The 108,895-nt window shown below is 59.7% G+C and carries 126 protein-coding genes and 1 tRNA gene (2 of these 127 running past the window's edge); 55 read left to right on the top strand and 72 right to left on the bottom strand.

Translation table 11 applies throughout. The features are described from left to right. The 3 genes from Q1A52_RS17370 to Q1A52_RS17360 all read left to right on the top strand — a co-directional run. Positions 1 to 378, top strand: partial view of a tetratricopeptide repeat protein gene (locus tag Q1A52_RS17370; RefSeq protein WP_300018222.1) — the final stretch only. Its footprint begins 1,095 nt before the window's first position; only the last 378 of its 1,473 coding nucleotides appear in the window; its start codon lies off the left edge, out of view; the stop codon is at positions 376 to 378. A 209-nt stretch (positions 379 to 587) separates the two neighbouring features. Then, on the top strand, positions 588 to 926 hold the full coding sequence (locus Q1A52_RS17365; protein ID WP_299861193.1) for a helix-turn-helix transcriptional regulator: 339 nt from the start codon (positions 588 to 590) through the stop codon (positions 924 to 926). Further along, positions 919 to 1,404: an SRPBCC domain-containing protein gene (locus tag Q1A52_RS17360; protein ID WP_300018220.1), complete on the top strand. Its 486-nt coding sequence runs from the start codon at positions 919 to 921 to the stop codon at positions 1,402 to 1,404. Before Q1A52_RS17365 ends, Q1A52_RS17360 begins: the two co-directional genes overlap by 8 nt. An 8-nt stretch (positions 1,405 to 1,412) precedes the next feature. Here the strand turns inward: Q1A52_RS17360 and Q1A52_RS17355 are convergent, their stop codons facing one another. Further along, positions 1,413 to 1,556, bottom strand: a complete 144-nt coding sequence (locus tag Q1A52_RS17355) for a hypothetical protein (protein ID WP_300018217.1) — start codon at positions 1,554 to 1,556, stop codon at positions 1,413 to 1,415. Positions 1,557 to 1,569: 13 nt separating this feature from the next. Between Q1A52_RS17355 and Q1A52_RS17350 the strand changes: the two genes are divergently transcribed. Then, complete coding sequence (locus tag Q1A52_RS17350) at positions 1,570 to 2,148, top strand: dihydrofolate reductase family protein (protein ID WP_300018215.1); 579 nt, start codon at positions 1,570 to 1,572, stop codon at positions 2,146 to 2,148. A 16-nt stretch (positions 2,149 to 2,164) separates the two neighbouring features. Here Q1A52_RS17350 and Q1A52_RS17345 read toward each other — a convergent pair whose 3' ends face one another. The 9 genes from Q1A52_RS17345 to Q1A52_RS17305 all read right to left on the bottom strand — a co-directional run bounded on the left by Q1A52_RS17345 (position 2,165) and on the right by Q1A52_RS17305 (position 9,353). Beyond that, positions 2,165 to 2,674, bottom strand: a complete 510-nt coding sequence (locus Q1A52_RS17345; RefSeq protein ID WP_300018212.1) for a DUF3299 domain-containing protein — start codon at positions 2,672 to 2,674, stop codon at positions 2,165 to 2,167. Continuing rightward, positions 2,668 to 3,168, bottom strand: coding sequence for a DUF3299 domain-containing protein (locus tag Q1A52_RS17340; protein ID WP_300018209.1), 501 nt, complete (start codon positions 3,166 to 3,168; stop codon positions 2,668 to 2,670). The genes Q1A52_RS17345 and Q1A52_RS17340 overlap by 7 nt, the downstream gene beginning before the upstream one ends. A 19-nt stretch (positions 3,169 to 3,187) precedes the next feature. Continuing rightward, positions 3,188 to 4,438, bottom strand: a complete 1,251-nt coding sequence (locus tag Q1A52_RS17335; protein ID WP_300018206.1) for an ABC transporter permease — start codon at positions 4,436 to 4,438, stop codon at positions 3,188 to 3,190. Beyond that, on the bottom strand, positions 4,435 to 5,166 hold the full coding sequence (locus Q1A52_RS17330) for an ABC transporter ATP-binding protein (protein WP_300018203.1): 732 nt from the start codon (positions 5,164 to 5,166) through the stop codon (positions 4,435 to 4,437). The genes Q1A52_RS17335 and Q1A52_RS17330 overlap by 4 nt, the downstream gene beginning before the upstream one ends. Then, positions 5,132 to 5,755, bottom strand: a complete 624-nt coding sequence (locus Q1A52_RS17325) for a DUF2796 domain-containing protein (protein WP_300018200.1) — start codon at positions 5,753 to 5,755, stop codon at positions 5,132 to 5,134. Before Q1A52_RS17325 ends, Q1A52_RS17330 begins: the two co-directional genes overlap by 35 nt. A gap of 33 nt (positions 5,756 to 5,788) precedes the next feature. Continuing rightward, entirely contained in the window at positions 5,789 to 6,175 is a 387-nt protein-coding gene (locus tag Q1A52_RS17320; protein ID WP_195821634.1) for a Fur family transcriptional regulator, read from the bottom strand. 152 nt (positions 6,176 to 6,327) lie between these two features. Further along, positions 6,328 to 7,221 (bottom strand): glycosyltransferase family 2 protein, encoded by an 894-nt coding sequence (locus Q1A52_RS17315; RefSeq protein ID WP_300018197.1) that lies wholly within the window; start codon positions 7,219 to 7,221, stop codon positions 6,328 to 6,330. A 40-nt stretch (positions 7,222 to 7,261) separates the two neighbouring features. Continuing rightward, the gene (locus tag Q1A52_RS17310) at positions 7,262 to 8,581 is read right to left on the bottom strand and encodes a sulfatase-like hydrolase/transferase (RefSeq protein WP_300018194.1); all 1,320 of its coding nucleotides are present in this window, start codon (positions 8,579 to 8,581) and stop codon (positions 7,262 to 7,264) included. 73 nt (positions 8,582 to 8,654) lie between these two features. Continuing rightward, positions 8,655 to 9,353, bottom strand: coding sequence for a hypothetical protein (locus Q1A52_RS17305; protein WP_300018191.1), 699 nt, complete (start codon positions 9,351 to 9,353; stop codon positions 8,655 to 8,657). A 337-nt stretch (positions 9,354 to 9,690) separates the two neighbouring features. On the opposite strand from Q1A52_RS17305, the gene Q1A52_RS17300 reads away from it, so the two are divergent. From Q1A52_RS17300 to Q1A52_RS17280, 5 genes are all read left to right on the top strand, one after another. Then, positions 9,691 to 10,590, top strand: a complete 900-nt coding sequence (locus Q1A52_RS17300; RefSeq protein ID WP_300018188.1) for a hypothetical protein — start codon at positions 9,691 to 9,693, stop codon at positions 10,588 to 10,590. Positions 10,591 to 10,719: 129 nt separating this feature from the next. Next, positions 10,720 to 11,694, top strand: a complete 975-nt coding sequence (locus Q1A52_RS17295; RefSeq protein ID WP_300018184.1) for a formylglycine-generating enzyme family protein — start codon at positions 10,720 to 10,722, stop codon at positions 11,692 to 11,694. Between the two features lie 209 nt (positions 11,695 to 11,903). After that, a complete protein-coding gene (locus Q1A52_RS17290; RefSeq protein WP_300018181.1) occupies positions 11,904 to 12,854 on the top strand; it encodes a TAXI family TRAP transporter solute-binding subunit in 951 nt (316 codons plus the stop codon). A gap of 96 nt (positions 12,855 to 12,950) precedes the next feature. Further along, the gene (locus Q1A52_RS17285) at positions 12,951 to 14,708 is read left to right on the top strand and encodes a TRAP transporter fused permease subunit (RefSeq protein WP_300018178.1); all 1,758 of its coding nucleotides are present in this window, start codon (positions 12,951 to 12,953) and stop codon (positions 14,706 to 14,708) included. A 298-nt stretch (positions 14,709 to 15,006) separates the two neighbouring features. Continuing rightward, positions 15,007 to 15,312, top strand: coding sequence for a cupin domain-containing protein (locus tag Q1A52_RS17280; protein WP_300018175.1), 306 nt, complete (start codon positions 15,007 to 15,009; stop codon positions 15,310 to 15,312). Between the two features lie 242 nt (positions 15,313 to 15,554). Here the strand turns inward: Q1A52_RS17280 and Q1A52_RS17275 are convergent, their stop codons facing one another. Then, entirely contained in the window at positions 15,555 to 15,974 is a 420-nt protein-coding gene (locus Q1A52_RS17275; protein WP_300018172.1) for an Rrf2 family transcriptional regulator, read from the bottom strand. 227 nt (positions 15,975 to 16,201) lie between these two features. On the opposite strand from Q1A52_RS17275, the gene Q1A52_RS17270 reads away from it, so the two are divergent. The 3 genes from Q1A52_RS17270 to Q1A52_RS17260 all read left to right on the top strand — a co-directional run bounded on the left by Q1A52_RS17270 (position 16,202) and on the right by Q1A52_RS17260 (position 18,045). Further along, positions 16,202 to 16,510 (top strand): DUF3817 domain-containing protein, encoded by a 309-nt coding sequence (locus Q1A52_RS17270; RefSeq protein ID WP_300018170.1) that lies wholly within the window; start codon positions 16,202 to 16,204, stop codon positions 16,508 to 16,510. Continuing rightward, positions 16,503 to 16,913, top strand: a complete 411-nt coding sequence (locus tag Q1A52_RS17265; RefSeq protein ID WP_300018167.1) for a CopD family protein — start codon at positions 16,503 to 16,505, stop codon at positions 16,911 to 16,913. Before Q1A52_RS17270 ends, Q1A52_RS17265 begins: the two co-directional genes overlap by 8 nt. Before the next feature lie 160 nt (positions 16,914 to 17,073). Further along, positions 17,074 to 18,045, top strand: a complete 972-nt coding sequence (locus Q1A52_RS17260; RefSeq protein ID WP_300018164.1) for a GlxA family transcriptional regulator — start codon at positions 17,074 to 17,076, stop codon at positions 18,043 to 18,045. A 45-nt stretch (positions 18,046 to 18,090) separates the two neighbouring features. Here the strand turns inward: Q1A52_RS17260 and Q1A52_RS17255 are convergent, their stop codons facing one another. Next, positions 18,091 to 18,561 (bottom strand): group III truncated hemoglobin, encoded by a 471-nt coding sequence (locus Q1A52_RS17255; protein ID WP_300018162.1) that lies wholly within the window; start codon positions 18,559 to 18,561, stop codon positions 18,091 to 18,093. Between the two features lie 67 nt (positions 18,562 to 18,628). Here Q1A52_RS17255 and Q1A52_RS17250 point away from each other — a divergent pair, with 67 nt between their 5' ends. Together Q1A52_RS17250 and Q1A52_RS17245 are read left to right on the top strand one after the other, a co-directional pair. After that, the gene (locus Q1A52_RS17250; RefSeq protein ID WP_300018157.1) at positions 18,629 to 19,381 is read left to right on the top strand and encodes a DUF2189 domain-containing protein; all 753 of its coding nucleotides are present in this window, start codon (positions 18,629 to 18,631) and stop codon (positions 19,379 to 19,381) included. A gap of 66 nt (positions 19,382 to 19,447) precedes the next feature. Further along, a complete protein-coding gene (locus Q1A52_RS17245; RefSeq protein WP_300018154.1) occupies positions 19,448 to 19,756 on the top strand; it encodes a DUF6522 family protein in 309 nt (102 codons plus the stop codon). A 15-nt stretch (positions 19,757 to 19,771) separates the two neighbouring features. Here Q1A52_RS17245 and ccoS read toward each other — a convergent pair whose 3' ends face one another. From ccoS to Q1A52_RS17195, 10 genes are all read right to left on the bottom strand, one after another. Next, positions 19,772 to 19,918, bottom strand: coding sequence for a cbb3-type cytochrome oxidase assembly protein CcoS (gene ccoS / locus Q1A52_RS17240; RefSeq protein WP_300018151.1), 147 nt, complete (start codon positions 19,916 to 19,918; stop codon positions 19,772 to 19,774). After that, a complete protein-coding gene (locus Q1A52_RS17235) occupies positions 19,915 to 21,966 on the bottom strand; it encodes a cation-translocating P-type ATPase (RefSeq protein ID WP_300018147.1) in 2,052 nt (683 codons plus the stop codon). The genes ccoS and Q1A52_RS17235 overlap by 4 nt, the downstream gene beginning before the upstream one ends. Positions 21,967 to 21,992: 26 nt before the next feature. Then, positions 21,993 to 22,163, bottom strand: coding sequence for a hypothetical protein (locus Q1A52_RS17230; RefSeq protein WP_300018143.1), 171 nt, complete (start codon positions 22,161 to 22,163; stop codon positions 21,993 to 21,995). Further along, entirely contained in the window at positions 22,147 to 22,956 is an 810-nt protein-coding gene (gene ccoP / locus Q1A52_RS17225) for a cytochrome-c oxidase, cbb3-type subunit III (protein ID WP_300018140.1), read from the bottom strand. The genes Q1A52_RS17230 and ccoP overlap by 17 nt, the downstream gene beginning before the upstream one ends. Next, a complete protein-coding gene (locus Q1A52_RS17220; RefSeq protein WP_300018136.1) occupies positions 22,949 to 23,113 on the bottom strand; it encodes a cbb3-type cytochrome c oxidase subunit 3 in 165 nt (54 codons plus the stop codon). Before Q1A52_RS17220 ends, ccoP begins: the two co-directional genes overlap by 8 nt. Next, a complete protein-coding gene (gene ccoO, locus Q1A52_RS17215; RefSeq protein WP_300018133.1) occupies positions 23,110 to 23,841 on the bottom strand; it encodes a cytochrome-c oxidase, cbb3-type subunit II in 732 nt (243 codons plus the stop codon). Before ccoO ends, Q1A52_RS17220 begins: the two co-directional genes overlap by 4 nt. Positions 23,842 to 23,844: 3 nt before the next feature. After that, on the bottom strand, positions 23,845 to 25,443 hold the full coding sequence (gene ccoN / locus Q1A52_RS17210; protein WP_300018130.1) for a cytochrome-c oxidase, cbb3-type subunit I: 1,599 nt from the start codon (positions 25,441 to 25,443) through the stop codon (positions 23,845 to 23,847). After that, positions 25,427 to 25,729, bottom strand: a complete 303-nt coding sequence (locus Q1A52_RS17205) for a DUF1971 domain-containing protein (RefSeq protein ID WP_300018127.1) — start codon at positions 25,727 to 25,729, stop codon at positions 25,427 to 25,429. Before Q1A52_RS17205 ends, ccoN begins: the two co-directional genes overlap by 17 nt. After that, positions 25,722 to 26,273 (bottom strand): hypothetical protein, encoded by a 552-nt coding sequence (locus tag Q1A52_RS17200; protein ID WP_300018124.1) that lies wholly within the window; start codon positions 26,271 to 26,273, stop codon positions 25,722 to 25,724. Before Q1A52_RS17200 ends, Q1A52_RS17205 begins: the two co-directional genes overlap by 8 nt. A 62-nt stretch (positions 26,274 to 26,335) precedes the next feature. Continuing rightward, positions 26,336 to 27,580 (bottom strand): FAD-binding oxidoreductase, encoded by a 1,245-nt coding sequence (locus Q1A52_RS17195; protein ID WP_300018121.1) that lies wholly within the window; start codon positions 27,578 to 27,580, stop codon positions 26,336 to 26,338. Positions 27,581 to 27,778: 198 nt separating this feature from the next. Here Q1A52_RS17195 and Q1A52_RS17190 point away from each other — a divergent pair, with 198 nt between their 5' ends. Next, a complete protein-coding gene (locus Q1A52_RS17190) occupies positions 27,779 to 28,516 on the top strand; it encodes an aspartate/glutamate racemase family protein (RefSeq protein WP_300018584.1) in 738 nt (245 codons plus the stop codon). Here Q1A52_RS17190 and Q1A52_RS17185 read toward each other — a convergent pair. Together Q1A52_RS17185 and Q1A52_RS17180 are read right to left on the bottom strand one after the other, a co-directional pair. Beyond that, complete coding sequence (locus Q1A52_RS17185; protein ID WP_300018118.1) at positions 28,513 to 29,589, bottom strand: saccharopine dehydrogenase C-terminal domain-containing protein; 1,077 nt, start codon at positions 29,587 to 29,589, stop codon at positions 28,513 to 28,515. The genes Q1A52_RS17190 and Q1A52_RS17185 overlap by 4 nt on opposite strands. 142 nt (positions 29,590 to 29,731) lie before the next feature. Then, a complete protein-coding gene (locus tag Q1A52_RS17180; protein WP_299828213.1) occupies positions 29,732 to 30,445 on the bottom strand; it encodes a FadR/GntR family transcriptional regulator in 714 nt (237 codons plus the stop codon). A gap of 306 nt (positions 30,446 to 30,751) precedes the next feature. On the opposite strand from Q1A52_RS17180, the gene Q1A52_RS17175 reads away from it, so the two are divergent. Beyond that, positions 30,752 to 32,752 (top strand): peroxidase family protein, encoded by a 2,001-nt coding sequence (locus tag Q1A52_RS17175; RefSeq protein WP_300018115.1) that lies wholly within the window; start codon positions 30,752 to 30,754, stop codon positions 32,750 to 32,752. Between the two features lie 12 nt (positions 32,753 to 32,764). On the opposite strand, the gene Q1A52_RS17170 is transcribed toward Q1A52_RS17175, so the two are convergent. From Q1A52_RS17170 to Q1A52_RS17160, 3 genes are all read right to left on the bottom strand, one after another. Continuing rightward, positions 32,765 to 33,514 (bottom strand): hypothetical protein, encoded by a 750-nt coding sequence (locus tag Q1A52_RS17170; protein WP_300018112.1) that lies wholly within the window; start codon positions 33,512 to 33,514, stop codon positions 32,765 to 32,767. Continuing rightward, positions 33,495 to 33,878 (bottom strand): hypothetical protein, encoded by a 384-nt coding sequence (locus tag Q1A52_RS17165; RefSeq protein ID WP_300018109.1) that lies wholly within the window; start codon positions 33,876 to 33,878, stop codon positions 33,495 to 33,497. The genes Q1A52_RS17170 and Q1A52_RS17165 overlap by 20 nt, the downstream gene beginning before the upstream one ends. A gap of 89 nt (positions 33,879 to 33,967) precedes the next feature. Beyond that, positions 33,968 to 34,870, bottom strand: a complete 903-nt coding sequence (locus Q1A52_RS17160) for a LysR family transcriptional regulator (protein WP_300018106.1) — start codon at positions 34,868 to 34,870, stop codon at positions 33,968 to 33,970. Between the two features lie 94 nt (positions 34,871 to 34,964). Between Q1A52_RS17160 and Q1A52_RS17155 the strand changes: the two genes are divergently transcribed. From Q1A52_RS17155 to Q1A52_RS17130, 6 genes are all read left to right on the top strand, one after another. Continuing rightward, entirely contained in the window at positions 34,965 to 35,618 is a 654-nt protein-coding gene (locus Q1A52_RS17155; RefSeq protein ID WP_300018103.1) for a bifunctional 2-polyprenyl-6-hydroxyphenol methylase/3-demethylubiquinol 3-O-methyltransferase UbiG, read from the top strand. A gap of 108 nt (positions 35,619 to 35,726) precedes the next feature. Continuing rightward, the gene (locus tag Q1A52_RS17150) at positions 35,727 to 38,129 is read left to right on the top strand and encodes an FAD-dependent oxidoreductase (protein WP_300018100.1); all 2,403 of its coding nucleotides are present in this window, start codon (positions 35,727 to 35,729) and stop codon (positions 38,127 to 38,129) included. Further along, the gene (locus Q1A52_RS17145; RefSeq protein ID WP_300018097.1) at positions 38,126 to 39,667 is read left to right on the top strand and encodes a trimethylamine methyltransferase family protein; all 1,542 of its coding nucleotides are present in this window, start codon (positions 38,126 to 38,128) and stop codon (positions 39,665 to 39,667) included. Before Q1A52_RS17150 ends, Q1A52_RS17145 begins: the two co-directional genes overlap by 4 nt. A gap of 3 nt (positions 39,668 to 39,670) precedes the next feature. Continuing rightward, positions 39,671 to 40,357 carry a TetR/AcrR family transcriptional regulator gene (locus Q1A52_RS17140; protein ID WP_300018094.1) on the top strand — a complete coding sequence of 229 codons (687 nt, stop codon included), beginning with the start codon at positions 39,671 to 39,673 and terminating at the stop codon, positions 40,355 to 40,357. 119 nt (positions 40,358 to 40,476) lie between these two features. Then, positions 40,477 to 41,601 (top strand): efflux RND transporter periplasmic adaptor subunit, encoded by a 1,125-nt coding sequence (locus Q1A52_RS17135; RefSeq protein WP_300018091.1) that lies wholly within the window; start codon positions 40,477 to 40,479, stop codon positions 41,599 to 41,601. A gap of 1 nt (position 41,602) precedes the next feature. Then, positions 41,603 to 44,767: an efflux RND transporter permease subunit gene (locus Q1A52_RS17130; RefSeq protein ID WP_300018088.1), complete on the top strand. Its 3,165-nt coding sequence runs from the start codon at positions 41,603 to 41,605 to the stop codon at positions 44,765 to 44,767. Positions 44,768 to 44,769: 2 nt separating this feature from the next. Here Q1A52_RS17130 and Q1A52_RS17125 read toward each other — a convergent pair whose 3' ends face one another. The 5 genes from Q1A52_RS17125 to def (Q1A52_RS17105) all read right to left on the bottom strand — a co-directional run bounded on the left by Q1A52_RS17125 (position 44,770) and on the right by def (Q1A52_RS17105) (position 47,531). Beyond that, complete coding sequence (locus tag Q1A52_RS17125; RefSeq protein ID WP_195821803.1) at positions 44,770 to 45,006, bottom strand: hypothetical protein; 237 nt, start codon at positions 45,004 to 45,006, stop codon at positions 44,770 to 44,772. Positions 45,007 to 45,019: 13 nt separating this feature from the next. Then, positions 45,020 to 45,925 (bottom strand): methionyl-tRNA formyltransferase, encoded by a 906-nt coding sequence (gene fmt, locus Q1A52_RS17120; protein ID WP_300018085.1) that lies wholly within the window; start codon positions 45,923 to 45,925, stop codon positions 45,020 to 45,022. A 93-nt stretch (positions 45,926 to 46,018) separates the two neighbouring features. Further along, complete coding sequence (gene def / locus Q1A52_RS17115; RefSeq protein ID WP_300018082.1) at positions 46,019 to 46,516, bottom strand: peptide deformylase; 498 nt, start codon at positions 46,514 to 46,516, stop codon at positions 46,019 to 46,021. Beyond that, positions 46,513 to 47,016: a peptide deformylase gene (def, locus tag Q1A52_RS17110; protein ID WP_300018079.1), complete on the bottom strand. Its 504-nt coding sequence runs from the start codon at positions 47,014 to 47,016 to the stop codon at positions 46,513 to 46,515. The genes def (Q1A52_RS17115) and def (Q1A52_RS17110) overlap by 4 nt, the downstream gene beginning before the upstream one ends. Continuing rightward, on the bottom strand, positions 47,013 to 47,531 hold the full coding sequence (gene def, locus Q1A52_RS17105; protein ID WP_300018076.1) for a peptide deformylase: 519 nt from the start codon (positions 47,529 to 47,531) through the stop codon (positions 47,013 to 47,015). The genes def (Q1A52_RS17110) and def (Q1A52_RS17105) overlap by 4 nt, the downstream gene beginning before the upstream one ends. A gap of 98 nt (positions 47,532 to 47,629) precedes the next feature. Between def (Q1A52_RS17105) and Q1A52_RS17100 the strand changes: the two genes are divergently transcribed. Further along, positions 47,630 to 48,823, top strand: a complete 1,194-nt coding sequence (locus Q1A52_RS17100) for a MalY/PatB family protein (RefSeq protein WP_300018073.1) — start codon at positions 47,630 to 47,632, stop codon at positions 48,821 to 48,823. A 6-nt stretch (positions 48,824 to 48,829) separates the two neighbouring features. Here the strand turns inward: Q1A52_RS17100 and Q1A52_RS17095 are convergent, their stop codons facing one another. Next, positions 48,830 to 49,180, bottom strand: a complete 351-nt coding sequence (locus Q1A52_RS17095) for a hypothetical protein (protein WP_300018070.1) — start codon at positions 49,178 to 49,180, stop codon at positions 48,830 to 48,832. A 182-nt stretch (positions 49,181 to 49,362) separates the two neighbouring features. Between Q1A52_RS17095 and Q1A52_RS17090 the strand changes: the two genes are divergently transcribed. Next, positions 49,363 to 50,337, top strand: a complete 975-nt coding sequence (locus Q1A52_RS17090) for a glutathione S-transferase family protein (RefSeq protein WP_300018067.1) — start codon at positions 49,363 to 49,365, stop codon at positions 50,335 to 50,337. 32 nt (positions 50,338 to 50,369) lie between these two features. Here Q1A52_RS17090 and Q1A52_RS17085 read toward each other — a convergent pair whose 3' ends face one another. Beyond that, positions 50,370 to 50,750: a response regulator gene (locus Q1A52_RS17085; protein WP_300018064.1), complete on the bottom strand. Its 381-nt coding sequence runs from the start codon at positions 50,748 to 50,750 to the stop codon at positions 50,370 to 50,372. A gap of 198 nt (positions 50,751 to 50,948) precedes the next feature. On the opposite strand from Q1A52_RS17085, the gene Q1A52_RS17080 reads away from it, so the two are divergent. The 3 genes from Q1A52_RS17080 to Q1A52_RS17070 are packed head-to-tail and all read left to right on the top strand — an operon-like array spanning position 50,949 to position 53,988. Continuing rightward, positions 50,949 to 51,902, top strand: a complete 954-nt coding sequence (locus Q1A52_RS17080) for a threonine-phosphate decarboxylase (RefSeq protein WP_300018061.1) — start codon at positions 50,949 to 50,951, stop codon at positions 51,900 to 51,902. Beyond that, a complete protein-coding gene (gene cbiB / locus Q1A52_RS17075; protein ID WP_300018059.1) occupies positions 51,899 to 52,804 on the top strand; it encodes an adenosylcobinamide-phosphate synthase CbiB in 906 nt (301 codons plus the stop codon). The genes Q1A52_RS17080 and cbiB overlap by 4 nt, the downstream gene beginning before the upstream one ends. A gap of 17 nt (positions 52,805 to 52,821) precedes the next feature. After that, entirely contained in the window at positions 52,822 to 53,988 is a 1,167-nt protein-coding gene (locus Q1A52_RS17070; protein WP_300018056.1) for a lytic murein transglycosylase, read from the top strand. 114 nt (positions 53,989 to 54,102) lie between these two features. Here Q1A52_RS17070 and Q1A52_RS17065 read toward each other — a convergent pair whose 3' ends face one another. Both Q1A52_RS17065 and smc read right to left on the bottom strand, forming a co-directional pair. Then, the gene (locus tag Q1A52_RS17065; RefSeq protein WP_300018053.1) at positions 54,103 to 54,471 is read right to left on the bottom strand and encodes a hypothetical protein; all 369 of its coding nucleotides are present in this window, start codon (positions 54,469 to 54,471) and stop codon (positions 54,103 to 54,105) included. Positions 54,472 to 54,555: 84 nt separating this feature from the next. After that, positions 54,556 to 58,011 (bottom strand): chromosome segregation protein SMC, encoded by a 3,456-nt coding sequence (gene smc, locus Q1A52_RS17060; RefSeq protein WP_300018050.1) that lies wholly within the window; start codon positions 58,009 to 58,011, stop codon positions 54,556 to 54,558. Between the two features lie 284 nt (positions 58,012 to 58,295). On the opposite strand from smc, the gene Q1A52_RS17055 reads away from it, so the two are divergent. Next, positions 58,296 to 59,066 (top strand): FadR/GntR family transcriptional regulator, encoded by a 771-nt coding sequence (locus tag Q1A52_RS17055; protein ID WP_300018047.1) that lies wholly within the window; start codon positions 58,296 to 58,298, stop codon positions 59,064 to 59,066. A 285-nt stretch (positions 59,067 to 59,351) separates the two neighbouring features. On the opposite strand, the gene Q1A52_RS17050 is transcribed toward Q1A52_RS17055, so the two are convergent. From Q1A52_RS17050 to Q1A52_RS17025, 6 genes are all read right to left on the bottom strand, one after another. Then, positions 59,352 to 59,915 (bottom strand): F0F1 ATP synthase subunit B, encoded by a 564-nt coding sequence (locus tag Q1A52_RS17050; protein ID WP_300018044.1) that lies wholly within the window; start codon positions 59,913 to 59,915, stop codon positions 59,352 to 59,354. Positions 59,916 to 59,920: 5 nt separating this feature from the next. Next, positions 59,921 to 60,448 (bottom strand): F0F1 ATP synthase subunit B', encoded by a 528-nt coding sequence (locus tag Q1A52_RS17045; RefSeq protein WP_300018041.1) that lies wholly within the window; start codon positions 60,446 to 60,448, stop codon positions 59,921 to 59,923. 86 nt (positions 60,449 to 60,534) lie between these two features. Further along, complete coding sequence (locus Q1A52_RS17040) at positions 60,535 to 60,759, bottom strand: F0F1 ATP synthase subunit C (protein ID WP_011567586.1); 225 nt, start codon at positions 60,757 to 60,759, stop codon at positions 60,535 to 60,537. Between the two features lie 58 nt (positions 60,760 to 60,817). Continuing rightward, positions 60,818 to 61,561 (bottom strand): F0F1 ATP synthase subunit A, encoded by a 744-nt coding sequence (locus Q1A52_RS17035; RefSeq protein WP_300018038.1) that lies wholly within the window; start codon positions 61,559 to 61,561, stop codon positions 60,818 to 60,820. 1 nt (position 61,562) lies between these two features. Continuing rightward, positions 61,563 to 61,892 carry an AtpZ/AtpI family protein gene (locus Q1A52_RS17030; protein WP_299779204.1) on the bottom strand — a complete coding sequence of 110 codons (330 nt, stop codon included), beginning with the start codon at positions 61,890 to 61,892 and terminating at the stop codon, positions 61,563 to 61,565. Between the two features lie 206 nt (positions 61,893 to 62,098). Beyond that, positions 62,099 to 62,989, bottom strand: coding sequence for a LysR family transcriptional regulator (locus Q1A52_RS17025; RefSeq protein ID WP_300018035.1), 891 nt, complete (start codon positions 62,987 to 62,989; stop codon positions 62,099 to 62,101). Between the two features lie 367 nt (positions 62,990 to 63,356). On the opposite strand from Q1A52_RS17025, the gene Q1A52_RS17020 reads away from it, so the two are divergent. Further along, positions 63,357 to 63,689, top strand: a complete 333-nt coding sequence (locus Q1A52_RS17020; RefSeq protein WP_300018032.1) for a helix-turn-helix transcriptional regulator — start codon at positions 63,357 to 63,359, stop codon at positions 63,687 to 63,689. 126 nt (positions 63,690 to 63,815) lie between these two features. Here Q1A52_RS17020 and Q1A52_RS17015 read toward each other — a convergent pair whose 3' ends face one another. Continuing rightward, positions 63,816 to 64,733 carry a DMT family transporter gene (locus Q1A52_RS17015; RefSeq protein ID WP_300018029.1) on the bottom strand — a complete coding sequence of 306 codons (918 nt, stop codon included), beginning with the start codon at positions 64,731 to 64,733 and terminating at the stop codon, positions 63,816 to 63,818. Further along, positions 64,730 to 65,608: a LysR family transcriptional regulator gene (locus Q1A52_RS17010; protein ID WP_300018026.1), complete on the bottom strand. Its 879-nt coding sequence runs from the start codon at positions 65,606 to 65,608 to the stop codon at positions 64,730 to 64,732. Before Q1A52_RS17010 ends, Q1A52_RS17015 begins: the two co-directional genes overlap by 4 nt. A gap of 133 nt (positions 65,609 to 65,741) precedes the next feature. Between Q1A52_RS17010 and Q1A52_RS17005 the strand changes: the two genes are divergently transcribed. Continuing rightward, positions 65,742 to 66,320, top strand: a complete 579-nt coding sequence (locus Q1A52_RS17005; RefSeq protein ID WP_300018023.1) for an NAD(P)H-dependent oxidoreductase — start codon at positions 65,742 to 65,744, stop codon at positions 66,318 to 66,320. Positions 66,321 to 66,370: 50 nt separating this feature from the next. Here the strand turns inward: Q1A52_RS17005 and Q1A52_RS17000 are convergent, their stop codons facing one another. After that, positions 66,371 to 66,550 (bottom strand): hypothetical protein, encoded by a 180-nt coding sequence (locus Q1A52_RS17000; protein WP_300018020.1) that lies wholly within the window; start codon positions 66,548 to 66,550, stop codon positions 66,371 to 66,373. A gap of 308 nt (positions 66,551 to 66,858) precedes the next feature. Between Q1A52_RS17000 and Q1A52_RS16995 the strand changes: the two genes are divergently transcribed. Continuing rightward, positions 66,859 to 67,407 (top strand): hypothetical protein, encoded by a 549-nt coding sequence (locus Q1A52_RS16995; protein WP_300018017.1) that lies wholly within the window; start codon positions 66,859 to 66,861, stop codon positions 67,405 to 67,407. Here the strand turns inward: Q1A52_RS16995 and Q1A52_RS16990 are convergent. Next, the gene (locus Q1A52_RS16990) at positions 67,387 to 67,533 is read right to left on the bottom strand and encodes a hypothetical protein (protein WP_300018014.1); all 147 of its coding nucleotides are present in this window, start codon (positions 67,531 to 67,533) and stop codon (positions 67,387 to 67,389) included. The genes Q1A52_RS16995 and Q1A52_RS16990 overlap by 21 nt on opposite strands. Before the next feature lie 57 nt (positions 67,534 to 67,590). Between Q1A52_RS16990 and ffh the strand changes: the two genes are divergently transcribed. The 13 genes from ffh to Q1A52_RS16925 all read left to right on the top strand — a co-directional run bounded on the left by ffh (position 67,591) and on the right by Q1A52_RS16925 (position 75,798). Then, entirely contained in the window at positions 67,591 to 69,096 is a 1,506-nt protein-coding gene (gene ffh, locus Q1A52_RS16985) for a signal recognition particle protein (protein ID WP_195821594.1), read from the top strand. Beyond that, positions 69,093 to 69,635: a GNAT family N-acetyltransferase gene (locus tag Q1A52_RS16980; protein ID WP_300018011.1), complete on the top strand. Its 543-nt coding sequence runs from the start codon at positions 69,093 to 69,095 to the stop codon at positions 69,633 to 69,635. The genes ffh and Q1A52_RS16980 overlap by 4 nt, the downstream gene beginning before the upstream one ends. Next, on the top strand, positions 69,632 to 69,967 hold the full coding sequence (locus Q1A52_RS16975) for an NIPSNAP family protein (protein WP_300018008.1): 336 nt from the start codon (positions 69,632 to 69,634) through the stop codon (positions 69,965 to 69,967). The genes Q1A52_RS16980 and Q1A52_RS16975 overlap by 4 nt, the downstream gene beginning before the upstream one ends. After that, complete coding sequence (locus Q1A52_RS16970; protein WP_300018005.1) at positions 69,967 to 70,467, top strand: GNAT family N-acetyltransferase; 501 nt, start codon at positions 69,967 to 69,969, stop codon at positions 70,465 to 70,467. Before Q1A52_RS16975 ends, Q1A52_RS16970 begins: the two co-directional genes overlap by 1 nt. Then, positions 70,464 to 70,964 carry a GNAT family N-acetyltransferase gene (locus Q1A52_RS16965; protein WP_300018002.1) on the top strand — a complete coding sequence of 167 codons (501 nt, stop codon included), beginning with the start codon at positions 70,464 to 70,466 and terminating at the stop codon, positions 70,962 to 70,964. The genes Q1A52_RS16970 and Q1A52_RS16965 overlap by 4 nt, the downstream gene beginning before the upstream one ends. After that, positions 70,961 to 71,518: a GNAT family N-acetyltransferase gene (locus Q1A52_RS16960; RefSeq protein ID WP_300017999.1), complete on the top strand. Its 558-nt coding sequence runs from the start codon at positions 70,961 to 70,963 to the stop codon at positions 71,516 to 71,518. Before Q1A52_RS16965 ends, Q1A52_RS16960 begins: the two co-directional genes overlap by 4 nt. Next, positions 71,515 to 72,120 carry a GNAT family N-acetyltransferase gene (locus Q1A52_RS16955; RefSeq protein ID WP_300017996.1) on the top strand — a complete coding sequence of 202 codons (606 nt, stop codon included), beginning with the start codon at positions 71,515 to 71,517 and terminating at the stop codon, positions 72,118 to 72,120. Before Q1A52_RS16960 ends, Q1A52_RS16955 begins: the two co-directional genes overlap by 4 nt. Before the next feature lie 92 nt (positions 72,121 to 72,212). Further along, positions 72,213 to 72,509: a chorismate mutase gene (locus Q1A52_RS16950; RefSeq protein ID WP_195821587.1), complete on the top strand. Its 297-nt coding sequence runs from the start codon at positions 72,213 to 72,215 to the stop codon at positions 72,507 to 72,509. Positions 72,510 to 72,559: 50 nt separating this feature from the next. Next, entirely contained in the window at positions 72,560 to 72,946 is a 387-nt protein-coding gene (gene rpsP / locus Q1A52_RS16945) for a 30S ribosomal protein S16 (RefSeq protein ID WP_195821586.1), read from the top strand. A gap of 248 nt (positions 72,947 to 73,194) precedes the next feature. Further along, positions 73,195 to 73,701, top strand: coding sequence for a ribosome maturation factor RimM (rimM, locus tag Q1A52_RS16940; RefSeq protein ID WP_300017993.1), 507 nt, complete (start codon positions 73,195 to 73,197; stop codon positions 73,699 to 73,701). 3 nt (positions 73,702 to 73,704) lie between these two features. Next, positions 73,705 to 74,487, top strand: coding sequence for a hypothetical protein (locus Q1A52_RS16935; protein ID WP_300017990.1), 783 nt, complete (start codon positions 73,705 to 73,707; stop codon positions 74,485 to 74,487). Between the two features lie 84 nt (positions 74,488 to 74,571). Continuing rightward, positions 74,572 to 75,363: a tRNA (guanosine(37)-N1)-methyltransferase TrmD gene (gene trmD, locus Q1A52_RS16930; RefSeq protein WP_300017987.1), complete on the top strand. Its 792-nt coding sequence runs from the start codon at positions 74,572 to 74,574 to the stop codon at positions 75,361 to 75,363. 132 nt (positions 75,364 to 75,495) lie between these two features. Next, the gene (locus Q1A52_RS16925; RefSeq protein ID WP_299778832.1) at positions 75,496 to 75,798 is read left to right on the top strand and encodes a hypothetical protein; all 303 of its coding nucleotides are present in this window, start codon (positions 75,496 to 75,498) and stop codon (positions 75,796 to 75,798) included. 45 nt (positions 75,799 to 75,843) lie between these two features. Here Q1A52_RS16925 and Q1A52_RS16920 read toward each other — a convergent pair whose 3' ends face one another. Further along, positions 75,844 to 76,419 (bottom strand): hypothetical protein, encoded by a 576-nt coding sequence (locus tag Q1A52_RS16920; protein ID WP_300017985.1) that lies wholly within the window; start codon positions 76,417 to 76,419, stop codon positions 75,844 to 75,846. 395 nt (positions 76,420 to 76,814) lie between these two features. On the opposite strand from Q1A52_RS16920, the gene rplS reads away from it, so the two are divergent. After that, a complete protein-coding gene (rplS, locus tag Q1A52_RS16915) occupies positions 76,815 to 77,198 on the top strand; it encodes a 50S ribosomal protein L19 (protein ID WP_299778836.1) in 384 nt (127 codons plus the stop codon). A gap of 11 nt (positions 77,199 to 77,209) precedes the next feature. Further along, positions 77,210 to 77,431 carry a 50S ribosomal protein L31 gene (rpmE, locus tag Q1A52_RS16910; protein WP_299778838.1) on the top strand — a complete coding sequence of 74 codons (222 nt, stop codon included), beginning with the start codon at positions 77,210 to 77,212 and terminating at the stop codon, positions 77,429 to 77,431. 122 nt (positions 77,432 to 77,553) lie between these two features. On the opposite strand, the gene Q1A52_RS16905 is transcribed toward rpmE, so the two are convergent. Both Q1A52_RS16905 and Q1A52_RS16900 read right to left on the bottom strand, forming a co-directional pair. Then, complete coding sequence (locus Q1A52_RS16905; RefSeq protein ID WP_300017982.1) at positions 77,554 to 79,407, bottom strand: methyl-accepting chemotaxis protein; 1,854 nt, start codon at positions 79,405 to 79,407, stop codon at positions 77,554 to 77,556. Then, positions 79,404 to 79,703 (bottom strand): hypothetical protein, encoded by a 300-nt coding sequence (locus Q1A52_RS16900; protein ID WP_299828175.1) that lies wholly within the window; start codon positions 79,701 to 79,703, stop codon positions 79,404 to 79,406. Before Q1A52_RS16900 ends, Q1A52_RS16905 begins: the two co-directional genes overlap by 4 nt. Before the next feature lie 224 nt (positions 79,704 to 79,927). Here Q1A52_RS16900 and Q1A52_RS16895 point away from each other — a divergent pair, with 224 nt between their 5' ends. Next, a complete protein-coding gene (locus Q1A52_RS16895; RefSeq protein ID WP_299778843.1) occupies positions 79,928 to 80,737 on the top strand; it encodes a division plane positioning ATPase MipZ in 810 nt (269 codons plus the stop codon). Here the strand turns inward: Q1A52_RS16895 and Q1A52_RS16890 are convergent. The 3 genes from Q1A52_RS16890 to Q1A52_RS16880 are packed head-to-tail and all read right to left on the bottom strand — an operon-like array spanning position 80,734 to position 82,246. Next, positions 80,734 to 81,447, bottom strand: a complete 714-nt coding sequence (locus Q1A52_RS16890) for a hypothetical protein (RefSeq protein WP_300017979.1) — start codon at positions 81,445 to 81,447, stop codon at positions 80,734 to 80,736. The genes Q1A52_RS16895 and Q1A52_RS16890 overlap by 4 nt on opposite strands. Positions 81,448 to 81,456: 9 nt before the next feature. Next, positions 81,457 to 81,747: a hypothetical protein gene (locus Q1A52_RS16885; protein ID WP_299828171.1), complete on the bottom strand. Its 291-nt coding sequence runs from the start codon at positions 81,745 to 81,747 to the stop codon at positions 81,457 to 81,459. 52 nt (positions 81,748 to 81,799) lie between these two features. After that, positions 81,800 to 82,246, bottom strand: a complete 447-nt coding sequence (locus tag Q1A52_RS16880; protein WP_299778846.1) for a MarR family transcriptional regulator — start codon at positions 82,244 to 82,246, stop codon at positions 81,800 to 81,802. A gap of 74 nt (positions 82,247 to 82,320) precedes the next feature. Here Q1A52_RS16880 and hmgA point away from each other — a divergent pair, with 74 nt between their 5' ends. The 4 genes from hmgA to Q1A52_RS16860 all read left to right on the top strand — a co-directional run bounded on the left by hmgA (position 82,321) and on the right by Q1A52_RS16860 (position 85,829). Then, complete coding sequence (hmgA, locus tag Q1A52_RS16875; RefSeq protein ID WP_300017976.1) at positions 82,321 to 83,682, top strand: homogentisate 1,2-dioxygenase; 1,362 nt, start codon at positions 82,321 to 82,323, stop codon at positions 83,680 to 83,682. A gap of 126 nt (positions 83,683 to 83,808) precedes the next feature. Continuing rightward, entirely contained in the window at positions 83,809 to 85,062 is a 1,254-nt protein-coding gene (fahA, locus tag Q1A52_RS16870; RefSeq protein WP_300017973.1) for a fumarylacetoacetase, read from the top strand. A 39-nt stretch (positions 85,063 to 85,101) separates the two neighbouring features. Further along, positions 85,102 to 85,617, top strand: coding sequence for a DinB family protein (locus Q1A52_RS16865; protein ID WP_300017970.1), 516 nt, complete (start codon positions 85,102 to 85,104; stop codon positions 85,615 to 85,617). After that, complete coding sequence (locus Q1A52_RS16860; protein WP_300017967.1) at positions 85,614 to 85,829, top strand: hypothetical protein; 216 nt, start codon at positions 85,614 to 85,616, stop codon at positions 85,827 to 85,829. Before Q1A52_RS16865 ends, Q1A52_RS16860 begins: the two co-directional genes overlap by 4 nt. Here Q1A52_RS16860 and Q1A52_RS16855 read toward each other — a convergent pair. Beyond that, positions 85,826 to 86,218 (bottom strand): RidA family protein, encoded by a 393-nt coding sequence (locus tag Q1A52_RS16855; RefSeq protein WP_300017964.1) that lies wholly within the window; start codon positions 86,216 to 86,218, stop codon positions 85,826 to 85,828. The genes Q1A52_RS16860 and Q1A52_RS16855 overlap by 4 nt on opposite strands. A 639-nt stretch (positions 86,219 to 86,857) precedes the next feature. Between Q1A52_RS16855 and Q1A52_RS16850 the strand changes: the two genes are divergently transcribed. Together Q1A52_RS16850 and Q1A52_RS16845 are read left to right on the top strand one after the other, a co-directional pair. After that, a complete protein-coding gene (locus Q1A52_RS16850; protein WP_300017961.1) occupies positions 86,858 to 88,522 on the top strand; it encodes an ABC transporter substrate-binding protein in 1,665 nt (554 codons plus the stop codon). Positions 88,523 to 88,598: 76 nt separating this feature from the next. Continuing rightward, positions 88,599 to 89,087: a DUF2165 domain-containing protein gene (locus Q1A52_RS16845; RefSeq protein ID WP_300017958.1), complete on the top strand. Its 489-nt coding sequence runs from the start codon at positions 88,599 to 88,601 to the stop codon at positions 89,085 to 89,087. Between the two features lie 7 nt (positions 89,088 to 89,094). Here the strand turns inward: Q1A52_RS16845 and Q1A52_RS16840 are convergent, their stop codons facing one another. From Q1A52_RS16840 to hemE, 15 genes are all read right to left on the bottom strand, one after another. Further along, the gene (locus tag Q1A52_RS16840) at positions 89,095 to 89,730 is read right to left on the bottom strand and encodes a 3-hydroxyacyl-CoA dehydrogenase family protein (RefSeq protein WP_300017955.1); all 636 of its coding nucleotides are present in this window, start codon (positions 89,728 to 89,730) and stop codon (positions 89,095 to 89,097) included. Further along, entirely contained in the window at positions 89,727 to 90,617 is an 891-nt protein-coding gene (locus tag Q1A52_RS16835; protein ID WP_300017952.1) for a helix-turn-helix transcriptional regulator, read from the bottom strand. Before Q1A52_RS16835 ends, Q1A52_RS16840 begins: the two co-directional genes overlap by 4 nt. 105 nt (positions 90,618 to 90,722) lie before the next feature. Continuing rightward, complete coding sequence (gene boxA, locus Q1A52_RS16830; protein ID WP_300017949.1) at positions 90,723 to 91,919, bottom strand: benzoyl-CoA 2,3-epoxidase subunit BoxA; 1,197 nt, start codon at positions 91,917 to 91,919, stop codon at positions 90,723 to 90,725. Beyond that, positions 91,916 to 92,059: a hypothetical protein gene (locus tag Q1A52_RS16825; RefSeq protein WP_300017946.1), complete on the bottom strand. Its 144-nt coding sequence runs from the start codon at positions 92,057 to 92,059 to the stop codon at positions 91,916 to 91,918. The genes boxA and Q1A52_RS16825 overlap by 4 nt, the downstream gene beginning before the upstream one ends. Before the next feature lie 88 nt (positions 92,060 to 92,147). After that, on the bottom strand, positions 92,148 to 93,599 hold the full coding sequence (boxB, locus tag Q1A52_RS16820) for a benzoyl-CoA 2,3-epoxidase subunit BoxB (protein WP_300017943.1): 1,452 nt from the start codon (positions 93,597 to 93,599) through the stop codon (positions 92,148 to 92,150). 97 nt (positions 93,600 to 93,696) lie between these two features. After that, the gene (boxC, locus tag Q1A52_RS16815) at positions 93,697 to 95,355 is read right to left on the bottom strand and encodes a 2,3-epoxybenzoyl-CoA dihydrolase (RefSeq protein ID WP_300017940.1); all 1,659 of its coding nucleotides are present in this window, start codon (positions 95,353 to 95,355) and stop codon (positions 93,697 to 93,699) included. A 111-nt stretch (positions 95,356 to 95,466) separates the two neighbouring features. Beyond that, on the bottom strand, positions 95,467 to 95,931 hold the full coding sequence (locus Q1A52_RS16810; protein WP_300017937.1) for a DUF309 domain-containing protein: 465 nt from the start codon (positions 95,929 to 95,931) through the stop codon (positions 95,467 to 95,469). Then, positions 95,915 to 96,736, bottom strand: a complete 822-nt coding sequence (locus tag Q1A52_RS16805) for an alpha/beta hydrolase (protein WP_300017934.1) — start codon at positions 96,734 to 96,736, stop codon at positions 95,915 to 95,917. Before Q1A52_RS16805 ends, Q1A52_RS16810 begins: the two co-directional genes overlap by 17 nt. Continuing rightward, the gene (locus Q1A52_RS16800; protein WP_300017931.1) at positions 96,733 to 98,277 is read right to left on the bottom strand and encodes a benzoate-CoA ligase family protein; all 1,545 of its coding nucleotides are present in this window, start codon (positions 98,275 to 98,277) and stop codon (positions 96,733 to 96,735) included. Before Q1A52_RS16800 ends, Q1A52_RS16805 begins: the two co-directional genes overlap by 4 nt. A gap of 114 nt (positions 98,278 to 98,391) precedes the next feature. Then, positions 98,392 to 99,711, bottom strand: a complete 1,320-nt coding sequence (locus Q1A52_RS16795; RefSeq protein ID WP_300017928.1) for a TRAP transporter large permease — start codon at positions 99,709 to 99,711, stop codon at positions 98,392 to 98,394. Between the two features lie 12 nt (positions 99,712 to 99,723). Then, positions 99,724 to 100,224, bottom strand: a complete 501-nt coding sequence (locus Q1A52_RS16790; protein WP_195821559.1) for a TRAP transporter small permease — start codon at positions 100,222 to 100,224, stop codon at positions 99,724 to 99,726. Between the two features lie 71 nt (positions 100,225 to 100,295). After that, complete coding sequence (locus Q1A52_RS16785) at positions 100,296 to 101,336, bottom strand: TRAP transporter substrate-binding protein (RefSeq protein ID WP_300017925.1); 1,041 nt, start codon at positions 101,334 to 101,336, stop codon at positions 100,296 to 100,298. Positions 101,337 to 101,473: 137 nt separating this feature from the next. Continuing rightward, on the bottom strand, positions 101,474 to 102,685 hold the full coding sequence (locus Q1A52_RS16780; protein WP_300017922.1) for a 3-hydroxybenzoate 6-monooxygenase: 1,212 nt from the start codon (positions 102,683 to 102,685) through the stop codon (positions 101,474 to 101,476). A 74-nt stretch (positions 102,686 to 102,759) separates the two neighbouring features. Next, a tRNA-Met gene (locus Q1A52_RS16775) sits at positions 102,760 to 102,836 on the bottom strand. 53 nt (positions 102,837 to 102,889) lie between these two features. Beyond that, complete coding sequence (gene hemE / locus Q1A52_RS16770) at positions 102,890 to 103,924, bottom strand: uroporphyrinogen decarboxylase (RefSeq protein ID WP_300017919.1); 1,035 nt, start codon at positions 103,922 to 103,924, stop codon at positions 102,890 to 102,892. Positions 103,925 to 104,027: 103 nt separating this feature from the next. Here hemE and hemC point away from each other — a divergent pair, with 103 nt between their 5' ends. Further along, a complete protein-coding gene (hemC, locus tag Q1A52_RS16765) occupies positions 104,028 to 104,978 on the top strand; it encodes a hydroxymethylbilane synthase (RefSeq protein WP_300017916.1) in 951 nt (316 codons plus the stop codon). Between the two features lie 15 nt (positions 104,979 to 104,993). Here hemC and hemF read toward each other — a convergent pair whose 3' ends face one another. The 4 genes from hemF to clpS all read right to left on the bottom strand — a co-directional run bounded on the left by hemF (position 104,994) and on the right by clpS (position 108,138). Continuing rightward, positions 104,994 to 105,887 (bottom strand): oxygen-dependent coproporphyrinogen oxidase, encoded by an 894-nt coding sequence (gene hemF / locus Q1A52_RS16760; RefSeq protein ID WP_300017913.1) that lies wholly within the window; start codon positions 105,885 to 105,887, stop codon positions 104,994 to 104,996. A 73-nt stretch (positions 105,888 to 105,960) separates the two neighbouring features. Beyond that, complete coding sequence (locus Q1A52_RS16755) at positions 105,961 to 106,761, bottom strand: SDR family oxidoreductase (protein WP_300017910.1); 801 nt, start codon at positions 106,759 to 106,761, stop codon at positions 105,961 to 105,963. Positions 106,762 to 106,799: 38 nt separating this feature from the next. Next, positions 106,800 to 107,792: a class I SAM-dependent methyltransferase gene (locus Q1A52_RS16750; RefSeq protein ID WP_300017907.1), complete on the bottom strand. Its 993-nt coding sequence runs from the start codon at positions 107,790 to 107,792 to the stop codon at positions 106,800 to 106,802. A 4-nt stretch (positions 107,793 to 107,796) separates the two neighbouring features. Next, a complete protein-coding gene (clpS, locus tag Q1A52_RS16745) occupies positions 107,797 to 108,138 on the bottom strand; it encodes an ATP-dependent Clp protease adapter ClpS (RefSeq protein WP_195821551.1) in 342 nt (113 codons plus the stop codon). 88 nt (positions 108,139 to 108,226) lie between these two features. Here clpS and Q1A52_RS16740 point away from each other — a divergent pair, with 88 nt between their 5' ends. Further along, positions 108,227 to 108,895, top strand: partial view of an HAD family hydrolase gene (locus Q1A52_RS16740; RefSeq protein ID WP_300017904.1) — the 5' portion only. It continues 39 nt past the right edge of the window; only the first 669 of its 708 coding nucleotides appear in the window; it begins with the start codon at positions 108,227 to 108,229; the stop codon falls past the right edge of the window.

Raw genomic sequence — 108,895 nt, 5'->3', positions numbered from 1 at the left:
CCCTACGCATGGAGCGAATTGGGCCGTGCATTGCTGGCGGCCGACGCACCGGATGAGGCGGCGGAGAATTTCAGAATCGCCAAGAGCCTTGCACCTGATGATCCTTTTCTGGTGCGCTACCACGCCACGGATCAGGACATCGACGACGCCTTGGCGGACGCCAGGCTGTGGGCTAAGGATGCACCGCAGGACCCCCAAGCCTGGGGCTTCTGGTTGGATGTCCTGGATGAGAAGCTCTATTTGGGTGATGAGACTTCATGCGATCGCCCGTATGGATCTGTGGCCAAATTGCAGACAACAGCCAATGCGATTGCGCCATTTGAAATGCGCGAAGACGCAGATGCATTCGCGCAAAACGTTTGTGGTTGGACGGATTAATCGCTGCGCCCTCGTGGCATCCCCCCTCAGCTTCACCGAAAGAACCGAACCGTTTTGCTCTTGGCTCACCCCTCGCGGGAAAAGGCAGGGGGAACGTAGTCGACCTATCGCTACAACGGGAATGACCAAGATTTTTTACTTCCGGGTGGGGTGTTCAAAGTATGTATTTAACCACTTGACTAATTAACTTAATGGTTAAATAAAAACCCATGACCGACAGCGACCAACTCGACGCGGCATTTGCTGCATTGGCCCACCCGACGCGGCGCGCGATCCTTGCCCGGCTGGTGCAGGGTAAGGCGACGGTCAACGACCTTGCTGAACCCTTCGACATGTCTCTGCCAGCGATCTCCAAGCACATCAAAGTGCTGGAAGAAGCGGGCCTGATCAAACGCGGCAGGGATGCCCAGTTCCGCCCCTGTACGCTCGACACAAAGCCCCTCGAAGCAGTTGCCAGCTGGACCGATCAATACAGACACATCTGGGAAACGCGCTTTGACATGATGGGCAAGCTACTGAATGACTTGAAGGATACACCAAATGACTGATCAGCAGGAATGGGTGCGCATTGAACGGGACTTTGACGCCTCGATCGATATGGTCTGGCGGATGTGGACGGATCCGAATCTGTTCAAGCAATGGTATGGCCCCAAAGGCATGTCCGTTCCGACCGCCGAGATGAATGTGGCCCCCGGCGGCACGCGGAAAATCTGCATGGCCATGCAGAGCCCCGAGCGGTCAATGACGATGTGGTTCACCGGCGTCTACAAGGAAATCGATCCGCCACACCGGCTCGTCTATACGGAAAGCATGTGCGACGCGGATGGCACGATCATACCGCCGCAAAGCATGGGCATGCCTGACAACTTTCCCGATATCACCGAAGTGATCGTGGAGTTGACGGAAGTCGGTGGCAAAACCCGAATGGTCATGGTGCATGTCGGTGTCGAAGAAGGCACGGCAGGCGCTGGTGGATGGCACCAGGCTTTCGACAAGCTTGAGGAATTGATCGACACAGCGGGCTGATCAGGGCGCTACGCCTTGCGGTTCTTATGCGGGTATTCGTGTCGCTTGAGAAAATCCAAGGCCACGGCGTTCGAACGATCAGCGATCTGGATGCTGCGGCGTTTCAATCCGTGCGCGTCTGATCTGGCGTGGCGTTCCCAGACAAGAATCAATCAGGAGACTATCATGCGTGATCTTGCAATCTTGACTTTCGTAACGCTTGACGGGGTCATGCAGTCCCCCAGCATGGCTGAGGAAGACCCTAGCAATGGCTTTGCGCAGGGGGGCTGGGCGGCGCCCTTTTGGGAAGAGACCATGCCGCATGTCGCGGCGACAGCCATGGCAATGCCCTATGACATCCTCTTCGGACGCAACACCTATGACATCTTCGCCGGGCATTGGCCAAGCGCGCCTAAATCGGACCAGTCGGACCAGCTTAACCTGGCGCAAAAGCATGTTGTGACGTCACATCCGGACCCTCTGACCTGGCAGAATTCCCATCCAATCACGGGCAATGTCGTGGAGGCCATTCGGGAACTGAAGCGCCAAGACGGCCCGCTTTTGCAGGTGCATGGCAGCGCACGGTTGATCCAGACACTACTGGCCAATGACCTGATCGATGAGTTTCGACTATGGACGTTTCCGGTCGTGGTCGGCACGGGCAAAAGACTGTTCGAAACAGGGACCAAACCGGTCGTACTTGCGCACGTGAGGTCAGAGACCCTTGGCAACGGGGTAGTTGGGCAAACGCTAAGGTGTGCTTAGCGTTTCGCGCGTGTGGTTAGGCCCGGAACGGCTCGATCTTATCCGCCGACAGCGCGTAGCCGATTTCAGCCAGTTGCGTTGAAACGGCCGACACGCCGAACATGCCAGTCACATTGATAGCCTCGAAGAGGCCTGCGCTTTCATACGGCTGCTGCGTGGTAACGAACACCAACTGATTGGCAGGCGGTGGTGGCACGTGCACGCAGGCCCCGACATAAGGCACCAGAATGAAGGCCACGACACCGGTTCCGCGGTGTTCGATGGGCACCATGAACCCAGGAATACGGACGATGTGACCATTCCAATCCGTTCTGACACCGCTGGAGGCGGGTTGCTGACTGGCAAGGGGTGCCGCGTCATGATCCACGATGCCGCGCAGGAAGGTCGGAATGGCCGTTTCATTCTCGGGCAACAGATCGACCCAGTCCAGATCAACAAAATCCTCAGCCACCGCAGCCTGCGGCAGGCAGACACCGGCTGCGAGACCCGCGAGAACCGTGCGCCTTTGCAGCAGCCCCCTCACCATTCATAGGCCTCCATCTCATCGGCCACGATGGCATAGCCGGTCTGCCCCAACTCGGTGGATTGCAGCTGCGTGTGCATTGTGCCCGTTACCCAGACCGCGTCCCAAAGCTGGTTACCCGGCCAGTAGCTGTCGGCATTGACCATCACCAGTTGATTGGCGGGGGGCGGCGGCGTGTGGATACAAGCCCCGACATAGGGCACCAAGATGAAATCCTTCACGCCCTTGGCACTGAAATCAAGCGGGATGATGTAGCCGGGCATCCGCACATAGGCGCCATTCAGCGTCTCGTTCAACTTTGTCGCATTGGCGTCGTAGATCGGGTTCCACGTGTCATTGATCACGTCGATCTCCCCCTCCCCGATGATCTCGGAGTAGGGGATGCCGGGCGGGATCAGATCATCCCACATCACCTCTTTCGGCGCAGCGGCCAAGGTCGACGTCGGCAGAAGGGCGGAAGCCGAGAAAAGGGTAAGCGCGGATCTGCGGTTCAGCATTTCAACCTCACGTCATGTGTCACGTTTTGACCATCATACCATCGGCGAGCGACATGCGGTAGGCGCGCACAGCAGGAACCATGCTCACAATCGCGCCAGCACCGACAACCGCCAGTATCACCCATAGCTCCTGCAGCGACGGCGCGGTGACAGGCAGCCACAGACCAAAGGCGCTGTCGATCATCGGTTGCGCGACGCTCAGACCCGCGTAGAGCAGCGCAAGACCAAGAAGCGCGCCAAGGGCCGCCATCAGCATCGCCTCCAGCACTAGCAACCCCAGGATCGTTGTGGGCCGCGCGCCCATCGCCCGGAAAATCGCCATCTCGCGGCGGCGTTCGTTCAGGCTAGAAAAGATCGTCGCCATCATGCCGATCAACGCGGTGACCACCACCATCGCAGAGACCGCGAGCAAGGCGGTCTCGGCAACGCCCACAATCCCCCATAGCTCCTGCAGGGCCACGCCGGGCAGCACAGCCAGCAACGGTTCCTGCCGGTATTCGTTAATCGCGCGTTGCAGGGCAAAAGTCTGCAACGGGCTCTCAACGCCCACCAGCGCCGCCGTAATGGCCTTGGGCGTCAGTTCCATCTGCCGGATGACATCGACCGGGGTGATCTGCCCCGGGATCTGCGCGCCGCTGCGCCAATCCACATGAATGGCCTCGATCGCTTCCATGCTGACGATCACCGTGCGGTCTACCGGCGTGCCGGTTTTGGCGAGGATACCAGAGATGCGAAACGGCTGGTTCTTGTGCTCGGAGAAGGAGGCAAGACCATGCGCAACCACGATGGGATCACCGACGCTGTAGCCCAGGGTTGCCGCCACATCGGCGCCGATGACCGTATCAAAGAGGTCCTCCATGATGACGCCGTCCGCTGTCTCCAGCGATCTGCCCTGACGGTACTTATAGTGGTCAAAAAAAGCCCGCGTCGTGCCCATTACCCGGAACTGCCGGTGACTGTCGCCCAGCGAGATCGGCACGATCCACTCTACATCCGGACGCGTCGCGATGTCCTGATAGCTTTCCCAGCTCACGTTGTTCGTCGCGTTGCCGATGCGGAACACCGAGTAGAGCAGCAGTTGTACGGACCCTGACCGCGCCCCGACGATCAGATCGGTGCCGGAGATCGTATCGGCAAAGCTTTCCTTGGCGCCGGTCCGCACCTTTTCCACAGCCAGAAAGAGGGCCACGGACAGGGCGATCGCAAGGATCGTCATGCCCACGGTCAGAGCCCGCGCGAAGAGCGAGGCGATGGCCAGTCGCAGGATCATGCAGCGACCCGATGAACGCTGGCGATATCTTCCATCCGCACCACCCGGTCAAACCGATCTGCAAGACGCGGATCATGGCTGACCATCAGCAGCGAGGCCTTGTTTGCAGCGGTTTGTTGAAACAGCAGATCCAAAAACACCGCCTGGCTGTCGGCATCCAGCGCCGATGTGGGTTCATCCGCGATGATCAGCGGGGGCTGACCGATCAGTGCCCGTGCCACCGCAACGCGCTGCTGCTGCCCGACACTCAGCGTGTTGGCGCGGTGGCCGAGAATCTCTCCGGGCAAGCCAAGTGCGGTGCAGAGTGTGGCCGCAGTGGCCTTCGCATCCCCCGCCCGCTTGCGTCGCTCGGGCGCGAAACGGAGTGGCAACAGGATGTTGTCGATCACCGTACCAAACGGCAGCAGATTGAACTGCTGAAAAATAACACCAATCTGCTCCGCCCGGAATCTGTCGCGCGCGCCGTTCGACAGCGTGGTCAAATCCGCACCCGCAATATGTACCTGCCCGGCATCCGGCAGCATTGTGCCGCAAATGAGCGACAGGAGCGTGGATTTACCCGACCCGCTTTCGCCCAGCAGCAGCACCGTTTCACCCGCATTCATGGCGAAATCCGGCACCGACACGGAAAACCCCGACCGCCCGCGCCAGCGAAAGTCGACAGTCACAAGATGCAGAATGGCATCCGTCACATCAAAACAGGCTCCGCAGGCCCAGTGTCGGAGCATCGCGTTCGACCTCAAATGCTTGCGCGCCGGAACCTGCGATGACCTGCACCTCAAGTTCGCGGGCATTCTCGAACGTGTCGAAATAGGCAAAACTGATCTCGGTCAGCGCCGTCGGATCAGCGCAGGTCAGCGTGTATTCCGCATGGAACTCCGAGTGGCCAGCCTCTTCTGCGTGTTCTGTATGATCAGAGTGTTCCGCGTGGTCTTCATGGCCGGAATGCTCCGCATGGTCGTCGTGATCCTTATGCGCGTCATGGTCATGGTCGTCGTGGGCCTGCTCGCTTTCGAGCTCCGCACTGGCCTGTGTCACCGAACAGGCCGCCGCTGCGGGCAGAACGAACAGGTCGAGCGGGCGGGCAAGCGTTGCGACCGCCGCATCGACGGCAGCGCGATCTGCCTCGCTTTCCGCAGCATACTCGAACCCGACAATATCCGCGCCGGGCGCATGGAACTCCATCGCGACGGTCGTGCCGTCAATGGCGATGTTCAAAGCGCCGACCCCGTGTTCATGGGCATCAAGCTGGCGCGTGTCTTCCGCCAGAGCCGGGGCGGCATTGACCGCAAGAAGCAAAAGGACTGTCCGTTTCATGTCATTCTCCGCTGTTACTGGTTTGAGATTTGATCAGGCGGCGCAGATCCCGCACCGCCCGTGGATTTCAACGATGTGCCGATCCGCATGGAAAGCGCTGGATGCGGTGAGCGTCGTCAGTTTTGGCAAGAGCGCGCTGCCGTCATGCTCTTCGACCGATCCGCAGTCCTCGCAGATGGCAAGCACCGGGACGCTTTCGACGTGGTCACAGCGACAAGGCACGAAAGCCTTGATGGATTCGAGCCGGTGCGCACGTCCCTGATCCGTCAGGGCCGACAATGTCCGGTACACCGTCGGCGGCGCGATATCCGGCTCATCCGCCTGCAGCATCTCAAGGATCTGGTAGGCGGTCATGGGCTTTTCACAACCGCGCAAGACGGTGAGAACGTCATCCTGCCGCGCCGTTGCCCGCTTTCTCATCAGAACCTCTCCGGTATTTCCAATTTTGTTATTTTATAAAGTAACAAGACGCAACGGGCAAATTCTGCGATCGGCTGATCACCGCAGACACGCCCGAAACGCCCCTTGATGAACCGCCCTCCTGATGGGCCAAGGCATGCAGATATTCGACGTTAAACCAACCCGGCGAACCGGCTGGGCATCTTGTAGAGCTTCGTTGTTCGGGCCTTACCCCAGATGTAACTGTCGGTATATTTTTCGCGTTGCCGCAACATGTTCGCGCGGAACTCAGGCAGTCGGATATCTTCGTCGGCAAGGGCAAATTCGTCGCGCAGGGACTGGTAGGAGGCAAGCGTTTTGTTCCGGCGGATGGTGTCGATGTTATCAGGGTCCTGCGGGGCCGCGTCATCCATCAGGCCATTCTGCTGCTGCGTTCTGGCGATGATGTCGGTCATGTCGCAAAACTTGAGATGCACCAGATAGAGATCATCGGACAGCGTACGCAGTCCAAGGTTGTTGCGATGCCCGCCCGGACCAAAGAAAACGGGTGCGCGCACCAGAATCGGTTTGCTGTACACTCTGCTGGGATAGAAATAGCGCCGCCGTGACAAAATCGTTTCATCGTCCAGAATGGGTAGTTTTTCTTCCTCGGGCACGTGCACGATGTTCAGCCCGAGCGGGCTGATACTGGTCGGAGCCGCGGAGATATCCGGGAACTTCTGATCGAGATAGCGGACGAGGGAGGGCGCAACATCAGGGTCCACGACCACCATCTCGTCAATGTCAGTGACCAGCATCCAGTTGTAGTAGTTCAGGTAGCCGCTGGCGAAATGGCTCATCATTCTCCACCGGCGCGCATCGAACTTCACAATTTCCGCGTCACGCGGAACCCCGATGACATTTGCGCCCTTGGCTATTTCATGATGCTGGGGATCGTTCCCGTGGCTAAAAAGGAAAAGGTTTTCGACACCAACCTGCGCTCCGTAGTAGTCGTACCACCGTTTCAGCATGGCATAGTCTCCAAAGACCATCCCAACGACACCCAGTGGACGTTTCGAGTTGTCCATACCGATCCCTCAGGCTTTGCCGCACTGTCCGATCAGCGGCCTATTCCAGTTCATATTCCATCCCATACTCCGTCGTACATGAAATCCACGCGTCCTGCATTTCTGGAAACGCCGGATGCTCCGGCCCGAGATTCTTCAGGTTCCAGATATCATCCGTCAGATCGAAGAGTTGTGTGCTGCCGTCCATGTACCGCGCGAACCTGTAGTTATTCTTCCGGATCGACACATTGTCATACCGAAACGTGGGAATTGCGCGGTCTGGACCGGTCGCCCCCAGCACCTGTTCGCGCAACGATCGTCCAACCGTGTTTGTCAGCGGCGCGACACCGGCGTAATCCAGAACGGTTGGCCCCACATCGAGCAATGCGACCGGATCGTCGACAACCCTTGGCCCGTCGCTATCCGGGTCGTAAATGATCAGTGGAATACCGGCGGATTGCTCCCAAATGGTGCTTTTGTAGAATCGGTTGCGCGCGCCGAGAAGAAAGCCGTGATCTGTCAGGATCACGACGACCGTGTTTTCCGCAAACCTTGAGGCCTGAAGTGCATCCCATACCCGACCAAGATGGTAGTCTCCGTGACTGAGGCCGGAAAAGTAATTGCGCACGTTGTATCGCCACCAGTCTTCGTCTCCCGACACCAGGGCGGGCGTCTGCGGCCAGTTTTCATCCGTATAGGCGTGATCATCAAACCCATCGCGCCAGGCCTCCGGCTGGTTAAAATTGTTCACATCGTACATGTCCTTGAAACGGGCGGGCGTGAAACGAGGGCCGTGCGGGCTAAAGAAACCGACTTCCCGGTAAAAGGGTTCGTCACCTTCAAAGGAGTGCAGAAACTCAATTGCGGCATTGGCGGATTTGGCATCGTAGTAGATGTCGTCGTCTTTTGGGTCGGTTGTTGACCATCCGCCACGGATTCCTTGGTAGCGTCGCTTGGCGACGTCAGGTGGCAAGGAAAAATCACTGCCAAAACGTTTGCGCTCATCGGAGTACAGCACGTCATGGATAGGTTTCGGCAGCGGGCCATACCCGTGGTGCACTTTCCCGCCAGACGAGCAGAAATATCCGTTTTCCTTCAGTTTGTAGGACCAGATGTCCTTTGGGCCCACCTTTTGAAACACATCGATGTTGTTGTTGAAAAGGCCCAGTTGATGGGGCGTACGTGCGCTCATCAGGCTGGCACGGGAAGGACCACATATCGGCGCCTGACAATATGCGGATCTAAACTGCGTCGCCGCCCCGGCGATCCGGTCCAGGTTCGGAACCTGAAGTGGCTCACCAAAGACCGAACGATAGTGATGATAGGCAAAGCAGTCGTCAAAGCTGATCAGCAGGATGTTTTTCCGCGTCGTTTGCGTCATCGTAAGACAATCCAGTACCAGTGCCCAAGGTCGTATGCGAACTGCGCCGCCACAAGACTACTCCATCATCCGTCTAAACATAGTGACTTTGGACCACCGGCAGTGGGTCTCCCGCGCGCGCCTGCTTTTGAACCACGTAGAAGATGAACTGAGGGTTCTGATAGCGATGCTCCCCGCCCCTCGACCGGCTGGTGGGGTCTTCGATCACCCTCGGCGGCTCCCTGCCCGCACGATCAAATGTCCAGCACCCCAGCATCTTGTACCCCATGCTCGCCACCCAGTATCGCCACGGAATATCTGGACCAATCTGGTAGAAGCCATGGCCAAACCACCCATCAGAGCCGACGCAAGAAACAAAGATACCGTTTTCCGCCAGCAGTTGATCCACGTTGCGAAAGGACTGAGCGATATCGAAGACATGCTCCGTTGTGCCACCGTCATAGACCAGATCGAACCGACATTTCAGATCATCCCCGAGGGGCAGGCTCAGATCGTGAATGTATTCCGCGCCTTCTGCATCCGTGAAATCGAGGCTTTCCAATTTTGGCCAGCCAATCGTTTCTAGATAGGTTTCGCAAAAACCATCCGGCTGAAAGATGTTTTCGGGGGTTGCATTGATCCCTAGCCGATCAAGGTTTCCGATCAGCCGCGGCGTCCAGCCACGTGGGTTAAAGTGCATCTTTTGTCGCCCGAGCATGACACCATTCCGGCACTCGGACAGCAGGGGCGCAATCCGGGCGAGTTGCGTAGCGATATTTATGCTGATGCCCATGGCACATTCTATTCCGGTTGTTGGCGCAAAATGGCTTCGGTCGCGCACAGCAAGGCTCATCTTCGCCCTAGCGCACAAATTCTTTTCATACGGCCTGCGCCGCGCGACAAGGGCGCCCTCAAGAAAATCGCTCAACGCGGTAAAATGGCCATAGAGATCGAAAGAGCTTTGCGACGAAGAACAAGTTGCGATCAGCTTGTTGCTGATGCTAGCGTGGCGGCAGAGAACCAGCCCTGCAGGAATTCAAAATGCACAGAAGTTCAAGGCCCGCATCACGTTGATCCGGTTTGCTTTTCCTGCTCTCCCTGACAGATTTTAGGCGATAGAGAGTTCTCCGATGTCACTCACCTTGTTTTTCATCGTCGAGCCACCCGCTTACCAGTATCTGGCATGCTATCTGGCGGCTTCGATCCGGGAAAACATGCCACAGGATGTGAAACTGGTTGGGTACTGTCCCGCCCACCGCATGACGGAGGTCGACCCGAATGCCGTCGAGACCTTGCGGCGGATGCGCTGTGAGGTCCGCCCCATTGATGCTGACGACCGGTTTGATCCCGCCTATCCGCATGGCAACAAGCTTCTGGCTTGTCTTGAACCTCGCGACACGGAATACTCCGGCTTTATGGATTCCGACGTTCTGATGATCCGGGAAAACAGCATCGAAAACCTCGTGAAGCCCGACCATGTATCAGCTTCGGTCGCCGCCTCGATGCACTGGGCTCCACAATCCGTCTGGACGACCATTTACGGTGAGCTGGGCATGGAGCTTCCTGAGGAGCGTGTCACCATGATGCGCGACAGACGCGCGCCTGTGATGCCCTACTACAGCTCGGGTTTTGTTTTATTTCCTGAGGCTTATCGTACTGCCAAGGGTTTGAGTTTTCCGCAGGTCTGGATGGATACGGCTCAGCGGATTGACGCAATAGACGGGTTGCACTGCAAGCGGCCTTATCTAGACCAAATGAGCCTGCCATTGGCCATTCAACGCTCTGGTCTGGCGTGGAATGAGCTGCCGGAAGAGCAGCACTACATTCTGGGCGGACGATTGCGCGGCAAACCCTTTCCCAAGGAGCGCGAGATATTCACGGTCCACTATCGCAAGTGGGAAGTGCTCAAGGAAAACGAACTGTCGGAGCGTGGCTACAAGGGCTTGCGACGGCAGGTGGGCGCCCGCCGGGTCAGCAATATTCGAGACAAGGCCCTACCAGATGGAATTCCGCCGAACCCGGACTACTGATCCTGAAACGATGTCAGAGCGCTTGGATGGGACAGGATGCAAGCACCATGAATAACACCTGTCGGACAGTGCAACGATCAATCGGCTCATCGCTGCGTGTATTGCCGCCACTGATCTTGGAAGTTTGAATTGACCAGCGATGCATCTTCAGCCGCCGAGAAATCCTGCTGCGCGCCAGGTAGGCAAACTGTCTCGGCACAAAGCGTCGCGCAAGCCGTCACCGCCGGAGGCGCGTCTGAAAACTTAGCGACGACACTCATTCGCAACATGGTGCCCCTCAAAGGTGGGTTTTTCATGATGGGTGCGCGAAAATCGCAATACGTGGCTGACTTGGACAGCCCTCAGCGAAAGGTGAAAATTTCCGGGTTTCAACTCTCCCGCACAACGATCACAAACGCCGTATTTCAAGCTTTTGCTCAAGAAACGAGCTACGAGACCACAGCGGAGCGTGAAGGATGGTCCTATGTGTTCGAAGGTTTTCTGAATCCCCGGGAAGACTATTCCGATCATGCGGCTGGCACGCCTTGGTGGCGTCGGGTGGACGGGGCCTGTTGGTCTCACCCTGAAGGTCCGGAAAGTAATATCGCCAATCGTATGGATCATCCCGCCACCCATATCAGTTGGGATGATGCCATGGCCTTTTGCCAATACTCAGGCACCCGCCTGCCAACCGAAGCGGAATGGGAGTATGCCGCGCGCGGCGGTTTGCGCGGCGCGCGGCATCCTTGGGGAAACACCTTAGTCCCCTCTTCCGGTCATGCCCAAAACGTTTGGCAAGGAGATTTCCCTGCAACGGATCTCGCGCTTGATGGCTATCGCGGGACAGCCCCGGTAGAAACATACCAACCCAATGAATTTGGGCTTTTCAATATGACAGGTAACGTCTGGGAGTGGTGTGCTGATTGGTTTGGCGAGTTGCCCAACGGTCCTAAAACGCACCCTCCGCATAACCCGAAGGGTCTATCAACAGGGCCGGGCCGCGTGATCCGAGGAGGATCGTATCTTTGCCACGCCTCCTATTGCGAACGGTATTTTGTGCATTCGCGGACCTGGAATACGCCGGACAGTACCACGGGCCATACCGGGTTCCGTGTCGCGCTTTGATCCGCAGATCCGCGTGTGTCTCTGCGTTCAATCCATGCTCAAAGTGAGAGCTTTGACAAAGCATCATTCTGATCAAGCAGGCAAAAGCAGGTTGTTTTCGCTCTCCAGAACATGCGACCAGATGTACGACCAAAACCTGCGTCACCTATCTCAAAGGGCCGGAGACCGACGGTACCGGGACAAAAATCGAAATTCCAAGGGAGGGAAAAATGAAATTTGCAACCATTCTATTAAGCGCCGTCGTGGCTGTGACGGCGAGCTTTGCCACCGCGCAAGAGCGCGTGACCTACAAGTCGGCCAAATCAACGTCATCCTACTACCAGATGGGCGTGCAGATTGCCGAGGCGATGAAAGAAGGCACGGACGGTGGCGTGATCGTGACCGTCGAGGAAAGCCAAGGTTCCGTCCAGAATGTCATGGAAGTGCGCGCAAGGGGCGCGGATTATGTCTTCACCACACCCCCGGCGCTGATCGGTCTTGCGCAGCAGGGAAAGGCGATGTTCGATGGCAAGAGCGATCCGGCCTTTGACACCATTCGCGCCCTGTTTCCGATCCCCTCGCTGACCATGCATTTCGTGGTATCCGACGCGAGTGGCGTCACCGACTTCAGTGGGTTGGAAGGCAAGACTATCCTGCTTGGCAAGGGATCCTTTGGCGCGCGTGAGGGTGAAAAATATCTTGGACTGTTCGGGCTTGAGGGGAAGGTCGATCTTGCCGAAGTGGAACTTTCCAACGCGGTCGCCGCACTCAAGAACGGTCAGATCGACGGCTTTGTGACTGCCGGATCCTACCCCGCCCCGAATGTCATCGAAGCGGCGGCAACCACCGGTGTGACGGTCCTGTCGCTGGATGACGACCAGATCGGCCAGACAAAGCGCACCAAGCTGGTGATCCCCGCAGGCACCTACGCCGGTCAGGATGACGACATCACCACGACCTCCCTGCCCGTGGCGGCCTTTACCACAATCTCGATGAGCGATGATGTCGCCTATCAGCTGACTAAAACCTTCTGGGAACAGCGCGAAAAGATGGGGGAAGCCGCGCCCTGGTGGAACGGCGTGAACGAAGGTCTCATGAGCAGCATCACCAGCAAGCTGCACCCCGGCGCCATCCGCTATTACAAAGAGATCGGATACGCGCTCACCGACGCGCAAATGTGATCCACCAGCGATGAAACATCACGAAAGCCCGGGCATACCTGCGGCTTTCCTCTCTAGTGCTGCGGCTCCAATCGCCTGGACCACAAGGGTTTTGCCATGCGCCTCGTCATCTTTGCCGCCGCCTTCGGTCTGGTTGCCTTTCATCTGGCCTTGATCTTTTCCGGTCTGGTGCCGAACCTGGTCAGCCGCCCTTTGCACCTGGCGCTGGCCTTGCCGTGGATCCTGTTGGCCGCAACGCAATCCCGCATGACGCGCCTCAGCGGCGCAGCTCTCGCCGTCGCAGGTGTCGGCGCGTGTCTTTGGGTGGCCTGGTCGCATGACGCGCTGTCCGATCAATACGGGTTTCTGGACAACCCCTTTCAGATGGCTATCGCTGTGACCCTTTTGGTCGTGGTGCTTGAGGCCGCGCGGCGCGCGATTGGCTGGCCGCTGCCGATGGTTGCGCTGACCGCCCTGCTTTACGGGCTGTTCGGGCAGTACATCCCCGGTGAATTTGGCCATTCCGGCACGCCGCTCCGCAGTTTTCTGGGCACGCTGACCATTGCCGAAGGCGGCATCTGGGGCAGTCTGACGGGCGTCTCCGTAAACGTTGTTGCGATTTTCGTGATCTTCGGCGCCGTGCTGAACGCCGGGGAGGCCGGGCAAGGCTTCATGAATGTCGCCTCTGCCGCCGCTGGTCGGCTCAAGGGCGGAGCGGCAAAAGTCTCCGTGCTCTCATCCGCTTTTTTCGGATCGATCTCCGGGTCCGCCTCCGCCAATGTCGCCTCCACCGGGGCGATCACCCTGCCTGCGATGACACGCCTGGGATATCCCAAGCGACTGGCCGCCGCAGTCGAGGCCGTGGCGTCCTCCGGCGGGCAGATCATGCCCCCGCTGATGGGCGCGGGTGCCTTTGTCATGGTCGAACTGACAGGCGTATCCTACACCTCCATCATGGCGGCGGCGCTGCTCCCGGCGGTGCTCTACTTTCTGGCCGTCTGGGTGGGTGTGGATGCCTATGCCGCGCGGGAAAACCTATCCGGCATCGACGCAAAGGATCAGCCCTCGACCCGGGATGTGATCATCACATCCGCGTTCTTTGCCGTGCCCTTTACCGTTCTGCTGGTGGGCATGTTCTGGATCAAGGTGACGCCACAATACGCCGCCAGCCTTGCCATCCTCACAAGCGTTCTGCTGCTGTTCTTCAACACGAAAGGTTTGGGATCGTGGCCGGAGACACGCGACCGGATCGAAACTGCGGCGCTGAATGCAGCACGGCAGGTGTCGATGATCGCCGCCATCATCATCTGCGCCTCTATCATCATCGGCGTTCTGTCAATCACCGGGTTGGGGGTCAAGATCACATCCCTGATCCTCTCGGGGTCAGGCGGCAGGTTGTGGCCTGCACTGTTACTGACGGCGCTCGCCTGCCTGATCCTCGGCATGGAAGTGCCCACCACCGCGGCCTATGTGATCTGCGTATCCGTGGCCGGACCGGCGCTGATCCAACTGGGGCTGGAACCGTTGCAGGCACATCTCTTTGTCTTCTGGTTCGCGCTTCTCTCGACCATCACACCCCCGGTCTGCGGTGCGGTATTCATCGCGGCGGGCATGATCGGGGAAAACTGGCTGAAAGTGGCGCTCACGGCCATGACTCTCGGCTTTGGCCTCTACATCATCCCGCTGGCGATGATTGCAAACCCGGCGCTGATCAAACTGCAATCCGTGCCGACACAAGCACTGTTGACGGCGGTCCAGATCGGATTTGGCCTGACGCTGATATCCTTCGCACTCATTGGCGCGCGATCCGGCATCTTGCGCGCCTGTTCTTTACTTGGCGGAGGGCTGATCATCTTCTTTCCGTTGTTGCTCTGACTGCCGGTGTCATTTCTGAACAATTGGTTTCCGCAGGCCCCTTTTCTTGCCTGAAATCTCACTGGCAGGATCAGCGCATTCTTTGGCACAGCCAAGGAATTGCCACATCCGCCCGAGGCTCATACCTCCATCTCAGAAAATAGGTGGAGACAGAGAAATGCACTCGATTCCAACCCCGGCGAACGGACCCTCACCCATTTTACCGGGAGCTCAGGCGGCTCAGGCTGTTCAAACGGCGCTCAGCAAAGGTACAGCACCCTTTGGATTGCCCGCCGCCATCATGCGCCAGCATGGCACAATGACCATGTTTTTCTACACCCCGGAGATCGAAGACCACCAGCCTGTGCATGAGCAGGACGAGGTCTATGTCGTAGTGCGCGGTCAGGGACATTTCGTCATCGGTGATCATGAAAATCTTCTGCACAGATTCCCATTCAAATCAGGCGATGCAATTTTCGTTCCTGCTGGCGCAATACACCGTTTCGAGGAATTTTCGACTGACTTTGCCACATGGGTCGTCATGTTCGGTCCGAAGGGGGGCGAAGCGCAAAAAGACAGTATGGCTGCCTTTGAGCAACAAGCGGATGCGCCGGAGGAAAGATAAGATCATTCTTATCAATAAAATCAATATCTTAATTTGTCATTGAGCCCCATATCTGGCTGCCATGTTGAACCGCCATAGCACTCTGGCTGCCAGATTTAAGAGCGCCTGCACCTGGCGCTCCCAATTTGACACGGACGATTGCTTTCCGCTGCTCAAAGCGGACAGAGAAGTTATGAGAGAGCCTGATCTATCGGCGCTCGATTATCCCTTCACAACCCGCAATCATGCATGCAACGTACAGATCATTTGCCAAGAAAATCCACGGCCTTCAGCTCGACATCCGCGAGCGTCTGCGCATCGAGAACCGCAAAAAATGCGTCCATCGCGCGGGTCAATACAGCTGGAAGCCGACAATCGCCCGTCAGCACGCATTGGTTGCCCGTGCGCATGCATTCGACGACGCCGAAGTCATTTTCAGTGTGACGCAAAAGCTTGCCCAGGTTGATCTTGCGCGGTGCAAGCGCCAGCCTGAGCCCCCCTGCACGCCCGCGCACCGGCTCAAGAAATCCATTTGTTGTCAGATTGTGCACGACTTTCATCAACTGTCCACGTGACGTGCCAAAGACAGAAACCATCTCGTCGATCGTGACAAGGCGATCGGTATGCGCTGCCGCGAACAAAAGCACGCGCAGCGAAATGTCCGAGAAGTTGGTTAATCGCATGATGATCTTCCCTGCATAGATGTAGTTGTCTTACATCTTTTTTCTGTCCGGTCATTGAAACTATGCATCTCTTCTCCTCATGGAGTGTTGGAAAATGGCTTTCCCGCCAACAGCTCTTGGCGGGATTGCATCATTTTTGGCACCGATGAACAAGCCAAATGACTGGGGCGTCCCCCTGTCGATGCCTAAACTGCGCCGGACGTGGAAAACGCTCGCGGGGAGACTTCGTGATCACATCACCTCTAGGCAGGCTCAGAATCGCGGGATGGGTTGAGGGCACAACCCTTATACTATTGCTGTTTTTGGCGGTGCCACTCAAATACTTTTCGGGCTCGGAAACACCGGTGTCTCTCCTCGGTCCGATACACGGTGGATGCTTTTCTCTCTACCTGATGCTGGCCTGCGCCACGATTTTTGATGGCACTTGGGAACGGCGTCATATCGCACGGGTTCTCGGGGCGGCAGTTCTACCTTTTGGCACCTTCGCAAATGATCCGTTTTTGGCGGCAAGGATGCGGGAGGCGACCGTTGGTTGAGATCATCAAGGCCCTGCACGTCACGGGTGTCATCCTGTGGATGTCCGCCATGCTGGCTGCACCCGCGCTTTTGCTGCTGACAGCCGGAAGCCCCGCCGCAAAGGGCACGCGATTGTATTTTCGCGTGGTGTCTGGCACCGGAATTTTTCTGACCTGGGGTTTCGGTCTCTGGTTGGTAACCACGACGGGACAGATCAAGGAGCCTTGGATGATCGCCAAACTTGTGATCGTCCTATTCCTGTCCGGGGCACAAGGTGCATTTGCCGCCCGGTTTCGCACGTCGGAAGACGCGACGAAAAGACACCAAATCGCCATTTCCGTACATAAAGCCATCGCTTTGATCGCCGGGCAAGCGACCCTGATTGCGTTTATTGCCATGCTGGTCTTGGTCAAACCAATTTAATGGCCGGTAGCGGGTCAATTGAAAGCTTGGCAAGGGCACAGACGAATGGAGCTGTCGTCCGACGCGCACCCGATTGCTTTGCCCAACCATCAGGCATTCTATTCGATTTTCGTCATATAGACCATTTGGCAGGGTGCATACAAACTGGTAGAATCCTGCCATGCGCAAAACGACTCGTATCTTCTTCGCGGTATTCGATGGATTTGAGCCTTTGGATCTTTCCGGGCCCGCCTGTGTCTTTCAGGCCGCCAATCTGCAAGCGGAGATGCCACTCTATGATGTGATCCCCATCACGCCGCGCGGGGGGCTGGTACGTGGCAGCGCGGGCTTTGCAATTGACAGCAAACCATCGTCAAATTTCTCATTCGGACAGGATGATTTTCTGATCGTGGTCGGCGCGGAACGCGATCCTCTATTTTCCGCTGCCGAAAACTCAACTTACGTGAGTTGGTTCGCCGACCTGGGGCGGCGTTGCGGGCGGGTCGGATCCGTATGCAGTGGGGCCTATGTTCTGGCCTGCTCCGGCCTCGCGGATGGCCACACGATTTCGTCTCACTGGGGTATCTGCGCCTTTCTGGCAGACCGGTTCCCAGCTGTCAGAGTAAACGGTGACAGCATCTACACCAAGGATAGCAATCTTTGGACGTCTGCAGGCGTCACCACCGGCATCGACATGGCCCTCGCAATTCTCGAGGAAGATCACGGCCCTCAGCTCAGCGCAGCGGTCGCCAAGCGAATGGTAGTTTTTTCACGCCGACAAGGTAATCAAAGCCAGTTCAGCTCGTTCTTGGAAGCACAATCCCGCGCCGCATCCCGCGAAGTGCGCGGTGCGGTTGAGTGGATGCTGGACAACCCCGCAAAAGACGTGAGCGTTGGCATGCTGGCAAGGATCGTTGGCATGACAGAACGCACATTTTACCGCAAATTCGAGGCGGCGATGGGTATTTCGCCAGCGAAATACCTGGAGCGCATGCGCCTTGATCTGGCCAAAACCCTCCTGGAAGAGGGGGTTGTGACCAAGGAGGTGGCAGGCCGGGTGGGGTTTCGTTCATATTCGGGATTCAGGGTGGCATTTCTGCGTACGTTCGGTCTGTCTCCAAGCGCGCACCAGCGGCTGCATGCACGGAGCTAAGATAGCACCTCCCTCAGACCACTTACGGCAACAAACACTCCGGCGTCACCCGGCGAGGTTGGGCGGTGTACTCCCGTTTCGCGCAGCCTCCAGTCCATAAGACAGTCCCCGCCCGATCCGGTCCGCAAGCGCCGAAATGTTCGCAGCACGATCTGCCGGCAACACATCAGAAGCCACCCGGCGAAAAAGGTCTAGCCAGATCGGGAAGTGCTCGATCTTTATCTCACTATTGGCGAGGTGCTTCATCATTGGATTACCACGATACCCTCGATCCATCAGCACGGCATTGCGCCAGAATGATGCGATCTTGGCCTCATGAAATTGCCAGGATAGCCGATCCTTTCCAATGGCGTTGATGAAAACCGGGCCAAGCACGGGGTGCACACGGATTTCCGCATAGAATGCTTTCATCAACTGGTCTATCTCGGCAGCAGTAATTGGAAAACGCTGCATCATATGTGATTGCGACGGTTTGGGGAGATCACTTGTCGGGTCTTGCATCGGTCCATCTTTCATATTGCCTATTAGATATATATTATTTATATATTAAATCATGAAATGACCAGAAGCAGACTTTCAGAAAATGAACACATGCGAAAGAATCCGACCGGATCGATCAACATCCGACCTTGCGACGGTTACGGCATGGCTTGCCAAGGGGTTTGACGACCTCAAGGACAGTCCCTCCGTGTGCATCACCCATGGTCTGCCTGTGGTTCTACTCTCATGGGCAACTCTTCTGGCGCTTTCAGGTTTCGGCATGTCCTGGATGATCCCCCCGACCGTTGCGGGCGCGCTTCTGATCGGTCCAATGACATCACTGGGTCTCTTCCGAATATCACGCCGCCGCCAAGGGCGCGGCGGTCAGGGTGTGGCCTCTCCGGGACAATTCGTCATCGTGGGCGCTGTGCTGGCTCTGCTGTTTCTGGGTTGGCTGCGGGCGGCAACGATCCTCTTTGCGCTTTACTACGGCCTGACGCCCTTTCCGGGCGCCGCTGAGGCGATGCTCCAAATGGCCACGACACCGCACGGTATTGCAGTCCTTGCGGGGGCATTGCTGGCAGGCGCAGTCTTTGCCGCCTTTGCCTTTGCCGTCTCGGCCTATTCGCTGCAGATGATGCTGGATCAGGAAATCGATGCCTTTTCCGCCATGGGCAGAAGCCTCTCGCATTGCGGAACGCATATCGCGCAATCGATGGTCTGGGGAACTATTATCGGCGTCGCCGCACTGACCATCCTTGTCACAGGCTTTCTGGCCGCCATCGTGCTATTCCCGCTGATGGGCTTTGCCAGCTGGCATGCATACAGCGAGCAGTTGGGCACCAAAGCGCTATAGCACTGCAGGGGCGGGTCGTGAGATAGTAACGTCAGACCAAGGCTGACATCAGGAATATGGAACACAATGAAACTTGAGCCCGGCGAAAACGGCTTCGTTATCGATGTGAACGATCTCGCGCCATTGCTGGAAATCGCGCCCGACGAAGTGCAGGATCTGATGCGCGCCAAGAAAATCTTCACCCAGTCCGAAACCGGTATCGATGAACATGCGGGCACGCAGCGCCTGACCTTTCGCTACAATGGCATCTCGGTACGGCTAACCGTGGACGACAACGGCCGCGTGTTAAAGCGCAGCAAAACGAAGGTACCGCGTGGCACCGGGCTCTATTCCTTCCTTGACGCGCCAGCTGCGCCCAAAGACGAGCGGGAATGATTCCGCCCGCGCTCGCTACTCAAGTTCATCTGGTTCAAAAATCCGGTACTTATTGCCTTCCGGGTCGGACAGTTGGCCGTCCCGAGTCAACCAGACAAAGATCAGCACACCGCAAATGCCCGACAAGATCGAGACCGGCACGAGGATCAACAAGGCATTCACGACCGAATCCTCTGCGCATTCAGCATTACTGCGATCGAGGATGACGCCATAAGAATTGCCGCGGCAAATGGTGTGATGAATCCGCAAAGCGCGAGCGGCAGCGACAGCAGATTGTAGATGGTGGAGAACGCAAGGTTCTGCCCAATGATCCGACGGCAGCTCCGCGACACTTCGAAAATCGGTATCAGCTTTGCAAGGCTTTCTCCGATGATAATGAAATCGGCAGCGTCCTGCGATATCGCGCTCCCATCTGAAAAGGAGACGGACACATCTGCCGCTGTGAGCGCCGGCGCGTCATTAATACCGTCGCCGACCATCGCGACAATGGTATCCGGCGACCCGCGCAAGCCATCGATGAAATCCGCCTTTGCAACTGGCTTGACATTGCCCTGCGCAGAAGTGATGCCGATCTCATCCGCGATGGTTTGAACCACATCATCACGATCTCCCGACTGGATGTGCAGATGCACACCAGCCCGCTGGAAATGGCAAACGGTGTCCGTTGTATCGTTGCTCAAAACTTCCATGAAAGGCACTTCGTATAGATCTCCAGATTTGGATTTGAAGAAGCTGGCAGTGATTGGCCCAGTGACCTGCAGGCCGAACATCTCTGCCGAGCCCAAAGCTGAGCCGTCCGCCCCGCGCAGCCCTTCCCCTGGCTTTTCCATAGCAGGGGTGATGCGATCGATCCGCGTCTCCCCAACCAGCGCGCGGGACAAAGGGTGCGCGCTGTTCGCTGCAAGCCCCGTCATCGCGCGCGCTACATCCGTCGGCAGACCGCGGCGGACAGTTTGAACCGGGCGCGTCAGGGTGCCGGTCTTATCAAACACGATATGGGACGCACGGGAAAACGCCTCCAAGGCGCGGCCGGAGCGCACCAGAACTCCTCGGTTCAGCAGTTGATTGGTTGCTCGCGCCACCGTCGCCGGGGTGGCCAGCCCAGCCGCACAGGGGCAGGTCACCACCAGCACCGCCACCGCGATCATCGTGGCCTCGGCGAGGGATGCGTCCAGCACGAAAAACCAAAGGGCAAAGCCGAAGATCGCACCGCCGATTACCATTGGCGCATAGGTTGCGGCAAACCGGTCGGCGAGGATCTGCGCCCGGCCCTTCCGGTCCTCGAAAACCCGCATCATCTGTGCCATCTGGCCCACCGATGCCGCCTCCCCAACCGCCGTGACGTTGATCTCCAGCGCCTGCTGCAAGACCTTGCTGCCCGCAAGGATCAGATCGTCCACCGCAACAGCCACCGCGTCGCTTTCACCGGTGATCAGACTGCGATCGATACGCCCGCCCGTCGACCGCAGCCGCCCGTCGACCGGCACGGTCTGACCCGGGCGCACCAGAATCCGGTCGCCGCACAGCAAATCGGCGGCAGAGACATCGACCAACCTGCCATCCGGTGCCAGCCTTGCAAAACGCCCAACCACGAGGGCCTGCAGGTTCCCTGCCGCGCCAAGGGTCTGACGCCGCACCTTCTGGTCCAGAACCCGGCCGATCAGCAACAGGAAAATCAGCGAGACCACCGCGTCGAAATACCCCTCTTCGGCCAGCCCGAGAGGGGCGAGAAAGCTGGCCGCGAGCGTGGCGAGAATTGCAAGGCTGATCGGCAGGTCCATGGACATCCGACCCTGTCGCAAATCCTTAAGTGCGGGGGTAAAGAACACCCGGCCCGCAAAACCGGTCACCCCGAGGGCCACAAGCGCCGAGGCCAGATGCATCGCCTGTCGCGTGGCGGGCCCCATGTCAAACCCGGCCCAGACCGAGACGGAAAAGGACATCACATTGGCCATGCCGAACCCGGCCACGGCCAGCGGGATCAACAGGGTCGGCTCTTGCCCGTCGCGCGCCGCCTCCGCCGATTGCACCGGAAACCCGGCATGCCCTGCTGCGTCGATCAGCACCGTTTCAGCAATGGCATCGGGGGCATAGTCCACCCGCAGCCGGTGCGTCGTGGCATTCACCACCACCTTCTGCACACCGTCCAGACCGGCCAGCTGCCGTTCCAGCCGCAGTGCACAGGCACCACATTTCAGGTTCTTTACCACGCCGTGAAAACATGCGCCCTGCCCGCTCATTTCGCACTGAGCCCCAGATGCGGCGCCTCGATCACCTGCCCTTCGAATGCCTCCAACGCCACGATGATGTGCCCGGCCTTCAGTACGCCGTAACACAGCAGCAGCACCAACACGCCGCCCAAGGCGATACGCTGTGCCCGCCGTTCGCGCTTAGCTGCCCTGCGCATCTGCCGCTCCGATCAGATAATCCGCCAGTTCCTCGATCTGGCGATCGTTCAGCCTGCTTTCCCAGGCGGGCATAACCCCCTGCCGACCCGCGTGCAGGGTCTCCAGGATCGCGTCCGTACCGCCCCCGTAGATCCAATGCGCGTCGTCCAGCACCGGCACGCCAGAGCCCGCGATGCCGCTGCCGCGCGCGCCGTGGCAGGCGCTGCAGTTCTCGTCGAAAGCCACGGCAGCCGCACTTTCATGATCCGGTGCCGGGCCGGAGAGACTTGCGACATAGTCAGAAATCGCCTCCAGCTCGGCTCGTGGCAGCATCCCGTCGCGCCCAAAGGCCGGCATCTCGCTGTAGCGCGTGTCGGGATGGTCCGTGTTGATGCCGTAGCGGATGGTCGCAATGATCTCCTCACGCGTGCCGGACCAGAGCCACGCCGCATCGATCAGGTTGGGAAATCCGGTCTGACCGGCCAGGTCATAGCCGTGGCAGGCGGCGCAGTTATCCGCGAACAGGATGCTGCCAAGCGGGCGCGCACCCGCCTGCGCCGAGGCCTGCTGGCGCAGTGCTTTGGCCTCTTCGACACCTTCCAGAACCGTTGTACGTGACGAATACCCCAGCACCCCGGGCCAGATGTCCCGCACTCCCGGCCAGCTGGGCAGCAGCACCCACATCAGGACCGAGATCAGGATGGTCAGGATGTAGGACAGCTTGAAAATCCGCGGCACCGGATTGCGGAACTCGGTAATGCCATCCCATTCGTGATCGGTGGTTTCGGGAGTTTTTTCCTTGGGCTCAGTCATCGCGGCACGCCTCGTCCTGCAGCGGCCACTGCGCCGCCTCCGCATAGGTCTTCCTGCGCCGCGGCCAATAGACCCAAACGGTTGCGATCAGGAAAAACACCAGCAGGTAGATCGCGCCATATGTCTTTGAAAAGACAAGCACAGTATCATGTGTCATCGGGCAATCTCCTGCGGATCGAGCGCGTCGAAATCCACCAGCGTGCCGAGCATCTGGAGGTAGGCGACCAGCGCATCCATCTCCGTCAAGCGCTCCGGTTGGCCATCGAAATCACGCACCTGAACGTTCTCGCCGTAAAGGGTGCGCAACTCGTCCTCGTACTGCGCATCCCGGTCCGCCTGCCACGCGGCATGGCGCGGGGCCTCCCGCACCTGCCCCGGGCTGTAGGGATCGCCCGCGAGGCGCAGCGACCGCAACGCGCTTTCCAGATAGGCCGGGCTCAACCGCGTCTCGCTGAGAAAGGCGTAGGGCGGCATCACCGACCCCGGCACAAGGGCCGTAGGATCCTGCAGATGCGCCACGTGCCACGCGTCGGAGTATTTCAATCCAACCCGCGCCAGATCAGGCCCGGTGCGTTTCGAGCCCCATTGGAACGGGCGGTCATACATGCTCTCAGCCGCAAGGCTGAAATGTCCGTAGCGTTCCACGTCCGAGCGCAGGGTGCGGATCATCTGGCTGTGGCAGGCATAGCAACCTTCGCGCACATAGATATCGCGCCCGGCCAGTTCCAGCGGCGTGTAGGGCCGCATGCCCTCGACCTCCTCGACGGTGTTTTCAATGGTGAAAAGCGGCGCGATTTCCACCAGCCCGCCAAGCGAAGCCACGAAGAGGATCGCAAGAGCAAAGCCGATGGAATGCCGTTCCAGTTTTGCATGGGCGTTCTGCATGGTTCACTCCGCGGCCACTACCTCAGGGGTGACCTTTGCAGGGCCCCGGATGGTCAGGTAGATGTTCCACGCACCAATCCCGGCGCCGATCAGGTAGAGCAACCCACCGATGGCCCGGATCACGTAGTAGGGGTGCATTGCGATCACGGTGTCCATGAAGGAATAGACGAAATACCCCTGCGCATCGTAGGTCTGCCACATCAGCGATTGGGTGATGCCGCTGTTCCACATCGACACGACGTAGAGAAACGTGCCCGCCAGCGCCAACCAGAAGTGCCAGGCCTCGAGCCGCTGCGAATAGGTGCCGTCGCGCTGCCAGACCCAGGGCACCATCTTGTAAAAGGCGCCGAAACTGACAAAGGCGACCCAGCCCAGCGCGCCCGCGTGCACATGCCCCACGGTCCAGTCGGTGTAATGGCTCAGCGTGTTCACCGGCTTGATGGCCAGAAACGAGCCCTCGAAGGTGGCCAGCCCGTAGAACAGCACCGCCACCATCATGAAGCGCACCGCCGGATCGGTGCGCACCTTGTCCCAGGCACCGTTCAGCGTGAAAATCCCGTTGAAGACAGAGGCCCAGCTCGGCACCAGCAGGATGATCGACATGGTCATGCCCAGCACCTGCACCCAATCCGGCAGGGCGGTGTAATGCAGGTGGTGCGACCCCGCCCAGAGGTAGAGGAAGGTGATCCCCCAGAACCCCACGATCGACATGCGGTAGGAATAGATCGGCCGCCCCGCCGCCTTGGGCAGGAAATAGTAAAGCATACCCAGAAAGCCCGCGGTCAGCAGGAAACCAACGGCGTTGTGCCCGTACCACCACTGGGTCATCGCATCCTGCACCCCGGTGAACAGCGCATAGCTCTTGGGGTAAGCAAAGGACAGCGGCACCGCGAGGTTGTTGACCACATGCAGCATCGCGATCACCACGATGAAAGCCATGTAGTACCAGTTGGCGACGTAGATATGCGCCTCCACCCGCCGGGCCAGCGTGCCGAGGTAGACACCGAAATACCCCAGCCAGGTGATCAGCAGCACCAGATCGGCATACCACTCGGGCTCGGCATACTCGCGCGACTGGGTGATCCCCGCGGGATAGCCGGTCACCGCCATCAGCACGAAGAGATTGAAAAACCCCACCACCAGCTCCGGCCCGATCTCGCCGAAAAGCCGCGCGCGCGACGTCCGCTGCACCACGTAGAATGAGGTGGCGATCAGAGCGTTGCCGCCAAAGCCGAAGACCACCGCCGTGGTGTGCACCGGGCGGATGCGGCCAAAATTCAGCGCGCCCGCCTCGCCGTTCAGTTGCGGAAAGGCCAGCTGCCAAGCCAGCAGGTCACCCACACTGAAGCCCAACAATGCCCAGAATCCGGCGGCGATGACGGCCCATTTGATCGGACGATCATTGTATCCCTTCTGCATTGCGGGCGTCCCATCTTCGAACCGATCCAGCAAGGCTTTGGCGCCGATCACAACGGCGACCACGATCATCCAACCATGTAAGGCGAACATTTCGTCCCGTGCGAAGCCTAGAATCGCGATTCCCAGGAAACCTGCCAAAGACAGAGCAACAAGCGCGAAGCTGCGTTCAATCGTTAGGGTCATCGTTCGCTTCCGGTGCTTTTCGTAAGAATTCAATGTGGAAAACAGCGTCCTCGGAGAGGGCAACGCGATGCCGAAGCATTGGAGCCACCAGGTATTCCTCCCCGGACGAGAGTTCATGCATCCGTTCGACGTCATCATCCACGACATGCAGGGAAATCCTGCCGTCCGTGACGTGAACACGTGCCCAGACACCTTCTTTTGTCGCGTGATCCCTTAGCAGGCCTGACGGGACATCAGACGCCGTGAACGGCGGTGTTTCGCGGTACTTCTGCAATCCTTCAGGCACGGGACTTCGCTTTTCCGGCTGTAGCGCGTTGGCGCGATCGGGTTGCTTTTGTAGCCGCCATACCGACCCAAGTCAGAAGGGCGATTTTTGCAATATCCATTGCAACGTAAATCAGATGCAGGTGATCCTCGGCCCTCTGACCGGTTTCGAAAAAACGGTCTGTTCCCAGATGCAGTGCCGGCGCGACAAACAGGTGCTGGCACGCGAAGACTATAGCTGGTGCCAACAACATCGGATTGCGCGCGCGCCCTTGTAACAAGGCACTGAACAGCAGCGTCAAACAGAACGCCAATTCGACGATTCCCAGCCATTCAAACTGTGCCCGACCGATGCGCACAGCATCCTGAAAATCAACGTCGGCAACGCTAAATTTGGCTGGTGCAACCACGATGGAGCCGCCAAGTACTAGCCCTGCCCACAGCAGACAGGTCATGCGAGAGAGATTGCTTGTCATTTTCAGATACGCCTTGGATTGCATGACAACGATTTGACTTAAGTGATGACATCTCTTTAAAATATATTTTATATATTTCTTATGTGACATCCCGTCTCAGGGCACGGACAGGGAACCGGCGTTTGATCAAGCTCTGAGTGAGATGGTCGGCTTTACCGCGCGGCAAAGCGATTTGGAGAGTACACGCCTAAATCGATGTTTGGAGAACGCCCGGTGAGCACTTCCGCAATCAGGCGGCCGGTTTTGGGGCCACCAGTAAGCCCAATGTGGTGATGTCCAAAGGCAGTCATCACACCGCTTTGTCCGATTTCACCGATCAGCGGCAGACTGTCTGCGGGTGCGGGCCGATGACCCATCCATTCCTCTTCCCGGGTGTGATTCAGAGCCGGGTAAGCTTCTTTCACTTTGCGGCGCAGCAGGGCAAAAGGTGCGCTGGACGGACCCGCCGCCAGCCCGCCAAACTCCACGACCCCGGCGCAGCGCAGACCCGCCGCCATCGGGGTTGCCACGAACTTGCCACTGGCCACCATGGTCGGTGCACGCGGGCCATTCTCTGCCCCTTCAAAGACAATGTGATACCCCCGTTCGCTTTCCAGCGGCACGGCGATACCGAGTTTGCGCATGAGCGGTTTGGACCACACCCCGGTTGCCAAAACAGCAGTGTCGCATGGCATACGTCCGTCCTTTGTGAGCACCGCCGTGATCCGCCCGCCCGCGAGGTCGAAATCCAACACCTCCGTAGTGACGACCTTGCCGCCCAGCCTGCGGAATTCCTCGGCCAGCGCAGCCACATACGCCCCCGGATCGCGGATAAATCCGTGATCCTTCATTGTGGCCAGACATCCAATAGCGGACGAGAGGTTCGGCTCCCTGTCCTGGACCCCGGCTCCTTCCGACAGGATCGGCTGAAAGCCCGCAGCCTTGCGCAACGCCCAGGTGTAGCCATCCGCGTCGAAGGCCGCGCGGCTCGCATAGGCGAAATGGTAATCGCTGTCCGCAACCCAATGCGCCGCACCGGTCTGATCGGTCAGCGCCTTATGCTGTTCGACCGCGTCAGCAACGATGGGCGTCAGGTCCCGCGCAATCCTGCGGGTATCCGCACTATTCGCATTGCCAAGATACTTCATCAGCCAAGGCACCAGCTTTGGCAAATACGCCCACCGCAGGAACAGCGGAAAATCCCGGTTCAGAAGCATCCCCGGCGCCTTGCTGATCAGGCCCGGTCCCGTGACCGGCACCATTGAGCAGGCCGCCAGCACACCTGCGTTGCCGTATGACGTGCCCTGACCCGGCGCTGCGCGATCGACGAGCGTGACGTCCGCCCCGAACCGTCGCAACCAGATGCCGGTGGACACCCCAACGATACCCGCCCCAATGACGATGACCTGTTGCGACATTGCTCCTCCCACCAAATGCGGATCACCTTGCCCGCCGGGTGTCCGGGGTCAATTGGTTTCTGCATCAAATAGACGGAATAGTGGTCGCTGACTGACGCTCAATCGCATTGGTTGTGGTCAGAAAGTCCACTAGGGATGCGGGACCTTGCATGCTATGCCAAGAGTGTCTGAGGCCTAGTGTGGAGATGTTACATGAGTATTCAGTCAGGCGGTAAAACCATCTACGGCGCGACGGTAGGCATCTTGATGCTGGAAACCCGCTTTCCCCGCATTCCCGGCGATATTGGCAATGCGTTCACATGGCCTTTCCCCGTTCACTACCGTGTCGTGGACGGTGCAACACCTGACCGGATCGTGCTGCAGGACGCGCGCGCCATGCGCGACGCTTTCATTAATGAAGGGCGGGCGCTGGTGCGCATGGGCTGCGATGGGATTGTGACAAACTGTGGTTTTCTGTCGGTGTTGCAGAATGATCTTAAGGCCGAACTGGAGGTGCCCGTCGCCAGTTCGGCGCTCATGCAGGTACCGATGATTGCCCAGACCCTGCCGCCAGGCCAGCGGGTGGGTGTTTTGACCATCGCAAAGGACAGCCTGACCCCCGATCACCTCTATTGCGCAGGCGTGCCGCCCGACACGCCAATCATGGGAACGGACGGCGGGCGCTGTTTTTCGCAAGCAATTCTGACGGATCAGCCGGAAATCGATTTCGAGTTGTGCCGTCTGGATATGCTGGAGGCGGCGCAGGCACTTGTCCGCGAATATGAGGGGATAGGCGCCATTGTATTGGAATGTACCAACATGGTCCCTTATGCGCGCGATATCAGGCGCATGACCGGGTTGCCGGTCTATTCCATCTACACGCTGGTCACCTGGTTTCAGGCCGCTCTCCTGCCCCGCACCTTCCCGGCAGAACTGGATGACCCGCGCCACGTCTAAGCTGAAAAAGCGCCTTCTGCAGCATAAGCCGATCCAGTGCGGGTTGCCAGAAAGGCAGCGAGAGGGACATCTTCCTGTTTCAGAAAACCGGCACGGGGCAAGCTGCCATCGCGCACCATTTCAATCACCCCCACCACCGATGATGCCGTTGTCCAGGCGATGGCTGTACGCCGCCGCCCCGCCAGATCAATGGGTTTGTACCCACGCACGAACTCACGCCGGGCCAGTTTGCCTTCGATCATGCCTTCGGCAGAGACGTGTACATAGACAATGTCATCCTCCACTGGTGGTTTCGCGTGCACGAGGATTTCACCCGCCACTACGCGCCGGTCCCGCATCAGCAGTTCGTGAAAAAAGAAATTCATCAAATCCACATGTCCGGGGTAGCGCATGGTCTTATAATCAATGTTGGGTACGCGCCCGAGATAGGTTTCGCACATCGTGCCAAGTCCGCCGGAGGTGGTGAAGGCTTCCAGTTCCGTCCCGTCGATGTAGAGCTTTTCGATCCATTCCATCGGTGAGACGGATTTGATCTGCCCGTCTTCCAGCACTTCGCAATCGTTGAGGTATTCATTGACCACGCCTTCGGGGGACCAGTTGAAGGAATACCCCATCAGGCCGGTCGGGTGCTGCGGCAAGGCCCCCACGCGCATCTTGCAGGCGCGGCAATCGTCAAACTGGCCGATCAGATCAGCGCCGACAATCCCCACGAACCCCGGTGCCAGTCCACATTGCGGGGCCATCAAACCTTTGGAAGTCTTGGATAACTCCAGAATGGCCTTGGTGGTCGGGACATCCTCCGTCAGGTCGAAATAGTGTAGGTCGGCTGCATGCGCGGCCTCTGCAATGCCGGTATTCAAATGATAGGGCAGACAGGAGAGCACGGCCTCCGCCCCTTGCAGAGCCGCGGAGAACTGCACCGGATCGGAGAGGTCACACACCTGGGTTTCGAATGGCAAGTGATCGGATTTCCCAAGCGCGTCTATGCCGGTGACGGCAAAACCCGCCTCATGCAAAAGCTCGCCCGCCAAGGTGCCGACCTTGCCCATCCCCAAGACTACGATGCGTTCCATACCATCCCCTTTTGAAACTCGCGCGGCGACTCGTCTGCGCCGGTCAGCCCATGCAAATCGCCTTCGACGCGAAGGTGCAATCGAGATCTTCGCCACCAACGAAATATCGCCGCGCAAGGGTCAGAAAGCTCGTTGGATGATGTCACCTTGTTACAAAACGACGCCGCAGCTCTGCGTTCTGGGACAGCATTATCGCCTCTTCAGCCAGTATATGCTCCAGCATCACCTTGCGTGCATCTCCGGGGGATCCCTCACGCAATGCGATCAACAGGCGTTTGCGGCATGACCCTCCCTTGCGCCAGAGCGCTGCTGCGGCATGCTCCGCACCGCCTCGACAAACTGTAAGCTCCGACAGAACGGTCGTCAGAAAACCAATCACGAAGCCCAACAACTCATTTTGCGCGAAAGAGGCCAGCCGCACATGAAACTCAAGCGATCCGATGTGGTATGCACGCTCATCTTCCGTAGTGTGCGGCGGGTTGGGGAATCGCTCGGAAAGCTGTTCCAACTCGGTCAATTGATCCTCGTTTAAACACCCCGAGAGAGAGGCCACCAATTCAGGTTCCAGCAAGCGGCGTAACTGGTATACCTCTACAAGCTTTACATCCTTAAAATAGAAGTAGTTGCCCAGCAATGAGCGCGCCCGCTCCGCTGAAGGCTCCGCAACAAAACTACCGCCCCCCGGACCTGTGCGGGTCTCAACCAATCCCTGCGCCTCCAGGATGCGCATTGCCTCTCGAATGGTGCTCTTGGCCATCCCGAAGCTGTTGATCATTTCGGACTCTGCTGGCAGGCGATCACCGCGCTTGAGATCCCGCGCCATGACCAGATCTTTGATCGTATCGGCAACACGCATTGGACGGCTGCGCCGCGAAGCGGGTTGCGGAGAGCGAGGTGGAGACGGGAGCATTGTGGAAGCTTTCTGAAATCGGTCAGCACTGCATTTCTACAACGCAAAATGAGGAGATTGAACATAATCCAAAAAAATATTCGGCCTTGAAACGAAAATATTCAACCGGCGTCACAACACAGCAGTGCTTAGGACACAAAAGCTGACCAACGAGATTCAGGCCGACCGCAATCTAAACTAGAAAAATGTGCCGTTTTAGTGTGAAGTGGTCGGTATTTTACAAAGTCATTTAAATAGTGCCGGAGGATTATCATGGCAACCGACAGTGCGCAGCAACGCAAAACCTTATTGACAGCAACCTGTTTCATCATTGGCGCGATCATCGTCTATCACGCGATGACGCATGCAACACAGTTCCCTGGTGAGGGCGCACGCCTTTTGTTGGTGCCCGTTTTTCTGGGATGCCTGTATGGCATTTATCACATCTGGCGCGACGAGCAGGAAGGCTGGTGGATTTTCACCGGGCTTAGTGTCGTTGCGGGTCTCTGGTCCGTCTATGCCCTCGATCTCCCCTGGTCGCGTCAGCTGTGGTTCATTCTTGTCTTTCCCGCGATCTTCCGGGTTTTTTACGGCGGCATGAAGAAAAGCCGCCGTGTAGAGCTGGCAAAGCGGCGCATTCTTGGATGGATCGGGAACAAGGCGATGGGATTGCTGAACGTGCAGTGGATCGTCGATCTGATCGCGAAAATCCCACCGCTTGACGCATTGATCAACCGCATTGTCATCAACCGCATCGTCAATCAGGTACGCAACCGGCCGCATCCCTTCTCCACCAGGAGCGATTACACGTCCTGGTCCAGTCTGACAGATACGGAATGGAGCGCCCGTCATCTTGGCCCGTCCCCCATCGACCCTGAAAGCCTGCCGCCATGGGATGACATCCAACATCTGTTTGCGCGGACGGGGGACACGCAACGCCTCTGTCCGAAATCGACCTGCCTTTTCCCCTCCTTCGCGCAGTATCTGACGGACGGGTTTATCCGCACCACAACGGATGAAAAGGACCCCGACCGCCTGAAACGAAACACCTCGAACCACAATATCGACCTTTGCCCTCTCTACGGACGGACGGCGGCACAGACGGCGGCCTTACGGGTCACCTCCCCGGCGCCGGAGGATCGCGGCAAGTTGAAAAGCCAGGTGCTGGACGGCGAGGAGTTTGCGCCCTTCCTCTTCGACGGCGATGACATCAAGCAGGAGTTCGACATCCTCGACAAACCCCTCGGCCTGGACAACCTGAACGCGGCAATAAAATCAGGCACGCCGGAAGTGGCCGCACGGGTACGCGAGAAACGCGGCAGGCTTTTCGCCTTTGGCGGCGACCGGGCAAATTCGGTGCCGCAAACGGCGATGATCAACACGGTGCTTTTGCGCGAACATAACCGGCTTGCATGTGAGCTTGGGAAGCGCAACCCAGCCTGGGACGATGACCGGGTGTTCGAGACGGCACGCAACATCGTCGTCGTGCAATTCATCAAGATCGTGGTTGAAGATTACATCAACCACATTGCGCCCACCGCCTTCCGGATCAAGGCGGACCCAAAGGCGGCCTGGGGCGCGAAATGGAACCGGCCCAATTGGATCACAACGGAATTCAGCCTGCTCTACCGCTGGCACGCGCTGATCCCTGATCAGATCACTTGGGGCGAGACAGCGCATAAGGTCAGCCCATCCTACTTCATGGAAAACAAGCCACTGATCGACATCGGGCTGGGGCGCGCCTTTGAGGACATGAGCGCACAATCTGCGGGCGAAGTTGGCCCCCGCAACACCACCAAATCACTGATGCATGTGGAGGAAGCCTCTGTCGCACAGGGTCGCTTCTGCCGCCTGCGCCCCTTCACGGACTATCTGGAGTACCTGCAGCGCCTGCCGATCACCGAGATGTCGCAGATCAGTTCGAACCGGGGCGTTGCGAAACTGCTCCAAGACACATACGGCGACGTGAACCGGGTCGATTTCTTTGTAGGCCTGTTTTGCGAAGACCGGGTCAAGAACGCCCCGCTGCCGCAGACAATCCTGTCCTTCGTGGCCCTTGACGCCTTTTCGCAGGCCCTGACAAATCCACTTCTGTCGGAGCACGTCTTCACGCCCCCCGAAGACCCGACACAGGAGCACCCCACCTTTTCCAAATATGGCTGGGAGCAGATTGCCGCCTGCGGGTCGATGCGTGACCTGGTGCTGCGCAACATCCCCGCGCCGGAAAACCTCGGGTTTGTGGGCATGACCCAGACCGGGTGGGTCCGGGAGTAACGCACGGGTTGATCAGGGATCCGGCATCGCCGCAAAACGCTCCACAAGCCGGGCAACCGGATCCCCATACCCTTGATAATTTGCGCTCTGGCGCAGCTCTGCATAGCCTTTGAAGTACGTCCAGAAGGATGAAACTTCGAGATCGAAATAGGCGCGCAGCACCTCCGCGTTGCAAAGCTCCGACGCAATGCAGATTTCCATCTGCGCAAAGAACAGCATCAACCGGTCGATATCGCGCTCAATCTGCCTGTCTTGTGGCGCGCTGCTGTCCCGTAAAGCAGCCGTCCACGCACGACCCAGGTTGGCTTGCGCATCGGGTAACGCCTCTGGCGATAAAACCTGTAACTGTGCCTTTAACGTGGGCTCTGTGACTTTGCTCTCAACAAATTCCTGAACAGACGTATATCGCTGGACATTCGTTTCTGCTTGCCAATCCCGCACGATCTCAAGCGAGCGCTCGCGCCGGTTGTCTTCATTGGCGTTGGAATACTCGATCACCCCGAGGATGGCAGCGGCCGCTACGCCCAGACTGGCCGCGATACGCATCAACTGCTCTGCACGCGTCAGGAGGGTCGAACGCTCTGGGTTATCTTTGCCCGGTTCGATCGGACGGCGGGTCGGCGGTGCATGCCCCTCTTCATCGACGTCGCGGTCATTGGCGCCCTCAACATCGACATCAAGGTCGGGCGCAGGCTCCGCCAACACCTCGTTCATCATCTCGTGCGAGAGGGTCTTGCGGGACTTACCGCGCTTCGCAGTCACGCCGGACCTCAAAGGTTTTGATCGGATCAGGCGACCAGGTTGCGGTCTGCAGCTCAGACGCAAGGCAGCGCAAACCGGCGGCATCCATCAGAAAACTCAGATCGGGTTTCTTCTCACCGGGACTGACCCCCGGCAGGGTCGATGTTCCACGGGTAGCCGTTTCCACACCATCGCAGGAAGCCAGGTTGATTAACTGGGCGGGCAGGTTCGCTTCCAGCATCTGGTTGATCTCCACATCGACGCGCTGCAGGTAGCATTCCGCCAGCTCCGATGTCAGTGTGACCTCCGCCGAACAGTAGTCACAGGCCAGCACGGGTGCCCCTAACCCGACCGCAAGTGGCAAAACATATCGCATTTTGAGCATCTGAACCCCCATCAGATTCCTGCGATCATCTTTTCAGGTGTCAGTGCGCATTTCAAGAAATCCCGTCAGCGCCTGTTGAGTTTCTTCCTTCAAGGCGATTCTGGCAGCGCATTGAACTCTCTGACCAACCAGTCAAAAACCAACCGCACCCGTCTGCTGGAATTCACTTCGCGGTGCGCCACCAGCCAAACATCAAACGCAAATGCGTCAAACCATGGCATAGCTCGGCGCACCAACCGGTCGGCATCACCCACGCGCGACAGCATCGCCCCGATACCCAGACCTTGCCGAACCATCTGCCACTGCGCCAAATGCGATGCGGTGCGCACCGGGAATTGGTGTTCCGACAGTCGCAACCCCCGCGCGTTCAGGGCCTCGATAAACTGGTTGTTCTCATCAAAGCCCAAAAAGATCGCCGTCGACATCGCCTCCGGCCCATCAAAGGGTCCATTTTGGTCAAGATAGTCACCGCTCGCATAGAGATGCGCAGTTTCAGAGGGTAGTTTGCGCGCAATAAGCTGTGGGTCTGTCGGACGTACCGTTCGGATCGCGATATCCGCCTCGCGACGCCGCAAATCCCGCAGATGGTTCGTGGCGACAACTTCAACCTCGATACCCGGATGTTGCTGCCGCAAACGCACTATCATCGCGGGCAGGACATAGGCCGACGCCACCTCTGTCGCGGTAATCCGCACGGTGCCCTCTACCGAGGTCGACTGCCCCGATGCGGTCATCGAAACATGGCTGGCCGCGTCCCCCATCGCCCGCACGTGATCCACCAGCTCCAACCCGTTCGCGGTGAGCTTCAGGCTGCGACCAACCCGGTCGAACAACAACACACCCAACTCTTCCTCCAGCGCCGAGACCTGCCGACCCAGCGTCGGTTGCGTCATTCCCAACGCCCGTGCAGCCGCCGAAAGCGACCCCTCCTCCGCGGTGATCAAAAAAGCCCGCGCGTGGTTCCAGTCAAACTTCATAGAGCGCCAATCCATGCAAAAATGCATATCAGGAAAGCGCATTTGGTCAATTTATTTACGATCCATGCAGATGTAAGACAGTGCCATCTCTACTCAAAGGTGAACATCTATGACCTATGCCCCTCCGCCCCCTCTATCCAACGCAGGCGAATCGCGTTTTTGGGACCGCGTTGCGCAGGGCTATGCCAAACGCCCGGTTGCAGATCAGGCGACCTATGAACGCAAGCTGGCCATCACCCGGTCTTTCCTGACCCGCGACATGGACCTGCTCGAATTCGGGTGCGGCACCGGCACAACCGCGCTGATCCACGCGCCTTATGTCAACCACGTTCTGGCTTTTGATTTCTCTGCCGAAATGATCTCTATTGCCGAGCGGAAAGCGCAGGATCAGAGCATCGAAAACGTCTCCTTCGTGCAGAACCGGATCGAGGATTTCGAACCGCCGGACAATCGCTATGACGCGGTGCTGGCGATGAGTATTCTGCACCTTCTCAAAGACCCGCGCGCAGCCATTGCCAAGAGTTTCGACATGTTGAAACCGGGCGGGATGATGTTTTCGAGTACCGTTTGCCTCGGTGACGGGATGAGATGGTTCAAACCGATTGCCGTTGTTGGCAGGGCGCTAAAGCTGCTGCCGCATGTCCTCTTTGTGACCAGCTCGGAGTTGGAAGAGATGGTCAGGGACGCCGGGTTCGAAATCGAGCAATCCTGGCGCCCCGGCCCGCGCAAGGGCATCTTCATCGTCGCGCGCAAACCCGGCTGACACGCCCGCGATCAGCAATTTCTTGACGGGTGGGTCCGTTTGATCTTAGCGTTTGAGCAGGACTGTACATCACTGTCCAGAACGCAACGATCATCGGGAGGATCTGCCATGAAGTCGCACTATCGCGTTGTCGTGATCGGAGGCGGCGTTGTCGGCGCCTCCGTGCTCTATCATCTGGCCAAGATGGGTTGGTCCGACGTCTGCCTGATCGAGCGCTCCGTGCTGACCGCGGGTTCCAGCTGGCACGCGGCGGGTGGCATTCACGCCCTGAACGCGGACCCGAATATCGCCCAGCTTCAGGCCTATACCATCGACCTTCTCAGCGAGATCGAAGCCGAAAGCGGTCAGAACATCGGCCTGCACATGACCGGCGGCTTGACCATGGCGGGCACACCCGACCGCTGGGAGTGGCTGCAATCGGCCTACCGCACCTTCCAGTCCATCGGCATCGAGGATTGCCGCCTCGTCACCGTCGAAGAGGCCATGGAGCTCAACCCGATCATGTCCGGTGACGGGCTCTTGGGCGGCATGTGGGCGGACCGCGAGGGCTACATCGACACCACGGGCACCGTGCACGCCTATGCCGGTGCGGCCAGGAAACGCGGCGCAGAGGTGATCGAACACAACCGCGTGCTGGAGCTGAACCAGACGCTGCAAGGCTGGGAGGTCGTCACCGAAAAGGGCACCGTGACCTGCGAACATGTGGTCAATGCCGCCGGCCTCTGGGCCAAGCAGGTCGGACGCATGGCGGGGATCGAACTGCCGGTCTCGCCATTGAACCACCACTACCTGATCTCCGACACGATCCCGCAGCTGGAAGACATCGACTTTGAGGTGCCGATGACTGTGGATCTGGAAGGCTTCACCTATCTGCGGCAGGACCAGAAAGGCGTGCTGCTGGGCATCTACGAGATCAACCACCAACACTGGATGATGGACGGCGCGCCTTGGGAGTATGGCTTCGAGCTGCAGCAGGAAGACCCGGACCGCATCGAGCATGAGCTGACCCTGGGCTTCGAACGTTACCCCTGCCTGCAGGAGGTCGGTGTGAAGACCTGGGTCAACGGCGCCTTCACCTTCTCGCCCGATGGCAACCCGCTGGTCGGCCCCGTGCCCGGCAAACGCGGCTATTGGTCCGCCTGCGCGGTCATGGCGGGTTTCCTGCAAGGGGGCGGCGTCGGCAAGAGCCTTGCCGAATGGATGATCCACGACGCGCCCGAGGCCGATGTCTACGGCATGGACGTCGCCCGCTACGGCGTCTGGGCCGAGAACAAGCAGTACATCAAGGAGACCACGGGCCAGTTCTACACCCGCCGCTTCGTGATGACCTATCCCAACGAGCAACTGCCCGCGGGCCGCCCGCTGAAAACCGCAGGCGCTTATGCGGATATGACCGCCGCGGGCTGCCAGTGGGGCCAAAGCTGGGATCTGGAGGTGCCGCTCTACTTCGCCGAGCCAGGATTCGAGGAGACCCCTTCCCTGAAACGCTCGAACGCACACCTGATCGTGGCCAATGAATGTCACGCAGTGCGCAATGGTGTCGGGTTGCTCGACATCACCGGCTTTTCCCGCTTCGAGGTCACGGGGCCGAATGCCGAAAAATGGCTCGATCGGGTCATGGCGTCGAAATTGCCCAAACCAGGCCGCGCAAAGCTCGCTCCGATGCTGGCCGAAGACGGGCGCCTGAAAGGCGATCTGACCGTCTTCAACTGGGGTGACGGAACCTGGTGGATCATGGGCAGCTACTATTTGCGCGCCTGGCACATGCGGTGGTTCAATGACCATATGGAAGATGGGGTGACTGTCCGAGATCTCGGTGACGAGATGGGCGGCTTTTCCCTCTCCGGCCCGGCCTCGACCAAGGTGATCGAGAAATTGACCGATGGTGCGGTCGGCGATCTGCCCTTCATGGGCTGCAGTTCGTTCGACATCGGTCTTCTGCGCTGCAAGGTCGGGCGGCTGTCGGTCACGGGTGAACTGGGGTACGAAATTCACTGCCGGGCAGGCGATCATGCCGCCCTGCGCCGCATCCTCCTCGAGGCTGGCGAAGCCGAAGGTATCCGCGAGGTCGGCTTCAATGCGCTGCTGAGCCTGCGGATCGAGAAGAGCTTCGGCATCTGGAACGCGGAATTCACTCAAGGTTACACGCCGGGCATGACCCGCATGGACCGTTGGATAGACTGGAGCAAGGACTTTGTCGGCAAATCCGCCGCCTTAGCCGAGCGGGACGGAAACGGTCCCGCACAAATCCAGGTCACGCTGGAGATTGACGCTGAGGATGCGGATGCCAGTGGCTATGAGCCGATCTGGGCAGGCGAGGAGAAGATCGGCTTCGTCACCTCCGGCGCCTATGGCCACACCACCGGCAAATCGCTTGCGATGGCGCTGGTGAACACCGAACATGCCAAACCGGACACCGCGCTCAGCGTGCATGTGGTGGGGGTGGAACGTGCAGCAAAGGTGATCCCGCCCTCGCCCTATGACCCCCAGGGCAAGGTCATGCGGGCATGACCCTCGCCGAGAACAGCGGGCGACGGCGGACGCGCCGGGGCGGCGGCGCGCCGCCCGCAAAGCGCACCGTCGACTACCGCAATTTGCGCAACCCCTTCCCGCCTATGTCGGTCTTCTCGGATGACCGGATCGAGGCGATCCACGACAGCGCGCTCGACGTGCTCGAACGCCTGGGTGTCAAAGTCCTGCTGCCCGCCGCGCGCAAAGCATACAAGGCGGGCGGCGCGACGGTGCATGACGAAACAGAAATGGTGCACATCGGGCGCGAGATGGTCGAAGCGGCGCTCACAACCGCCCCACGGTCGATCCCCGTGCGCGGGGCCGTGCATGATCGTGACATCACGCTGGAGCTTGGAAACCTTGTGTTCCAACCCGGCGCGGGCGCGCCCCATGCCACCGATCTGGAACGTGGGCGCCGGCCCGGCAAGGAACGCGACTTCCGTGAACTCGTGCAACTGACACAACACTTCGACGTGCTGCACATGGTGCCGCCCCTGATCGAACCGCAGGATGTGCCGATGCACCTGCGCCACTACGCAACGCTCGACGCGCAGCTATCCCTATCGGACAAGGTGCCCTTCATCTTCTCGCGCGGCACACCGCAGGTGACGCAAAGCTTTGAGATGCTCCGCGACTTCCGCGGTCTGTCAGACGACGCGTTCACCGCGGAAAGCCACTGTTACACCATCATCAACACCAATTCGCCCCGCACCCTCGATATCCCCATGGCGCAGGGCCTTATGGATTTCGCCAAGGCCGGCCAAGTCAGCATCGTGACCCCCTTCACCCTTATGGGTGCAATGGCGCCCATCACGGTGGCCGGTGCGATGACGCTCAGCCATGCCGAAGCCCTTGCTGCGATCACCCTGACGCAGCTTGTCCGCCCCGGCGCGCCGGTCTGCTATGGCACCTTCACCTCGAACGTCGACATGAAATCCGGCGCACCTGCCTTTGGTACGCCCGAGCACTTCAAGGCCAGCCTTGCCGCCGGGCAGCTGGCGCGCAAAATTGGCCTGCCCTGGCGCTGCGCCTCTGGCTCGGCGGCGAACCTCGGCGACGTGCAGGCGGCCAATGAAACGCAATTTGGCACATGGGGCTGTCTGCTCGCCGGTACGACGGTTGTGATCCACGCCGCCGGTTGGCTTGAAGGGGGTTTGACCGTATCCTACGAAAAGCTGATTACCGATCTGGAAGTCCTTCAAATGGTTGCAGAGCTTTGCACGGAAACACCAGCGGACGTCGCCGATATCGGTCTGGAAGCGCTGGAAGAAGTGCAACCGGGCGGGCATTTCTTTGGTGCAGCCCATACGATGGAGCGATACCAGACCGCCTTCTACGAACCCCTGATCGGGGACCTTTCGAATTTTGGCACATGGCAGGAGCGCGGAGGCAAGGATGCGACAACCCGCGCAACCGATATGTGGAAACAGATTGTGGCAGAGGCTGCCAGACCGCGCGTGGATGAAACCGCCCTCGGCCACCTGCGCGACAACATCCGCCGGAAATCCGCTGCGGGCGGTGCGCCACCGGAAAGCTAAAACATGAACGCCCCGCGAAAACCCGGCCCGCCCCCGGACGTCTCCGAGACTGAAGCCCCCCTCGTAGGCAATATCAAGGTGACCCGGCAGGACTGGCTGGACGCGGCGTTGGAAGCGTTGCTGGCTCATGGCGTGGAGGGTGTGAAAGTTCAGCTCATCGGGGAGAAACTGCAGGTCTCCCGCTCCAGCTTCTACTGGTACTTCAAATCGCGGCAGGATTTGCTGGATGCCCTGCTTGACCACTGGCAGAAAACCAACACCGCCGCCCTTGTGGCCAAGGCGCAGGCCCCAGCAACCACCATCACCGAAGCCGTCGGCAATGTCTTTCGCTGCGTGATCAACCCCGCGCTGTTCAGCACGCGGCTCGATTTTGCCATACGGGACTGGGCACGCCGCGCACCGCGCGTGCGCGAGGTCTTGCATGCCTCCGAAGCCGAGCGGCTGGAGGCGTTGCGCGCGATGTTCGCCCGGTTCGGATATCCCGATCTGGAAGCCGTCGCGCGGGCGCGCATCCTCTACTACATGCAGATCGGGTACGACGACGCGCAATTGAATGAACCGATGGAAGCGCGCAGCCGCCTGGTGTCCAGCTATCTGCTTGGATTCACCGGGCAAGAGCCGCTTGCCGAAGAAGTGGACGCTCTCATCACTTATGCGCGTGACCTTGAATCGGGCAGAGCGCCGGAATAATCTTCGCGATCACTGGAATTTGCAGGTGCGTTTGCGCGCTGAAGTGGTATTTGACTGCTGCAGGACTTACCTAAGTCCCGGTCCTATCGCCTGCGTCAGGCACAGAAAGCATATCCATGATGACAAACCCGTTTCCGAATCTGCTGCGTTCTTTGCTTGTGACCGGTGCCATCGTGGCGACCGGCAGCACGGTGGCCGCGCAAGGCGGGCCTGCCACCGTTGGCGTCGAGACGGTAGAAATGCAATCCATCGCGGAAACGGTGCCCCTCTTTGCCGAGGTGGTCACCTCCCGCGAAGGGACCGTAGCCAGCCGTATCGCAGGGACCGTTGAAAAAGTTCATGTGCTCGCAGGAGTTACCGTAACCGAAGGGGATATCCTCGCCGAACTGGATACCGAGCTTCTGGAAATTCTCGCACGTCAGGCAGATGCAGGATTGTCCGAAACGCGGGCTGGCATCGTAACGGCCAAATCCCGTGTTGACCGCACGACAAAAGCGCTGGCGCGGATTGAAGGTCTGCGCGGCACCACCTCCTTCTCATCCAGCCGTTTCGACGAGGCCCAAAGTGATTTCTTCGAGGCTCAGGGACAGTTGGCCGAGGCCGAGGCACGGGTCCAGACCGCCGAGGCCAATGCGGCCGAGACCCGCTATCAGCTGGACCGCGCCCGCATCACCGCGCCGTTTTCCGGAATCGTGCTAGAGGTCAACACCAACCCCGGCGAATTCATCAGTTCCGGCGCGCCGGTCGTGTCGCTGCTGGACACACAATCTTTTGAAATCGAAGCCAGCGTACCTTCAAAATACATCCGCGTGCTGGAGCCCGGACTTGAGGTCAGCGGCATCACCGAGGCCGGTGAGGAGCTTGCCCTGACGGTACGGGTGCTGCTGCCGGTCGAAGACACCGCAACCCGGACACGACCGGTACGCTTTTCCTCACCGCTTCTGATTGACATGAAAACCGTCGCGATCGGGCAATCGATCACCGTGTCCATCCCGATCAGTGAACCGCGCGAGGTCCTGTCCGTGCCCAAGGATGCGCTTGTCCAGGCGCGCGGTGGCTGGACCGTCTTCGTTGCTGCGGACGGACAGGCGCAACCGCGCACGGTGGAAATCGGCGTCGCACTGGGGGACCGGTTCGAAGTGCTGGGCGGTCTGCAGGAGGGCGAGGTTGTCGTCACCCGCGGCAATGAGCGTCTGCGCCCCGGGCAAGCCATCGCGCCCATGGGCGCCAGTAACGGAGGCTGATATGGATTTCATCCGGTTCGCCATCGATCGCCCCGTCGCCGTCATGGCCGCAGTCGTGATGGCCGTGCTGTTCGGTGTCATCGCGGTCACCCGTATTCCGATCCAACTGGCGCCTGACGTCCGCAAACCCATCGTCGTGATCAGCACGAACTGGCCCGGCGCCGCCCCCTCAGAGATCGAACGGGAAATCATCAACCGGCAGGAAGAGGCCTTGCGCGGGCTGGAGGGGCTTGACGTCATGACCTCGCGCGCGCAAACTGGCGAGGCATCGGTGACGCTGGAATTCGGCATTGGCACGGATATGAGCCAATCGCTTCTGCTTGTCTCGAACCGTCTGGATCGGGTGGGGGATTATCCCGATGAGGCGGGCGAGCCGTCGCTGGACACCTCTGGATCAGATGACAGCCCGATTGCCTGGGTCCTGCTGACCGCGCAGGAGGGCAACACCCAATCCATGCCGACCTATGGCGATTTTGTCGAAGACATCATCAAGGACCGGGTCGAGCGGATCGAAGGTGTTTCTGCGGTGAATGTCTTTGGCGGGGTGACCCGCGAATTGCAGGTCGTGGTCGATCCGAGGCAATTGGCCCGGTTTGACCTGACGGTGCCGGACGTGGTGAACATCCTGCGCAACGAAAACATTTCCCTCTCCGCCGGGGATGTCGAAGAGGGCAAACGCCGCTACGTGGTCCGCGCCGAGGGCAACCTCAACACGGTCGCCGCCATCGAAGAAGTTGTACTGCGCTCCGAGCTTGGCAATGGCGGGTCGGGTCGCGTGCGGGTCGGTGATGTGGCAAAGGTCGGTTTTGCCTATCAGGAACCCGGGGCCCGGTTGCGTTTCCGCGGGGAGCCCGGTCTGGCCTTTAACATCGTGCGCGAACCCGGCGCCAATGTTATCGAGACCATGGAATCCGTGCGCGCGGTGCTGGCCGAACTGGACGAAGGCCCCGTCTCGGATGCCGGGCTGCAGATGCGTCAGGTCTATGATGAAACCGTGTACATCAACGGGGCCATCGATCTGGTGACACAGAACATCTGGATCGGTGGCGCGCTGGCCGCTGCGGTCCTGCTCGCCTTTCTGCGCAGTCCTCGCGCCACGCTTGTGGTGTCACTGGCCATCCCGGTCAGTATCGTAGCCACCTTCGTCGCTATGGCCGCCACCGGGCGCACGCTGAACGTGATCTCGCTGGCCGGGATTGCCTTTGCCGTGGGCATGATCGTCGATGCGGCCATCGTTGTGCTGGAAAACATCTACCGCTTGCGTGAACAGGGGCTGACGCGCCGCGAGGCGGCTTACAAGGGCGCCAAACAGGTCTGGGGCGCGATCCTCGTCTCCGCCCTGACCACCGTGCTGGTCTTCATCCCGATCCTGATCATGCAGCTCGAAGCCGGTCAGCTCTTTCGTGATATCGCCGTTGCGATTTCGGTCTCCGTGCTCCTGTCGCTCGTCGTTGCAGTCACGGTCATTCCCGCCCTTGCCAGCCGCCTGCTGAAACAGGGCGAACAGGTCACCATGAAAATCTGGGGGCTCGATCATCTGGCCCATGGGTTCCACAGGCTGGTGATGCGTTACGTGCGCATGACGGTGCGGTTCCGGGCCATTGGTCTGATGATGGTGGCCGCCATTGCGGGTGGTGCGGCCATTGCCAGCGTCATCTTTTTGCCGCGCTTGGAATACCTGCCGGAAGGCAATCGAAACCTGGTATTTGGCCTGATCATTCCGCCGCCCGGGTATAACCTCGACACGACACAGACAATCGCGCAGCGGATCGAAGACGTGGCCCGCCCGCTCTGGGAAGCAGCCCCCGCGCCCCAGATGGAAGACGGCACGCCGACGATCGAGAATTTCTTCTTCGTGGCAACGCCGGGCAACAGCTTTGTCGGGGCCGCCGCCGTTGACGGCACCCGCGCGGGCGAGCTTATCCCGGTCCTGTCGACGCCGATATTCGCGGAGCCCGGCACCTTTGGATTCATGACGCAACCCTCGCTTTTTGGGCGCGGTGTTGGCGGCGGGCGCACCATTGAGCTGAACATCTCCGGGCAGGATCTGGAAGAAATTCTGGCCGTCGCCGGTCAAGCGGCAGGCACAATCGCAGGCCTGCTCCCGCGCTCCGAAGGCCATCAGTTCCGTCCGATCCCGGGGTTGGAGCTTGGCGCCCCCGAGGTTCGGCTGGTGCCCAACCGGCTGCGGCTGGCCGATGCCGGGCTCAGCGCGTCTGACCTTGCCCTGACGGTTGATGCCTTCAACGACGGGCTGCGCGTGGCTGAGATCACGGTCGGAGCGGAGCGCTTGAACCTGATGCTGAAAGGCGATCCGGGCCTGCAGGTTGCCCAGCGTACACAGGACATCGGCAACTACCCGGTCGTGACACCCTCGGGGCAGATCGTACCGGTCACCGCACTGGCCGATGTTGTCGTCACCGCCGGTCCGACAGAGATCAGGCACCGCGACCGGTTGCGCACCGTGACGCTGGAAGTGCGCCCCTCGGACGCCATGCCGCTGGAGGCGGCGGTGGAGCTGCTGGAAACCGAGGTCGTCTCGGTTCTGGAAGAGCAGGGGTTACCCAACGGCATCCGCGTCAGCGTTTCCGGCACCGCCGATCAGCTCAGCCAGACCTGGGATGCCATCCAGATCAACCTCGCCGTGGCGCTGATCATCGTCTTTCTGGTTATGGCGATCCTCTTTGAGAGTTTCGTTCTGCCGCTGGTGATCCTGATCTCCGTGCCGGTCGCTGCAGCCGGCGGGGTTGGTGGGCTCGCCCTGCTGAACACCTTCCAGAACCAGCCCCTGGATATGCTGACACTGCTGGGTTTCATCATTCTGGTCGGGATCGTGGTGAATAACGCGATCCTGATCGTGCACCAGACGCTCTACCACCTCCGCGATGAAGGCATGGCCCCCATTGCCGCCATCGAAGAAGCCACAAGCAACCGCATCCGGCCGATCTTCATGTCGACGCTGACCTCGGTCTTCGGGATGTTGCCGCTGGTGCTTATCCCGGGCGAAGGGTCAGAGCTTTACCGTGGCCTTGGTGCCGTGGTTGTCGGGGGACTGTCGATGTCCGCCTTCCTGACACTGCTCACGGTGCCGCCGCTCCTGCGTCTTTGCGTGCGGGCACCGCGCCCGGATGAAGAGGCTGCTCTGACCGGACGGCCCGCCGAATAGTACTATTTTCGCCAGTGAAAGGGCACGATGATCAAGGCGCCGATGGAAGAGGCAATCGCGTTTAGACCGGGGCTAGAAAAGCCAAAGCCGAACATCAGCCGAATGAAGTAAAACAGAAACGCACCGCCCACGCAGATGATGATGCTCTGCAGATAGCCGTTGTGGGTAAATCCGGTTTTTTCGCAGAGATAGCCGACAATCCCGGCAATCACGACGGTGCCGATCAGCGTTGGAAACATCGCGCCTTCTCCCTCAAAGCTGCTTTCCCGCAGCCATTGGCCAACCATGCAGGAAGTCCTGCGCATCCTGCACAGCTTTGCCCGCGCGCTGCAAGCGGGTGAGTTCGACGGCCCCGTCCTGACAGACAATCCGCAGTGGGTCCAGAAGAACGGTACCGGGCGAGCCCTGCCCGTCGGCAAGACGCGCGCCGAGCAGTTTGATGCGCGTATCGCCATCCATGATCCAGGCACCCGGAAACGGGGACAGCCCCCGGATCAGGCGATCCACATGCTCTGCGGGCTGGTGCCAGTCCACACGGGCTTCGGATTTGTCGATCTTGTCGGCATATGTCACTCCGGTTTCGGGCTGAGGCTGAGGGACCAACTGGCCGATCTGCGCCAGCGCGTCCACAACCAGCGCAGCCCCCACCGCACTGAGCCGGTCATGCAACGTAGCCGTGGTCTCCTCCTCACCGATTTCTGTAGTGTCCCGCAACAGCACAGGCCCCGTGTCCAATCCAGCTTCCATTTGCATGATACAAACACCTGTCTCCGCGTCGCCGGACATAATCGCACGGTGGACCGGCGCAGCACCGCGCCATCTTGGCAAAAGACTGGCGTGAATGTTTAGGCACCCCAGTTTCGGCATATCGAGAATAGCCTGTGGCAAGATCAATCCATAGGCGACGACAACCGCCACATCCGCATGGAATGCCCGAAATACGTCCTGCGCGTCTGCATCTTTCAGAGAGACCGGCGTCAGCACGGGCAATCCCAACTCCAGCGCACGTTTGTGCACAGGGCCGGGACGCTCTTTCTTGCCACGCCCGGATGGCCGAGGTGGCTGCGCATAGACGCAGGCGATCTCGTGTCCCGCCGCCACCAGGGCATCAAGGACGGGCACCGAAAATTCAGGTGTCCCCATAAAGATCACGCGCATGTTCCATCTCCTGCAAAAGGTGGCCTGAAAGCCCACCCTACCTGCCACCACATGCCTTTGCTCCCAACAGGTAAGGTGGGCTTTCAGGCCACCTTAGTTCCTTAGCTTGCGGGCTCTACGCAGCAGCATGTCACGTTTGACCTTGCTTAGATGGTCAAAGTACATGCGTCCCTGCAAATGATCGATCTGATGCTGCACGCTTGTCGCTTCCAGTCCAACGAAATCACGCCGGACGTAAAGCCCGGTCTCATCCATAAACCGCACCGCAACCCCTCTGGGCCGCGAGATCGTGGCAGAGACCCCCGGCAGATTTGGGCTGGCTTCCTCATGCAGGTTCATGATGGCCGAGGCGTCCAGTATTTCCGGATTGGCCATCCGAATGCGCCGATCTCTGGCATCCGAGGCATCCACCACGGCGACCTGAAGCATGACCCCGATCTGCGGGGCCGCAAGCCCGATCCCCGGCATTGCATCCATCGTCTCGATCATGTCGTCCCACAAGGTCCGAATGTCGTCTTTAACTTCGTCAATAGCGGCGGCTTTGGTCCGCAATCGGGCATCGGGCCATTTCACGAACGCCCGCAGGGTCATGACAGAGTGTCCGCATAATCGGCTTCTACGGACGCGCGTGCCGCCTCCGTCAGATGGTCCAACGTCACGATGCCATTCAGATGATCCAGTTCGTGTTGTACACAGGCAGCCGCAAACCCGGAAAACATGCGCCGCTGCGCCTTTCCAGCCAGATCAGTCCAGCGCAGCGTGACCTCAGCAGGTCGGGACACTTCCACCGCGACACCAGGGATGGACAGGCAACCTTCGCCTTGAACGGCTTGCGTTTTGCTACAGGTCTCGATCTCTGGGTTGATGAAGACCATCGGCGCAGGTGAGCCTTCTTTCCATTCCGTATCCATAACGAATATTCTTTGCATGGCGCCAACCTGCGGGCCTGCCAACCCGCGCCCCGGCGCGTCATACATCGTCTCCAGCATATCGGTGGCCAAGGTTTCAATTTCCGGTGTGATTGCCGCGATCCGGGCACAGAGCTCTGTCAAGCGCGTGTCCGGCCAAAGCACAATGTCGCGCATCGTCATGCGCGGGCCAGTTCCCGCTTCATCTTGACCATTTTACGCGTGATCATCTGCCGCTTTAGCGGCTTGAGGTAGTCGATGAAAAGCTTGCCATCCAAATGATCAATCTCGTGCTGCGCGCAGGTGGCCCAAAGGCCATCAAACGTCTCTTGCATCTCCTTGCCGTTCTGGTCGATCCAGCGTACCTCGACCTCCGCCGGGCGCGTGACATCAGCAAACTGTTCCGGGATTGACAGGCAACCCTCTTCGTAGACGTTCATCTCGTCCGAGGAGGAAACGATTTCCGGGTTGAACATGATCAGCGGTCGCGGGCGCTCATTCTCGCCTTTTACGCAATCCAGCACCACAAGCCGCTGCAGAATACCCACCTGCGGCGCCGCGAGCCCAACACCGGGCGCATCGTACATCGTTTCCAGCATGTCATCGGCCAATGCACGCAAATCATCGCTCAGATCAGCGACGGGGGCTGCCTGTTTTTTCAGCCGTGGGTCAGGATGTAACAGAATATTTCTCTTCATGGGTTTCATGTAAGCCAGCATCACAGCGGCTGCAACACACGCGGGCTTGCGGCGCGCGAAATTCCCGCTAGCTTGCGGCAGGTAACAAGGAGATCCTGATGAGCCTCGACACCCCCCATGACGCCCGGTTCGATACCCTGATTGATCGGCGCGGCACCGATTGCTGCAAGTGGGACAGCATGCAGCAAACATACGGGGTTTCGGCCGATCAGGGTCTTGCCATGTGGGTCGCCGATATGGATTTCCGGCCCCCGGACTGCGTCCAGCACGCACTGCAGGGCATGATTGATCACGGCGTGTACGGATATTACGGCAGCGAAGACAGCTATCGCGAAACCATCCAGTGGTGGATGCAGGAACGCCATGGGTGGCAGATTGAGAAGAACTGGATTTTCAACACCCACGGGCTGGTGAATGGCACGGGACTGTGCATTGACGCCTTTACCGAACCGGGTGATGGCGTGATCCTTTTTACCCCCGTCTACCACGCCTTTGCCCGCGTCATCGATGCCGCTGAACGTAAGATCGTGGAATGCCCGCTGGTTCAAGTGGATGGCCAGTACCAGATGGATTTTGACGCCTATGACGCCCAGATGACTGGCGCAGAAAAGATGATCATCCTGTGTTCTCCGCATAATCCGGGCGGACGGGTCTGGACGCGGGAAGAGCTGCAACAGCTGGCGGATTTCGCCCTTCGCCACGACCTGATCCTCGTCTCCGACGAAATCCACCATGATCTCGTGATGCCCGGACATTCCCACATACCTGCAGCCCTTATCGATGGGATCACCGACCGTCTGATCATGATGACAGCGACGAGCAAGACCTTTAACCTCGCAGGTCACCACACGGGCAATGTGATCATTGAAGACCCAGACCTGCGCGCCACCTTTTCCCGTCGTCTATCGGCTCTCGGTCTCTCGGCAAACTCCTTCGGGTTGATGATGGCGAAAGCCGCCTATTCTCCGGAGGGTGCGGCATGGGTCGAAGACCTGAACCAATACCTTGACGGCAACCGCCGGCTTTTCGACGCAGCAGTAAACGCGATCCCCGGTCTGTCCTCCATGTCCCTCGAAAGCACTTATCTTGCGTGGGTGGATTTCAAAGACACCGGGATGGAAACCACTGAGATCATTCGGCGTGTGCAGGAAGATGCGCAAATCGCGGCCAACCACGGGTCCAGCTTTGGCACAGGCGGCGAAAGCTTCATGCGCTTCAATCTCGGCACGCCCCGGTCGCGCGTCAAAGAAGCCTGCGAACGCCTCGCAACCGCCTTCGGCGACCTTCAATAGGCAGGTTCAGCGGGCGTCTTCGATCAGACCGACGGGGGCGTCCTCACTAATCTCGAAATCCACGGCGGGTTTTTCCGACACGGCCGTGGCGCGTTTGAACTCGTAGCGCCGCTCACCCTCTTCATCATAGCTGGCGATGATCAGGCACTGAAAAAGGTGCAGACTGCCATCATAGAGATCTACAAATCCGCGCAGGCCCGGTGTCTCCGCTTCCAGCGCAAAACCGGTCTTCCACATGCGCAGCACCGGCAGGATGTCACCGTCCACATTTACCCGCAGCCGCGATGACCGTTTCAATGCGTCCACCCGCGCCTGATCCAGACCAGCTTGAATTTCCTTGGAAAAAGTCGATTCCATATCGTTACGTCCTACATCGCCCCCAGCCACCACATGATGGACTCATCAGCTAAAAATCAAGTTAAGTTTTTATGTCAGCCCCTCTGTCCTGTGCGCGGATGCAGGGGGGCTGCGCGCGGTGTGCTCTGTGATGTGCGAAGGGCCTGCCTTAGGATTCACCCCGGAGCAATAGGAGTTTGAAGATGGGGCTTTTGGTCGACGGAGTATGGCACGATCGCTGGTACGATACGAAGTCTTCGGGGGGCCGCTTTAAACGGGCCGACGCGCAGTTTCGCAACTGGATCACGGCGGACGGTGCCCCGGGGCCCAGCGGCACGGGAGGTTTCACTCCCGATTCCGGGCGCTATCACCTATATGTCAGCTACGCTTGCCCCTGGGCGCACCGGACCCTCGTTTTCCGCAAACTCAAAGCCTTGGAAGAGCATATCTCTGTCTCCGTGGTGCATCCTGACATGCTGAGCGATGGCTGGACCTTCGAGGCGGACAATTCGGGCGCCACGGGTGACACGCTCTACAACCTCCCTTTTGCACGTGACCTTTACACCAAGGCTGACCCGGTCTTTTCCGGTCGGGTCACGGTGCCGATCCTCTGGGACAAGTCACGCGAAACCATCGTGTCCAATGAGAGCTCTGAGATCATCCGCATGTTCAACGGAGCGTTCAACGGCCTGACGGGCAACACCGATGACTTCTGGCCAGAGGCGCTGCGCGATGCCATCGCCCCGGTCAACGATCGTATCTACGACACGGTCAACAACGGCGTCTACAAAGCCGGATTTGCCACAACACAAGCGGCCTATGACGCTGCGGTGACACCGCTTTTCGACACGCTGGACTGGCTGGAAACGCGCCTGTCGGACACGCGCTACCTGATGGGAGACCGGCAGACGGAGGCCGACTGGCGGCTCTTCACAACGCTGGTGCGCTTTGACCCGGTGTACCACCTGCATTTCAAGTGCAATCGAAAGCGGCTGATCGACTACCCAAACCTCTGGGCCTATACCCGTGATCTCTATCAGACACCCGGCGTGTCAAAGACCGTGAATTTCCAGCATATCATCCGGCACTACCACTACAGCCACGAAAGCATCAATCCGCACCGGATCGTGCCCATCGGCCCCGATCTGGATTTCATGGCACCGCATGGCCGCGGTTAGCCCTATGTGATTTTGGCATCGTCTCCGTGCGGTCAGGCCGCGCCGGAATGCTGGGTTGGCGCACCGTAGTGTTCGACCATCGCCGCGAGGTCTTCGGGAGGTGTCGCACTTTGCACGAAAGCGCAGGCATTTGTCGCGTGCGAGAAGATCGAGCCGTCCGAGAAGAACGAGGTGTTGGTGACGAAGATCACCTTTGCCTCGGGCAGCCGGTAGCTCGCATAATCCGCAACCGCCAGGGCGGATCCCTCATTCAGGACAAGGTCCATGATGATGATATCCGTTTCGTGTGTGCTCAGGTGGCCAATCGCCTCGGATTGCCCGGACGCGCTCGCGACATACATACCCATGCGCTCGAGATGTCTTTGCCAAATTTTAGCCAGATCGTTTTGGCTCTCAACAATCAGAACCTTCATCTGTCCTCCATTCCGGTAAGCTCCGGAATTGTTTCACACCGTAACATCTGTCGTGTGCCTCAAAGGTTAACAAACCATTAAACAATCAACGACATCTTTATCAATTCTGATCACACTTGAATAACCGGCCGGTTTCCGCTTTTAGCAACGGGCAAAGCTGCGGTTTTGCGCCACGTTTCTCGATTTTGGAGCATATTGTTGACGAAACGCGAACGCGATCATGGGGGCGGGCTGGATGCTGCAATTGCACGGTTTGGGGGCGAACGAATCGGCTGGATCGACCTGTCGACGGGGATCAATGCGCATCCCTACCCGCTCAAGACACTGCCTGCAGACTGCTGGACAGCCCTGCCGGACAAAAACGCCCTTGCCGATCTGATTGCTGCCGCCCGCGCCTTTTGGCAGGTACCGGAAGGTGTCGGGCTGATGGCGGCATCCGGGGCATCCGCGCTGATCGCGCAGATCCCGCAACTGGTCCCTGCCAGCAGCGTCTGCATCCCTGGACCGACGTATAATGAACACGCCGCGGCCTTTAGCACTTCGGGCTGGCAGGTCACGGACACCCCGCCCGCACGTTCGCAGGTCGTCGTGCACCCCAACAACCCCGATGGCAAGACATGGACGGCGGAGACATTACCCTGCCCTGATGCGGCGCTTACCATCATCGATGAAAGCTTTTGCGACGTGGCACCGATGCAATCGCTGATCGCCCTTACCGCGCGACCCGGTACGCTGGTCCTCAAGAGCTTTGGTAAATTCTGGGGGCTGGCGGGTCTGCGCCTCGGCTTCATTGCAGGTGATCCCGCTCTCATTGCACGTCTGAATGATGCCGTGGGACCTTGGGCCGTGTCAGGGCCCGCCCTGCATGTGGGCGCGGCTGCGCTGGCCGATGTGGAGTGGGCGCGAGACACCAGGGCGCGCCTGGCCGAAGACGCCGCACGACTGGACGCGCAGATGCAGATTGCAGGGGCGCGGATGCTGGGTGGCACCACCCTCTTCCGGCTTTACGAGGTAGACGACGCCGCCGCATGGCAAACCCGGCTTGCCTACCACAGGATCTGGAGCCGCGTCTTTCCATACAATCCACGTTGGCTGCGCCTCGGTCTGCCACATGCGTTGCACTGGCCGCGGTTTGCGGCGGCGCTTGCATGAGCACTGCAGCCGTCCTGATCTGTGCGTTGTGCCTCGACGCCGTCCTGGGCGAACCCCGCTGGCTCTGGGACCGCGTCCCGCATCCGGCTGTTCTGATGGGGCGGTTCGTTGGTTTTCTGGACCAACGATTTAACACCGGGCGCAACAAACGCCGCAACGGTATCCTGTGCACGATGGCCCTCGTGATTGTGGGGGGCGTGTTGGGGTACCTGCTCAGCACGGCGGGCGCGCTGGTCGAGATCATCATTGCCGCCATGCTCCTTGCGCAAAAATCCCTCGTGCAACATGTGGCCGCCGTCGCGGACGGGTTGCGGATGTCGCTCCGCGAGGGGCAACGCATGGTCGCCCGCATCGTCAGCCGCGATACCAGCGTGATGGACGAAACCTTGGTCGCCCGCGCGGCGCTCGAAAGTGCGGCGGAAAACCTCTCTGACGGGGTCATCGCGCCCGCCTTTTGGTTCCTGATCGCCGGATTGCCGGGGCTGGTGGTCTATAAACTGATCAACACCGCAGACAGCATGATCGGCTACCGGACCCCGCGCCACGAAGCGTTCGGCTGGGCCGCGGCGCGGCTTGACGATGTGCTGAACCTGATCCCTGCCCGGCTTACCGCAGCGCTGCTGGCCCTGCCCGCCCGCTGCTTTGACCTCGCAGGCATCCGCGCAGACGCGGGTCGCCATCGCTCTCCCAACGCTGGATGGCCAGAAGCGGCGCTTTCCCGCGCGCTTGGCGTCGCACTGGCCGGACCCCGCGCCTACGACGGCCAGATGCAGGATTTTCCTTATGTTAACCCTGACGGCCGCAGTATCCTCACACCGGTAGACATAGACGCCGGTATCGCAATGCTGTGGAAAGCATGGGCCGGGTTCCTCGCGCTCTGTGTTCTGCTCGTTTTGATGTGACCTGATCGCGGAGATTTATGATGCGCCTTCCCCTTCTTGCCCTTTGTCTGTCTGCCCTGCCCTTTGCCGCCCAGGCCTGTGGCGGATCGTTTGGCGCATTTGTTAACGACCTCAAGGCCGAGGCGCTTGCGAAGGGGCACGGTAAATCCGCCGTTGAGCAGTTCTTTTCGGGTGTGCGGCAGGATTCGAGGGTCATCAAGGCAGACCGCGCCCAGGGCGTTTTCCAGCGCCCGTTTCTCGATTTCTCCAAGCGCTTGATTTCCGCGGATCGCCTGAAACGCGGCCAGAGCAATGCCCGGAAGTATGATGCGATCTTTGATCAGGTCGAACGAAGATATGGCGTAGACCGCGGTGTTTTGCTGGCCTTCTGGGCGTTTGAGACGGATTATGGTGGCTTTCAGGGGGATTTCAACACCGCCAACGCCCTGGTCACGCTCTCGCACGACTGTCGCAGGCCCGAACTCTTCCGACCGCAGGTCTTTGCCGCATTGGAGCTTTTTGAACAGGGCGCCTTCGATCCCCGTACCACCACAGGGGCCTGGGCCGGGGAAATCGGCATGGTACAGATGCTGCCAAGGGATATCCTTGAAAATGGCGTCGATGGCGATGGAGACGGTAAGGTTTCATTAAAAACCTCACCCGCCGACGCCCTGATGTCTGGTGGCAAGATGCTGCAAAGCCTCGGCTGGCGTGCGGGTGAGCCGTGGCTGCAGGAAGTGCAGGTCCCGGCCCAGTTCGACTGGTCCCAAAGCGGGCTGAATGTGGTCAAATCCGCTGCCGATTGGGAAGCAATTGGGGTCCGGGCCCGGCAAGGCGGCTTGCAACGGGGGCTCAAGGCGTCTTTGATCCTGCCGCAGGGCCATAAGGGCCCTGCCTTTATCGCATACCCCAATTTCCGCGTTTATTTCGAATGGAATCAAAGCTTTACCTATGTTCTGACCGCCGCCTACTTTGGCACGCGGTTGCAGGGCGCGCCGGTCTATGACGCCGGATCGCCAGAGCAGGGGCTAGACGGCGCGCAAACCAAGGAGCTACAGCGCAAGCTGCAGGCGCGGGGCCACAATGTGGGGAAGGTCGATGGCATTCTGGGCGCGCGCACCCGCGCAGCGGTTCAAGCGGAGCAGAAAAGGCTAGGCCTGCCGGCTGATGCCTGGCCCACGCCGACCCTGCTTGCGCGGCTTTGACGTGCTCGCCGTTTACCTCTTTTTAGCGGCAAATCTCTAATTTCTCAGGCGAAACATACATTCAGGTTTGTTTTTACCTTTGACCCTGCGTGCCCCTGTGCCGCAGGGTCGTCTCTATTCCGCGGCGCGCGGGCGTAGAGGAAAACGTTCGCCCTTCTCGGTCAGCATCACGATACGGGTGCCGCTCTCCACGTAGCGGTCACACCGCGCGAAACCATTGCGATAGTCGATACACACCGTGCCATCAGGTTCCACGCGGTACCGGCCAAAGGCGGATTCGCCACTGGCGTAGGTATAGGAATAGGCGCCGCCGGATGAAAACTTCGATTGGCCTTCATCGAAGAACACAAGCGTCTGCCCTTCCGTCAACGCCATAACCTCTGCATGATCGAGCGCCCGGTCGCCATCGCGAAACTGCCAATCCTGCGCAAGGACGGCCATGGGACAGATGAGCAATACGGTCAAAAAGAGAAATCTTTTCATCCTGTCACTCTATCTTTGAATGCAAAAGACCCAAGACACGATCGGGTGATCCTCGTGCCTGCGCCACCCACAGAGGAAAGATTGCTAGGCGACCAGCGTTTCCGCCTTCTTGAGATCAACGGACACCAGTTGGCTCACCCCCTGCTCAGCCATGGTCACCCCGAATAGCCGGTCCATGCGCGCCATCGTCACCGCATGGTGCGTGATGATCAGGAACCGCGTTTCGGTCTGGCGGCACATCTCGTCCAGCAGGTCACAGAACCGGGTCACATTCGCATCGTCCAACGGTGCATCCACCTCGTCGAGCACGCAGATCGGCGCCGGATTTGCCAGAAAGACCGCAAAGATCAGGGCCATTGCCGTCAGCGTCTGTTCCCCCCCGCTGAGCAGGCTCAGAGTGCTGAGTTTCTTGCCGGGTGGCTGGCACATGATTTCCAAACCCGCCTCTAGCGGATCATCGCTTTCCACCATCACCAGATTGGCTTCGCCGCCGCCAAAGAGATGGGTGAACAGCATCGAGAAATTCGAGTTCACCTGTTCAAAGGCCGTCAGCAGCCGTTCGCGCCCTTCGCGGTTCAGGCTCGCAATCCCGCCGCGCAGCGTCTTGATCGCCTCTTCCAGATCGGCCTTTTCGCCCGTCAGCGTGTCGTACTCTGTTTGCACCTCGGAGGCGTCTTCCTCAGCGCGCAGGTTCACCGCGCCCAAGGCGTCGCGCTGCCGTTTCAATCGGTTGACGTCCGCTTCAAGCGTATCCGCGCCGGGCATCGCATCCGGTGTGACTTCCAATTGGCCCAAAAGCTGATTGGGCGTGACCTGCGCCTCATCCGCGATACGTTCGGCCGCCAGCGCCACTGTCTCGCGTGCTGCATCGCTGCGCGCCTCTGCGCGGGCCCGCGCCTCGCGTGCTTCTGACGCCACCCGTTCCGTGTCGCGCTCGGACTGGGTGGCCGTGCGCAAAGTGCCCTCTGCGACCGAGAGCGCGTCCGAGCTTTGCGCCTTGCGCGCCTCGGCAATGGTGATCGACGTACTCATTTCGGCACGTTTCTCGGCAATCTCTTCGGGCGCCACGCTGGCAAGCGCCAGTTCCTCTTCGGTAGCTGTCTTGCGCGCCACCAATTCCGCACTGCGTTTCTCCGCCGTCTCCAGACGGTGCCGCCAGCCACTGATCTCCTTGGTTACTTCCTGCGCGCGTTTGGTGCGCGCCTCCCCCTCGCGGCGCAGCTCGTCATGGGCAGACCGGCGCGACATCATGGTGATCCGCGCCGCTTCCACCGCCATGCGCACGGTCTCGACCAACGCGCGGGCTTCATCGAGATCGCCAAGCTCTTCCAGCGCGCGCTCCGCTTCCTTGAAACGGGTGCGCGCCGCCATCGCTTCTTCCTCGTGGCGCGCCACCGCCAGCCCAAGCGATTCAAGCTTGCCCTCTGCCAGATTGCGGTCCGCTTCCGCCCGGCTGAGACGGCGCCCGGCATCGGCCATCAGCTTGTCCGCGGCCCGCCGTGCCTCGCGCGCCAAGGCATCCGCCTTGGTCAGCTCTGCCAATCGCGCGCCCAGCATTTCATGCGCCGCCTGCGCCCCTTCGGCGCGCTGCGTGGCCACTTCCAGATTTTGCTTGAGCTCTTCCAGCCGGTTGAGTTGTTGCAAGCGCAAAGCCGCAGCCGAGGGCGCGTCTTCGGCCCAGGCGCGGAACCCGTCCCACCGCCACAAGTCTCCCTCGGATGACACAAGCCGCTGACCCGGGCTCAAGGCAGCCTGCAACCGCGGCCCTTCGTCCGCCTCAACCAGACCAATCTGACTGATCCGCCGCGACAGAACCTCAGGGACGTCAACGAACAGCGACAACGGCTTTACCCCCTCAGGCAGCGCCTGATGACGGTCATACGCGGGCAGTGCCGCCCAGCCCGATGGGCCATCTGCTGCCACTTCCGGCGCGCGCAGATCATCCGCCAGCGCGGCCCCCAGCGCCTTTTCGTACCCCGATTTCACGTGCAGTTGGTCAAGCACCTGACCGCCCTCGGCAGTATCCCTATCCACCAGTTTGGCCAACGCGCCGGCCTCCGCACGCAACGCGTTCATCTCGCCTTCGGCTTCCGAGCGTTGTGCGCGGGCCTCGGCTTCACGCGCCTGGGTTTCCGCCCGCGCCTCTTCGGCCTCGATCAGCGCGGCGTCGGCCTTTTCCGCCGTTGCAACCGCCTCTTTTTCGGCCGCTTCAGCGGCGGAAAAATCCACGCCCGCCTGTGCCAGCGCCGCCTGGCTCGCCGCGACTGCTTCACGCGCCTTGACGGCTTCCGCTTCGGATTTGTCCTGCGTTTTCCGACTGTCTTCCAGCAATCGCTGGGCCGAGCCGTGCCGTGCAGACAAACGTGCCATGTCTTCGGTCTGTTGCGACATGTCGTCTTCGCGGGTCTGCAACACTGCCGCCGCCTCGCGTGCCGCCTCTGCCGCTTCGGCCAGCTTTTCCTCATGGCCTTCCGCGGCCTTGGCCAGCTCGCCCGCTTCCCACTCCAGCCGTTCGATGGTCTCGCCCGCGTCCCGGTTCAACCCGCCTTCGCGTTCGATGTCATGACCCAGCTGCGCAATCCGACCGGTGAGTGTTTCGATCAGCGCCAGAGCCCGCGATTCCTGATCGTTCAGGGTGTCACGTTCCACCGTCAGGCGTTGCAAGACGGCAGCCGCAATCGCCTCCTCCTCGCGCAGCGAAGGCAAGGCGTTTTCAGCTTCTTCCCGCACCTTGGCCGCCTGCCGCACGGCGGCCTCGGCCTGCGCCGCCTCGGTAACGCGCCCGCGCAGGCTCTCTTCAGCCACGGCCCGTGCCTCATCCGCCTCGCGCCAGCGACGGTAGAGCAACATGCTTTCCGCCCGGCGCAGCTCATTGCCGATCTCGCGATAGCGCGCCGCCTGCCGTGCCTGGCGCGCCAGCTGGCCGAGCTGATTGGCCAATTGCTCGATCACATCATCGACCCGCGCCAGGTTCGTCTCTGCGCCCTTGAGCTTCAGTTCGGCTTCATGCCGACGTTGATAGAGCCCGCTGATCCCCGCGGCTTCCTCCAGTATCCGCCGCCGGTTCTTCGGCTTGGCGTTGATCAGCTCCGCAATCTGCCCCTGCCGCACCAGTGCGGGGCTATGCGCACCGGTGGAGGCGTCGGCAAAAAGCATCTGCACGTCGCGGGCGCGCACATCCTTGGCCCCGACCTTGTACGCGCTGCCAACATCGCGGGTGATCCGGCGCACGATCTCAAGCTGATCCGCATCGTTGAAACCGGCTGGTGCCAGGCGATCCGAATTGTCGATATGCAGAGCAACTTCGGCAAAGTTGCGCGCGGGCCGCGTGGCGGCACCGGCAAAAATCACGTCCTCCATGCCACCGCCACGCATGGCCGTCGGGCGATTTTCCCCCATGACCCAGCGCAGCGCCTCCAACAAATTGGACTTGCCGCAGCCGTTTGGCCCCACCACGCCGGTCAAACCATCCGCGATGATCAGATCGGTGGGATCCACGAAGCTTTTAAAGCCCGTCAGTCTGAGTTTGGAAAAGCGCAAAACGTGCCTGACATTGATTCCTATGGTCCACTAGACTGTGGGGGACAGCAGGGCCTGTCAACCAAAACACCCTACAAGGTGGGTGGTAGGCGGAGTTATCCACAAGATATTGTTGCGTTACGTGATGAAAGGTTCTGTATCCACGCCAACCCGACTGGTCGTATCCATATCGCGAAACTCGCGAACGATACTGGGTAGCCACGGCTGAAAGACGCTGTGGAGTGAGGAAAAGAGTTTACCCTCAGGCAGAAGTGGTCATATAATTTGACCAAAATGGAGCCCCAATGCCCTTTCGACCGGTACAGTCTGAAAAGCTCTCTTCGGCCGTGGTCCGTCAGATCGAAGAGCTGATCCTGCGCGGCATTCTGCGGCCGGGCGAACGGCTGCCGGCGGAACGCGAGTTGGCCGAGCGGCTGCACGTGTCCCGACCCAGTCTGCGAGACGCCATCGGCACCTTGCAGGATCAGGGGTTGCTGACGGCCCGAGCCGGTGCCGGTGTCTACGTAGCCGATGTTCTGGGCTCTGCTTTCGCGCCTGCGCTGGTTCAGCTATTCGCCCGTCACGATGAGGCGGTTTTCGACTATCTCTCTTTTCGCCGGGACATGGAGGGGCTGGCCGCGGAACGGGCGGCGCGGCTGGCCTCGGACACAGACCTGCGTGTGGTGCAGGCCGTTTTTGACAAAATGGAAACCGCCCACGCCAAACGTAATCCGGAAGACGAGGCGCGGCTGGATGCGCAGTTTCACATGGCAATCATTGAGGCCAGCCACAACGTGGTCATGCTGCACATGATGCGATCCATGTACGAACTGCTGCGCGAGGGCGTGTTCTATAATCGGCAGATCATGTTCAAACAGCGCGCCACCCGGGGCATGCTGCTTGACCAACACAGAGCCATCAACCAAGCACTGCAGGTGCGCGATCCCGAGGGCGCGCGGAGCGCTGTCGAGGCGCATCTCGACTATGTCGAGGTTTGCCTCCAGGACCAGATCAGGGCCCGCCGAAACGAAGAGGTCGCTAAGCAGCGTCTAGACCACGAAGTGCAGAAACACTGATCTGCGCGGGACAGATGCCGTGCGCCGGTATTGCATATCATGCCAGTGCGCCAAGTCTGCAACTCCATTCCCTCCAGGCCCCTCTGATCAGCACCGTTGTCACCAACTCTCGTTGGTCTTTGGGAGATAGGTTTGGAGTGAAGACTGATCCAAGAATTCGACGAAAAGCATAGCGGGTTTAATGTTGCCTCGATTTTGGCAGGCCATTTGAGTTTTGCATGACGGGCTGGACAAAAAAACCCGGCCTTGAAGCCGGGTTTTTCGACGCTTTTAGTGAAGTGCCAATCAATGCAGCTTGGCATCTACCTCGGCAATTGCGCTCTCGATCAGGCTGTTGCCCTGCGCTGCAGTCATCTGTTTGGCGATCACTTGACGTGCCACGGCCATTGCGACCGTCACGGACTGGTCACGCACTTCCTTGATGGCAGCGCTTTGCGCATTTTCGATCTGCTCCTGCGCGGCGGCCATCCGCCGTTCAAGAGAGACGGCGAGATCAGCGCGCGCCTGCTCTGCCGCGACAGTGGCCTCTTCCTTGGCAGCTGCAACGATGCGATCCGCCTGTTCCTGTACTTCGCGCTGCTTGCGCTCGTAGCTGGCCAGCAGCGACTGCGCCTCGTCCCGCAGCGCGCGGGCCTCGTCCAATTCGGACTGGATGCCATCGGCACGTTTGTCCAGCATGCCGCCAATCATCGAGGGCACTTTGAAGTAGATCAGGATTGCCACGAAGACGATCAGACCCAAAAGCACGACGAAATCGGTGTTCTTCAGAGAGAAGAAGGGACCGCTCGCAGCGGCAGCAGGGCCAGCGGTGAGCAGCGCTAACAGTGTAAGTCCGGTCAACTTCCGCATGTCGCTCATCCTTTCAGCCGGGCATCAACAGCCGCTGTGATAGCTTTGCCATCAGCTTTGCCACCCATGGCACTGACGATTTCCTGCGCCGTTTCAGTGGCAACATCCTTGACCGCTTCCATCGCGCCCGCGCGGATGTCGGCAATCGCCTTTTCGGATTCCGCGGATTTTGCCGCGATCTCGGCGTCCGCCTTGGCGATTGCTGCATCCAGGTCATCCTGGATTTCGGCCTTGGCCTCGGCAACGATGCGGTGCGCTTCGGCACGGGCGTCAACCAGTGCTTTGTCGTAGGCGGCTTCCGCCTCCTTCGCTTTTGCCTTCAGGTCTTCAGCTGCAGCCAGATCGCTGGTGATCGTCCCCTGACGTTCCGCCAGGATAGCCGCGATCCGTGGCAGCGCCACCCGCGACAGAACGAAGTAAATAACGATGAGCGTGAGCACCAACCAGAAAATCTGGTTGCCCCAGGTCGAAAAATCGAGCTGTGGCATGCCCCCGGAGGAAGCCGCGTCCGCGCTGTGTGTTTCGGTTGCCATGTTGGTCTCCTTCGAACCGCCCCATTACATCGGGCAGCGGTGCCAATCACCGCCGCCCGACCGTAAGGAATGTCGTCGTAGACGTCTTAGACGGCGAACATCAGCAGCAGGGCGACGAGGAATGCGAAGATCCCCAGCGCTTCTGCGAAAGCGATACCGATGAAGAGTGTTGCTGTCTGCGATGCAGCAGCGGATGGGTTGCGCAGAGCGCCTGCCAGATAGTTGCCGGCCACGTTGCCAACCCCGATCGCGGCTGCGCCGGACCCGATTGCTGCCAGACCTGCGCCGATGTGTGCGAGTTCGCCTTCCATGTGAATTCTCCTTACGATTGGAAGTTGAGTATTTGGACGGGTGTAAAAGTCGCCCGAATTAGTGATGCGGATGCAGCGCGTCCTTGAGGTACACGCATGTGAGGATGGTAAAGACGTAGGCCTGGATAAAGGACACCAGCACCTCCAGCCCGTACATCGCGGTGATGCCGAGTACAGCCACGGGGCTGACCGCCGCGATGGCGGCGAAGCCTGCGAACACCTTGATCACCGCGTGGCCCGCCATGACGTTGCCTGCAAGACGAATGGAGTGGCTCACGGGGCGCACGAAATAGGAAATGAGCTCGATAATCGCCAGAACGGGGCGAAGCGCCAGCGGCGCGGACGACACCCAGAAGAGGCTCAGGAAAGCCGCGCCATTCTTGACGAAGCCCAGGATAGTGACGGTGATGAAGACCGCAAGCGCCAGCACGACCGTGACCGCGAAATGCGAGGTCGGCGTGAACGACGTCGGGATCAGCCCGAGGAAATTCGCGCAAACGATGAACATGAACAGCGTCATGATATACGGGAAATACCGCAGACCTTCCTTCCCGCAGATGTCTTCGACCATCTTGTAGATGAAGCCGTAGGCAAGCTCAGCAACCGATTGCGACCGGCTCGGAACGATGGCGCGATGGCGGCTGCCCAGAACCAGCAGGACGATAATGGCGACAATCGACAGGCCCATCCAGAAGGCCGTGTTCGTTGGCGTGTACCACATGACCTCACCGCCAAAGAGCGATTTGATCTCGAACTGCTCCATGGGTTTGAAAACCAAACCGCCGCCTTCTGCTTCCGCCATCTCAGGCTCCCTCGTCCTTTTCGGCCTCTTCGGCCAACTTCTTCTCCTGCACCTCTTGCGCCGACCGCAGCATCGTCTTGATGCCCGCCGCGAGGCCCAGCAATGTAAAGAGCACCAGAAAGATCGGGAGCGTCCCGAGCAGGCTGTCGAGCCCGTATCCGATGCCGAAACCGATCCCGAGACCGGCCACCAGTTCGATCACCATGCGCCAGGCCAGTTGCGCCTGGGAATAGTGCTCATCCTGACGAGGTTTGGGCGCCTGCCCCTGTTTTGCCGCCTCGATCCGCGCTTCGAGCTGCGCCAGTCGCTGCTGTTCGTCCGGGTCCGTCACGTGCAAAACACCCCACTGGATGGTTGCGCCGTTGCTATTGTGCGGAACGAGGCGAGTCAAGCGGCCCGCGCCTGGTCAGATTGCCGTTTTAAGCACTTGTTTTTACGCATATTTTTGGAGAAATGAAAGGCGATCTTAATGTGTGCTACATGCGCGGCATGCGGTTTTGCGCCGTTTCTCTCATTCAACCATTTGGTTGATCTTTTTCAGATCGGCTGTCCACGATGTGGTGCGCTGGCGGTCAGCAGCCAGTCACGAAAGAGCCGGACAGGTTTGCGGCGCAGCGCACCTTCACCGAGCAGCATGTAGTAACCGCCCTCGCGAAATCCGATGTCGGAGAGGCGCTGTAACCGACCCGCCGCAACGTCAAGCGATGTTACTTCATCGGACGTCAGATAAACGCCCTGCCCGGCCAGGGTCGCCTCGTAAGCCAGATGCGACCGCATGCGCCAGCCTGGTGCCGGGACGATGTCCGGGTCCCGCTCGCCTGCCAAAGCAAACCAGACGCCCCATGTGCCACTTGACCGGTCCCGAAACAAGGTGTGTTGCACCAAGTCACGCGGTTCAGACAGGGGCAAGTCGACGAGACCCGGCACCGCATAGGGATAGAGCGGCGCATCACTCAGCAAAATGCCATCTGGGTTGGACCCAGGGGTTTTGAGGAATCGAATGGCTACATCCGCCTCGTAGCGGTTCACATCAGCCAACCACCGCGATCCTTCCAGCCGAATTTCGATATCCGGATATGTTTCATGGAAGCTCGATAGCCGCGGGATCAGCCATTTGCTGGCAAAAAGCGGCTCGCTGTTGACCATAATCACGCCAGCGGGACGCTCGATCACCCGCTCAGTCGCCTCGGCAATCGCGTCCAGAGCGGGTGTGATCCGTCCAAGGTAAGCGGCCCCGTCTGCCGTCAGTTCGACGCCGCGGGACAGATCCCGAAAGAGCCTTGTGTTCAGACGATCTTCCAGTCCGCGCACATGTCGGCTGATTGCGGAGTGACTCACTCCAAGCTCCTCCGCGGCCCGCGAAAAACTCTCGTGCCGACCTGCTGCCTCAAAAGCCCGCAGCGCGTTCAGTGGGGGAAGTTGTCTCATCATAAGAATATGTGCATTTTTTGCACAAGTTACGTCAAGCAATTGATTTTGAAATCAAGCGCCGTCTGATGCATCTTACTGGAAATCCCTATCAAGAGTATGCCCCATGACAGATGTAACGCGTCCGCGCGCAAGGTTGAGCTTTGTCGGAATGTTAGAAAAAATCACAATCAGGCGCTGTTTGAAATGGTTTCGACCGCGCCGGAAGGGCTCGCATATCGGCCAGATCAGCGATCACTTGGCCCGTGATATCGGGTTATCTGAGGCCGACCTGGAGCGCCACAGGATAAGGTGGCCCTCGCAGACCGAGCATCACCCGCGCGGCTGACGGGCTTTTCCTGCCGATCTGCGGGCGTTATGAAGAGGGATGACACGTGACCTTGATCAGGCCTTCGCAGCACTGGCGGATCCGACGCGCCGGGCCATTCTGACGATGCTATTGGAGGACGATATGGCCGTCACGGATGTGGCGGAGCCATTCGAGATGTCACTGGCAGCCATCTCCAAACACCTTGGTGTGCTTACCGCTGCAGGGTTGATTTCCCAGGAAAAGCGAGGCCGCGTGAAGTGGTGCAAACTGGAACCGGATGCTTTGCGGGCAGCTTCGGTCTGGATGCAGGGTTTCGGGCAGTTCGAACCGGTGAACCTAGACGCATTTGAGAGGTTCCTCGCGACCGAACTACCCGAAGAAAGCGCGTGAGCGCTTAAGCTTCTGTCGGAACACTCAGGTTGCGAGATTGATCACCGCCATAACCACAACCACAAGTCCGACAAGATAAATAATACTACGCATTTCCTGTTCCTCTCATTGAGCTTTGTCGGGAGATCAACGCGCCTGTCGCAGTTCTTGTTCCATGGATCTGGCGCCGTCATCGCGCAAAAGCAGTGCAAGCGCGACAATGGTCAAAGCAACACCCCCCAGCACCAAGGGATGCGGAACGCTGTTGCCAAAGGCGATTTCCCACAGAATCACCCAGCTCGGCGTCAGGTAGGTATAGGCCATGACCTTGGCGCTCGGCAGACGCAGTGTCGCGAATTGCAGCAACACGAAGGTGGCCGCAGACGCAAATACGGCGATGTAGATGAGTGTGATCCATACGATGCTTGGCAGGCCCGTCCACTCCGTCGCGGCAATGTCCGACCATGAATAAAGCGTCAACAGCAGAGCGCCTGCGACCAACATGCCAAAGGTGAAAACCACCGCTGGCTCCCCCCGGTTCAGCTTGCGCACCATGGGCGTGTAGATCGCGTGGGCCACGCAACCAAAGAAATAGATCGCTTCGCCGCGCCCAATCTCAAACGCGCGCAATGCTTCTAGATCGGCCCGGAAGATCACCCAGAGCGCTCCTGCTGCACCGATGCTGAGTGCCAGCGCCATACGCGGCGTCGTGATCTGGCGCAACAGCACCCAACCGAAACCTGCCGCCATCACCGGGGTCAGGGTAAAGACCGCCGCCGCACTGACCGGGGCAGCGGTCTTTAACCCTTCGAACATCAAGACGAAATAGATGGCAAAGGTTCCCCCCAGCAGCGCGTACCGCCAAGGTGCCTGGAAGGCGGTGCGCGGCAGCCCTGTTGTCACCGCTGCTGCCACCCCGATCACCAGTGCTGCCAGGGCGAAGCGTGCCGCATTCAATACAGCCGGGTCAATCTCGTTCGCGGCCTGTGCGCCGAGGGAAAACGAACCGGCAACCAATGCAGAGAAAGCCAGCATGGCCAGATGACCCTGCGCGCCCGGCGTCATACATCCCAGCCTTTCGCCTGTTCTTTGAGATAGCTCAAAAAGGCCTGCACCTTCGTGGTGCGATGAAGATCCACATGGGTGACCAGCCACAGGGGTGCGGACCAATCCTCCTGACGTGGGAAGACCTCGACAAGATCAGGATTTTCGCGCGCCTCCAGCACCGGGATAAACCCAATGCCAGCGCCCGATTTCACGGCGATCTCGAGCGCACGTGTATCAGTTGACCGGAACGTCAGCACGCAAGCGGGAATGTGCGCGCGTAGCCAGCGGTTAAACGGGGCGCGACTGTCATCACTGTCATGGCCGACAAAGCGGTGACCCTTGACGTCTTCGATAGACTTCGGCGTGCCATGCGTCCTGAGATACTCCCGCGTGGCGTAAAGCCCCATATGCTGATGGTGAAATGCCTGTACGACATTGTCCGGCTGCTCTGGCACGGTACCCGCGCGAATGGCCACATGCGCCTCGCCATATTCAAGCCGAAAGAGGCGTTCCCCCGTCAGATAACGCAGAACCACATCCGGGTAGAGCGTCTGGAACTGTGACAGCAAGGGCACCATTCTCGGTGCCAAGCTGATCAACGATGTGATCACCAGATCGCCTGAAACCTCGTTGCCAAGCCCTTTGATGCGACCGGCCAATTGACTGAACTGATCATCCGTCGCCTGGGCAACCCGCAACAGATCCTGCCCGGCCTCGGTGGCCGTGTAACCACGCGCATGGCGCTGAAACAGTTTGACGCCAAGACGCCCCTCAATCGCATCGATATGGCGGATCACCGTCGCATGATGCACGCCCAGCACATCAGCCGCACCACTGACGGTTCCCATGCGTGCTACCTGATAGGCAGTCTTGATCTCGTCCCAGTTATCCATATCGCACCACTGCCCCATTGATGTGCAATGTCGCACACTTCATGTGAAATATCACCAATTGCGTTCGAAATTGCAATATCCATATTTGATGCACGAAGAAAGAAATCTGATCTATCCATGAAGGACATCCCAAATGACACAGACCATTCTGCACATTGATGCCTCCGCCCGCTTTGCCGGATCGACCACCCGACAGCTGACCGCCTCCATCGTCGACAAACTCGGCGGCACCGTGATCCGCCGCGATCTGAGCGAGGCAGTGCCCCAGATCACCGAGGCCTGGGTCAGTGCCAATTTCACCCCCGCCGATCAACGCAACCCGGCGCAAAAAGACACGCTCGCACTCTCCGACACGCTGGTGCAGGAAGTCACGGCGGCAGATGTGCTGGTGATCGGCGTGCCGGTCTACAACTTCGGGGTGCCTGCTGCGCTCAAGGCCTGGATCGACCAGATCGCCCGCGCGGGCCTGACCTTCAAATACACCGAAAATGGCCCTGTTGGCCTCTTGGAGGGCAAGCGCGCGGTGATTGCCCTGGCCACCGGCGGCACCGAAGTGGGCTCCGAGATCGACTTCGCCTCGGGCTACCTGCGCCATATCATGGGCTTCATCGGCATCACCGATGTTGAAATCGTCGCCGCCGACCGCCTCATGGCTGATGCCGACAAGGCCATGGCCGACGCCACCGCCCAGATCGCGGCCCTCGCCGCGTGATTCATCACGCCGATCGGGGGCGCGCTATGACGCCCCCGAACCGGCCGCCCTCAATGACAATGATAAGGCTGAGACCCACCATGGCAGCATTGCCCCGGTGGTGAACTCTTGCGACACCCGCCGCCATGCGACAGCTCGGTGCTGTCCGGGCTTGGCGCATCAGCCAGAGCCGTAAAAGCTGACACCGCGACCACGGAAATTGCGGTCAGTACCAGTCTTGCAAATGTCATATCCCTATTCCTTTTCCCTTTGCGGAGGATGCGGCTCAGTCTGATGCAGGTGGCGAGGTCCCGCCTTGAGCCAGATCAACACCCAGCCACCCGGCTTGCAGCCAAGGGGCGCCGGCTCCAGCTCCGCGTGACCCCCGAGAGTATGCGCACGACCAAAGCCGCCCCAGTCAGCCCCGATCAAACCGCACCTTCGACAGGCTCACGCCCCATCCGCACGCGCCTGTCTTCACCCTTCTCCAAATACTCATGACACGCGGCCTCCGCCCGCGCGCACGTCGACACTATTGCGCCCCGCAGGATCATATGCCGTGCATTTGCACCGAAATCGCCCCGAAAGCACCACGGTCTTGCGCTCTTCTGCGCCCATGAAAATCCTGACGGACACCCCGGACCGGCTGGTGATCGAACACCGGCCCATCCTCCTGGCGGCAGCCCTCGTCGCCATGAGCCTGCTGCTGCTCTACGCCAGCATGGCCGCCTTTGCCGAGGGCGATCCGGGCAAGGCGCTCTTCGTGCTCACCGTGACAGCCCTCCTGATGGTTCCCTCCTTCTGGTTCGCCGTGGAGCGGGTGCAGGTCACCTTTGACCGCACCGCCCAGAGCCTCACCCTGCGCAAACGGCGCCTCGATGGCGACCGGTTTGAGACCCACCCGCTAGCGGATGTGACGCGCGCGATGCTGCAGACCCGCAAGGGCGACCACGACACAGCCGACTGTCACCGGGTCGCGCTCGTGCTCGGGGCGGACCGGCTTGAAAACCGCCACGGACTGACCACCAGCTATCGCAGTGGCCCGCAGGCCGAAAAGGTGGTCCGGCGCATCAATGCGTGGCTTGACTCAGGCCGCACCGCCGCCTAAACGCTCCTCAACATCCGGAAGCACCAGCCTTCCGGTCCCGAGCCGTTCGGGATCGCCCTCCGTCAGCGCGTTGCGCCCACGGGGGCGCTTTTCGTTTCGGTCCGACCGGGACGTTTGTGCATTCACGGCGGACCTCCTACATCAGGAGCATCCCGCAACCGATATCGAAGGGGGCCATGGCCCATGTTTGAAAATCTGTCCGAACGCCTCTCCGGCGTCTTTGACCGGCTCACGAAACAGGGCGCCCTGTCCGAAGACGACGTGGCCACCGCCCTGCGCGAGGTCCGCGTCGCGCTGCTGGAGGCCGATGTCTCCCTGCCCGTGGCGCGCGATTTCGTCAAAGCCGTGCAGGAAAAAGCCACCGGACAGGCCGTCACCAAGTCGATCACGCCGGGCCAGCAGGTCGTCAAGATCGTACATGATGCCCTGATCGACGTGCTGAAGGGCGAAGGCGAGCCCGGCGCGCTGAAGATCGACAACCCGCCCGCGCCGATCCTGATGGTCGGCCTGCAGGGCTCAGGCAAGACAACCACCACCGCGAAACTGGCCAAACGTCTGAAAGACCGTGACGGCAAGCGCGTGCTGATGGCCTCGCTCGACGTAAACCGCCCCGCCGCGATGGAGCAGCTTGCCATTCTCGGCACCCAGATCGGCGTCGACACCCTGCCCATCGTCAAGGGGGAAGACCCCGTCGCCATCGCCAAACGCGCCAAGACGCAGGCGGGCCTCGGCGGCTATGACGTCTATATGCTGGACACCGCTGGCCGGTTGCACATCGATCAGGAGCTGATCGCCCAGGCCGCCGCCGTGCGCGACGTGGCCAACCCGCGCGAAACCCTGCTGGTGGTCGACGGCCTCACCGGTCAGGACGCCGTCAACGTCGCCACCGAATTCGACGACAAGATCGGTGTCTCGGGCGTGGTGCTCACCCGGATGGATGGCGACGGGCGCGGCGGTGCGGCGCTCTCGATGCGCGCAGTCACAGGCAAGCCGATCAAATACGTAGGCCTTGGCGAGAAGATGGACGCCATCGAGACCTTCGAACCCGAACGCATCGCGGGCCGCATCCTCGGGATGGGCGACATCGTGGCGCTGGTGGAGAAGGCGCAGGAAACCATCGAGGCCGAGCAGGCCGAAAAGATGATGAAGCGCATGGCCAAGGGTCAGTTCAACATGAACGACCTCAAGATGCAGCTGGAACAGATGCTCAAAATGGGCGGGATGGAAGGCATGATGGGCATGATGCCCGGCATGGGCAAAATGGCCAAACAGGTCGAGGCGGCAGGGATGGATGACAGCATCCTGAAGCGCCAGATCGCGCTGATCCAGTCCATGACCAAGAAGGAACGCGCCAACCCACAGATCCTGCAGGCCTCCCGCAAGAAACGCATCGCCAAGGGCGCAGGGCTCGAAGTTTCCGAACTCAACAAACTGCTCAAGATGCAGCGTCAGATGGGCGACATGATGAAGAAGATGGGCCGCATGGGCAAAGGCGGCATGCTGAAACAAGCCATGAAGGGGATGATGGGCAAGGGCGGCATGCCCGGTATGGACCCGTCTCAGATGGACCCCAAACAGCTCGAGGCCGCAGCCAAAGCCATGGGCGGCAAGCTGCCCGGTGGTCTCGGCGGGATGGGCGGCGGCATGCCCCTGCCCCCCGGCCTGTCAGGATTTGGCAAAAAGAAATGACACCCTCGGTCGCTGATACCCCGGTGCTGGAAACGACGCGCCTCGTACTCCGCATGCCTTCTGCGGCGGATGCAGCGCTCTATGCCGCGTTCTTCGACGCGCAGACCGGGGACGGCTACTTCTATGGCGGGCCCCTGCGACCGGATCAGGCCAGCGTGCGTCTGGCAGCGGACATCGGGCATTGGCACATGAAGGGCTTCGGCAAATTCGTGATGGTCGACCGCGAGACAGGTGCGCCCATTGGCGGGTGCGGGATCGTGCATTGGGACGGCTGGCCCAGCCATGAGCTGACATGGTGGCTGCTGGGCACTGCGCGCGGCAAGGGCTTTGCCACCGAAGCCGCTCTGGCCGTGCTGGAGTACGCGCAAGACACGCTGGGGTGGACAGTCGTGGAAACCCATGTCCGCGACACCAATGCGGCTGCCTTGCGTCTCGTGGATCGCCTGGGCGGTACGAAACTGCGCCGCGACAGCTTCCCCGACGGGCACGGCCGCGACGTCTTCGGCTTTGACCTGGCAAACCGTGGTGAGGTCGCATGATTACCTGCTTTTTGAAATACGAGATCGACCCGGCGAAAGTGGCTGATTTTGAAATCTATGCCAAAGCGTGGATTCACAACATCAACCGCATGGGCGGCACGCATCATGGCTACTGGTTGCCCTCCGAAGGACCATCCGATCTGGCATGGTGTGCGTTCAGCTTCCCGTCGCTCGCGGCTTACGAAGCCTACCGCAGGGAAATGGCGACCGACCCCGCCTGCATCGCCACCTATGCGCACGCCGAACGCACGCAGTGCATCCGCCGCTATGACCGCCACTTCACCCGCCCCGTTCTGGAAGGCGAAAGCCCGGCTGATCTGGGATTGATGTGATGCAAGTGGCGCGCACCCTCTCGACGGCACGGCTTGCTCTGCGCCAGCCACAGGCGGACGACCTCTCCGCCTACACGGTCTATTGTGCGAGCGACCGCGCGGTCCACGTAGGCGGGCCTTTCGACGCCCCTACGGCATTCAACCGGTTCGCCGCTATGATTGGGCACTGGGCCCTGCGGGACTTTGGGCGCTACGTGATGGAACACGAGGGGCGCGCCGTAGGTCACGTGGGCCCGTTGCACTTGACGGATCAGACAGCGCCGGAGCTTTCCTGGACCATCTGGAACGACGCGGATGAGGGCAAAGGCTTTGCCACCGAAGCAGCGCGCGCGGTGGTGGATCACCTTCTGGATCGGATCGGGTGGACAGAACTGCTGATCCGTGTGGCGCCCGAGAACACCGGCTCGTGCCGTATCGCCGAGAAACTGGGCGCGCGCGCCGGACAGCCACCCGCCTTTGACCGCTATCCCGGCGCCCTGACGTATAGGATCGCCGCGTGACCGCCGCACCCGTCATAACCGGCGATCGTCTGCGCCTGCGTCCCCATGTCATGGAAGACATGGAAGCCTTTTGGGCCTTCTTCCAGACCCCGCGTTCGCAATTCGTTGACGGCCCGGACAACAAAACACACCTCTGGTACGGGCTTGCCTCCGAAGTTGGCTCTTGGGAGTTGATGGGCATGGGCGGTTGGGCCATCGAGGTGGACAACCAAATTGCGGGACAGGTCGCCATCACACAGCCGCCGCATTTTGCCGAAACCGAGCTTGGCTACATCCTCTTTGACGGTTTCGAAGGGCGCGGGCTTGCCTGTGAAGCGGCCGCACTGGCGCTGGCCTATACACGGCAGGAGATCAGACCGGCGTCGCTGGTGAGCTACATCCACCGTGACAATGCCCGCTCCATCGCTTTGGCTGAAAGGCTGGGGGGAGCCCATGACCCGGACGCCAGAACACATGATCCGGACGACGTGGTCTACCGCTACGAGGTGGCGGCGTGAGGTTTGCCTGTGAAACACCCTCGACCGGTGCCGCGGCCGCCTTTGCCTTCGCGCTGCAAGGTCAGTTACCGCTTCTGGTGACCGAGCGCCTTGTGCTGCGTGCGCCGAAGGTCGAGGATTTCGACGCCTTTGCCAGCATTGCCTGCACCGATCGCGGGGCGTATTTTGGTGGCCCGATGACGCGTGAGGAGGCCTGGGCCGACTTCACCCAGATGACCGCCACGTGGTTGCTGCACGGCCACGGCGTCTGGACCATTGGCGCGGCAGGCGACATCGCGGGCTTCGTTCTCTTGGGATTTGAACCCGGTGATCTGGAACCCGAACTGGGCTTCCTCCTGTTGCCCGAGGCCGAGGGGCAGGGCATCGCCTTTGAGGCGGCAACGGCTGCCCGGGCGCATGCCTTTGACACCCTAGGCTGGACAACGCTGGTCAGCTACATCGATCCCGAAAACGCCCGCGCGGCCCGTTTGGCATCGCGGCTTGGGGCGGTGCGGGACGGTATGGTCGATGACGCCCAGGTCTGGCGTTACAGCACAGGAGGTGCGCGCGCATGACCGGCACCTCCATTCCGCGCCTCGAAACCGGGCGGCTGATCCTGCGCGGCCCGGAGCCCGAGGATTACCCGGACTTCAAGGCCACCTTCACCAGCTACCGCGCCCGTTTCATGGGCGGGCCGCTGAACGCCTATGAAGCATGGATGCTCTATGCCGCCGAGATCGGTCATTGGCAGATCCGCGGCTATGGCATGTGGATGATCCACGACAAGGCCTCCGGTGAGACGCTGGGCATGGCGGGCGGGTGGAAACCCGCAAAGTGGCCCGAAGCGGAAATCGCCTGGGTGATCTGGCCGGACAAGGCCGGGAAAGGTTATGCGCTGGAAGCGACGCATAAGGTGCGCGACTATCTCTACCGGGAAAAGGCCTGGGATACCGCGGTCAGCTACATCGATCCCAAGAACCTCGACAGCATACGGCTGGCTGAACGTTTGGGTGCGGTCAAGGACCCGGCCGCGGCAACGATTGACGGCAATGACGCGGTCTATCGCCATCCATCCGCGGCTGATTTGCAGGGCTCCCAACTGGCCCATGGGATCGAAATGGAAATCGGCCACTATGCCGACCCGCTCTTTAAACCGAAAGGATGGGCCATTGACTGATCCATTTCTTGCAGTATCTGAGGCGCCGGCTGTGACCCACCGTGGTCTGGCATCCGGAATTTGCGTCGCTGACGCCCATGGGAAGTTTTAAGATGACTGATGCCGTAACCCGTGCCGCCGAGGTGCTGAAAGAGCACCGCGCCTCTATCGACCGTCTCGATGCGATCCTCGTCTATACGCTGGGCGAGCGGTTCAAGCACACGCAGGCCGTGGGGAAACTCAAGGCTGCACACGACCTTCCCCCGTCCGATCCCGCGCGCGAAGCGGCACAGATCGAGCGGCTCGAAGATTTGGCGAACCGGGCCGATCTGGACCCCGAATTCGCCAAGAAGTTTCTCAACTTCATCATCGCTGAAGTCATTCAGCACCACCAACTCCACCAGACATAAGGTGGCCTGAAAGCCCACCTTACCCACTGAACTCAGAAGGAAATACTACAATGGCTATGAAAATTCGTCTCGCCCGTGGCGGCTCCAAGAAGCGCCCCTTTTACCGGATCGTCGCAGCGGACAGCCGCATGCCACGCGATGGCCGTTTCATCGAGAAGCTGGGCACATACAACCCGCTGCTGCCGAAAGACAGCGAAGAGCGTGTGAAAATGGACGTCGAGCGCGTTCAGCATTGGTTGGGTCAGGGCGCACAGCCCACGGACCGCGTTGCGCGTATGTTGGAAGCTGCTGGTCTGAAAGAAAAAACCGAGCGCAACAACCCCAACAAGGGCACACCGGGCAAGAAAGCCCAGGAACGTGCTGAAGAAAAAGCCGCAAAGGCTGCTGAGGCTGCCGCACCTGCTGAAGAGGCCCCGGCGGAAGAAACTGCAGAGTAAGCTGGCGGTTTTTGGGCTGTCGCCGCTACGACAGCCCTGCCTTTCTAAACCTGCAGGGGCCCGCGATTCTGCGGGCCCTTCGCTGTCTCATTCCTGTCCGGGCACGCAATGTTCAGGCCAATCCGCTCTTTGATGCTCATCACGTTCGCTTTTCTGGCGGGAATTTTCTTTGAGCGGGCCAATCAACGAGACACATGTCTTGATCGCGGCGGCGCAATTTCCGAAGGTTTGTGCGTAGGAGTGGAAGAATGACGGCGGAAAAAATCTGTGTCGGTGCCATTGGCGGCTCGTACGGTGTGCGGGGTGAGCTGCGCATCAAGAGCTTTTGTTCCGTTCCAGAAGACATCGAAAGCTACAGCCCGCTGGCCACTGAAAACGGCAGTCGGATGTTCCATCTGGCGCTCGTGCGCCCGATCAAGAATGGCTTTGTCGCGCGTATCATTGAGGTCTCCACAAAAGAAGAGGCCGACGCGCTGAAAGGCACACAGCTTTTCGCCACCCGTGACCAGCTACCCTCTCTGCCAGACGATGAATATTATCACACTGATCTCATTGGCCTTGAGGTGCTGGACACGGGTGGCACCTTGCTGGGTCAGATCAAAACTGTTCTGGACCATGGCGCAGGGGATTTGTTGGAAGTGCAGCGTCCGACCTCTTCGGAAACTGTACTCCTCCCCTTCACACTGGCTGCCGTCCCTACGGTTGATCTTGCGGCGGGCCGCATTATTGCAGACCCGCCCGACGGGCTTTTTTAAAGAATGCTGGAACAGATTGTTTTGCACCCGGGGTTCCACAAAACCGGTACGAGCAGCCTGCAACAGACGATGGATGCCAACAAGAAAAGACTGCCAGCCCGTTTTGGCGTACTGTTGCGTCCCCAATTGGTGCAACTGTCAAAGGCAGTTTTCAGGTACGCCCAATTACGTGACGATGCAGCGCTCGCGGTCATCCGACGCGAAGCTGGCGCGCTTGCCGCCAATCATTCTGACCGGGTCAAAACGCTATTGATCAGTGAGGAAAATCTCAGCGGTCCAATGCCCGGTCGCGCAGGTGCGCACAACTATGGCGCGACGCGCTCTATTCTCCAGGCTATGACCGAAGGCATCCTGCACACCAGCCCTGACTGCCGCATTTGCGTGTTTTTCACCACGCGCCAGCCAGGGCCATGGCTGAAAAGCTGCTATTGGCAATGCATGCGACGCGGCCGCGTTGGCATGTCCGAGGACGCCTTTGCCGAGCGCTATCAAAAGGCGGCGAACCTGGCGGAGGTCGTCGCCGAGGTGACCGATGCCTTGCCGGAACATCTTGTGGTCAGCATCCCGCTGGAGGACTGCACACAACGACGTCTCGGCCCTCTGGATGCCTTGCTGGACTTAACCGATATTCCAAACGGTCGCCGCGCCCGGATTGTGGCCCGCCCCATAGCGCATAAGATGCCACCTCTCGAAATTCAAAAGCAGTTGATCAAACTGGATCAGTCCGATTTGTCCGACAAAGACGTGGTGGTCGCAAAACGGGCGCTCATTGATGCGCAGTTCTGACCACAAAGGCCCTGCGATCAGAGCTTGCGCATCGGGCGCCAAACCGCGCATATGCACGGCGCAGCCCCTGCGAAACGAAGCATCATGAGTGAAACGCCAAAATCCTTTGGTCGAAAAACAATCCGCCCGGCAGCACAGCCGCGCGATCTAATGTCCGGTGACGAAGAACTGGCAGGTGTGTGGCAGGCGCGGGTCGTGACACTTTTCCCCGACGCGTTTCCCGGAACACTTGGTCTTTCCCTGACCGGCAAAGCCCTGCAGGAAGGGCGCTGGCAGCTCCACACACATGATCTGCGTGATTTTGGCATTGGGAAACACCGCAATGTGGATGACACACCAGCAGGCGGCGGCGCGGGGATGGTGCTGCGGGCTGACGTCGTTGGTCCGGCGATCGAAGCAGCGCAAAACCATGCGACAGGGCGCTGGCCAATCCTGTACATGTCACCTCGCGGACGCCGCTTTGATCAGGCCATGGCCAGGGATCTGGCGCGCTGCGATGGTGTTACCCTGCTCTGCGGGCGTTTTGAGGGCGTGGATGAGAGGGTCTTGGAGCACTACCAGATCACAGAAGTCTCATTGGGCGATTTCGTCATGACCGGGGGGGAGCTGGCCGCTCAAGCCGTGATCGATGCCACTGTCCGACTCCTGCCCGGGGTACTTGGCAATGCGGACAGCACAGTCGATGAAAGTCATTCCCAAGGGCTTTTAGAGCATCCGCAATACACGCGCCCGGCCGTATGGATGGAACGCGAAATTCCACCGGTTCTGACATCTGGCAACCACGGAGAGATTGGAAAATGGCGACGTGCTCAATCGGAAGATCTAACACGAATGCGCCGACCTGATCTTTGGGAGGAGTTCGAAACGAACGACTGATCACGACCTTTCGAATTACACGAGGCACCACCCAACTGCCCGATTCTCGCCTCAAACCGCGGGGCATTTGGCTAAAAATAGCCAGAATTTCAATCGAAGATGGTCGCAAGTGTAAATCAGGGGTGATGTCACATGATGAAATTTTTGGAAGCACTAGGCACTTCCGCCAAAAAGCAGCCCGCCCATGGCGCGGATATGAGATACACAAGGTTCAATTACCACAAGACGCGCGAAACATCGGCATCGAAACAGGTAGAACAGCCAAACCACGTGCGGCGAACCTCTATGCCGGTTGCGGCCCACCGCCCTGCATCCAATGCCGCACGCGCTCAAAAACCTAAGTTTGACGAGAACGCTCAGCTTTATTCAGAGGCACACATTTCGGTCAGCGTTTTACGGAACGCCCTGCCGATGCGATTTGCTGTGATGGACTAGTCCGCAGGACGCCTCTGGCGTGGCATTCATATTACTGGTTCTGTTTCAGCTTTGACCACCGTCCAGGCAATCATGCCGCCATGAACGTGGTACGGCATCAATATCCCTCTGGTGCAGGATATAGGACTTGGGACGTGCCCTGCTCTTCACGTCATAGGCGGGCGGTTCGCCAAACTGCAGCAATTGCCCGTTCTTGTCCGTAAAAGCCCAGCGAGCCGCGACGAGTTGATAGGTACCAGTCTCATTGCCGTCACTGTCGCGCCAGAACTGCTGCCGCCACGCGCCCTTAATCTTGACGGGCAAGCGAACGTAATCTGGACCGGGATGCGGTCGCTGCACAGTCGCCGCAGCATGGCGTGCGCGATTGTCGAGCCACTTCAAATGTGCGGACAGTGGCCCGGTATCCAAAGCGCGACGACCGGAAAAGACAACGGATATCTCTGTTGTTTTTTTGAAGAATGCACGTATCAGGACATCTTGCGCAGCGGTGCGGCTGACCTGCGGCAAAAGCTCAACCTCAATTGGCCCACCATAGGTTTTGAAGAGCTCCCGGTCTTCTTGTTCCGGAGAGGGTTCGGGGGCATGTCGGCGTGAGAATGACATTTGCAAATCTGTCCACAAACTAAGATGCAGGCCTGCCTCGCCCCCGAAAACACGCCTTTGGCATGAAGGTACAGTGCCATTTCTTAACAAAGCGTTGAAACAACGGGCCTGACACCGGAATACGACTTGGGACGCTTGATAGGGCTTGATCCGCAGTGGCTTCCCCCCTATACCGCGCGAGTTCGGAATCGCTTTTGTGGTCCGGACCCGTTGGTGTTGAATTGGGGCGCTTCTTTCTGTCACCCACCACTACACAGCGGCTATCAAAAGAAACGACGTTTGAACTCTCCCGGCGGGCGCGAAACGCAGACCCGACGACGGACCGGAAGCTCTGAGACGCGCCAAATGTTACGCAACACACTGCGTGCAAAACCTTCGTGGAGCAAACCACGAGCACTAGAGGAGACGATCAGATGGATCTGATTGCAGAAATTGAGGCGGAGCAAATCGCCGCTCTTGGGAAAGATATCCCTGACTTTCGCGCGGGCGACACCGTCCGCGTCGGGTTCAAAGTAACCGAAGGCACACGCACCCGTGTGCAAAACTACGAGGGTGTGTGCATCGCACGCAACAATGGCAAGGGGATTGCCGGGTCCTTCACAGTTCGCAAGATTTCCTTTGGCGAGGGTGTAGAGCGGGTTTTCCCATTGCATTCGACGAACATCGACAGCATCACGGTCGTGCGCCGCGGTCGCGTGCGTCGCGCCAAACTTTACTATCTGCGCAGCCGTCGCGGCAAGTCCGCACGGATCACCGAGAATTCCAACTACAAGCCGCTCGCGGCAAAAGACGCGTAAGGAGCATTTCGATGAAAGCAGATACACATCCCGAATATCACGTCATCGATGTCAAAATGACAGATGGTACCGTGGTGCAGATGAAATCCACTTGGGGCAAGGAAGGCGACCAATTGTCGCTTGATATCGATCCCTCTGTGCATCCGGCATGGACTGGCGGCTCATCGCGCCTGATGGATACAGGTGGCCGCGTTTCCAAGTTCAAAAACAAATACGCAGGCCTGGGTTTTTAAACCTTGAGCTCTTGTAAAGACATAAAAGCCACGCTGTTACGGCGTGGCTTTTGTGTCTTTGAGATTATTGCTCAACCCTCATCAAACGTAAGGGGCGGCCAATTCAGGCCGAGCAATAGGGATTAGAATTCCTCCCACCCGGATCTTTCCAAGTCTTCATCTGGCAGCGCAAGGGCGGCATTTCCATCAAATGTATGGGCAGTGGCCGACGAAGTGGCATTCAACACAGGCTGTTCGTTTCGTGGCGATGAAGAGAGGGCTGAACCCCGTTGTGTCACAGAAGGCTCACTTCCAATAGTGAAGCGCGCCATGGCCTGCTTGAGTCGTTCCGCCTGCTCTGCAAGCGACTGAGTTACAGCATTGGTTTCCTCAAACATCGCGGCATTTTGCTGCGTGACGTCTTCCAGCTGCTGCATCGCTTCATTTGACTCGGAAATACTCATGGATTGTTCCGCCGCTGCCGCTGCAATGACCGAGACATATTCAGCAATCTCTTCTACGGCGCCATTGATGCTCCGTAAAGCTGTGCCCGCATTGTTAACCAGTTCTACGCCGTTGGACACCTGTTGCCCACTCGCTTCGATCAGGCCACCAATCTCGCGCGCGGCTTCAGAAGATCTTTGGGCCAGCTCCCTTACTTCTGAGGCAACCACCGAAAATCCACGCCCCTTGTCCCCTGCGCGGGCAGCTTCCACGCCAGCATTCAGCGCAAGTAAGTTCGTCTGAAAGGCAATATCCTCGATCACACCCACAATTTTTGCAATCTGCCCGGAAGAATCCTCGATCTCCGCCATCGCGGCCACCGCGTTCTTAACGATCTCATCCGAAGACCCTGCCTTTGATTGCGCTTTCAGCACCGCATCGTTTGCTTGCTGCGCACTTTTGGCGGCATTGCTGGAATTGGTCGCAATTTGAGTGATCGCTGCCGTGGTTTCTTCCAGAGTTGACGCTTGTGCCTCGGTCCGTTTTGCCAGTGTTTCAGCTGCGTCTTCGATGGAGTTCACATCTTCCACAATTGTACCGGCGTTCTGATCAACCAGCGCCATGGCATCATGCAGTTCAGACAATGCACTGTTGAAGTCCTGGCGCAGATCCTCGTACTGGTCTGGCAAAGGCTCGTTGATGGGCTTGGACAGGTCCCCTGTTGATAGACTCTTCAATGCGTGCCGCAAGGTATCGACCACCCGCTTTTGCTCGGCCTCGACCTTCGCGCTTTTCCGGCGCTCGGCCTCTTCGGTCTCTCTGGCGTTGCGGTCTGCCTCGATCGCCTTTTCAGTCTCGGTTTCGGCTGCCTGACGCGCTTCCAATGCAGCTTTCTGAGCCTTCTCGGCAGTTTCCAATGCCGCTTCGGTTTCTGTCTTCGCCGCTTCCGCCTTGGCCAGGGCCGCACGAGTCTCATCCGCCGACTTTTGCACTTCTCGGTTCTTTGCCAGGCTCTCCTGATAAGCCTTGTTACGCTGCTTCAAAGAGACCCAAAGCACCGCCGCCTCGACCACAACCACCGCACCGTGCAGAACAGTTCGTTGCAGGTTGGTCGCAATATCAACCGAGGGATAAACCAGAGCAGGCAAAGCCAATGACAAGCTGAGGTGATGGATCGCGATGGCCGCCGCCGCTGCCAAAACAACGACCGGTTCGGACATTATCATGCAGACAGCAAGAACAGCGAAAAAGATCATGTGGCTGTCGATCTGCCAGGCGTGACCTGAGAGCGCAGCGGTGATGCAGATCGCCTGACCGACGAGCCCAACTGCAACAAGGACGCGTCCATGCACGTTTTGCATCCGCGCTCCTACAAACGCCAATATCGCGAAAAACGTGGCGCTTGCACCGATGAGAAGAATAGAATTCTGCGCCACCCAAGCCGCGAGGAGGGCAAACGGTACAAGCGCAGTCGCCCCCATTGCCACTTGAAATGCGGCCCTGTTTGCCGCGTCTTTCCAAACATCATCCCGAAAGGTCTCTATTTCAGTCATGCCTCTACTCCACACAAAAAGGCTGCGCGCCTGCCATCAACAACAAACCAGGCCCCATGCGCCAGAAGGGACGCGGCGAAATCATGTTCCTCCGAAAAGGCAAACACGCCGAAGCGCGCCTCTATCGGCCCGAGGACGCGCCCGCCGGAAGCGACAATCATATCGTGACGCTCCACCCAGCCCGGACCGATGACCAATACAACCTCACCAGGCACAGGTTTGGACGCCGCCAGGGCAAGAAGCGGGCCAGAGAAAAGCAATGAGATCAGCACAAGGCCGTAAGTGATCAAAGGCATCGGGACCATTTCCAGTTCGTTGCTGGCTAGCACGTGAAGGTTTACAAGCTGCTAAAGCGTGAATTCTCTGGTGCGCCAACATGTGCCTGTAAAAACCCATCTGGGATTACCCGACACACAATGCGTAAATCGCCTGCATCACACCTTCCCAAATTCATCAACACTACATATAGTGCCGCCCAATACATGAGCCGCAGGAAGCGGCCGGGGCAAAGGATCGGGCAATGGCGCATATTATCGTCGTCGGGAATGAAAAAGGCGGCGCGGGTAAGTCGACGGTGTCGATGCATGTGGCTACGGCCCTGGCCCGGATGGGCCACAAGGTCAGCGCCCTTGATCTGGACCTTCGGCAACGAACCTTCGGGCGCTACACAGAAAACCGCAAAGCCTTTCTGGCCAAGGCCGGATTGAGCCTCGCCAGTCCGAATACGCATGAATTGCCCGAAATCTCACCCGAAAGCCTGAAACCCGGTGAGAACATTTATGATCACAGGCTATCGGCTGCGGTGGCCTCGCTGGAACCGGACAACGACTTCATCCTGATTGATTGCCCCGGCTCGCATACGCGCCTCAGTCAGGTTGCGCACTCGCTGGCCGACACACTGATCACGCCGCTCAACGACAGTTTTGTGGATTTCGACTTGCTGGCGCGCACGGATTCCTCAGGCGACGAGATTCTCGGGCCATCGGTCTATTCGGAAATGGTCTGGAACGCGCGCCAGCTGCGCGCGCAGGCGGGCCTGACCCCCATCGATTGGATCGTCGTGCGCAACCGAATGGGGGCACAGCGCATGGTCAACAAGGAAAAGATGGAACGCGCCGTGAAAAACCTGAGCAAACGGATCGGGTTTCGCATTGCGCCGGGCTTCTCAGAACGCGTTGTTTTTCGAGAACTTTTCCCGCGAGGACTGACCTTGCTGGATCTCAAGGACATTGGTGTCAAACAGTTGAATATCTCGAATGTTGCAGCACGCCAGGAGTTACGGGATCTGATGAAAGCACTGAACCTGCCAAACGTCGCGGTGGATTTTTAGGCCGTCGCCTCCGATTTTGCCAAGAAGGCCGTGGTCACGATATCGGCGCGGGCGCGGACAGCACTGAACCCCCAACCTTCGGGGTGTTCATCTGATATCTTGTCTTCATAGACCGCGCGCTTGACCTGTTCATATGCGGACAGCCCGTCCAGATCCTGTTTCAGCCGCATGCGAAGGGAGGCCGTGGTTTCATTTTCTTTCGGTTCAAAGGTTTTCCGAAGGGCGACCACCTTCGGGCCAAATCTGTCTTTGAAACCGGCCTTTATCTGCGCCGGCGGCCAGTATCCGCCTTTGCCTTTCTGCAGGTCATCCATGAATAGTGACCCGAAAAATGTGGCGGCTGCGGTCGCCAAAGGCGAAGCAATGCCTTTGTAGTCCGGTTTTTCGGACCCCTCCGGCGGCGGTGGCATTTCCAAACCGGGAATATGCGGCAAAACACCCGGAAGCTCGGACAGGGCCCAGCCCCCCAGATAACTGAAGGCCCCAATCAATGCGACCGGGGTCAGCATCTGGAACTGCCACATCTGAACGGCTTTTTTCGGATGTGTGGCCAGAAGTGCCATGGCACTAGCCCGCGCGGTAAAGCCCACGATGACAAAGGCCAAAAACACCAGCGTCACAAGCGCCCCCGGGAAAGGCGTGTTCAGAAAATAGACCCCTAGCAAGGCGCCTATAAAAATCGGCAGGGCTTCCAGGAGTTTGTCCCGCATAGAGTAACGTTACTTGAGCCGGATGTGGGGCGGATTGTGAGAGCAGGTGATGAACGTCACACCGTTGAGTTGAACCTCCCACTGTTCCGCCTGGGCGCCGTCCCCCTTGTCACACATGTCCGTACCCTGACGGTTTATCAGGCCCGGCAGAAGCTTCGCCAGGCTGGCTATCTGATCGACAACTGGTGCCGAGAGACGATCCCGCTGGATCATTTCGCCCAGTTTCTCGACTTGTTTGAGGAGCATCTCGCGGGTGCCAGCGTCCAAGTGATCCAACCGCTCCGATTCTCTGTCTTTCATCGATGCCTCCCCATGACATTGTCGGAGGCTAGCACGATTCGCGAAAACCCAGTTAGTCCTTCGGGGGCAGTTCAGCCAATACACGTAGAGTCTGGCGCAATATCTCCGCCTGATCCCGGCCGATCTTGGCGACCAGCGCCGCATCATACTCCATCGCGATCTCGCGTAGTTCGGCATAGGCTTTGCGGCCCTGCGCCGTCAGATCCAAATGCTCCACACGCCGGTCTGCCGCGTCGCGGGTCCGTGCGAGAAAACGCCGCTCTGCAAGGCGGTGCACAGCGCGGCTGATCTTGGTCTTGTGCATCTTCGCGGAATGCCCAATCTCTCCCGCCGTCATGCGACCGTAAAGCCCAAGATGGAAAAGCACACGCCATTCAGTGCGCAGCATCCCATACCGGTCCTTGTACACCTGTTGAAATTCGAGGCTGCTCATCTCTGCCGCCTGATTGAGCAGATAGGGCAGAAATTCCTGCAGATCAAAGCGGTCATTGTCTGGCATGCCACTTGGCTTCCCTTGTTAGTTACAAAAACAACTATTACATCTGCGCCATTCTGCGGACAAGGGAGGTTTCCATGAACCGGCACGTGACACCAGCAGGGATGACCCAGGCCGCCAGCGGCTCTGGCACGACCGACGGCTATATGCCCGGCTTCGGCAATGACTTTGAGACCGAAGCGTTGCCCGGTGCCTTGCCGCAGGGCATGAACTCACCACAGAAATGCAATTATGGCCTTTATGGCGAACAGCTGTCCGGCACGGCCTTTACCGCGCCCAGCCACCAGAATGAACGCACATGGTGCTACCGCATTCGCCCCTCCGTGAAGCATTCGCACCGCTATGAAAAGATCGACCTGCCCTACTGGAAGTCTGCCCCGCATGTGGACCCGGATGTGGTATCACTGGGGCAATACCGCTGGGACCCGGTGCCGCATTCCGACACGCCGCTGACCTGGTTGACGGGCATGCGCACCATGACGACGGCGGGGGACGTGAACACGCAGGTGGGTATGGCGACGCATATCTATCTGGTCACGCAATCGATGGTGGATGCCTATTTCTACTCGGCAGACAGCGAGCTGCTGGTGGTACCGCAGGAAGGACGGCTGCGGTTCTGCACCGAGCTTGGGGTGATCGATGTCGAGCCCAAGGAGATCGCGGTGATCCCGCGCGGGCTGGTCTACCGGGTGGAGGTTCTGGAAGGCCCCTGTCGCGGGTTCGTCTGCGAGAACTACGGCCAGAAGTTCGACCTGCCGGGGCGGGGACCCATCGGGGCCAACTGCATGGCAAACCGGCGCGACTTCAAGACACCGGTGGCGGCGTTTGAGGACCGGGAGGAACCCAGCACCGTGACCATCAAATGGGCAGGCCAGTTTCATGAGACGCAAATCGGGCACAGCCCGCTCGACGTGGTCGCGTGGCATGGCAACTACGCACCCTGCAAATACGACCTGCGCAACTATTGCCCGGTGGGCGCAATCCTGTTTGATCACCCGGACCCGTCTATCTTTACCGTGCTGACCGCGCCCTCGGGCGTAGAAGGCACCGCAAACATCGACTTTGTGCTCTTCCGTGAACGCTGGATGGTCGCCGAAGATACGTTCCGCCCGCCGTGGTATCACAAGAACATCATGTCGGAGTTGATGGGCAACATCTATGGCCAGTATGATGCCAAGCCCAAGGGGTTCGTGCCCGGTGGCATGTCCCTGCACAATATGATGCTGCCCCACGGGCCGGATAAAAACGCCTTTGAAGGCGCCAGCAATGCAGACCTCACGGCGGAAAAGCTCGACAACACCATGTCTTTCATGTTCGAGACTCGTTTCCCGCAGCATCTGACCCGCTTTGCAGCTGAGGAGGCGCCCTTGCAGGACGATTACATCGATTGCTGGGAAAGCCTTGAGAAAAAGTTCGACGGCACGCCCGGGAAGAAATAGACACGTTGCATGAGCACCGCCCTTATTGACCTTCTCTTCTGGATCGGCGTCTTTGCCGCCTTGTTCTTCCTGTTCCGCTGGCTGCAGGCCCGCAAGAAACGCGACGCGCCCGGCAAGGATGACTAGATGCCCCTGATGAAAAGCTGGGTGGCCAGCGCCAATGATCCGGGCTGCGACTTTCCCCTGAACAACCTGCCCTACGGCGTTTTCTCGAACGATCCGCAGGACGCGCGCTGCGGCGTGGCCATTGGCGATCAGGTGCTGGATCTGGCAGCGGTCGAAGCGGCAGGCCTGATCCGGCTGGCAGACGACCCGGTCTTCGATCTGCCCTATTGGAACGATGTGATGGACCTGGGGCCCGACGCCTGGGCCGCCCTGCGCGCCCTGCTTACGGATTTCCTGCGCGAAGCGGCACCAGAGCAGGCACAGCTGGCACCGTTTCTGGTGCCGTTGTCCGAAGTACGCCTTCATTTGCCAATCGTCGTGTCCGAATTCACCGATTTCTACGCGGGCCGCCATCACGCAACCAACGTGGGCACGATGTTTCGCGGCGCTGAAAACGCGCTGCCTGCCAACTGGCTGCATATCCCCATCGGCTACAACGGACGGGCCAGCACGGTCGTCGTCAGCGGCACCGAAATTCGCCGCCCATGGGGTCAGATCAAGGTGCCTGACGCCGATGTGCCAGCGTTCAAACCCACCCAAAAGCTCGATATCGAACTGGAACTGGGTGCCATCGTTGGCGTGTCCACATCCATGGGGCAACCCATATCGGTGGCCGAAGCGGATCAGATGATCTTTGGCTACCTGTTGCTGAACGACTGGTCCGCCCGCGATATTCAGGCCTGGGAATACCAGCCTCTTGGCCCGTTTCAGGCCAAGGCTTTCGCCACGTCGGTCAGCCCGTGGATTGTCACCACCGAGGCCCTCGCCCCCTTCCGTGCATCCACACCCGCGCGCGGCAAGGAGCTGTTGCCCCATCTCCAGGAACCGGGACCCATGCTCTTTGACATTGATCTCGCCGTGCTGATTGAGCCGGAAGGCGGCGCGCAGGAAGTGATCGCCCAGACCAACTACAACCAGATGTATTACTCCGCCGCGCAGCAACTGGCGCATCACGCCTCCTCTGGCTGCGCGATGAACGCGGGCGATCTGCTGGGCTCCGGCACCATTTCGGGTCCGGAAAAGAACCAACGCGGGTCCCTGCTTGAGCTGAGCTGGGGCGGTGAAGAGCCGATTGCGCTGCAAGATGGCGGCACCCGGTGTTTTGTCGAAGACGGCGACACGCTGACCCTGACGGGGCACGCGCAGGGGGACGGGTACCGCATCGGCTTTGGTGCCTGCGCGGGAAAGGTTCTGCCAGCACTGGACTGGACGTAATCGCCCGAGACCGCCACACTCAGAACGCAGGAGGCCCATATGCTGATCGCTTTTGAAAAGATGGCACAGAACAACGCCTGGGCAAATGCCACGCTCTGTCGTGCGGCGCAGGCTTTGTCAGAAGAGGACGCAAGTGCGGAAGCACCCGGGTTCTTTCCCTCGCTTGCGCGGACGTTGAACCATATCTACGAGCTCGATCTCTACTACATCGACGCGCTCGAACAGGGCGGTCTGGGGCGTGAGGTCTACCAGCGAGACGACGAACCTTCGTTAGCATCGCTCGCCCGTCACCAAGCAACCGCGGATGCGCGGCTGATCGCTTTCTGTGAAAATCTAACAGAAGAAACGCTGGAAGAGACACGCTCGACCGAACGCCGGGACGGTGTGGTCGAGGAAACGGTGCAGGCTCTTTTGCTGCACCTCTTTCAACATCAGATCCATCATCGCGGTCAGGCTCATGTACAGTTGCACGCCCTTGGCATCGCTCCGCCACAATTGGATGACTTCCACCTCTCTTTCGAACGCGCGCCTTCGGCAAAGGTCTATTGGTCATGACCAAGTTCGGCCCGAACCGCAGGGAATTGATCTTTCGCCTCTACGTGTCCATCGCAGGGCTTGTTTTACTGGTTGCGGCACTGGTCTATCGCGGCATGCCACAGGGACCGGCGACGTTTGAAATCGTCGGCATCGCAGGCGCCTTCTTTGGCGGCACGTTGCTTTGGACACTGAAAAAACTGATCCGGAAAGAGTATTCGGACGCGCCCTAGGTTTCAGACGCCGCCCAAACCTCTACCTCGACCACGAATTCCGGGCGCGTGAACCCCGACACGATCACCAGCGTGGAGGTGGGCAGGACCGGTACATTGGCCAGAAACGCATCGCGTGCCGCCATGTACCCGGCCATATGGGTCCGGTCGGTCACATAGGCGCTCAAATGACAGACGTTCTCCGCGCCCATATCGGCCTCCTGCAAGATCGACAGGATATTCGCGAAACAGATATCCGCCTGCGCCTCCGCGCCCTCCGGAACAGATCCATCACGCGCAAGACCCAATTGGCCCGAGGTCCGCACAAGGCGTGCTCCTGCGGGCAGTTCCACCCCATGTGAATAGCGTGCAAACGGCGGTGCAATTTGACTGGGAGAGAGTGATTTCATGATCAGACTCCGGCGGCAGTGTCCGCATCACGATGACGCATATCGCGCGCCGGTTAAACCGCGAAATGGACGTAGAGTGTGCAACAATCGGCCTGTCTCTAGCGCCCTGTGTCTGCGGCTTCACCGAGGGAATCGGATGTCAGGCACCGTGGATTCGAGACGTTTTTTGACCCGCCACCCCCAAAAACGCCGCAATGCCGCCAACAATACCGAAAAAAAATTACACGCGTTGAAATCGTTGGAGGCCATGGAACAGCAACGCACGCCTTGCCAAAGATCGCCCGGGTGCTGCCACAACTTGCCGTAACTGCTTAGCGCATTTGCGACATCAGCTGTCCAAAATTCGCCGCTTGTCGTCCACGGCAGGCCTCCAGGCGGCCATTTCATCGGACATCCGCTTTCGGTCTTCCATCGGACCGTGTTAAAAGCGCTTTGAGAAGCCTGTAGGAATTGCAGGGTTCAGGCAGTTCTATGGCTATGGCCCTAGGGAGAAAGGGTTGACGGCACGTCGGCTACGTTTGACACTTCTGCCGTCCCCTAGAGGGGCATCAAGAAAGCAGAGCAACTGCATCACCGCGCCGGAGCAAATACCCGGCACAGCGCATTGACCAGGACGCGCAAAAAACAGAGAGGAAGAAAATGACATTTTTCACACGTACCGGCAAACCCTTGCCGAAGGCCGTGGTGGACTCCGCGGGGAAGGTCGGCACCGATCCGGTCACCCGCCGCGAGTTCCTGGCAACGGCCAGCGCTTTTGGCGCGACGGCCGCAACAGCCTATTCGATGATCGGCATGGCAGCGCCCGCCCGCGCCGCTGGCCACAAGGAAGGCGGCGTTGTCCGCATGCAGCAGGAAGTCCGGGCGCTCAAGGACCCGCGCACCTACGACTGGTCGCAGATCGCGAACTTCTCGCGCGGTTGGCTTGAATACCTCGTCATCTACGAAAACGACGGGACCTTCACCCCCGCCCTGCTGGAGAGTTGGGAGATCAACGACAACGCCACCGAATACACGCTAAACGTTCGCAAAGGCGTAAAGTGGAACAACGGCGACGACTTCACCGCTGAAGACGTGGCGCGCAACATCGCCGGTTGGTGCGACAAGGGCCTTGAAGGCAACTCGATGGCAGGCCGTTTCGGTGTGCTGATCGACGAAGCCTCCGGCCAGGCCATCGACGGCGCAATCACGGTCGTGGACAGCCACACGGTCAAACTGGCCCTGCCGCGCCCCGACATCTCGCTGATCCCCGGCATGGCGGATTACCCCGCGGCAATCACGCCCGCAGGCTTTGATCCCGACAGCATGATGGACAACCCCGTTGGCACCGGTCCCTACCTGCCTGAAATGCTCGAGGTCGGCGTGAAAAGTGCGCTGGTCAAAAACAACGAGCACACCTGGTGGGGCACGGAAGTCTTTGGCGGGCCTTACATCGACCGCCTTGAATATATCGACTACGGCACTGATCCTTCCGCCTTTGTTGCGGCGGCCGAAGCCGAAGAGATCGACGCGCTCTACTCGATTGAGGGCGACTTCATCGACATCTTCGCCACGCTGGACGGCTGGGTCGAGAACTCGATTGCCACGGCGGCGACCATCGTCATCCGTCCCAACCAGCTTGCAGAAGTAGACGGCGCCAAGCCTTACGCGGACAAACGGGTCCGTCAGGCGCTGTCGATGGCCGTCGACAATGCGGTTCTGCTGGAGCTGGGCTACGGCGGACGCGGCATTGAGGCGGAAAACCACCATGTGGGTCCGATGCATCCCGACTATGCCGAACTGCCGCCGCGCAAGGTGGACCCAGCCGCCGCCAAGGCGCTGATGGACGAAGCGGGCATGGGCGATTACGAGCACGAACTCTACTCGATCGACGATGCCTGGCGCAAAGACACGACCGATGCGGTCGCCGCCCAGCTGCGCGACGCGGGCATCAAGGTCAAGCGGACCATCCTGCCCGGCTCCACCTTCTGGAATGACTGGGTGAAGTACCCGTTCTCCTCCACCAATTGGAACCACCGTCCGCTGGGCGTGCAGATCTGGGCACTGGCTTACCGGTCCGGCGAGGCGTGGAACGAGTTCGGCTGGTCCAACGCGGAGTTCGACAAGATGCTGGATGTGGCGCTGGCCACGGCAGATGTGGACGAACGCCGCAAGCTGATGAAGGACATGCAAGCCCTGATCCAGGAAGAAGGCGTGACGATACAGCCCTATTGGCGGTCGCTCTACAACTTCACCAAGGAGGGCCTGGTGGGCGCGGAACACCATATCGCGTTCGAATACCATCCGGCGCGCATGGCCTGGACCTGAGCCACAAAAAACCTCGAAGGGTCGCGCATTGCGCGGCCCTTTTTTGATCGTGTGATAACCGCCAAGAGGCAGCAGGATGGACACCGCACTTCTTTTGGCACAGGCCGTCGCCACGGGCCTGATCGCTGCATGGCTGACCTTGGGACTACGCGACAACCTGCTGCACCCGCAGGTCAATGAAACCTACACCGCAGAAGTGCTGTCCATGGCGCGGATGCGGAACGACTATCCAGATGAATTTGCAACCGTCGCCCATCGTGCGATCACCGACCGTCCTGCGCAGAAACTGGCCTTTCGGCTGGTGATCCTCGCTGAGGCAGCGGCGTGTGTTTTACTGTGGCTCGGCACCATTGGCCTGTTGATGGGACTTGTGGGCACGGCATTGCCGGAAACCGGGCGTATACTGGCGCTTTTGGGTGCGACGGCCTTCACGACCGTCTGGGCAGGGTTTCTCATCATCGGTAACCACTTTTGTTATTGGTTCTGCCATGAGGGTGCGCAAAACACGCACTACCAGATGACGCTCTGGGGGCTGGCGACCATGATCCTGATCTGTCAGGGCTGAAGCTTTTTTATGGAATGGCAAAGAGCGCATCGGCAAGTGCTGCGCAGCCTTTGCCGTCCGGCGCAACGGCCCTCAAGTGGCGGACCAGATCAAGCCTTTCAAAGGTGCGCGCATAGGACAATGCGCCGCCTGTCTTGGCAGGGAACCCAAGCGCGCTGATGCTCAGGTGATCAACGCGCGACGTCAAATGCGACCCTCCGGTCGTCATGAGGTCAAGCGCGGCAAGGACAATCCCGGCGACGAGCCGCTGCAGCATCTGCTCGTCCCTTAACTCAACGCGGGTGACACCGGCAAACCACGCCTCTTCGCGCAGCAGATCTTCCACCAGCGGGTCGATCACCAGCCCACCCCCGCCGGGATAGCGATACCAGCCGACACCTACCTTGCGGCCCAGACGTCCTTCCGCAACCATACGCGACAGTATTGGGGAGAAGGTAGCCTCATGCGAGCGGGACGCAGCATTCTGGCGCTGCAGTATGGCATCCAACCCGACGTCATCCTGACCCTCGCAAACGCCCGTGGGAAACCCGAAATCGGTCATCGCGGCGTCCAGTTCCCAAGGGTTGGTGGCCTGCATCAAAAGCTGATCCGCCGCAGCATAGAGGCCATCCGTCAGCGCCTGGGCGATCTCTGCGTCTGTCACTCCGCCGGTGCCTCGAGAAAGCCCTTGGCGGCAATCACCTTCATCAGATCGTTGAGCGACCCTGATATGGTCCGGTTCGACGTATTGACCTGCGCTTCGGCCTTCTCATAGAGCGCTGTCCGCGCGCTCAGCAGCGATTTCAGCTGTTGCATGGCCGCCGGGTTACCCTGCATCGGGCGCAAGTCGCCCTGGGCTCTCACGCGCTGCATGTGCTCCGCCGGGGAGGTGCGCAGCCAGACGGTATGAAACCGCTCCAGCACCTGTTGATAGGTCGCCTCTTCTGCCACCAGCCCGCCTGCCACGGCCAGGATCATCCGGTCGTGCTTTTCCACGGTGCGCGCAATTGCTTCGGCCTCAAGCGCGCGGTAACCGTCCTGCCCGTAGAACGCCATGACCTCGGAGAGCGGCATGCCCGTGTGCTCCTCGATGTCCCGGTTCAGCTCCACGAACGGCAGGCCAAGCGCCTTGCCCGCCAGACGACCCAAGGTGGATTTCCCCGCGCCGCGCAGCCCGATCAGGCAAATGCGCCCGGCGCGCAAGGCCGCCGGGTTTTGCGGTGCCAAGAGACTGCGTATTTTCTGTCGCACCTCCTCGGGTGCAGCGCGGTAGAGATGCGCCACCCGATCGACATCCCTGTCCCAGGGTGCATTTTCTGACACCAGGTTTTCGACCTTGACCTCCAGCGCCGTCGCGATCCGGTGCAACAGGGTGATAGAGATGTTGCCCTCCCCCGCTTCAAGCTGCGCAAGATAGCGCGGGGAGACCCCGGATTTTTCGGACAGGGCACGCCGCGGCAACCCCAGACCCTTGCGCAGATCACGCACACGGGCCGCGAGGCGCCGTTTCAGCGCCTGGCTCGGGTCTTGTGTGACGGTTGTGTCGGTCATGCAGCACCTGCGAAACTGAACAATAATGCAGGTTCTAGGGCGGATGGTGACCACCTCAAGCCGACACGTCCTAAAAACCGGAAATATTTCGCACCAATCCGGACTTCAGTAGGTTTCGACGTGGTATCGGCCCTCGTCACGCATCTGGTCGCGCAAAGCTGCCCAGTCCTTGCCGCTGCATTGCGCAATGTCACTCAGCGCTTCTTCGACACCCTGCTCCATCGCCTTGAGACCGCAGATGTAGATATGGCTGTCCTGCGATGACAGAAGGGCGGCGATGGCCTCCGATTGCTCGCGCAATTTGTCCTGAACGTATTGCTTGGGCTGATCAGACGCGCGGCTGAAGGCAAACGCCTTGCGCATGAATTGATCCGGCACTTTTTTCAGCGGTCCGAAGTAGGGCAGATCACGTGGGCTGCGGGCACCAAAGACCAATGTCAGGCTGTCCTTAGCCTTGGGCATCTCGCGCTGACGCCGCATGGTGAACCCGCGAAATGGCGCAGAACCGGTGCCGGTGCAGATCATCAGCAAATGCGCGTTCGGGTCAGAAGGCAGCAGGAACGTTGCACCAAAGGGCCCGGTGATCTGCACCTCATCCCCTTTGGCCAGATCACAGACGTAGTTGGAACACAGACCCTTTTCCTCACGCTTGACGGTCAGCGAGATATTGTTGAACCCCGGGCGTTCCCCGTCGCGCGGGCTGGAGACGGAATAGAGCCGCGGTAGATGCGCCTTGCCCTCTGAATCCGCGCCGGGGGTGATGATGCCGATGCTCTGACCTTCGAGAACGGGGAACGGCAGGCTGCCCAGATCAAGAATGATGTGACGCACGTCCCCGTCACTCTCCGCGTCGGTCAGCCGGTAGTTTCCCTGCACCTTCGCGGTCGCCGGATTGCCGAGAGAATAGAGATTGATCGTCGGTTTGGAGGCCGACGCAGGTGCCTTGGCCTTGCCGCCTGCGCCTTTGTGGGCCTGGGCCAGCAACGTCGCAACGGCATCATCATGGGCCTCGATACCGTCATCCTGCACCTCTTCAGGCAGGGAGATATCCTCCTGCTCCGGCAGTTCGTCAAAGTCGTATTGCTGGTCGAGGGAATAGGGCGTTTCCACCACACGCCATTCATCGATGGAGCCGGTGGGGCAGACCGGAATGCAGTCCATGCAGAAATTGCAGGTATCCGGGTCGACAACGACATTGTTGTCATCATGTTGGATCGCCCCGATGGGGCATGTCATCTCGCAGGTATAGCAGCGGATGCAGATTTCAGGATCGATAAGATGCTGTTTTACGGGTGTGTTCATGGACTGGCGGTGGACCGGTGCAGAACCGTTTCGGGCAGGAAAGCAAGCTCAACGATATCGCGGCAAATGCCTTTGCAGTCGGTGCAGCCGATGCAATTGGGGCTGGGCGTCGCGGGCATTTTGACGGTTTGGGTCTGCATGGGTCCGGTCTCCTTAGAAAAAATCAAGGTCACTGGCTGTGACGCGGGCCAGTTTCACTGGCCCGTCTGGCGGGCGCTTTGATCTGGATCAAGCCATATGCAGTTTCACATATTCGAAATCGCCAGGCTTGTTGTCGATCCCGACCTTGGGCGGCGCGATCCAGGAGGCATATTGGCCCGGCTCATAGCAGGGTTTCATGAGCGATTGGATAAAGTCCCCGTCTGCCTTTGTGGGCAGCCATTGGTCCTGCCGATTTGCCCAGTCCTCTGCGGAAATGATATTGCCCTCCGGATCAACGGCCACGGTCGAAAACACGCCAATCTGGCGGTGGAAGCCTTCATGCGGCAGTTTGAATTCAAACTCGACCGCGGCTTTGGCAATCGCCTTGTTCCAGCGTCCGACGCCGCCTGCCGCATCGCGTACATAGTCATCGCGCAGGCGCATGTTGATCGCGGTCAGGGCGGGGACGTCTTCGGTCAAAATCTGCCCATCTTTGATCGAGGTAACCGCGTAGGTATCCTCCTGCAGCTTGTGGTCATCATCAATGCGCTGCTCCATGTAACGCCCCTTGATGCCGGCGTTGAAGGCATTGGCCGCATTGGTCGACACCTCCTGCCCAAAAAGGTCGAGACTGAGCGTATAGTGTAGGTTCAGCTTTTTCTGGATCGTGGGCAGGTCGATCACGCCGAGATCGCGGATTTTGTGGATATCATAGGGATCGGTGATGCCATGTTTGTTCATGGCCTCCAGCGTGGCTTGAATGGTGCGGCCCACGCCGGTCTCGCCGACAAACATGTGGTGCGCCTCTTCGGTCAACATGAAGCGGCAGGTGCGGCTGAGCGGATCGAACCCGGATTGCGCGAGGCTTTCCAGCTGCATCTTGCCATCGCGGTCCGTGAAATAGGTGAACATGAAGAAGCTCAGCCAGTCAGGCGTTTCCTCGTTGAACGCCCCCAGCATCCGTGGTGCCTCCTCAGAGCCAGACGAGCGCACAAGCAGATCATCCGCCTCCTCACGCCCGTCACGACCGAAATACTTCTGCAGCAGATAAACCATGGCCCACAGATGCCGCCCTTCTTCGACGTTGACCTGAAAGAGGTTGCGCATGTCGTAGAGCGACGGTGCGGTCAGGCCCAGAAACCGCTGCTGTTCGACCGAGCCCGGCTCCGTATCGCCCTGGATGACGATCAGACGCTTGAGCATATTGCGGTACTCGCCCGGCACCTCCTGCCAGGCGGGCTCGCCCAGATGCTCTCCCATCGGAATGCGGCGGTCCTCGACGGCGGGCGCCAGCAGAACGCCCCAGCGATACTCCGGCATCCTGACATAGTCGAATTTCGCCCAACCCTTCGGATCGACGGACACCGCCGTGCGCAAATAGACCATGCTGTCCTGAAAGTTCTGCGGGATCAGGTCATTCCACCAGTTGATATAACCCGGATGCCACTTCTCCAGCGCCTTCAGCACCTTCTTGTCGGAACTCAGGCCCACGTTATTGGGGATTTGGCTGTCGTAGCTGACATTGATGAGATCGAGCATTCAGTCCTCCTGTCGGTTGGTGGCCCAAAGGCCCACCCTACCTGTCCAAAACTGACCTTTCAGCCAGCAGGTAAGGTGGGCTTTCAGGCCACCTTTGTCACACCCGTTGCATGTTGTAGACACCCCGCACGCCGGTCCCGTAGCGCTGCAAGGCACCCTCAGGACCCACAGCATTGGGTCGTTGAAAAATCCAGTTCTGCCAGGCGGTCAGACGCCCGAAGATGCGCGTTTCCATGGTCTCGGGTCCGGCAAACCGCAGGTTGGCCTCCATACCTGTCAGCGCATCTGGCGAGAAGCTGGCACGCTCCTCTCGGAAAAGCCGCACCTCGTCTTCCCAATCGATGTCGTCATAGGCATAGGTGACCAACCCGCGTGCTTCAGCCTCCTCCGCCTCAAACGGCGCAAGCAGATCCTGTCTGAGATCCTCGACGTGTTCCGGGGTTCCCAGAAAGCGCGTCTCCAGGCGGCTGAGACCGTTACCCATCGGGTACATGCCAAAACTGGCCTCGGTCAGCGTCACCGCCCCCATGGCACGGTCATCGGCTTCAAACTCATCCAACATCATGTAGCTGCGGTCCACAGCCCAGAGCAGCTCTGCCAATACACCGGCAAAGCAGGACCCGTGCTCAACCAAAGCAACCAGACTGCGTGACGTCATGTCGATGCGCTTCAACACCCGTTTCCAGAAACACAGCACTTCATTGGCCAGCCAGTGATCTCGATGCGCCAAAAGCAATGCCTCATGGGCCACAACCCGCTGCGGGTCTCCTTGAGTCTGGAATTCGATCAGTCCGAGGTCATCCTCATTCGTGCGCAGATGCAGGATTGCATCGTCCAGCTCGCGCGCGCATCGCAACATCCACGCATCTGACCCCTGTTTCTGAAAGGCGTCCATATCGGCTGGCGCCGCCTCTTCAGGCCCAAGAATAGTGATCTCTGCCCGACGTCCGGCCCGGTTCAAGGCCACCTTTACCGTCGAATAGACGATCTCTTCCGCACCAAACGTTCGGTTCAACGGCGTCAGAGCAATCCCATCCGCGCCATCATGATCCAGCTTTTGCGCGGCAAAGGCGCGGGCGCGTTCGGCCACAACCTCATCGAATTTGGAGTTCGGAATGACCTCGTCCACAAGCCGCCACTCCAGCGCGCGCTTTCCTTTCACGCCTTCCTCGACGGAGCAGAAGACATCTGCGAGGTCCCGGCGCACCTTGCGCTTGTCTGTAACGCGAGTCAGCCCACCGGTACCGGGCAGCACCGCCAATAGCGGCACTTCTGGCAGCGCCACGGAGGAGGTACTATCATCGGTGAGCATGATATGATTGCACGCGAGCGCCAACTCATAGCCACCACCGGCACAGGCACCGCGTACGGCACAGATGTAGTTTTGTCCGCTGTCTTCCAACGCCGCCTCAAATGTATTGCGGGTTTCATTGGTGAACTTGCAGAAGTTCACCTTGTGCGCATGGGCGGCACCTCCCAGCATGCGGATGTTCGCGCCTGCGCAAAAGACTTTGTCCTTGGCGGAGCGCAGCACCACAACCCGGACCTCGGGGTGCTCGAACCGCATGCGCTGCACCACATCTGCAAGCTCTATATCCACACCCAGATCGTAGGAGTTCAGCTTCAGCTGGTAGCCCTCGAACAGTCCTCCGTCTTCATCGACATCCATGTAGAGATTGGCGACAGCACCATCGTAGTCGATCTTCCAATGCTTCATGGCGTTTGGATCGACCTGAAAATCAATGTGCTTGCTCACAATTGGCCTTTCGTGACTGTCGGGGCAGCTTGTCGGTAATTTGAATTATAACGCATGTGTGTCAGAATAAAATGTGTTAAAGCCCGAATTTTATGTGAGATCGTACGATAATTATGCTTTATAATGCATATTTAGTTCCGAACGCGTGACTTGCAATTCGCGTTGGAGCAGATCGATTCTCACGCCCAGGACAGGCACATCAGCCGGGCACCGGGCCAGATGTGCTTGCACCATATTGCAAAGACGCAGCGCTGCGCGTGGACGCTCCATCAACAGCTTGAGGCGGGCATTGGCCAATTGAATGAGGGCCTGCACCAGGTCCCGCTCGGCGCTGGGATCCGCTGTGCGCATCCACACGGCTTCCAACACCTCGTGACATTCCCAGAAGTACCCAGCGCCGAGGTAGGCCAACCCGGCCTGAAACGCTTGGGTTTGATGCAGGGCCGCCGGAAGGTCGACAGGATCAACAGTCGATTTGATGTCATCAAACCATCCTTCGGGATGACGGGGTGTCTTGCCTGGCACATAGACATGCGAGGGACGCAGCACCTCGGAAAGCTCAGGCCAGATGCACATCTTCCTGCTCCAACCGTACCAGCCGTGCACAAAACTCGGTGATCGCTGCGCGCGTTTCCTCCGGACGCTCCAGATGTGGGGCATGGCCGCAGCCTCGCAGTATTTCGATTTCCAGCGGCGCGTAGATGCGGGCCTCGATCTCTTCGATCTGCGCGATGGTTCCGTAGGGGTCTTCACCGCCCTGAAGCGCCAGCACGGGGATACGCCAATGATCTATCGCATCAGCGACATTCCAATGCGCGAAGTTCGGATCCGTCCATGCGTCATGCCACCCGAGAAAGGCACCATCCACATCATCATGATACTTGGCAAGCCGCTCTTTCAGCGCGCCCGAAGCGAACTCGGCCCCTGCCGCGCGAATAGCCTCGAGCCCGGCGTCTTCCACAAAAAAATGGGGCGCGATCAGGATTAACCCACGCACCCGCCTGTCGCTGACCGACCCGGCATAGATGCTCGCAATCGTCGCGCCATCAGAATGGCCCAGCAGGATCACGTCCCCAAGGTCGGCGGCATCCATCACCCGCCCAAGCACATCCTCTGCTTCATACGTCATGTAATCTATAGAGCGTGGCAATGCGACGGGCGTTGACGTGCCGTAGCCCTGCCGCGAATAGACAAAAACGCCCAGACCCGTTGCCTTGGCCAGTTGCGCCGGGAACTCCCGCCAGAGGGCGACGCACCCAAGCCCCTCATGCAACAAGATAAAGGTTGGTTCCTGGCCCGGCGGCGGACCATAGCACGCGTATTCCAGCTGCACGCCTGCAACGTTGAGAGGTGTGTCAGGTTCTGCTGTCCAGCGGATCATTGCGCCGACGGCCCGCGCAGCTTGAAGCGCTGGATTTTCCCGGTGGCGGTCTTAGGCAGGTCGTCGACGACTTCGATCCAGCGGGGATATTTCCACTTCCCGATCCGCGATTTCACATGCGCGATAAGGTCCGCTTCCAGATCGGCATCGGCGCTCTTTTCCAGCACGATGAAAGCCTTTGGCTTGTCCAACCCTTCGGCATCCTGCGCAGCAACGACAGCGGCTTCCAGCACGGAAGGGTGGCTTGCCAGCGCCTGCTCGACCTCGAAGGGGGAGACCCAGATGCCGGATACTTTGAACATGTCGTCTGTCCGCCCGCAGTAGATATAGCGTCCGTCCGGGCGGCGCTCGTATTTGTCGCCGGTGCGGGTCCAGACCCCTTCGAAGGTGGCACGAGACTTACCGCGCTGGTTCCAATAGGCCGCCGCAGATGACGCACCATTGACCAGCATCTCGCCGATTTCATTGTCACCGACATCCTGACCCGCGTCATTCACCAGACGCACGTTATAGCCCGGCACAGGCGTCCCGGAGGTGCCATAGGCCAAGTCATCCGCCCGATTACTCAGGAAGATATGCAGCATTTCGGTCGATCCGACGCCGTCGAGAATATCAACGCCCGTGTGTCCCTGCCACCGCTTGCCCACATCTTCGGGCAGGGCCTCTCCGGCGGAGATACAGCGGCGCAGCGGTGCGTCCGGTCGCCCGGACTTATCCATCTCCGCCACCATGGCGGCATAGAGCGTGGGCACACCGCAAAACACGGTTGGGTTTTCGCTATTCAGCGTTGCGATCATATCGACAGGCGTGGGCCGTCCCGCAAAGAGCACTGTCGTTGCGCCTGCGGCCAGCGGGAAGGTCATCGCATTGCCCAAACCATAGGCAAAAAAGAGTTTTGCAGCCGAAAACACGGTATCGCTTTCGGTGAGGCTCAGAACATGCGCGCCATAGGTATCGGCGGTTGCCCGCATGCTGGCGTGTACGTGCTGCACCCCTTTCGGCTGGCCGGTGGAACCGGAGGAGTAGAGCCAGAAGGCGACATCATCCGCGGACACCGCCGCCGTGGGCAGAGCCTCGGCATTGGCGGTGAAATCATCAAAAGACTGCGCCGGGTCGGCAGCTTCATCGCCGATAATGACAACCGATCTGAGATAGGGGTTATCCGCCAGCACCGACTTCACGGTCTCATAAAGCGGCGCTGAGACAAAGAGTGTAACCGCACGGCTGTCGCGCAGGATCGCATCGTAGATCGGCGCCGCGAGCAGTGTATTGATCGGGATCGGCACGACGCCGCATTTCAGCGCGCCAAAGAAGATCTGGGGGAACTCGACCGTATCAAGCACCAGCATCGCCACCCGCTCTTCGGCCCGCAGCCCCGCACGCATCATCGCACCTGCGACACGGCCCGCACCCTCGGCAAGCTGCTGGTAGGTCAGGCTGCGTCCGCCGCCCGCTTCGCGGTAGGCGCATTTGTTTGCGCGCCCCTCTGCCAGATGTCTGTCAACGAAATAGCTGGCCGCGTTCTCAGTGGTGCTGATCACGTGTTTCTCCCCTGAAACGACTGGCGATTCCTGCTCTATACTGCATGTGACGCAAATCGCTGCAAGACGGACAACCGGTTGATGCAGTTTAGTGCATATCCCCAGAGGCTCTGATCAGGATGGCAGCAGGAAAAGCGTGATGGCCGGAAACATCACCAGAATGATCACCCGCAGGATGTCGGAGCCAACAAAAAACATCACTGCCTTGTAGGTTTCAGTCATCGGCGTCTCCTTGTCCATCGCGTTGATGATGAAGAGGTTCATGCCAACCGGCGGCGTGATCAGCCCGACCTCCACCACGATCAGCACCAGAATACCGAACCAGATCGCCACATGTTCCGGCGACATGCCGAAATCCATGACCGAGATGACCGGGAAAAAGATCGGCACCGTCAGCAGGATCATCGACAGGCTGTCCATCAGGCAGCCAAAGACCAGGTAAAAGACCAGTATGATCGAAAGCACGAACCACGGGCTATATCCTTGGTTCAGCACCCAGTCCGCCATGAACTGCGGCACACCGGACAATGCGAGGAAACTGTTGTAGAAGCTGGCGCCCAGTACGATGAAGAAGATCATCGCGGTGGTGCGGGCCGTGCCAAAGAGGCTGTCGCGGAACACTGACCAGTTCAGGCTGCCGGACAGGAGCGCCACAAGACCCGTGCCTGCCGCGCCGATGGCCGAGCCTTCCGTGGGCGTAAACCAGCCCAGATAGATACCCCCCACCACCACGCCAAAGATCACCAGCACCGGCCATGTGTTCGCCAGCGCCGCCCAGCGTTCGGACATCGGCTGAGGCGGGCGGGTGCCTGCCGATTTCGGATAAAGCCGGACGTAGAGCGAAATGGTCAGCATGTAGCCGACGGCTGCGAGAATGCCGGGGATGAAAGCCGCGAGGAAGAGCTTGGCGATGTTCTGCTCTGTGATGATGGCGTAGATCACGAGGATAACCGAGGGCGGGATCAGGATGCCCAGCGTGCCCCCGGCGGCAAGTGTCGCAGTGGAAAACCCGCCCGAATAGCCGTAGCGGCGCAGTTCCGGTAGCGCGACTTTGGACATGGTGGCGGCTGTGGCGAGGGACGATCCGCAGATTGCCCCGAACCCCGCGCAGGCCCCGACAGAGGCCATGGCGACACCGCCCCGGCGATGCCCCAGAAAGCTCTCGGCTGCCTTGAAGAGCGCGGAGGACATGCCCGAGAGGGTCGCGAATTGACCCATCAGCAGGAACATCGGAATGATCGACAGCGAATAGCTGGAGAATTGCGTGTAGGTCTCGGACTTCAGTTTGTTGAGCAGCACATTGGGATTACCCCCCATGGCGAAATACCACCCGGCAAATCCGCAGAGCAACATCGCCAGGCCGATGGGCGCGCGCAGAAACACCATGATCAGCAGGATCGGGAAGGACCAGAAGCCAAGTTCGAGGTTGCTCACGAGGGAAGGTCCTTACGCGGTCGGCAGCAGCATGCGGCCAGAGAGGCTTTCACCGACGCGCATGGCCGCACAATAGAGGGCAACAATGCAGGTGACCACCGAGGCTGCGAAACTGAAGGAATAGGCCCACCAGACCGGGAACTGCAGGAAAAACGTGGTTTCGCCATTGCCGATGTAGCGCTGCATACCTTCGTAAAGACGCCAGCTGATCAGGATCAGGGCGGCGGTCAGCACGACCTCCCAAAAGGCGATGATCGCGCGGTGCACCCGGCCCGGCAGTTGGGATGTGAAGATATCGACCGTGGCGTGAGCCCCATGAAGCTGGCAGATCGGAAAGAAGGAGAAAATCGCAAAGGCGACACCCGCCTCAAGGATTTCATAGCTGCCGTTGACCTCGCCAATGCCCAGCTCGCGCCCGGCGGTCGACAGGGTCGTCAGAATAACGAGCCCCACCAGAACGAGGCCGCCGATAATGGCGGTAACGCGGGCGAGCGTTTGCACGGCCTGATGCATGAAAGGCTCCGGTCAGAAAACAAAAGACCCGCAGCACTTAGCGCAGTGCTGCGGGTCAAGGAATACCGAATTTACTCGGTGTACTTGTCGATCAGCATGCGGGCCTCGTCGATCAGCGCCTGACCGTCGATGCCTTTCTCGTTCATGTCGGCGACCCATTCGTCATAGATCGGCTGCGCGACGGCTTTCCATTCGGCTGTCTCTTCTTCGTTCAACGTGACGATATTGTTGCCACGATCGGCTGCCGCCTGACGGGCAGGCCCATCGCTGTCCGCTTGCGTCCCACCGGCAAAAACCGAAAACTCCAGACCGGAATTGTCGTCGATCACCTTCTTGAGATCATCCGGCAGGCCCTCGTAGCGATCCTTGTTCATCGCCAGCACAAAGGTCAGCACATAGAGCGCGTTGCCGGTGAATTCCGTGTGGTTGTCCACCAGTTCCGGGATTTTCAGCGCGGCGGTGACTTCCCACGGGATGGTCGTGCCATCGATCACGCCCTTGGAGAGACCCTCAGGCACGGCTGGCACCGGCATGCCCACCGGGGTTGCGCCAACTTTTTCCAGCAGCGCATTGGCCAGACGGGAGCCGCCACGGATTTTCAGCCCGTCCATATCGGAGGGTTTGCGCACTTCCTTGTTGGCGTGGATCAACCCGGGGCCGTGCACCCACGTGCCGAGGATGTGCACATCCTTGAACTCGGTGTACTTCATGTGTTTTTCGAACATTTCCCAATAGGCACGGGAGGCCGCGCGGGCGTTCGTCATCATGAAGGGCAGCTCAAAGACTTCGGTCGACGGGTAGCGACCCGGCGTGTAGCCAACCACGGTCCAGACGATATCGGCCACACCGTCAATCGCCTGATCCATCAGCTCCGGGGGCTTGCCGCCCAGCTGCATCGACGGATAGCGCTCTACCTTGATGCGACCGCCGCTGTCTTCCTCGACACTATCGGCCCAGACATCGAGCACCAGCTTGGGCACATTGGCCTGTGGTGGCAGGAATTGATGCAGGCGCAGGGTGACGTCCTGGGCCAGCGCGGGTGCCGCCCCAAAGCCCATCGCCAGCGCCGCAGCACCCGCCATGTTGAGAAATGATTTGCGTGAGATCGTCATTCTAGTTCCTCCCTAAAACCCGGTCGGGCCTTGCGTTTTGCGGCCTCTGACTCGTCTTCCCTGCTAAATTGCTATTGCAGATCACCGGGGATGTCACCCGTGTTTGTAACTATCCCCTTGGCAGTACGGGGCCGTGGTCAGGGCCCTCTGGTCTCGGTGGAGACGGCGCCTTCAAGACCGGTAGAGCCATAGAGCCAGGCCACCTGATCAAACCATTCTTCCGCCCCGCGCGCTGCCATCACGGCATTGCGCAGGGCCGCGTGGGCTCCTGACGGGTGGTAGACATGGGTGCCGATCTCGCGCGATTGCAATTGTACACGCGCGGTGCGCAACCGACGCCGGTCCTGATATCGGGTCAGAGCGGACGCAATATCTTCCGCGCCATCCAGTTCATTCGCAAGGCACACGGCATCTTCCAACGCCATACAGGCGCCTTGTGCAAAATACTGCAACATCGGATGCGCCGCGTCTCCTAAAAGCGCGACACGTCCCTCCGACCACGCCATGACCGGGTCGCGGTCACAGAGCACCCAGAGTTTCCAATCTGACCCCTTGTCGATGATCTGCTGCGCCCGCGGGTGTATATGCTCAAAACCTTTGCGCACTTCCGCGTGGCGCACCGGTTTGCCCGCCACGGGTTCCGGCGCGTCGTTGTGGCAGGTCACAACGAGGTTGAACAGCTTCCCACCGGACAACGGGTAGTGCACGATGTGGCATTTCGGTCCGGCCCAGAGCGTCGCGTCGTTCCACCGCAGATCTTCGGGCATCTCTGCCACCGGGATCACGGACCGGTAGGTCGTATGGCCGGACACCAGCGGCGCGCCATCCCCAACCAACTGAGCGCGCACGCGTGACCACAGACCATCCGCACCGATCAACGCGCGCCCGGTGACGCGCGTTTCATCCGCCAGCGTGACGGTCACAGCGCTGCTGTCCTGATCATAACGTCTCACCGCCGCCTGCGTCCGCAGATCGATCAACGGATGACCCTGGCAGGCTTTGAGCAGAACGCCGTGCAAATCGCCCCGGTGCACAACCGCATAGGGGTTGCCGAAACGGGCGCGAAAACCGGCATCCAGCGGGATATGGGTGATCCGGTCACCGGTCAGCGCATCCATCAGCCGAAGGTTGTCGATATAGACCGCCATTCCGCGCGCCGCATCGCCAACGCCCAGAGCGTCGAAGGCGTGAAAGGCATTGGGGCCCAGTTGAATGCCCGCGCCGATCTCGCCCAGTTCAGCCGCCTTTTCAAGCACCAGCGACGGCAGACCCTTTTGCGCCAGGCCCAAGGCAGCCGCCAGCCCGCCAATGCCGCCGCCCGCGATCAGTATCCGGTCTTTCTCGGTCATGACCCCCTCTTTCAGGCAGCAACTGTTGCGCGCACCATGCGCGGGGTCAATGGGCAGAAACAGTGGGGGGATGCTGGTGGCGTTACCTGGACTTGAACCAGGGACCTAACGATTATGAGTCGTTCGCTCTAACCAACTGAGCTATAACGCCATCGGGCCGTGGACTATGACAGCCCCGCAGCCCCGTCAAGCCAGAAAGCGCGATTATCCTGCCCGAACCGTGTCGATCATGCGCTGCACGTTGTCCGGATCCGCATCCGGCGTGATCCCGTGCCCCAGATTGAAGATATGCGGGCCCTTGGAAAGGGCTTTCACAATGGCGCGCGTGTCGTCCACCAGCGCCTGACCGCCGGTGACCATATGGCTGCTGGCAAGGTTGCCCTGCACACAGCCATCGACCTGCACGTGTTGCGCCGCCCACGCCGCGCTGACCGAGTTATCCAGCGCCACGCAATCCACGCCGGTCGCTTTTGCGAACCCGATGTAATTGTCTCCCGCCTCGCGCGGGAAACCGATGACGGGGATATGCGGATAGCGTGCTTTCAAGGCGGCAGTGATTTCGCGCGCGGGTTCCAGTGCGTATTTCTGGAACGCCTCGCCCTTGAGCGAGCCCGCCCAGCTGTCAAAGATTTTCACAACTTCGGCGCCCGCCTCGATCTGTGCGGCCAGATAGTCGATTGTCCCCGCCGTGATCCGCGCCAGCAGCGCCTCGAACAAGGCGGTGTTTTCCTGCCGCAAGGCGTGGGCAGGCGCCTGATCCGGCGTCCCTTGGCCCGCGATCATATAGGTTGCCACCGTCCAGGGCGCGCCTGCAAAACCGATCAGCGTCGTCTCGGCAGGCAGTTCGCGTCGAAGGATGCGCACCGTTTCATAGATCGGGTTCAGGGTCTCGTGAATATCTTCAACCGGTCCCAGCTTGTCGAAATCCGCCTGTATCTGCACGGTGGACAGGCGCGGACCCTCACCCGTGACGAACCATAGATCGGCCCCCAAGGCCTGTGGCAGCAGCAGGATATCGGCAAAGAGGATGGCCGCATCGAACCCGTAGCGGCGGATCGGTTGCAGGGTCACTTCGGCGGCCAGATCAGGGTTGTAGCAGAGCGACAGGAAATCACCGGCCTGCGCCCGCGTCGCCTTGTATTCCGGCAGGTAGCGCCCGGCCTGACGCATCATCCAGATCGGGGGGGTCGGAAGCGTTTCGCCTGCAAGCGCGCGCAGAATGGTTTTCGTCGGGGCCATGGAAGTCCTCAATTTGCAACTCCCCGTTGGTCAGGGGCAGCGGCGCCGTTGTCAAGACACAGACGGGTTGTCAGGATAATTTGACGCGCATAAAGATGGGCGCATGACAGTGACCCTACCGACCCCCGACAGCCCGCTCAGAATTGGCACACGCGGCTCGCCCCTGGCGCTTGCACAGGCGCATGAGACACGGGATCGGCTGGCGCAAGCCTTTGATTTGAAAGAGGACTGCTTCAAGATTGTCGTCATCAAGGTCACTGGCGATGCCATTCAGGATCGCGCGCTGAAGGATATTGGCGGCAAGGGGCTTTTCACCCGCGAGATCGAAGAGGATCTGCTGTCAGGGAAAATTGACATTGCCGTGCATTCGACCAAGGACATGCCGACGTTGCAGCCTGACGGGTTGATCCTTGATACCTTCCTGCCGCGCGAGGATGTGCGCGATGCCTTCATCTCGCCCAAGCTGTCCAGCATCGCCGAACTGGCTCCCGGCGCGGTTGTCGGCACCTCCAGCCTGCGCCGCAAGGCACAGCTGCTGCACCGTCGCCCTGATCTGAAGGTAGTGGAATTTCGCGGCAATGTGCAGACCCGGTTGAAAAAGCTCTCCGATGGGGTTGCGGAATGCACCTTTCTGGCCGCCGCAGGGCTGAGCCGGTTGGGCATGGACGACGTGCCCGCCACACCGGTTGAACCAGACGATATGCTGCCCGCCATCGCACAAGGCGCCATCGGGATCGAGCGCCGCATGGACGACGCCAATACCGCCGAAATGCTGATGGCCATCCACGATGTGGCAACCGGCCAGCGCCTTGCCGCAGAACGCAGCCTGCTGCTGACCCTGGACGGGTCCTGCGAGACGCCGATTGCCGGGCTTGCGGAGTTGACCGGAGACCGATTGCGCCTGCGGGGTCAGGTGCTGCGCCCCGACGGATCGCAAGCGCTGGACGGAGAACGTGACGGCTCTATCGAAGAGGCCGCCGCCATGGGCAAGGATCTTGGTGAGGAGTTGCTGTCACGGGCCGGGCCGGGGTTTTTCGACTGGCATGACGCATAAAATCACAACCCTGCCCTAAATCCATTTGGCTAGCGGTGGCAGGCTCATCAGCACCGCATTTGCATCATGCCCGGTCTCCAGCCCGAACTTGGTGCCCCGGTCATACACCAGATTGTACTCGGCGTAGAGGCCGCGGTGCACAAGCTGTGCCTCTTTGTCCTGATCTGACCACTCCTGCACGCGACGTTTGCGCACCAGCGGCACATAGGCAGGCAGGAAGGCCCGCCCGATGTCCTGCGTCAGGCTGAAATCAGCTTCCCAATCGCCGGTGCAGTGGTCATCCATGAAAATCCCGCCAACGCCCCGCGCCTGGTTGCGGTGTGGGATGTAGAAATACTCATCCGCCCATTCCTTGAGGCGCGGATAAAGCGCTGCCCCATGTGGGTCGAGATGTTCCTGCTGGGTCGCGTGGAAATGGGCCGTATCCTCATCGTATTCAAGGCAGGGGTTGAGGTCCGATCCGCCACCGAACCACCACGCATGCGGCGTCCAGAACATGCGCGTGTTCATATGCACGGCAGGCGCATGCGGGTTCTGCATATGCGCCACGAGAGAAATGCCCGACGCCCAGAAGCGCGGATCTTCCTTCATGCCCGGAATACCCTTGCGCGCGGCCATGGCCATCTGCGCCCGTTCACCCAGCGTGCCGTAGACCGTGGAAATGTTCACCCCCACCTTTTCGAAGACACGCCCACCCCGCATGACGGACATCAGGCCACCGCCTGCGTCCGATCCATCCTCACTGGTGCGCTGTGTCTCCGACACCTCGAAAGCACCTGCCGCAGCCTCCGACAGGGGACCGTCGGAATGGTCCTGTTCCAAAGCTTCGAAAGCCGCTACGATATCGTCCCGCAGGTTGCGAAACCACGCTGAGGCGCGGGATTTTTCGGTATCGAAGCTGTCAGTCATGAGCGGTCCAATGTGTCACGTTTGTCTGACATCATTCCTAGACCGGAAGCCCCACGGCGAAAAGTGCGAAATCCTAATGCGCCGGCGCCGCGACGGCGTCGAGCAGGCTGCGCCCGCCGTCCACCGTGATCACCTCACCGGTCATGAAGCCGGAGCTTTCCGCCGCCAGAAACTGCACCGCCTCGGCCAGTTCCGCAGGCCCGGCAATCCGGCCCAGCGGGGTATGATCGCGAATGTCTTCCCGCCAGTCGCTGTTTTCCACCACGGAAGATTTCAGCGACGCGCTCATCACCGATCCGAAGGCCACGGCGTTCACGCGAATCCGCTCCGGGGCCAGCGCAAGCGCCATGGAGCGGGTCATCTGTTCCAGAGCGGCGGAAGCGATGGAATAACCCATCAGTTCCGGCCGGGTATTGCGCGCCGCGATCGAGCTGAGATTGATGATGGAGCCCAGCTGCCCCTCCGGCTGGTCCGCGCCCTGCTTGATCATGCGCTTGGCCACCTGCTGCGTGAGGTGCAGGGAGGTCATCAGGTTCTGTTCCAGCAGCACCGCAACGGATGTGTCTTCGACATTCAGCGCATCGGTGGGCATGACCTGCCGCGACGCGTTCACGAGGATATCGACCCGCTCGAAGGCGTCGATTGTGGCCGACACCAGATTGGCTATGGTCAGCCGCTGGCGCAGATCGCCGGCGAAATAGCGCAGGGTACCCTCTTCGGCCTGATCCCCCCACTCATTCGTCAGCTTCTTCTCGTCCATATCGGCGCACATTACGTTTGCCCCGCGATCCGCGAACTGTCGGGCGATGGCAAGGCCAATGCCGTTTGCCGCGCCGGTCACGATTGCGGTCTTGCCGTTGATGGAAAAGGACATTGGGGCTCCCCTGTTGCTCAGGTCCAGTCTAGACCGATTCAGCCGCGCTTGCGAAGCGGTCGGCTGGCGTGGAACAATTTAAAGCGCCGATCCCCGGCAACTTCGCTGGATTTTGCAAAGAGCGACTGCAGCGTCGCCTCGTAGGGCAGATGCCGGTTCGCGACCATCCAAAGCTGTCCTTGCGCATGCAAAGCCTGCGCCGCGATGCGTAGAAACGCCTGTCCAAGGGTCGGGTCAGCGCTGCGCGCGGCGTGGAACGGCGGGTTCATCACCACCGCATCCAGCCGTTCTTCGGGACGCCAGGTCATCGCGTTGGCCCAGTGAAACTGCGCCCGCGGGTCCGTGACATTGTGGCGCGCGCAGTCCAGCGCCATATGCCCAGCCTCGACCAGGTGAAGCTCTTCGACATCGGGCCGCGTCAGGATATGCGCCGACAAAAACCCCCAGCCCGCGCCCAGATCGGCCACGCGTTTGCCCAGGCTGTCCGGCAACGTATCGGCCAGCAGGGCCGAGGCCGGATCGATCCCATCTGCCGAAAAGACGCCCGGCGCTGTCCAGAAACCACCCTCGGTCAGGACCGGACCGGCGGCCCAGTCCTCGAACATGTCCGGAGCGGGGTTGGTGACCCAGAACAACTTGCCATGCGCTTTTGACAGCGGCCCTTCGATCTTCGTCCGCTTGCGGACGTCCCGCAGCACGCTGTCCACGCCATCTGTTTTCTGACCATCTATGATCAGCGGCCCCTGCGTCCGGCGCGCAGCCTCGGCGATCAGCGCCCGCGCCTCTGATTTGGCGCGTGGCAAGGCGATGACGGCAGCAGCGTACTGCTCTTCTGCAGCAACAACGCAGTCATACCCGCGGTCACGCCAGTGATCAAAGTCCGGCCTGAACCCGGTGACAATCTGTGCGCGCTCTTTCGGCAGGCCGGGCAGCATTGCGTCGGGTATGGGTTGAAAGACAGCGATGCGCCCCTCGGACGGCCACACCAAACCACCCCCATCAAGGGCCAGCGACAAACGGGCGTCAATCACGCGCCTAGTCTTCTTTTTCCATGGTGCATTGCAGCGGATGCTGGTGCCGCCTGGCAAAATCCATCACCTGCGCCACCTTGGTTTCCGCGATCTCGTGGCTGAAAACGCCCACGACGGCCACGCCTTTTTTATGCACGGTTAGCATGATCTCGAACGCCTGCGCGTGGTTCAGGCCAAAGAAGCGCTCCAGCACATGCACCACAAACTCCATCGGCGTGAAATCGTCATTGAGCAACAGGACCTTATACAGCGGCGGGCGCTTGGTCTTGGGCTTGGTCGCCGTCAGGATCGATGTATCGCCATCATCCTCGGGGCGGTCTGCCATCATGAATGCGTCGCGGTGCATTACTGCTCCTGATCTGCTTTTGGGTCGCGGTGAGTCGTTGAGCGCTCTATATAACCTGTCTGAACATTTAGAAAAGGGGTCGGCCCACATGGCGCAGGTGCTCAGCACAATCGGGTTTGATGCCGATGACACCCTTTGGCACAACGAACGCTTTTTCCAGATGACTCAAGTGCATTTTGCGGAGCTGCTGGCCGAGTTCACCGATAAACCAACCCTGATGCAACGCTTGCTGGCAGCGGAGAAGCGCAATCTTGGACATTACGGGTTCGGCGTGAAGGGCTTCACCCTGTCCATGATCGAAACGGCCATCGAGGTGACGTCGGGCAGGGTTTCGGCAGCGGTCATCGCGCAGATAATGGACGCTGGACGCGAGATGCTGCGTCACCCTGTGGACTTGCTGCCCCATGCGCGCGCGGCGGTGGAAATGGCGCGGCAGACACACCGGATCGTGCTGATCACCAAAGGTGATCTGCTGGACCAGGAACGCAAGCTGGCCCAATCCGGGCTGGGCGATCTGTTCCATGCGATCGAGATCGTCTCAGACAAAACCCGGGACACCTATCGCGGGATTTTCGCCCGCCATGGAACGGGAGCGGATCACGCTCTCATGGTCGGCAATTCCATGCGCTCGGATGTTCTCCCGATGATCGAAGCAGGGGGTTGGGGTGTCTTCGTACACCACGGCCATGAATGGGATTTCGAGCGGGCGGAGGCGCCATCGGAAGATGCCCGGTACCATGCCCTTCAGGATCTTGGC

The sequence above is a fragment of the uncultured Roseobacter sp. genome (assembly GCF_947488185.1).
Lineage (GTDB): Bacteria > Pseudomonadota > Alphaproteobacteria > Rhodobacterales > Rhodobacteraceae > Roseobacter.
This window is presented reverse-complemented; position numbering and strand designations above follow the sequence as displayed.

Coding starts and splice junctions, on each gene's coding strand:
- Q1A52_RS16780 (WP_300017922.1), bottom strand. CDS start 102,685: ATGACCGAGAAAGACCGGATACTGATCGCGGGCGGCGGCATTGGCGGG.
- clpS (WP_195821551.1), bottom strand. CDS start 108,138: ATGCACCGCGACGCATTCATGATGGCAGACCGCCCCGAGGATGATGGC.
- boxB (WP_300017943.1), bottom strand. CDS start 93,599: ATGCTCGATCTCATCAATGTCAGCTACGACAGCCAAATCCCCAATAAC.
- Q1A52_RS17160 (WP_300018106.1), bottom strand. CDS start 34,870: ATGGATTGGCGCTCTATGAAGTTTGACTGGAACCACGCGCGGGCTTTT.
- Q1A52_RS16755 (WP_300017910.1), bottom strand. CDS start 106,761: ATGTCCTTTTCCATCAACGGCAAGACCGCAATCGTGACCGGCGCGGCA.
- Q1A52_RS17260 (WP_300018164.1), top strand. CDS start 17,074: ATGCGCAAAACGACTCGTATCTTCTTCGCGGTATTCGATGGATTTGAG.
- Q1A52_RS17155 (WP_300018103.1), top strand. CDS start 34,965: ATGACCTATGCCCCTCCGCCCCCTCTATCCAACGCAGGCGAATCGCGT.
- Q1A52_RS17195 (WP_300018121.1), bottom strand. CDS start 27,580: ATGTCGCAACAGGTCATCGTCATTGGGGCGGGTATCGTTGGGGTGTCC.
- rpsP (WP_195821586.1), top strand. CDS start 72,560: ATGGCTATGAAAATTCGTCTCGCCCGTGGCGGCTCCAAGAAGCGCCCC.
- Q1A52_RS16975 (WP_300018008.1), top strand. CDS start 69,632: ATGATTACCTGCTTTTTGAAATACGAGATCGACCCGGCGAAAGTGGCT.
- Q1A52_RS17280 (WP_300018175.1), top strand. CDS start 15,007: ATGACCATGTTTTTCTACACCCCGGAGATCGAAGACCACCAGCCTGTG.
- rplS (WP_299778836.1), top strand. CDS start 76,815: ATGGATCTGATTGCAGAAATTGAGGCGGAGCAAATCGCCGCTCTTGGG.
- Q1A52_RS17000 (WP_300018020.1), bottom strand. CDS start 66,550: ATGACATTTGCAAGACTGGTACTGACCGCAATTTCCGTGGTCGCGGTG.
- Q1A52_RS17285 (WP_300018178.1), top strand. CDS start 12,951: ATGCGCCTCGTCATCTTTGCCGCCGCCTTCGGTCTGGTTGCCTTTCAT.
- Q1A52_RS16955 (WP_300017996.1), top strand. CDS start 71,515: ATGACCGGCACCTCCATTCCGCGCCTCGAAACCGGGCGGCTGATCCTG.
- Q1A52_RS17085 (WP_300018064.1), bottom strand. CDS start 50,750: ATGAAGGTTCTGATTGTTGAGAGCCAAAACGATCTGGCTAAAATTTGG.
- Q1A52_RS17350 (WP_300018215.1), top strand. CDS start 1,570: ATGCGTGATCTTGCAATCTTGACTTTCGTAACGCTTGACGGGGTCATG.
- Q1A52_RS16970 (WP_300018005.1), top strand. CDS start 69,967: ATGCAAGTGGCGCGCACCCTCTCGACGGCACGGCTTGCTCTGCGCCAG.
- Q1A52_RS17145 (WP_300018097.1), top strand. CDS start 38,126: ATGACCCTCGCCGAGAACAGCGGGCGACGGCGGACGCGCCGGGGCGGC.
- hemE (WP_300017919.1), bottom strand. CDS start 103,924: ATGGCCCCGACGAAAACCATTCTGCGCGCGCTTGCAGGCGAAACGCTT.
- Q1A52_RS17015 (WP_300018029.1), bottom strand. CDS start 64,733: ATGACGCCGGGCGCGCAGGGTCATCTGGCCATGCTGGCTTTCTCTGCA.
- Q1A52_RS17305 (WP_300018191.1), bottom strand. CDS start 9,353: ATGGGCATCAGCATAAATATCGCTACGCAACTCGCCCGGATTGCGCCC.
- Q1A52_RS17035 (WP_300018038.1), bottom strand. CDS start 61,561: ATGGCGGAAGCAGAAGGCGGCGGTTTGGTTTTCAAACCCATGGAGCAG.
- Q1A52_RS17290 (WP_300018181.1), top strand. CDS start 11,904: ATGAAATTTGCAACCATTCTATTAAGCGCCGTCGTGGCTGTGACGGCG.
- def (WP_300018076.1), bottom strand. CDS start 47,531: ATGAAGAGAAATATTCTGTTACATCCTGACCCACGGCTGAAAAAACAG.
- Q1A52_RS17045 (WP_300018041.1), bottom strand. CDS start 60,448: ATGGCAACCGAAACACACAGCGCGGACGCGGCTTCCTCCGGGGGCATG.
- Q1A52_RS17010 (WP_300018026.1), bottom strand. CDS start 65,608: ATGGATAACTGGGACGAGATCAAGACTGCCTATCAGGTAGCACGCATG.
- Q1A52_RS16850 (WP_300017961.1), top strand. CDS start 86,858: ATGACATTTTTCACACGTACCGGCAAACCCTTGCCGAAGGCCGTGGTG.
- Q1A52_RS17090 (WP_300018067.1), top strand. CDS start 49,363: ATGGGGCTTTTGGTCGACGGAGTATGGCACGATCGCTGGTACGATACG.
- Q1A52_RS17245 (WP_300018154.1), top strand. CDS start 19,448: ATGAAACTTGAGCCCGGCGAAAACGGCTTCGTTATCGATGTGAACGAT.
- Q1A52_RS17100 (WP_300018073.1), top strand. CDS start 47,630: ATGAGCCTCGACACCCCCCATGACGCCCGGTTCGATACCCTGATTGAT.
- Q1A52_RS16845 (WP_300017958.1), top strand. CDS start 88,599: ATGGACACCGCACTTCTTTTGGCACAGGCCGTCGCCACGGGCCTGATC.
- Q1A52_RS16860 (WP_300017967.1), top strand. CDS start 85,614: ATGACCAAGTTCGGCCCGAACCGCAGGGAATTGATCTTTCGCCTCTAC.
- Q1A52_RS17025 (WP_300018035.1), bottom strand. CDS start 62,989: ATGAGACAACTTCCCCCACTGAACGCGCTGCGGGCTTTTGAGGCAGCA.
- Q1A52_RS17140 (WP_300018094.1), top strand. CDS start 39,671: ATGAACGCCCCGCGAAAACCCGGCCCGCCCCCGGACGTCTCCGAGACT.
- Q1A52_RS17185 (WP_300018118.1), bottom strand. CDS start 29,589: ATGGAACGCATCGTAGTCTTGGGGATGGGCAAGGTCGGCACCTTGGCG.
- Q1A52_RS17310 (WP_300018194.1), bottom strand. CDS start 8,581: ATGACGCAAACGACGCGGAAAAACATCCTGCTGATCAGCTTTGACGAC.
- Q1A52_RS17020 (WP_300018032.1), top strand. CDS start 63,357: ATGACACGTGACCTTGATCAGGCCTTCGCAGCACTGGCGGATCCGACG.
- fahA (WP_300017973.1), top strand. CDS start 83,809: ATGCCCCTGATGAAAAGCTGGGTGGCCAGCGCCAATGATCCGGGCTGC.
- ffh (WP_195821594.1), top strand. CDS start 67,591: ATGTTTGAAAATCTGTCCGAACGCCTCTCCGGCGTCTTTGACCGGCTC.
- Q1A52_RS16890 (WP_300017979.1), bottom strand. CDS start 81,447: ATGCGGGACAAACTCCTGGAAGCCCTGCCGATTTTTATAGGCGCCTTG.
- ccoP (WP_300018140.1), bottom strand. CDS start 22,956: ATGACTGAGCCCAAGGAAAAAACTCCCGAAACCACCGATCACGAATGG.
- Q1A52_RS16950 (WP_195821587.1), top strand. CDS start 72,213: ATGACTGATGCCGTAACCCGTGCCGCCGAGGTGCTGAAAGAGCACCGC.
- Q1A52_RS16905 (WP_300017982.1), bottom strand. CDS start 79,407: ATGACTGAAATAGAGACCTTTCGGGATGATGTTTGGAAAGACGCGGCA.
- Q1A52_RS16790 (WP_195821559.1), bottom strand. CDS start 100,224: ATGCATCAGGCCGTGCAAACGCTCGCCCGCGTTACCGCCATTATCGGC.
- def (WP_300018079.1), bottom strand. CDS start 47,016: ATGACGATGCGCGACATTGTGCTTTGGCCGGACACGCGCTTGACAGAG.
- Q1A52_RS16935 (WP_300017990.1), top strand. CDS start 73,705: ATGCTGGAACAGATTGTTTTGCACCCGGGGTTCCACAAAACCGGTACG.
- Q1A52_RS17130 (WP_300018088.1), top strand. CDS start 41,603: ATGGATTTCATCCGGTTCGCCATCGATCGCCCCGTCGCCGTCATGGCC.
- Q1A52_RS17315 (WP_300018197.1), bottom strand. CDS start 7,221: ATGGACAACTCGAAACGTCCACTGGGTGTCGTTGGGATGGTCTTTGGA.
- Q1A52_RS17200 (WP_300018124.1), bottom strand. CDS start 26,273: ATGTCACATAAGAAATATATAAAATATATTTTAAAGAGATGTCATCAC.
- Q1A52_RS16785 (WP_300017925.1), bottom strand. CDS start 101,336: ATGACGATCTCACGCAAATCATTTCTCAACATGGCGGGTGCTGCGGCG.
- Q1A52_RS16810 (WP_300017937.1), bottom strand. CDS start 95,931: ATGTGCATCTGGCCTGAGCTTTCCGAGGTGCTGCGTCCCTCGCATGTC.
- cbiB (WP_300018059.1), top strand. CDS start 51,899: ATGAGCACTGCAGCCGTCCTGATCTGTGCGTTGTGCCTCGACGCCGTC.
- Q1A52_RS17360 (WP_300018220.1), top strand. CDS start 919: ATGACTGATCAGCAGGAATGGGTGCGCATTGAACGGGACTTTGACGCC.
- ccoO (WP_300018133.1), bottom strand. CDS start 23,841: ATGCAGAACGCCCATGCAAAACTGGAACGGCATTCCATCGGCTTTGCT.
- Q1A52_RS16895 (WP_299778843.1), top strand. CDS start 79,928: ATGGCGCATATTATCGTCGTCGGGAATGAAAAAGGCGGCGCGGGTAAG.
- Q1A52_RS17340 (WP_300018209.1), bottom strand. CDS start 3,168: ATGCTGAACCGCAGATCCGCGCTTACCCTTTTCTCGGCTTCCGCCCTT.
- Q1A52_RS17275 (WP_300018172.1), bottom strand. CDS start 15,974: ATGCGATTAACCAACTTCTCGGACATTTCGCTGCGCGTGCTTTTGTTC.
- Q1A52_RS17345 (WP_300018212.1), bottom strand. CDS start 2,674: ATGGTGAGGGGGCTGCTGCAAAGGCGCACGGTTCTCGCGGGTCTCGCA.
- rpmE (WP_299778838.1), top strand. CDS start 77,210: ATGAAAGCAGATACACATCCCGAATATCACGTCATCGATGTCAAAATG.
- Q1A52_RS16805 (WP_300017934.1), bottom strand. CDS start 96,736: ATGATCCGCTGGACAGCAGAACCTGACACACCTCTCAACGTTGCAGGC.
- Q1A52_RS17165 (WP_300018109.1), bottom strand. CDS start 33,878: ATGCTCAAAATGCGATATGTTTTGCCACTTGCGGTCGGGTTAGGGGCA.
- Q1A52_RS17330 (WP_300018203.1), bottom strand. CDS start 5,166: ATGCTCCGACACTGGGCCTGCGGAGCCTGTTTTGATGTGACGGATGCC.
- def (WP_300018082.1), bottom strand. CDS start 46,516: ATGACCCTGCGGGCGTTCGTGAAATGGCCCGATGCCCGATTGCGGACC.
- Q1A52_RS16880 (WP_299778846.1), bottom strand. CDS start 82,246: ATGCCAGACAATGACCGCTTTGATCTGCAGGAATTTCTGCCCTATCTG.
- Q1A52_RS17125 (WP_195821803.1), bottom strand. CDS start 45,006: ATGTTTCCAACGCTGATCGGCACCGTCGTGATTGCCGGGATTGTCGGC.
- Q1A52_RS16900 (WP_299828175.1), bottom strand. CDS start 79,703: ATGCCTTTGATCACTTACGGCCTTGTGCTGATCTCATTGCTTTTCTCT.
- Q1A52_RS17220 (WP_300018136.1), bottom strand. CDS start 23,113: ATGACACATGATACTGTGCTTGTCTTTTCAAAGACATATGGCGCGATC.
- Q1A52_RS17055 (WP_300018047.1), top strand. CDS start 58,296: ATGCCCTTTCGACCGGTACAGTCTGAAAAGCTCTCTTCGGCCGTGGTC.
- rimM (WP_300017993.1), top strand. CDS start 73,195: ATGACGGCGGAAAAAATCTGTGTCGGTGCCATTGGCGGCTCGTACGGT.
- ccoN (WP_300018130.1), bottom strand. CDS start 25,443: ATGACCCTAACGATTGAACGCAGCTTCGCGCTTGTTGCTCTGTCTTTG.
- Q1A52_RS17325 (WP_300018200.1), bottom strand. CDS start 5,755: ATGAAACGGACAGTCCTTTTGCTTCTTGCGGTCAATGCCGCCCCGGCT.
- Q1A52_RS17005 (WP_300018023.1), top strand. CDS start 65,742: ATGACACAGACCATTCTGCACATTGATGCCTCCGCCCGCTTTGCCGGA.
- Q1A52_RS16885 (WP_299828171.1), bottom strand. CDS start 81,747: ATGAAAGACAGAGAATCGGAGCGGTTGGATCACTTGGACGCTGGCACC.
- Q1A52_RS16825 (WP_300017946.1), bottom strand. CDS start 92,059: ATGCAGACCCAAACCGTCAAAATGCCCGCGACGCCCAGCCCCAATTGC.
- Q1A52_RS17070 (WP_300018056.1), top strand. CDS start 52,822: ATGATGCGCCTTCCCCTTCTTGCCCTTTGTCTGTCTGCCCTGCCCTTT.
- Q1A52_RS17175 (WP_300018115.1), top strand. CDS start 30,752: ATGGCAACCGACAGTGCGCAGCAACGCAAAACCTTATTGACAGCAACC.
- Q1A52_RS17040 (WP_011567586.1), bottom strand. CDS start 60,759: ATGGAAGGCGAACTCGCACACATCGGCGCAGGTCTGGCAGCAATCGGG.
- hmgA (WP_300017976.1), top strand. CDS start 82,321: ATGAACCGGCACGTGACACCAGCAGGGATGACCCAGGCCGCCAGCGGC.
- Q1A52_RS16865 (WP_300017970.1), top strand. CDS start 85,102: ATGCTGATCGCTTTTGAAAAGATGGCACAGAACAACGCCTGGGCAAAT.
- Q1A52_RS17335 (WP_300018206.1), bottom strand. CDS start 4,438: ATGATCCTGCGACTGGCCATCGCCTCGCTCTTCGCGCGGGCTCTGACC.
- Q1A52_RS16980 (WP_300018011.1), top strand. CDS start 69,093: ATGACACCCTCGGTCGCTGATACCCCGGTGCTGGAAACGACGCGCCTC.
- fmt (WP_300018085.1), bottom strand. CDS start 45,925: ATGCGCGTGATCTTTATGGGGACACCTGAATTTTCGGTGCCCGTCCTT.
- Q1A52_RS17250 (WP_300018157.1), top strand. CDS start 18,629: ATGAACACATGCGAAAGAATCCGACCGGATCGATCAACATCCGACCTT.
- Q1A52_RS16835 (WP_300017952.1), bottom strand. CDS start 90,617: ATGACCGACACAACCGTCACACAAGACCCGAGCCAGGCGCTGAAACGG.
- trmD (WP_300017987.1), top strand. CDS start 74,572: ATGAGTGAAACGCCAAAATCCTTTGGTCGAAAAACAATCCGCCCGGCA.
- Q1A52_RS17065 (WP_300018053.1), bottom strand. CDS start 54,471: ATGAAAAGATTTCTCTTTTTGACCGTATTGCTCATCTGTCCCATGGCC.
- Q1A52_RS17255 (WP_300018162.1), bottom strand. CDS start 18,561: ATGAAAGATGGACCGATGCAAGACCCGACAAGTGATCTCCCCAAACCG.
- Q1A52_RS17230 (WP_300018143.1), bottom strand. CDS start 22,163: ATGCGCAGGGCAGCTAAGCGCGAACGGCGGGCACAGCGTATCGCCTTG.
- hemF (WP_300017913.1), bottom strand. CDS start 105,887: ATGACTGACAGCTTCGATACCGAAAAATCCCGCGCCTCAGCGTGGTTT.
- hemC (WP_300017916.1), top strand. CDS start 104,028: ATGACAGTGACCCTACCGACCCCCGACAGCCCGCTCAGAATTGGCACA.
- Q1A52_RS16855 (WP_300017964.1), bottom strand. CDS start 86,218: ATGAAATCACTCTCTCCCAGTCAAATTGCACCGCCGTTTGCACGCTAT.
- Q1A52_RS17300 (WP_300018188.1), top strand. CDS start 9,691: ATGTCACTCACCTTGTTTTTCATCGTCGAGCCACCCGCTTACCAGTAT.
- Q1A52_RS17365 (WP_299861193.1), top strand. CDS start 588: ATGACCGACAGCGACCAACTCGACGCGGCATTTGCTGCATTGGCCCAC.
- Q1A52_RS17150 (WP_300018100.1), top strand. CDS start 35,727: ATGAAGTCGCACTATCGCGTTGTCGTGATCGGAGGCGGCGTTGTCGGC.
- Q1A52_RS17180 (WP_299828213.1), bottom strand. CDS start 30,445: ATGCGTGTTGCCGATACGATCAAAGATCTGGTCATGGCGCGGGATCTC.
- Q1A52_RS17320 (WP_195821634.1), bottom strand. CDS start 6,175: ATGAGAAAGCGGGCAACGGCGCGGCAGGATGACGTTCTCACCGTCTTG.
- boxA (WP_300017949.1), bottom strand. CDS start 91,919: ATGAACACACCCGTAAAACAGCATCTTATCGATCCTGAAATCTGCATC.
- Q1A52_RS17135 (WP_300018091.1), top strand. CDS start 40,477: ATGACAAACCCGTTTCCGAATCTGCTGCGTTCTTTGCTTGTGACCGGT.
- Q1A52_RS17095 (WP_300018070.1), bottom strand. CDS start 49,180: ATGGAATCGACTTTTTCCAAGGAAATTCAAGCTGGTCTGGATCAGGCG.
- Q1A52_RS16925 (WP_299778832.1), top strand. CDS start 75,496: ATGATGAAATTTTTGGAAGCACTAGGCACTTCCGCCAAAAAGCAGCCC.
- Q1A52_RS17050 (WP_300018044.1), bottom strand. CDS start 59,915: ATGCGGAAGTTGACCGGACTTACACTGTTAGCGCTGCTCACCGCTGGC.